The organism is Clostridium fungisolvens, from assembly GCF_014193895.1.
Classification (GTDB): domain Bacteria; phylum Bacillota; class Clostridia; order Clostridiales; family Clostridiaceae; genus Clostridium_AR; species Clostridium_AR fungisolvens.
On sequence record NZ_BLZR01000001.1, the window covers coordinates 3,344,942 to 3,460,284 of the forward strand.

Annotated in this window: 96 protein-coding genes, 1 other RNA gene and 1 other annotated feature (2 of these 98 running past the window's edge); of the genes, 23 read left to right on the forward strand and 74 right to left on the reverse strand. The window is 31.6% G+C overall.

What is annotated here, in order from left to right; translation table 11 throughout:
• On the forward strand, positions 1 to 1,002 hold the 3' portion of the coding sequence (locus bsdtw1_RS14790; protein ID WP_183279822.1) for a DEAD/DEAH box helicase. Its footprint begins 231 nt before the window's first position; only the last 1,002 of its 1,233 coding nucleotides appear in the window; its start codon lies beyond the left edge, outside the window; its stop codon occupies positions 1,000 to 1,002.
• A 281-nt stretch (positions 1,003 to 1,283) separates the two neighbouring features.
• On the opposite strand, the gene bsdtw1_RS14795 is transcribed toward bsdtw1_RS14790, so the two are convergent.
• Entirely contained in the window at positions 1,284 to 1,799 is a 516-nt protein-coding gene (locus bsdtw1_RS14795) for a peptidoglycan recognition protein family protein (protein WP_183278325.1), read from the reverse strand.
• Between the two features lie 140 nt (positions 1,800 to 1,939).
• Here bsdtw1_RS14795 and bsdtw1_RS14800 point away from each other — a divergent pair, with 140 nt between their 5' ends.
• Complete coding sequence (locus bsdtw1_RS14800; RefSeq protein WP_244638225.1) at positions 1,940 to 2,845, forward strand: DMT family transporter; 906 nt, start codon at positions 1,940 to 1,942, stop codon at positions 2,843 to 2,845.
• 156 nt (positions 2,846 to 3,001) lie between these two features.
• Here bsdtw1_RS14800 and bsdtw1_RS14805 read toward each other — a convergent pair whose 3' ends face one another.
• From bsdtw1_RS14805 to bsdtw1_RS14845, 9 genes are all read right to left on the reverse strand, one after another.
• Positions 3,002 to 3,529 (reverse strand): WCX domain-containing protein, encoded by a 528-nt coding sequence (locus bsdtw1_RS14805; RefSeq protein ID WP_183278327.1) that lies wholly within the window; start codon positions 3,527 to 3,529, stop codon positions 3,002 to 3,004.
• 100 nt (positions 3,530 to 3,629) lie between these two features.
• Positions 3,630 to 4,589, reverse strand: a complete 960-nt coding sequence (uvsE, locus tag bsdtw1_RS14810; RefSeq protein ID WP_183278328.1) for a UV DNA damage repair endonuclease UvsE — start codon at positions 4,587 to 4,589, stop codon at positions 3,630 to 3,632.
• A 161-nt stretch (positions 4,590 to 4,750) separates the two neighbouring features.
• Entirely contained in the window at positions 4,751 to 5,455 is a 705-nt protein-coding gene (locus tag bsdtw1_RS14815; RefSeq protein ID WP_183278329.1) for an ABC transporter ATP-binding protein, read from the reverse strand.
• Position 5,456: 1 nt separating this feature from the next.
• Positions 5,457 to 6,233, reverse strand: a complete 777-nt coding sequence (locus bsdtw1_RS14820) for an ABC transporter ATP-binding protein (RefSeq protein WP_183278330.1) — start codon at positions 6,231 to 6,233, stop codon at positions 5,457 to 5,459.
• Positions 6,233 to 7,189: a branched-chain amino acid ABC transporter permease gene (locus bsdtw1_RS14825; RefSeq protein WP_183278331.1), complete on the reverse strand. Its 957-nt coding sequence runs from the start codon at positions 7,187 to 7,189 to the stop codon at positions 6,233 to 6,235. The genes bsdtw1_RS14820 and bsdtw1_RS14825 overlap by 1 nt, the downstream gene beginning before the upstream one ends.
• Positions 7,190 to 7,197: 8 nt before the next feature.
• Positions 7,198 to 8,073, reverse strand: a complete 876-nt coding sequence (locus tag bsdtw1_RS14830; protein ID WP_183278332.1) for a branched-chain amino acid ABC transporter permease — start codon at positions 8,071 to 8,073, stop codon at positions 7,198 to 7,200.
• Between the two features lie 35 nt (positions 8,074 to 8,108).
• Entirely contained in the window at positions 8,109 to 9,260 is a 1,152-nt protein-coding gene (locus tag bsdtw1_RS14835) for an ABC transporter substrate-binding protein (protein WP_183278333.1), read from the reverse strand.
• A 558-nt stretch (positions 9,261 to 9,818) separates the two neighbouring features.
• On the reverse strand, positions 9,819 to 10,979 hold the full coding sequence (locus tag bsdtw1_RS14840) for an ABC transporter substrate-binding protein (RefSeq protein WP_183278334.1): 1,161 nt from the start codon (positions 10,977 to 10,979) through the stop codon (positions 9,819 to 9,821).
• Between the two features lie 307 nt (positions 10,980 to 11,286).
• Positions 11,287 to 13,377 carry a sensor histidine kinase gene (locus bsdtw1_RS14845; RefSeq protein ID WP_183278335.1) on the reverse strand — a complete coding sequence of 697 codons (2,091 nt, stop codon included), beginning with the start codon at positions 13,375 to 13,377 and terminating at the stop codon, positions 11,287 to 11,289.
• Between the two features lie 742 nt (positions 13,378 to 14,119).
• Between bsdtw1_RS14845 and bsdtw1_RS14850 the strand changes: the two genes are divergently transcribed.
• Positions 14,120 to 14,914 carry a polyadenylate binding domain-containing protein gene (locus bsdtw1_RS14850; protein WP_183278336.1) on the forward strand — a complete coding sequence of 265 codons (795 nt, stop codon included), beginning with the start codon at positions 14,120 to 14,122 and terminating at the stop codon, positions 14,912 to 14,914.
• 485 nt (positions 14,915 to 15,399) lie between these two features.
• Positions 15,400 to 16,572, forward strand: coding sequence for a 3D domain-containing protein (locus bsdtw1_RS14855; RefSeq protein ID WP_183278337.1), 1,173 nt, complete (start codon positions 15,400 to 15,402; stop codon positions 16,570 to 16,572).
• A gap of 212 nt (positions 16,573 to 16,784) precedes the next feature.
• On the opposite strand, the gene ald is transcribed toward bsdtw1_RS14855, so the two are convergent.
• Both ald and bsdtw1_RS14865 read right to left on the reverse strand, forming a co-directional pair.
• Positions 16,785 to 17,903 carry an alanine dehydrogenase gene (ald, locus tag bsdtw1_RS14860; protein WP_183278338.1) on the reverse strand — a complete coding sequence of 373 codons (1,119 nt, stop codon included), beginning with the start codon at positions 17,901 to 17,903 and terminating at the stop codon, positions 16,785 to 16,787.
• Between the two features lie 144 nt (positions 17,904 to 18,047).
• On the reverse strand, positions 18,048 to 18,224 hold the full coding sequence (locus bsdtw1_RS14865) for an aspartyl-phosphate phosphatase Spo0E family protein (RefSeq protein ID WP_183278339.1): 177 nt from the start codon (positions 18,222 to 18,224) through the stop codon (positions 18,048 to 18,050).
• A gap of 412 nt (positions 18,225 to 18,636) precedes the next feature.
• On the opposite strand from bsdtw1_RS14865, the gene bsdtw1_RS14870 reads away from it, so the two are divergent.
• Positions 18,637 to 19,026 carry a YmaF family protein gene (locus bsdtw1_RS14870; RefSeq protein ID WP_183278340.1) on the forward strand — a complete coding sequence of 130 codons (390 nt, stop codon included), beginning with the start codon at positions 18,637 to 18,639 and terminating at the stop codon, positions 19,024 to 19,026.
• Between the two features lie 1,182 nt (positions 19,027 to 20,208).
• Complete coding sequence (locus tag bsdtw1_RS14875) at positions 20,209 to 20,631, forward strand: HIT family protein (protein ID WP_183278341.1); 423 nt, start codon at positions 20,209 to 20,211, stop codon at positions 20,629 to 20,631.
• A 406-nt stretch (positions 20,632 to 21,037) separates the two neighbouring features.
• Here the strand turns inward: bsdtw1_RS14875 and bsdtw1_RS14880 are convergent, their stop codons facing one another.
• From bsdtw1_RS14880 to mvk, 7 genes are all read right to left on the reverse strand, one after another.
• Positions 21,038 to 22,018 carry a substrate-binding domain-containing protein gene (locus tag bsdtw1_RS14880; RefSeq protein ID WP_183278342.1) on the reverse strand — a complete coding sequence of 327 codons (981 nt, stop codon included), beginning with the start codon at positions 22,016 to 22,018 and terminating at the stop codon, positions 21,038 to 21,040.
• Positions 22,019 to 22,068: 50 nt separating this feature from the next.
• A complete protein-coding gene (locus tag bsdtw1_RS14885; protein WP_183278343.1) occupies positions 22,069 to 24,060 on the reverse strand; it encodes a methyl-accepting chemotaxis protein in 1,992 nt (663 codons plus the stop codon).
• Positions 24,061 to 24,742: 682 nt separating this feature from the next.
• Positions 24,743 to 25,873 (reverse strand): phosphomevalonate kinase, encoded by a 1,131-nt coding sequence (locus bsdtw1_RS14890; protein WP_183278344.1) that lies wholly within the window; start codon positions 25,871 to 25,873, stop codon positions 24,743 to 24,745.
• Between the two features lie 128 nt (positions 25,874 to 26,001).
• The gene (locus bsdtw1_RS14895) at positions 26,002 to 27,360 is read right to left on the reverse strand and encodes a tripartite tricarboxylate transporter permease (RefSeq protein WP_183278345.1); all 1,359 of its coding nucleotides are present in this window, start codon (positions 27,358 to 27,360) and stop codon (positions 26,002 to 26,004) included.
• 1 nt (position 27,361) lies between these two features.
• Complete coding sequence (locus tag bsdtw1_RS14900; protein ID WP_183278346.1) at positions 27,362 to 27,634, reverse strand: hypothetical protein; 273 nt, start codon at positions 27,632 to 27,634, stop codon at positions 27,362 to 27,364.
• 110 nt (positions 27,635 to 27,744) lie between these two features.
• Positions 27,745 to 28,722 (reverse strand): diphosphomevalonate decarboxylase, encoded by a 978-nt coding sequence (gene mvaD / locus bsdtw1_RS14905; protein WP_183278347.1) that lies wholly within the window; start codon positions 28,720 to 28,722, stop codon positions 27,745 to 27,747.
• A gap of 17 nt (positions 28,723 to 28,739) precedes the next feature.
• Positions 28,740 to 29,702 (reverse strand): mevalonate kinase, encoded by a 963-nt coding sequence (gene mvk, locus bsdtw1_RS14910; RefSeq protein ID WP_183278348.1) that lies wholly within the window; start codon positions 29,700 to 29,702, stop codon positions 28,740 to 28,742.
• Between the two features lie 417 nt (positions 29,703 to 30,119).
• On the opposite strand from mvk, the gene bsdtw1_RS14915 reads away from it, so the two are divergent.
• Complete coding sequence (locus bsdtw1_RS14915) at positions 30,120 to 30,521, forward strand: pyridoxamine 5'-phosphate oxidase family protein (protein WP_183278349.1); 402 nt, start codon at positions 30,120 to 30,122, stop codon at positions 30,519 to 30,521.
• Between the two features lie 80 nt (positions 30,522 to 30,601).
• Here bsdtw1_RS14915 and bsdtw1_RS14920 read toward each other — a convergent pair whose 3' ends face one another.
• The 7 genes from bsdtw1_RS14920 to bsdtw1_RS14950 form a co-directional block, all read right to left on the reverse strand.
• Positions 30,602 to 31,471, reverse strand: a complete 870-nt coding sequence (locus tag bsdtw1_RS14920; protein ID WP_183278350.1) for an AraC family transcriptional regulator — start codon at positions 31,469 to 31,471, stop codon at positions 30,602 to 30,604.
• A gap of 61 nt (positions 31,472 to 31,532) precedes the next feature.
• Positions 31,533 to 33,944 carry a histidine kinase N-terminal 7TM domain-containing diguanylate cyclase gene (locus tag bsdtw1_RS14925; protein WP_183278351.1) on the reverse strand — a complete coding sequence of 804 codons (2,412 nt, stop codon included), beginning with the start codon at positions 33,942 to 33,944 and terminating at the stop codon, positions 31,533 to 31,535.
• Positions 33,945 to 34,142: 198 nt separating this feature from the next.
• Positions 34,143 to 34,862, reverse strand: a complete 720-nt coding sequence (gene eutC, locus bsdtw1_RS14930; RefSeq protein ID WP_371874756.1) for an ethanolamine ammonia-lyase subunit EutC — start codon at positions 34,860 to 34,862, stop codon at positions 34,143 to 34,145.
• Positions 34,863 to 34,916: 54 nt separating this feature from the next.
• Complete coding sequence (locus bsdtw1_RS14935; RefSeq protein ID WP_183278353.1) at positions 34,917 to 36,284, reverse strand: ethanolamine ammonia-lyase subunit EutB; 1,368 nt, start codon at positions 36,282 to 36,284, stop codon at positions 34,917 to 34,919.
• Positions 36,285 to 36,298: 14 nt separating this feature from the next.
• Positions 36,299 to 37,624, reverse strand: coding sequence for an ethanolamine permease (gene eat / locus bsdtw1_RS14940; RefSeq protein ID WP_183278354.1), 1,326 nt, complete (start codon positions 37,622 to 37,624; stop codon positions 36,299 to 36,301).
• A 71-nt stretch (positions 37,625 to 37,695) separates the two neighbouring features.
• Entirely contained in the window at positions 37,696 to 39,102 is a 1,407-nt protein-coding gene (locus bsdtw1_RS14945; protein WP_244638174.1) for an ethanolamine ammonia-lyase reactivating factor EutA, read from the reverse strand.
• 285 nt (positions 39,103 to 39,387) lie between these two features.
• Positions 39,388 to 40,176 carry a gluconate 5-dehydrogenase gene (locus tag bsdtw1_RS14950; RefSeq protein ID WP_183278356.1) on the reverse strand — a complete coding sequence of 263 codons (789 nt, stop codon included), beginning with the start codon at positions 40,174 to 40,176 and terminating at the stop codon, positions 39,388 to 39,390.
• Positions 40,177 to 40,416: 240 nt separating this feature from the next.
• Between bsdtw1_RS14950 and bsdtw1_RS14955 the strand changes: the two genes are divergently transcribed.
• Entirely contained in the window at positions 40,417 to 41,682 is a 1,266-nt protein-coding gene (locus bsdtw1_RS14955; RefSeq protein WP_183278357.1) for a DUF2334 domain-containing protein, read from the forward strand.
• Between the two features lie 92 nt (positions 41,683 to 41,774).
• Here the strand turns inward: bsdtw1_RS14955 and bsdtw1_RS14960 are convergent, their stop codons facing one another.
• The 12 genes from bsdtw1_RS14960 to bsdtw1_RS15015 form a co-directional block, all read right to left on the reverse strand.
• Complete coding sequence (locus bsdtw1_RS14960; protein WP_183279823.1) at positions 41,775 to 42,116, reverse strand: zinc ribbon domain-containing protein YjdM; 342 nt, start codon at positions 42,114 to 42,116, stop codon at positions 41,775 to 41,777.
• Between the two features lie 567 nt (positions 42,117 to 42,683).
• Positions 42,684 to 43,184, reverse strand: coding sequence for a flavodoxin (locus tag bsdtw1_RS14965; protein WP_183278358.1), 501 nt, complete (start codon positions 43,182 to 43,184; stop codon positions 42,684 to 42,686).
• Between the two features lie 318 nt (positions 43,185 to 43,502).
• Positions 43,503 to 45,365 carry an ABC transporter ATP-binding protein gene (locus bsdtw1_RS14970; RefSeq protein ID WP_371874757.1) on the reverse strand — a complete coding sequence of 621 codons (1,863 nt, stop codon included), beginning with the start codon at positions 45,363 to 45,365 and terminating at the stop codon, positions 43,503 to 43,505.
• Positions 45,366 to 46,843: 1,478 nt separating this feature from the next.
• On the reverse strand, positions 46,844 to 48,571 hold the full coding sequence (locus bsdtw1_RS14975) for an ABC transporter ATP-binding protein (RefSeq protein WP_183278359.1): 1,728 nt from the start codon (positions 48,569 to 48,571) through the stop codon (positions 46,844 to 46,846).
• 4 nt (positions 48,572 to 48,575) lie between these two features.
• A complete protein-coding gene (locus bsdtw1_RS14980) occupies positions 48,576 to 49,019 on the reverse strand; it encodes a MarR family winged helix-turn-helix transcriptional regulator (RefSeq protein ID WP_183278360.1) in 444 nt (147 codons plus the stop codon).
• 267 nt (positions 49,020 to 49,286) lie between these two features.
• Positions 49,287 to 50,942, reverse strand: a complete 1,656-nt coding sequence (gene hcp, locus bsdtw1_RS14985) for a hydroxylamine reductase (RefSeq protein ID WP_183278362.1) — start codon at positions 50,940 to 50,942, stop codon at positions 49,287 to 49,289.
• 257 nt (positions 50,943 to 51,199) lie between these two features.
• Positions 51,200 to 51,784 (reverse strand): hypothetical protein, encoded by a 585-nt coding sequence (locus bsdtw1_RS14990; protein WP_183278363.1) that lies wholly within the window; start codon positions 51,782 to 51,784, stop codon positions 51,200 to 51,202.
• 19 nt (positions 51,785 to 51,803) lie between these two features.
• A complete protein-coding gene (locus bsdtw1_RS14995) occupies positions 51,804 to 52,325 on the reverse strand; it encodes a nitroreductase family protein (protein WP_183278364.1) in 522 nt (173 codons plus the stop codon).
• A 5-nt stretch (positions 52,326 to 52,330) separates the two neighbouring features.
• On the reverse strand, positions 52,331 to 52,762 hold the full coding sequence (locus bsdtw1_RS15000) for a hypothetical protein (RefSeq protein WP_183278365.1): 432 nt from the start codon (positions 52,760 to 52,762) through the stop codon (positions 52,331 to 52,333).
• Between the two features lie 137 nt (positions 52,763 to 52,899).
• The gene (locus bsdtw1_RS15005) at positions 52,900 to 53,310 is read right to left on the reverse strand and encodes a (2Fe-2S)-binding protein (protein ID WP_183278366.1); all 411 of its coding nucleotides are present in this window, start codon (positions 53,308 to 53,310) and stop codon (positions 52,900 to 52,902) included.
• A gap of 220 nt (positions 53,311 to 53,530) precedes the next feature.
• Positions 53,531 to 53,977, reverse strand: a complete 447-nt coding sequence (locus bsdtw1_RS15010; protein ID WP_183278367.1) for a MarR family winged helix-turn-helix transcriptional regulator — start codon at positions 53,975 to 53,977, stop codon at positions 53,531 to 53,533.
• Positions 53,978 to 54,285: 308 nt separating this feature from the next.
• Positions 54,286 to 57,432, reverse strand: a complete 3,147-nt coding sequence (locus bsdtw1_RS15015; RefSeq protein ID WP_183278369.1) for an alpha-mannosidase — start codon at positions 57,430 to 57,432, stop codon at positions 54,286 to 54,288.
• 399 nt (positions 57,433 to 57,831) lie between these two features.
• Between bsdtw1_RS15015 and bsdtw1_RS15020 the strand changes: the two genes are divergently transcribed.
• The gene (locus tag bsdtw1_RS15020) at positions 57,832 to 58,878 is read left to right on the forward strand and encodes a glycoside hydrolase family 43 protein (RefSeq protein WP_205245287.1); all 1,047 of its coding nucleotides are present in this window, start codon (positions 57,832 to 57,834) and stop codon (positions 58,876 to 58,878) included.
• A 153-nt stretch (positions 58,879 to 59,031) separates the two neighbouring features.
• On the opposite strand, the gene bsdtw1_RS15025 is transcribed toward bsdtw1_RS15020, so the two are convergent.
• The 9 genes from bsdtw1_RS15025 to bsdtw1_RS15065 all read right to left on the reverse strand — a co-directional run bounded on the left by bsdtw1_RS15025 (position 59,032) and on the right by bsdtw1_RS15065 (position 68,607).
• Positions 59,032 to 59,829 carry a hypothetical protein gene (locus tag bsdtw1_RS15025; RefSeq protein WP_183278370.1) on the reverse strand — a complete coding sequence of 266 codons (798 nt, stop codon included), beginning with the start codon at positions 59,827 to 59,829 and terminating at the stop codon, positions 59,032 to 59,034.
• A gap of 27 nt (positions 59,830 to 59,856) precedes the next feature.
• Entirely contained in the window at positions 59,857 to 60,231 is a 375-nt protein-coding gene (locus bsdtw1_RS15030) for a hypothetical protein (RefSeq protein ID WP_183278371.1), read from the reverse strand.
• A gap of 378 nt (positions 60,232 to 60,609) precedes the next feature.
• Entirely contained in the window at positions 60,610 to 61,011 is a 402-nt protein-coding gene (locus bsdtw1_RS15035) for a hypothetical protein (protein ID WP_183278372.1), read from the reverse strand.
• An 81-nt stretch (positions 61,012 to 61,092) separates the two neighbouring features.
• Complete coding sequence (locus bsdtw1_RS15040; protein ID WP_183278373.1) at positions 61,093 to 62,865, reverse strand: glycoside hydrolase family 2 protein; 1,773 nt, start codon at positions 62,863 to 62,865, stop codon at positions 61,093 to 61,095.
• Between the two features lie 33 nt (positions 62,866 to 62,898).
• Positions 62,899 to 63,741: a carbohydrate ABC transporter permease gene (locus bsdtw1_RS15045; RefSeq protein ID WP_183278375.1), complete on the reverse strand. Its 843-nt coding sequence runs from the start codon at positions 63,739 to 63,741 to the stop codon at positions 62,899 to 62,901.
• A gap of 18 nt (positions 63,742 to 63,759) precedes the next feature.
• Positions 63,760 to 64,629, reverse strand: a complete 870-nt coding sequence (locus bsdtw1_RS15050; RefSeq protein ID WP_183278376.1) for a carbohydrate ABC transporter permease — start codon at positions 64,627 to 64,629, stop codon at positions 63,760 to 63,762.
• Positions 64,630 to 64,979: 350 nt separating this feature from the next.
• Entirely contained in the window at positions 64,980 to 66,245 is a 1,266-nt protein-coding gene (locus bsdtw1_RS15055) for an extracellular solute-binding protein (protein ID WP_183278377.1), read from the reverse strand.
• A 110-nt stretch (positions 66,246 to 66,355) separates the two neighbouring features.
• The gene (locus bsdtw1_RS15060) at positions 66,356 to 67,369 is read right to left on the reverse strand and encodes an acyltransferase family protein (RefSeq protein WP_183278379.1); all 1,014 of its coding nucleotides are present in this window, start codon (positions 67,367 to 67,369) and stop codon (positions 66,356 to 66,358) included.
• 308 nt (positions 67,370 to 67,677) lie between these two features.
• A complete protein-coding gene (locus bsdtw1_RS15065) occupies positions 67,678 to 68,607 on the reverse strand; it encodes an ArsR/SmtB family transcription factor (RefSeq protein ID WP_183278380.1) in 930 nt (309 codons plus the stop codon).
• 400 nt (positions 68,608 to 69,007) lie between these two features.
• Between bsdtw1_RS15065 and bsdtw1_RS15070 the strand changes: the two genes are divergently transcribed.
• Together bsdtw1_RS15070 and bsdtw1_RS15075 are read left to right on the forward strand one after the other, a co-directional pair.
• On the forward strand, positions 69,008 to 69,433 hold the full coding sequence (locus tag bsdtw1_RS15070) for a flavin reductase (protein WP_183278381.1): 426 nt from the start codon (positions 69,008 to 69,010) through the stop codon (positions 69,431 to 69,433).
• A gap of 204 nt (positions 69,434 to 69,637) precedes the next feature.
• Positions 69,638 to 70,564 carry a DUF2935 domain-containing protein gene (locus bsdtw1_RS15075; protein WP_183278382.1) on the forward strand — a complete coding sequence of 309 codons (927 nt, stop codon included), beginning with the start codon at positions 69,638 to 69,640 and terminating at the stop codon, positions 70,562 to 70,564.
• Between the two features lie 165 nt (positions 70,565 to 70,729).
• Here the strand turns inward: bsdtw1_RS15075 and bsdtw1_RS15080 are convergent, their stop codons facing one another.
• Both bsdtw1_RS15080 and bsdtw1_RS15085 read right to left on the reverse strand, forming a co-directional pair.
• The gene (locus bsdtw1_RS15080) at positions 70,730 to 72,847 is read right to left on the reverse strand and encodes an ATP-dependent helicase (protein ID WP_183278383.1); all 2,118 of its coding nucleotides are present in this window, start codon (positions 72,845 to 72,847) and stop codon (positions 70,730 to 70,732) included.
• A gap of 9 nt (positions 72,848 to 72,856) precedes the next feature.
• Positions 72,857 to 75,520 carry a DEAD/DEAH box helicase gene (locus bsdtw1_RS15085; protein ID WP_183278384.1) on the reverse strand — a complete coding sequence of 888 codons (2,664 nt, stop codon included), beginning with the start codon at positions 75,518 to 75,520 and terminating at the stop codon, positions 72,857 to 72,859.
• A 548-nt stretch (positions 75,521 to 76,068) separates the two neighbouring features.
• Here bsdtw1_RS15085 and bsdtw1_RS15090 point away from each other — a divergent pair.
• Positions 76,069 to 77,436, forward strand: a complete 1,368-nt coding sequence (locus tag bsdtw1_RS15090) for a metallophosphoesterase (protein WP_183278385.1) — start codon at positions 76,069 to 76,071, stop codon at positions 77,434 to 77,436.
• 161 nt (positions 77,437 to 77,597) lie between these two features.
• On the opposite strand, the gene bsdtw1_RS23630 is transcribed toward bsdtw1_RS15090, so the two are convergent.
• On the reverse strand, positions 77,598 to 77,723 hold the full coding sequence (locus tag bsdtw1_RS23630; RefSeq protein ID WP_280514149.1) for a hypothetical protein: 126 nt from the start codon (positions 77,721 to 77,723) through the stop codon (positions 77,598 to 77,600).
• Positions 77,724 to 77,944: 221 nt separating this feature from the next.
• Here bsdtw1_RS23630 and bsdtw1_RS15095 point away from each other — a divergent pair, with 221 nt between their 5' ends.
• Positions 77,945 to 79,540, forward strand: coding sequence for a xylulokinase (locus bsdtw1_RS15095; RefSeq protein ID WP_183279825.1), 1,596 nt, complete (start codon positions 77,945 to 77,947; stop codon positions 79,538 to 79,540).
• A 102-nt stretch (positions 79,541 to 79,642) separates the two neighbouring features.
• Here bsdtw1_RS15095 and bsdtw1_RS15100 read toward each other — a convergent pair whose 3' ends face one another.
• Together bsdtw1_RS15100 and bsdtw1_RS15105 are read right to left on the reverse strand one after the other, a co-directional pair.
• On the reverse strand, positions 79,643 to 81,091 hold the full coding sequence (locus bsdtw1_RS15100) for an amino acid permease (protein ID WP_183278387.1): 1,449 nt from the start codon (positions 81,089 to 81,091) through the stop codon (positions 79,643 to 79,645).
• A gap of 187 nt (positions 81,092 to 81,278) precedes the next feature.
• Complete coding sequence (locus tag bsdtw1_RS15105) at positions 81,279 to 82,046, reverse strand: SDR family NAD(P)-dependent oxidoreductase (RefSeq protein ID WP_183278389.1); 768 nt, start codon at positions 82,044 to 82,046, stop codon at positions 81,279 to 81,281.
• Between the two features lie 235 nt (positions 82,047 to 82,281).
• On the opposite strand from bsdtw1_RS15105, the gene bsdtw1_RS15110 reads away from it, so the two are divergent.
• Complete coding sequence (locus bsdtw1_RS15110; protein WP_183278391.1) at positions 82,282 to 83,475, forward strand: sensor domain-containing diguanylate cyclase; 1,194 nt, start codon at positions 82,282 to 82,284, stop codon at positions 83,473 to 83,475.
• A gap of 166 nt (positions 83,476 to 83,641) precedes the next feature.
• Here bsdtw1_RS15110 and bsdtw1_RS15115 read toward each other — a convergent pair whose 3' ends face one another.
• From bsdtw1_RS15115 to bsdtw1_RS15135, 5 genes are all read right to left on the reverse strand, one after another.
• Positions 83,642 to 84,733, reverse strand: coding sequence for an MBL fold metallo-hydrolase (locus tag bsdtw1_RS15115; protein WP_183278392.1), 1,092 nt, complete (start codon positions 84,731 to 84,733; stop codon positions 83,642 to 83,644).
• A 237-nt stretch (positions 84,734 to 84,970) separates the two neighbouring features.
• Positions 84,971 to 85,645: a hypothetical protein gene (locus tag bsdtw1_RS15120; protein ID WP_183278393.1), complete on the reverse strand. Its 675-nt coding sequence runs from the start codon at positions 85,643 to 85,645 to the stop codon at positions 84,971 to 84,973.
• Positions 85,646 to 85,903: 258 nt separating this feature from the next.
• Positions 85,904 to 86,518 (reverse strand): sugar O-acetyltransferase, encoded by a 615-nt coding sequence (locus bsdtw1_RS15125; protein ID WP_183278394.1) that lies wholly within the window; start codon positions 86,516 to 86,518, stop codon positions 85,904 to 85,906.
• A gap of 294 nt (positions 86,519 to 86,812) precedes the next feature.
• Entirely contained in the window at positions 86,813 to 87,697 is an 885-nt protein-coding gene (locus tag bsdtw1_RS15130; RefSeq protein ID WP_183278395.1) for a PHP domain-containing protein, read from the reverse strand.
• Between the two features lie 30 nt (positions 87,698 to 87,727).
• Positions 87,728 to 88,174: a GNAT family N-acetyltransferase gene (locus bsdtw1_RS15135; protein WP_183278396.1), complete on the reverse strand. Its 447-nt coding sequence runs from the start codon at positions 88,172 to 88,174 to the stop codon at positions 87,728 to 87,730.
• A gap of 377 nt (positions 88,175 to 88,551) precedes the next feature.
• Between bsdtw1_RS15135 and bsdtw1_RS15140 the strand changes: the two genes are divergently transcribed.
• Positions 88,552 to 89,439, forward strand: a complete 888-nt coding sequence (locus bsdtw1_RS15140; RefSeq protein ID WP_183278397.1) for a helix-turn-helix domain-containing protein — start codon at positions 88,552 to 88,554, stop codon at positions 89,437 to 89,439.
• Positions 89,440 to 89,683: 244 nt separating this feature from the next.
• Here bsdtw1_RS15140 and bsdtw1_RS15145 read toward each other — a convergent pair whose 3' ends face one another.
• The 3 genes from bsdtw1_RS15145 to bsdtw1_RS15155 form a co-directional block, all read right to left on the reverse strand.
• Positions 89,684 to 91,453 carry an alanine--tRNA ligase gene (locus tag bsdtw1_RS15145; protein ID WP_183278398.1) on the reverse strand — a complete coding sequence of 590 codons (1,770 nt, stop codon included), beginning with the start codon at positions 91,451 to 91,453 and terminating at the stop codon, positions 89,684 to 89,686.
• A gap of 55 nt (positions 91,454 to 91,508) precedes the next feature.
• Positions 91,509 to 91,766, reverse strand: a binding site (T-box leader).
• 164 nt (positions 91,767 to 91,930) lie between these two features.
• Entirely contained in the window at positions 91,931 to 92,848 is a 918-nt protein-coding gene (locus bsdtw1_RS15150) for a DMT family transporter (protein ID WP_183278399.1), read from the reverse strand.
• Between the two features lie 253 nt (positions 92,849 to 93,101).
• Positions 93,102 to 93,347 (reverse strand): hypothetical protein, encoded by a 246-nt coding sequence (locus tag bsdtw1_RS15155; RefSeq protein ID WP_183278400.1) that lies wholly within the window; start codon positions 93,345 to 93,347, stop codon positions 93,102 to 93,104.
• 472 nt (positions 93,348 to 93,819) lie between these two features.
• On the opposite strand from bsdtw1_RS15155, the gene bsdtw1_RS15160 reads away from it, so the two are divergent.
• The 5 genes from bsdtw1_RS15160 to bsdtw1_RS15180 all read left to right on the forward strand — a co-directional run bounded on the left by bsdtw1_RS15160 (position 93,820) and on the right by bsdtw1_RS15180 (position 97,756).
• Positions 93,820 to 94,368: a VanZ family protein gene (locus bsdtw1_RS15160; protein WP_183278401.1), complete on the forward strand. Its 549-nt coding sequence runs from the start codon at positions 93,820 to 93,822 to the stop codon at positions 94,366 to 94,368.
• 266 nt (positions 94,369 to 94,634) lie between these two features.
• The gene (locus tag bsdtw1_RS15165; protein WP_244638175.1) at positions 94,635 to 95,291 is read left to right on the forward strand and encodes a class I SAM-dependent methyltransferase; all 657 of its coding nucleotides are present in this window, start codon (positions 94,635 to 94,637) and stop codon (positions 95,289 to 95,291) included.
• A gap of 240 nt (positions 95,292 to 95,531) precedes the next feature.
• Positions 95,532 to 96,101 carry a DUF6652 family protein gene (locus bsdtw1_RS15170; protein ID WP_183278402.1) on the forward strand — a complete coding sequence of 190 codons (570 nt, stop codon included), beginning with the start codon at positions 95,532 to 95,534 and terminating at the stop codon, positions 96,099 to 96,101.
• A gap of 124 nt (positions 96,102 to 96,225) precedes the next feature.
• A complete protein-coding gene (locus bsdtw1_RS15175) occupies positions 96,226 to 96,636 on the forward strand; it encodes a hypothetical protein (protein ID WP_183278403.1) in 411 nt (136 codons plus the stop codon).
• Between the two features lie 25 nt (positions 96,637 to 96,661).
• On the forward strand, positions 96,662 to 97,756 hold the full coding sequence (locus bsdtw1_RS15180) for an alkaline phosphatase family protein (RefSeq protein WP_183278404.1): 1,095 nt from the start codon (positions 96,662 to 96,664) through the stop codon (positions 97,754 to 97,756).
• Between the two features lie 147 nt (positions 97,757 to 97,903).
• Here bsdtw1_RS15180 and bsdtw1_RS15185 read toward each other — a convergent pair whose 3' ends face one another.
• Positions 97,904 to 98,602, reverse strand: coding sequence for a class I SAM-dependent methyltransferase (locus bsdtw1_RS15185; RefSeq protein ID WP_183278405.1), 699 nt, complete (start codon positions 98,600 to 98,602; stop codon positions 97,904 to 97,906).
• A 620-nt stretch (positions 98,603 to 99,222) separates the two neighbouring features.
• Entirely contained in the window at positions 99,223 to 99,969 is a 747-nt protein-coding gene (truA, locus tag bsdtw1_RS15190) for a tRNA pseudouridine(38-40) synthase TruA (RefSeq protein WP_183278406.1), read from the reverse strand.
• Positions 99,970 to 100,456: 487 nt separating this feature from the next.
• On the opposite strand from truA, the gene bsdtw1_RS15195 reads away from it, so the two are divergent.
• Positions 100,457 to 102,196, forward strand: coding sequence for an ABC-F family ATP-binding cassette domain-containing protein (locus bsdtw1_RS15195; protein ID WP_183278407.1), 1,740 nt, complete (start codon positions 100,457 to 100,459; stop codon positions 102,194 to 102,196).
• A gap of 95 nt (positions 102,197 to 102,291) precedes the next feature.
• On the opposite strand, the gene bsdtw1_RS15200 is transcribed toward bsdtw1_RS15195, so the two are convergent.
• Entirely contained in the window at positions 102,292 to 103,290 is a 999-nt protein-coding gene (locus bsdtw1_RS15200; protein ID WP_183278408.1) for an oxidoreductase, read from the reverse strand.
• Positions 103,291 to 103,622: 332 nt separating this feature from the next.
• Complete coding sequence (locus bsdtw1_RS15205; RefSeq protein ID WP_183278409.1) at positions 103,623 to 103,988, reverse strand: MerR family transcriptional regulator; 366 nt, start codon at positions 103,986 to 103,988, stop codon at positions 103,623 to 103,625.
• A gap of 106 nt (positions 103,989 to 104,094) precedes the next feature.
• Here bsdtw1_RS15205 and bsdtw1_RS15210 point away from each other — a divergent pair, with 106 nt between their 5' ends.
• On the forward strand, positions 104,095 to 104,946 hold the full coding sequence (locus bsdtw1_RS15210; protein WP_183278410.1) for a patatin-like phospholipase family protein: 852 nt from the start codon (positions 104,095 to 104,097) through the stop codon (positions 104,944 to 104,946).
• 423 nt (positions 104,947 to 105,369) lie between these two features.
• On the opposite strand, the gene fliB is transcribed toward bsdtw1_RS15210, so the two are convergent.
• From fliB to bsdtw1_RS15230, 4 genes are all read right to left on the reverse strand, one after another.
• Positions 105,370 to 106,527 (reverse strand): flagellin lysine-N-methylase, encoded by a 1,158-nt coding sequence (gene fliB / locus bsdtw1_RS15215; protein ID WP_183278411.1) that lies wholly within the window; start codon positions 106,525 to 106,527, stop codon positions 105,370 to 105,372.
• Between the two features lie 252 nt (positions 106,528 to 106,779).
• An RNA gene (gene rnpB, locus bsdtw1_RS15220) (RNase P RNA component class A) lies at positions 106,780 to 107,152 on the reverse strand.
• Positions 107,153 to 107,591: 439 nt separating this feature from the next.
• Positions 107,592 to 108,338, reverse strand: a complete 747-nt coding sequence (locus bsdtw1_RS15225; RefSeq protein ID WP_183278412.1) for a DUF554 domain-containing protein — start codon at positions 108,336 to 108,338, stop codon at positions 107,592 to 107,594.
• A gap of 408 nt (positions 108,339 to 108,746) precedes the next feature.
• A complete protein-coding gene (locus tag bsdtw1_RS15230; protein WP_183278413.1) occupies positions 108,747 to 109,640 on the reverse strand; it encodes a LysR family transcriptional regulator in 894 nt (297 codons plus the stop codon).
• 354 nt (positions 109,641 to 109,994) lie between these two features.
• Between bsdtw1_RS15230 and bsdtw1_RS15235 the strand changes: the two genes are divergently transcribed.
• Complete coding sequence (locus tag bsdtw1_RS15235; protein ID WP_183278414.1) at positions 109,995 to 110,303, forward strand: hypothetical protein; 309 nt, start codon at positions 109,995 to 109,997, stop codon at positions 110,301 to 110,303.
• A 127-nt stretch (positions 110,304 to 110,430) separates the two neighbouring features.
• On the opposite strand, the gene bsdtw1_RS15240 is transcribed toward bsdtw1_RS15235, so the two are convergent.
• The 6 genes from bsdtw1_RS15240 to rpoD form a co-directional block, all read right to left on the reverse strand.
• The gene (locus bsdtw1_RS15240; RefSeq protein WP_183278415.1) at positions 110,431 to 110,706 is read right to left on the reverse strand and encodes a hypothetical protein; all 276 of its coding nucleotides are present in this window, start codon (positions 110,704 to 110,706) and stop codon (positions 110,431 to 110,433) included.
• 21 nt (positions 110,707 to 110,727) lie between these two features.
• A complete protein-coding gene (locus bsdtw1_RS15245; RefSeq protein WP_183278416.1) occupies positions 110,728 to 111,525 on the reverse strand; it encodes a TIGR00266 family protein in 798 nt (265 codons plus the stop codon).
• 348 nt (positions 111,526 to 111,873) lie between these two features.
• Positions 111,874 to 112,677 (reverse strand): Nif3-like dinuclear metal center hexameric protein, encoded by an 804-nt coding sequence (locus tag bsdtw1_RS15250; protein WP_183278417.1) that lies wholly within the window; start codon positions 112,675 to 112,677, stop codon positions 111,874 to 111,876.
• Position 112,678: 1 nt separating this feature from the next.
• The gene (locus bsdtw1_RS15255) at positions 112,679 to 113,368 is read right to left on the reverse strand and encodes a tRNA (adenine(22)-N(1))-methyltransferase (protein ID WP_183278418.1); all 690 of its coding nucleotides are present in this window, start codon (positions 113,366 to 113,368) and stop codon (positions 112,679 to 112,681) included.
• A 266-nt stretch (positions 113,369 to 113,634) separates the two neighbouring features.
• Positions 113,635 to 114,522 carry a PH domain-containing protein gene (locus bsdtw1_RS15260; RefSeq protein WP_183278419.1) on the reverse strand — a complete coding sequence of 296 codons (888 nt, stop codon included), beginning with the start codon at positions 114,520 to 114,522 and terminating at the stop codon, positions 113,635 to 113,637.
• A gap of 134 nt (positions 114,523 to 114,656) precedes the next feature.
• Positions 114,657 to 115,343, reverse strand: partial view of an RNA polymerase sigma factor RpoD gene (gene rpoD, locus bsdtw1_RS15265; protein WP_183278420.1) — the 3' portion only. Its footprint extends 468 nt past the window's final position; 687 of the gene's 1,155 nt are visible here — the last part of the coding sequence; its start codon lies off the right edge, out of view — the gene reads right to left on this strand; the stop codon is at positions 114,657 to 114,659.

Below are 115,343 nucleotides of genomic sequence, written 5' to 3' on the forward strand. Positions count from 1 at the left end.
GCCCCTACTCATGAATTAGTAATGCAGATAGATAGAGAAATAAAACTTCTAGCTACAAATTCTACTTTGCCAGTAAACTCAACTTCCATAATTGGTGAAGTTAATATAAAAAGACAGATAGAAAACTTAAAGGCGAAACCACACATAGTTGTAGGTACTCCTGGAAGAGTATTGGAACTAATTAAGTTAAAAAAAATAAGTGCTCATACAGTTAAGACCATCGTTATAGATGAAGGCGACAGATTATTAAATGATAACAATATTGCTGCAGTAAAAGATATAATTAAGTCCACACTTAGAGATAGACAAATAATGATTTTCTCTGCCACCATTACTCCAGAAAGTGAAAAGGCAGCAAAAGAAATAATGAAGGACCCTATACTAATTAAGCTAGATGAGGATAATAGCGTAAGTTCAACTATAGATCATCTATTTGTTGTAACTGAGCGCAGAGACAAAATGGAAGTACTTAGAAAGTTAATCCACGCCTCCGGTACCAAAAAAGCAATTGTCTTTATAAATAAAAGTGAAGAAACAGAAGACACTACACTAAAGCTTCAGTACCACAAGGTAAAAGCTTATGGAATATACGGAACTAGTACTAAGGAAGATAGAAAGAAGGCTTTAGAAGGCTTTAGAAATGGAAAATATCAAGTATTAGTAGCCTCAGATATTGCTGCTAGAGGACTTGATGTAAAGGCAGTTACTCATATATTTAATTTAGACCTTCCTGAGGATCCTAAAGAGTATTTGCATAGAGTTGGTAGAACTGGCAGAGCTGGTCAAAGTGGAACAGCTATATCAATAGTTACTGATAGAGAAATACCAACAATACATAAATTCGAAAATACCTTCAATATCAAAATGACACAAAAGGATATCTATAAGGGAGAAATATTAGAATTAGACGAAGCAAAAGAACTTAAGCATGATAATTATCAATCTAATCCTAATAAAAAGAAGAAAACTATAACTAAGAATCTAGGCCAAAAGAAAAAGTAATTTCCATTACTTTTATGTCAAAAAATCGCTGAAGCGACTATCTTCAGTGATTTTTTTGTGCATTTGCCTTTCCGAATATATATGAGAAAACTTACATACGAATAAGATTTGCATTTTACTGTATTTCTTAAAACTTCATCTTAAACACTTGAAATTATTAGGTTTGGTTATCATAAGACTTATATATTCTTCTTTACAGTAAAAAATAAACTATATCACTGAACGCTGTTTCAACGATATAGTTTATTAAGTTTGTGTACTGCATACAAATCTACATATATCTATAAAGCTCTGCTACCTCCCCCTAAAACTTGTGATTTAATATAATCAAATGGGAAGTTAATTCCTGGACACTCAGTAGTTGGTTTTACATCTTTATGCCTTCTTAGATCTTTTATTCCGTACTTCTTTACTAAGTATTTAGATAGTATTATCCCCGAATCTATTTGCTGCTGTGTTGGTTTCTCCACCATAAAGTTTCCTTCAAAAGCTATTCCTAAAGCTATATTATTAAATCCTGGTGCATGTGATCCAACTGCATTTTCAGGTCTACCTCTATAAATTGTCCCATCTTTTCTTATATAGAAGTGATAGCCTATTCCAGCCCACCCTCTATTTACATGTAGCTGATGTATTTCCTGAGGAGTTTTCCCTATCTCAACAGTATGATGATATACTAACATTTGAGGCTTCATTGTAAATTGTAATGGTTTTGCCCATTTGTAGTTTACCTCAACTATCTTTGGTTGGGTTTGTCTATTAAATAAACGGTTTAAAGCTCTATGAAATTTATTCATTTCATTCTCCTTAATATTTCTCTATATTAGCTTATGTTTTTCACCTCTCAGTGACACAAATTTATAAATTGATGTAGTAATTTAATACTATACTGTGTTAATATAAATTGTACGTGAAAAAAATTTTATCAACTTTGGAGGTGGACAAATTGTTTCATTCAAACATAGGAGAAATAGCGGCTTTAGCCACAGCTGTATGTTGGACTGTTTCACCAATAGCTTTTGAAACAGCTGGCAAAAAGGTAGGATCTCTATCTGTAAATTACATAAGATTAATATTGGCATTTATTTTTATTGGTATTTATACTTTAGTAACAAGAGGTATGTTTCTTCCTTTCGATGCTTCTTTACAGAACTGGACATGGCTTTTTGTTTCTGGACTTATAGGATTTGTTATTGGCGATCTTTTCTTATTTCAAGCTTATGTAGAAATAGGATCTAGATTATCAACTTTAATTATGGCTACAGTTCCACCAATCTCAGCTTTAGCAGGTTTTCTAATTTTAGGCGAAACCTTGTCTTTAAAGGATTTGCTTGGTATGTTTATAACTTTAGGCGGTATAGCTTTAGTTATTTTAGTTAAAGATTCAGGAGAGAAAAAAATCAAACTTTCTCATCCTATAAAAGGATTAATATACGCACTTATAGGCGCTTTTGGACAAGCATTTGGTTTGATTTTCAGCAAATTTGGAATGGGAAGCTATGACCCTTTTGCAGCTACTCAAATACGTATAATTGCTGCTATAATAGGTTTCGGCATAGTTATAACTTTCGCTAAAGGATGGAAGAACCTTTTTAAAGCCTGTAAGGATACTACTGCTATGAGGAATATAACAATAGGCTCGTTATTCGGTCCATTCTTAGGAGTTTCACTGTCCCTTTTATCAGTACAATATACTACAACAGGAATTTCTTCTACCATAACATCAATTTCAAGAATATTGATTATACCTGCTTCAATTGTGATTTTTAAAGAAAAAACTACTGTAAAAGAAGTAATCGGTGCTTTAATTACAATAGTTGGTGTAGGTATATTATTTTTATAGAAACGGGATATCTATTCCACTTAAGAAGATAAACTACTTCAATCCTTAGGCTCAAAATAAAGATTTCGATGATTCTACAAATCTTTAACAGCTGCAAAAAATAAAAGCACTATCAGAGCAATTAAATCTTAATCTCTGATAGTACTTTATAATTTCTTAGGAATATGTTTCGCTTAATTTGCTAATTTCTTCCTTAATTGCATATTTCAATTCAGGAGGATCCATAACTTTTGCTTTGCTACCAAAACTTAATATCCATCCTATAAGAGACTTATCATATACCATATGAACTACAGCAAAAAAAGTTGTATTTGTTTCCCTCAGTAAATCAATACTTTCTTTAAATTCACTTATTAGTTCATCCTTGAGGTCATTATCAAATTCAATTGTGATATCTGTTTTAGTTTGCTTCTTATAATCAGCGAATTTATTAGCAGTTTTGTTTGAACTAACCACCAAAGGCTTCAAAAAATACCCTTTCTTATTCTCTGAATAGTCACTTATGTCATAACCTAGTTCTTTTAAATTTTTTATGTACTCATATATAGTCCTTCTGTCAATCTTATCTCCAGTTCGTTCTTCCATCATCAGTAGTATTTTTTTCATAGATAGCATATTCTTATCATTACTGTATTTACTTAAAATGTCAAAAAAGGTATAAAATTTAATATAGTTACTTGCCATAACATCACCTTTTTCCATATACTTTATTTATATTATAAAATCCGTAGTGACAAATAACAATATATTTATTTTATATTATTAGGGTTATGTAACCAAGCCATTATTTTATCTCAAATGTACTAACATCAATTCTTTTCCATTCCGGTTTTATTTTTTCTATATCATCAGCTAGCTGATATACTGCAAGATCCTTTTGTTTTGCTTCAAGCATGACGTCCATATCCTTATTTACCTCTCTACACAATTCTATAAACCTTATAAAAGCCTGAGGATCGATGAAATCTGCATGCTTTCTATCCCTCTCACTTTCTTTTGGAGAAGAAAAATGAAATTTTGCAGGAAGACTCTGGTCTTTCCACGTATCAAAAATATCACTTATGTAATCTTTAAGTTCTTCACCATCATTATTGCACAAATGATGATGAGCATCTAATACCATTGGTGCATTTATATCCTTACAAAGTGAAAGTACTTCTCTTACATTAAAGGTTTTATCATCATTTTCGATCATAAGCCTTGACGTTATTTCCTTTGGAAACTTTCTAAAATTAACTTCAAACCGTTCTAACGCCTCTTCTTTTCCACCAGCACTACTTCCAACGTGAAGCACCATTTTTCCTTCTGGATAGTTCATATCTTCAAACAGATGTACATGTGGCCACAAGTTTCTCTCTGTTGCAACCACTACATCTTCTCTAAGAGAATTAATAACATTAAATTCATCAGGGTGTGTATCTACTCTCATTTGATTTTTTCTAACTAAATCTCCGATTCTTTTAAAATCTTTAGAAAACATCTCTCTATATTTCCACATAACCTCCGGATGAGTAGCAAGTGGTATTAATGCAGAAGTTATTCTATAAAAATGTAACTGGTTTTCAACATTATATTGCAGTATTTTATATAGATTATCTAAGTTTGAAAGTGTGGTTGCTTTTAGCTTATTCATCTTACTCTCTTCATTAGTAAGTTTACTATAGGTTGCATAAGTAACTGTACTTGATGAAGTTGTTTTAGGCAATTTTAAAGCAATAGCCACATAGCCTAGTCTTAAAATCACTTTATCATCTCCCTTAGTATTAATTATTATGTTTCTCTAAAAGTATTATTTCCTAAAGAATAAAAAAAGTATCTTAATCATATAATTAAAATACTTTTTAATACTTCTCTATTCTATTATTCTATAACATGTTTAAAGATATCTGAATAGCCTTAAGCTTTTTATTCACCTAGATATGCACTTCTTACCTTTTCATCTTTAAGAACTGCATCAGCATTTCCACTTAAAACTACATTTCCTGTTTCTAAAACATATGCTCTGTTTGCAATTGATAAAGCCATATGAGCGTTTTGCTCAACTAATAATATGGTAGTTCCGCCTTTATTTATTTCCTGTATTGTATCAAAAATGTTCTTTACTACTATAGGTGCAAGTCCCATGGATGGCTCATCTAAAAGTAAAAGCTTTGGTCTATTCATAAGAGCTCTACCTATAGCAAGCATTTGCTGCTCACCACCAGAAAGGGTACCAGCTAGCTGGTTTATTCTTTCTTTAAGTCTAGGGAATTTGTCATATATCATTTCATAATCTTTTTTGATTCCATCTTTGTCGTTACGAAGATAGGCACCAAGTTCAAGATTTTCCTTAACTGAAAGATTAGCAAAAATCTTTCTGCCCTCTGGTACATGACCTATTCCATAGCCTACTAATTTATGAGGTTGAACACTCTTTATAGTCTTATTATTGAACTGAATGTCACCAGTTTTGTAAGGAGTAAGTCCAGAAATAGCTCTAAGTGTAGATGTCTTTCCTGCTCCGTTAGCTCCAATTAGTGTAACTATTTCCCCTTCATTTACTTCTATATTTATATTCTTAAGGGCGTGTATTCCATCGTAGTAAACATTCAAATTGTTAACCTTAAGCATTCTATATAGCCTCCTCACTTGTATAAGCTTCACCTAAGTAAGCTTCTATAACTCTTGGATTATTTTTAATTTGTTCCGGTGTTCCTTCTGCAATTTTTTTACCATAATCTAATACAGCAATCTTTTCACAAATACCCATAACTAATTTCATATCATGTTCAATTAGAAGTACTGATACACCGAATTTATCTTTAATCCAGCTTATCATTCTCATTAAATCCTGTGTTTCTTGTGGATTCATTCCTGCTGCAGGCTCATCTAGAAGAAGTAATTCTGGACCAGCAGCTAAAGCTCTAGCTATCTCTAGTCTTCTTTGTTCTCCATAAGAAAGGTTGCTAGCTAAATCAAAAGCTTTATCTCTTAAGCCAAAAGCTTCTAAAAGTTCAAGACATTTTTCTTCAATCTCTTTTTCAATCTTAAAGAACTTAGGAGTCCTAAAAATTGCATGAAATAGATTATATTTAACACTATAACCAAAGGATATCTTAACATTATCTAAAACAGTAAGGCTTTTAAAAAGTCTTATATTCTGGAAGGTTCTTGCTATCTTCTTTTGAGTAATGCAATATGGCTTTAATCCATGTATCTTCTCACCTTTATAAGATATTGAGCCTTCAGTAGGAGAATAAACCCCTGTAAGCATGTTAAATACCGTAGTCTTTCCCGCTCCATTCGGTCCTATAAGTCCCACAACTTCTTTTTCATTTATCTCTAATGCAAACTCAGATACTGCTTTAAGTCCACCAAATTGAATAGTTAAGTTTTCAACTTTTAACATTACACCACTCCTCCTTCCTTACTTTCCTTTTTCAAAAACTTACTGAATATGCTAAAACTTACTTCTTTAGTTCCTAGTAATCCTTGTGGTCTAAATATCATAAGAACTATTAATGCAATTGAGTATATAATCATTCTGAAATCTTTTATAGGTCTTAACAGTTCTGGTAAGAAAGTTAATATACCACTTGCTATTATTGATCCAGATAAAGAACCCATACCACCAAAAACTACGAAAGTTAAAACTTCTATAGATTTCATAAAATCAAAATAACTTGGTATTAAGAACCTAGAGTAATGAGCATAAAGACCACCACCAACACCTGCTAAAAATGCTGCTATTACAAATGCGGTAACTTTGTATCTTGCAGTATTAACTCCCATTGCTTCTGCTGCAATCTCGTTCTCTCTTACTGCAATCATACTTCTTCCTTGAGCCGAATGTATTATATTAAAAACTATTATAACTACAGCAACCATTATGAAATATGCCCAAGTAAAAGTTGTCTTTAGAGGTATCCCTGTAAACCCTCTTGGTCCTCCAGTATAATCAATGTTAGTAAGAATAACTCTTATAATTTCACCTACACCTAAGGTAGTTATAGCAAAATAGTCACCTTTAAGCTTTAGAGTAGGTAATCCTACAATTAATGCTACAACTGCAGCTAATATTCCGCCTGCAATTAATGCAACTGGAAAGCTATACTGTAACTTTGCTGTAAGTATTGCTGCAGTATACGCTCCTATTGACATAAATCCCGCATGTCCTAAACATAATTGTCCAGTAAACCCAGTTATAAGATTTAAGGAAACTGCTAATATTATATTTATACATACTAAGGTAATAAGTCCACCATAAAATCTGTTTATAATTCTTTCTTGCAATAAATAATTAAGCAAAAAGAAAATTCCTACTATTAGAACTGCGTATATTAAGTAATTCACTATCTTCTTCATGCTGTCACCTACACTTTCTCTCTAGTTATCTTGCCTAAAAGACCTGAAGGCTTAATAAGTAGAACTATAATTAATATTGAAAAAGCTATTGCATCTGAAAGTCTTGTAGATATATATGCCTTAGTTAAAGTCTCTGCTACTCCCATAAACAACCCGCCAATAAGTGCTCCTGGGATAACCCCTATTCCACCAAGTACAGCCGCTACAAAGGCTTTGATTCCAGGCATCATTCCCATATAAGGATCTATTGTAGTCCATGCAAGTGCTACTAGAACACCAGCTGCACCTGCAAGTGCAGATCCTAAAGCAAAAGTAAATGATATGGTATTATTTACGTTTATACCCATTAGGGATGCTGCCTCTATGTCAAAAGAAGCTGCTCTCATAGCCTTACCAACTTTTGTTCTGTATACAATAAACTGGAGTAGTACAACTAGAAGTAATGAGACTCCTAGAGTTATAAGCTGTATGTTGGTTACTTGAAGAGAACCTATATTTATTTTTGCAGACTCGATTAGATTTGGGAAGCTCTTCGGAGAAGGCCCAACTATAAATCTCATTCCATTTTCTAGTAATAACGATACACCTATAGCTGTAATTAGAAGCGTTATTCTAGGTGATTTTCTAAGTGGTTTATATGCTATTTTCTCTATTACAATTCCTAAAACTGCTGATACAACCATAGCTATTATCATAGTTGGTAGGAATGATAAGTTTAGCTTAGTAGCCACAAAGAAACCTGTAAAAGCACCAATCATATATATATCTCCATGTGCAAAGTTTATAAGCTGGATTATACCGTATACCATTGTATATCCTAATGCTAGCAGAGCATATATGCTTCCAAGTGATAGTCCATTAATCAATTGCTGTAGTAACTCCATAGTAGTCCCCCTATATATTCTTAATTATCATTTAATTATTTAGGTTCAACCTTTGTCACAAGCGAATTCTTTTCTCCTTCAACTTTCAATATTACAGCACCTTTTATTGCTGTTCTTTCTGAGTTGAACTTTAATTTTCCTGTAACTCCAGTGTACTCAACCTTAGCTAGAGCATTCTTTACCTTATCTCCATCAACACTCTTTGCATCTTCTATAGCTTTAAATAATACTTTTGCCGAGTCATAACCTAAAGGTGCAAAAGTGTCTGGCTCCTTGTTGTATTCCTTTTTATATGCTGCAACAAAATCTTGAACTTCTTTAGCTGTATCACCTGGGAAGTAGTGGTTTATAAATAAAGCACCTTTAACTGCATCTCCACCTATTTTATATAAGTCTGCTGAATCCCATCCATCTACACCTAGTAATTGAGAAGTTATTCCTACAGCCTTTGCTTGTTTAGCTATAAGACCAACAACATTATAGTAATCAGGTAAAAGTAGTACATCTGGGTTTGTACCCTTTATTTTTGTTAACTGTGCATTAAAATCTTTATCATCATTGTTGTAAGTTGAAAACTCAACAACTTTTCCGCCTTTTGCTTCGAATTCTGCTTTGAATGCTTCTGCTATACCTTTTGAATAGTCAGAGCCAACATTATAAAGAACTGCTGCAGTTTTCTTACCAAGACCTTCAGCTGTATATCTAGCCATAACTTCTCCTTGATATGAATCTACAAAACAACCTCTAAAAACATACTCTCCTCCAACCTTTGTTATAGTAGGCTCTGTTGCAGTTGGTGTTATAAGTGGAATTTTAGATTGTGTTGCATTCGGCGCAACTGCTAGTGTTGCTCCTGAGGTAACTGCCCCGATTATTGCTGAAACTTTTTCATCGTCAACTAATTTATTAAAAGCATTAATAGATGCATTTTGATCAGCTTGGTCATCTTCAAAAATTATTTGAACTTTCTTTCCATTAATACCGCCTTTTTCGTTTATTTCCTTCTCAGCTAATTGAATGCCTTCCTTAACTGATTGTCCATATGTTGCAACTTTTCCTGTAAGCGGTGCAATAGATCCAATCTTTATAACCTCTGAATCTTCTGATTCCTTTTTGCTGCTGCAACCTACAAATAAACTGGCAACCACAGCCACCGCAAGTGTAGCTACAATTATCTTCTTTTTCATAATTAAGCCCCCCCTGATGTTATACAGTCCTTTTTATTTATATTAACAACTAATCAATAAAAAATCAATAATTTTTTTCATCTTTTTTTATTAATTAGCCATAATTTCGCATTTTAAATTAGATAATAATTATATATATTAGCTATTTTTTATTAATTTATCATTTTAGCCTTGCAAGAAAACGTTTTTCTATATATATCAATTTGAAAACACTCAAAATATTAATAATATGTTAATATAGCTATAAAATATTATATTATTTCATTTATTTCGTAATAAATCTGAGTTGAGGTTTTGTTTATGTAAAATCATTGAAGCAACTTTATCCCGTGATTTTTTTGCGCATCTGACTTTCCGAATGACTATGAGGAAACTTGAGGCAAGTAAGTTTCATTTTTACTGTATCGCCATAAAAAGCTTCTGAAAGCATTAAAGTATCTAGGTTTAATCAGCATAAAAATTTTATAATTTCCTTTACAGTTAAAAAGAGTATTTCAAATTAATGAAATACTCTTTCTATAATTACCTTTGTAGTTTTATACTCAAGATAACTTTTTATTACTTAGGATCAACCTTTGTCACAAGTGAATTCTTTTCTCCTTCAACTTTTAGAATTGCAGCACCTTTTACCGCAGTTCTTTCTGAGTTGAACTTTAATTTACCTGTAACTCCAGTATACTCTACCTTGGCTAAAGCATCCTTTATCTTATCTCCATCTGTACTCTTTGCATCTTCTATAGCCTTGAACAATAGTTTTGCTCCATCATAACCTAAAGCAGCAAGTGCATCAGGTTCTTTATTGTAATCTTTCTTATATGCCGCAACAAAATCTTGAACTTCTTTAGCTGAATCACCTGGGAAGTAATGATTTATGAATAAAGCACCCTTAACTGCATCTCCACCTATCTTATATAAGTCTGATGAATCCCATCCGTCTACACCTAGTAATTGAGAAGTTATTCCTACAGCCTTAGCTTGCTTAGCTATAAGACCAACTACGTTATAGTAGTCAGGTAAAAGTAAAACATCTGCATTTGAGCTTTTTATCTTTGTTAACTGTGCGTTAAAATCTTTATCATCATTGTTGTAAGTTGAGAACTCAACAACTTTTCCACCCTTTGCTTCAAATTCTGCTTTGAAAGCTTCTGCTATACCTTTTGAGTAGTCTGACCCAACATTATAAAGAACTGCTGCTGTCTTCTTACTAAGACCTTCAGTTGCATATCTAGCCATAACTTGACCTTGGTATGAATCAACATAACAACTTCTGAAAACATACTCTCCACCAACTTTTGTTATAGTAGGTTCTGTTGCAGTTGGTGTTATAAGTGGGATTTTAGATTGTGTTGCATTTGGTGCAACTGCTAACGTAGCACCTGATGTAACAGCTCCTATTATTGCTGAAACTTTTTCATCATCAACTAGTTTATTGAAAGCATTAATCGCTGCATTTTGGTCAGCTTGGTCATCCTCAAAAACGACTTGGACTTTCTTACCGTTGATACCACCTTTATCATTAACTTCTTTCTCAGCTAATTGAACCCCTTCCTTAACTGATTGTCCATATGTTGCAACCTTACCTGTAAGTGGTGCTATAGAACCAATCTTTATTACATCTCCGCTCGCTCCGTCTGCCCCATCCTTTTTGCTGCTACAACCTACAAACAAGCTAGCAACCATAGCTACCGCTAGTGTAGCTACAAGTATCTTCTTTTTCATAATTGAGTCCCCCTTTTTATACATTGCTTTTTTATACGTGTCTTTTTATTTATATTAACAATTAATTAATGAAAAATCAATAACATTTTTCATATTTTTTTAATAAATATTTATAATTAACGTTTATAAATTAGATAATGCACACATTATTAGCCATCTTATTGATAATTTAATAAATAACCCTTTCTAGTAAACGTTTTTTTATATACTTCAATTTTAAAATGATAAAAATATTAATAATATGTTAATAAATAAAAAAACAATTCAATCACACACTCAATATATGATCAAATTGTTAAAAATTTAGCTATATATCTGAAAATTCGATTTTTATTTTTTGAATTAATTCTTCTTCTAAAATATCGTATTGTGTCTTTCTAGCTAACTCATCCGCTTTCATATGTTTATTGTATGGTATTTTTAGTACAAATTTACTGCCAGACATATCTACACAATTATGAGCCTCAATACTCCATCCATGTAGCTCTACTATATTTCTTACGATGAACAATCCAAGTCCAACACCTTCATGACTCTTTGCCAACTTATTTTTATTAAAGGAAAACTTATCAAATATGTGTTGAATATCCTCACCATCCAATGTTGCTCCCATGTTATAAATCACAATTTCTAAGTTTTCAGACATATCTTCACCAATAGAAATATATATTTTATTTTTATCTTCTGAAAACTTAACTGAATTCGATAATATTTTTAATAGTATATTTTGAAGCCTTTCTAAATCTAAATATATAAATTTAGAACTTAAACTAGTAAAAAAATTAATTTCAATATTCTTGTTCTTAACATTTTCATTTACATAATTACTTACAATAAAAACTGTATCCTCGATAATCTCCACAATATCATATAACCTATAACTTAGTCTAAACCCATTTGAATCTATTATGGTTGAATCGATTATATTATTAATCAGTTTTAATAATCTATAACTACTCTGCTGCATTACAGAGGAATTATAATTTATTTTTGACAAATTATTTTCTATGGTATTTGAATCCTTCATATAAAGGTTTAACACTTGCAAAGAACACATCAATATATTAAGTGGAGTTCTTAGTTCATGTGCTAGAATTGGCATAAGCTTTGATATATAATCTTCATATCTATTTTGATTTATTTCATTTTGTCTTATCACATCCATATCTATATAGGATGTATTTCTACTAGAAATATTTCTAATAATACTACAAACTACTTTCTTATCATTAATTATAATTCCCACTGAACTTACTTCAACAATAAATTCTCTACCATCCTTATCCTTATGAACTGTATTATATAAAATACCACCTCTAGCAGCTAACTGTATATGTTTATTTATTATTCCCTTTGCTTTTGAGGCTGATAGATCAAAAATTGTTTTATTTACAATCTCTCTTTTCGTATATCCATAAAGTTTTAATGCCGCTTTATTTGCATCCAAAACTTCTCCATCATTACCTATAAAGAGTATCATATCTTTCGATTTATCAAACAACATAGAAAGCATTCTATATTTTGAATCATAAAATATTTCTTCCTGTATGTTTTCAAATACAGAAACAACATCTCCATTTTTCAGCTTAAAGAAATAGTTACCATTAAAAAGTTTATATTTATTGTCTTTATATAGTTTAAATGATGCGTTCTCATTATTTCCAGTAGTATATACTCTCTTAATTACTCTTAAGAACCTACTATTAACTAAGTTTGGAAAAACTTCAGTTATATTTTTATTAAGGTAGTCAGAATATTTAATATCTATCAATTCCTCAGCTACTTCATTCATAAACACTATTGAGAAATCTTTGCCTTCATTATAGCTTCTATATACAGCAATCCCCTTTTTTAACTTATTAATTATCTCCCACTTACTTGCTTCATCATCAATTGATTTCATTATATTATTATCAACATAATTGCTCTTTTCAATTATCTCTTTATGAAGTATCTCTTTATTAGCATCATTGTTTGGCACATTAAAGCTAGGTTGAATATATGTAATATTATATTCCTCATAATCAAATGTAATATTAGAATTTTTTATCTTTACATTATGTTCGCAATCACCATCAATTAATTTAGCGTTATAATTATTACTCTCTTGGTTTTCCTCATTTGAATTACTATATGAAACAAAGTAATTGTCTACGAATTCTGTAAAGTTTCTATCTATAATTTTATCGAAAGAGCTTATAGAAAACATCTTTAATGCAAATCTGTTGGCAAAGACGATCTTATTATTTCTGTGGATAATAACCGCTTCTAATAACCCATCTAGTAAATCAACATAGAATTTATTATTTCTCATAAAATAGCTTAACGAATCGTGGAGCATTTCTAAATTATTCTTACTATCACAGTTGCTTAACAACTGCTGGTTGTTCCTTACCATATCTTAATCATCTCCTCTATAAGCAACTAAATTATTAATTATATTATTCTATAATCAGTATTATTTCCCTTCATTTTACCTACCAATTTATTACATCTTTTTACGACATCTTTCGTCATATAACCCTATTTCAGATTATTTTTTCACTGTTTGAAAGCAAATGAATTTAGTGTAAAAACTTGGACGGAGCTTTAACAACACCTAAAATAAATATTTATTTAAAAAATAATATTAGATAGATTAATTAGCTATAGAGTGACAATACTACTAGTAAGCACTTCCAATTCACACTTTTTATTTTCGCAACCCTTATAAAAATGTTATCTTTGTTCAGACTGTTTATTTTGGAAGTGATAATTAAATTGAAGAGGTGAACTATATGAAGATAAAAAGCTTTATACCACCAGAAGTAACAATAACAGTTATTATAGGTCTTATCGTTTTATTAATTAGTGACTTTCTCTTGAAATTATATTTTAGTTAATAATAATTTCAATTTAATCATTCTAAATCTTACGGAGATGTATAGCCTCATTTTAAAATTACTATTTTCAAATTCTCCTCTAAAAATCTATATCAATTTTATAAATAACTTTTATAATAAAGCGGTACATCTTTATTACTTTTATCAAAACACTATATAACTTAGATATATTTATGGCAATTTTTGTTATTAATAAGAACAAATTGGATTGTATTTCATATAACATTAAGTGTAAGATATATTCTTTTGGAGGAAACAATGTACACCGAGCAATATGAAATAAATGAAGAGTTAAGAAATGATGAATCTCAAATGAATTCTAATGTTCAAGGAACTACACCAAATTATACCTATCAAGGTACAATGCAAGGTACCTCACCAAATAATTATACCTATCAAGGTTCAATGCAAGGTACAGTACCAGGAACTGATTATACTAATTGGAGTAACAACTTATGCAACTTACCTTTTTTACCTAATCCATACTATCAAGGAAGTGTTCAACTAACTGGAATGATTGGTCAGGCTCAGCCTAACACTATGTCTCCTATGACTTCCATGGGACAGATGATGCCTGGTTCTATGTCTCCTATGACTCCTATGGGCCAAATGGCTCCTGGTTCTATGTATCCTATGACTCCTATGGGACAAATGACTCCTGGTTCTATGTCTCCTATGACTTCTATGGGACAAATGGCTCCTGGTTCTATGTCTCCTATGACTCCTATGGGACAGATGCCTCCTGGTTCTATGTCTCCTATGACTCCTATGGGACAAATGACTCCTGGTTCTATGTCTCCTATGCCTTCTATGGGCCAAACTAATATAGGAGCTCAAACTAATCAAAGCACTTCCCAAGATGAAATGACTGATACATCAGGTGCTTCACAACAAGTAATTGCTAGACCATATAATATGTACGGATACGGTCATGGTTACCATCATCCAAATTACGGATACAATTATGGATACAAATACCCATACTATAATCCATATTACTATAATCCTGGTTTTAATCCATTACCTTGGTTTTTATTAGGCTCAATACTTTAAAAGAATATAAAAAAATCGCTGAAGCCACCTGCTTCAGTGATTTTTTTCGCATCGGTACCACTCAATTTACCTAATTACTTACGTATATAAGAATGTGCAACCTTATTATGAAATCTATTAAAATTCCATTTAATAAAAAAAGTCGCTGAAGCGGTCTTCTTCAGCTAGCTTTTTTCACTCTTCTGCCTTTCCGAATATATGAGGAAAACTTGGCAGACTAATAAGTTTTATTTTTTACTGTATAGATATAAAAAACTTCTAAAGTCATTGAAACATCTAGGTTTAGTTAACTTAAAAATTTTATAATTTCCTTTACAGTAAAAACTTTATAAATAAACTTGAATGTTTTTGTATATTGAATGCATAAACTTATAAATGTAGTTTATATTATTATATCCAAAGTTTGTATTAGACAAATTTGGAATATTCAAAAATTATGTTATAATATCAATAAGCCACTGTAAGTATAAAAGGAGAATTTTGCTATGTGTAAAAAGATTTTTTATATGGTTTTAGCATTTGTTATTACATTAAGCTCAGGTATTAACGTACTAGCTTCAGATAATACAGAGCAAACCATAGCAGAGAGCAAAAAAAGTTTTCAGCAATTAGATGATAAGATTAAAGAACTCAATGCTGAAATGGCAAATGTTAACTCAGAAATGGACAAGCTTAATAAAAAACTTAATGACGATAACCAAAATATAGCCAAAACAGAAAAAGAAATAAAATTAACTGAAAATAAATTGGAGCAGTATAAGAAAGAAATAGAGGAGAATAAAAGCACTTTAGGGAATAGACTGAGAGGTATGTATAAAAGTGGCTTGGACAACAACTATCTTTCAATTCTTTTAAGTTCTACCGACTTAGGTGATTTCTTTTCAAAATTATCTGCTGTAGAAAAGATCATCTCATTAGATAAGCAATTAATAAATCAGCTTAACTTGGAGAAAGAAACCGTAAATCAATCAATCGAAGATTTAAATAAGAAAAATGATCAGCTTAAGGAATTAAAAAAAGAAACTGAAACAAGTTTAAAAACATTAAATGAAAAAAAACAGCAACAACAACAACTGGCAAAACAATTTTCATTGCAAAAAGAGGCTTTGGCTGCAGTAATTGAAGCCAATGAGACAAAATTAATATCCCACTCTATGACTACAATAGATTCTGACAGTTCATCTGAAACAGATGTAAGAAATGCTATCAGTACATTAAGCGGCTTGATACCTCAAATAAGTACTTCTTCTGTTAAGTCTAAAGCGCAAAAATATTTAGGTATTGCTAAGGATAAGTTGTCAGCGATTATAGCAAGCAAGTCTACTTCTGACACAGTTATATCAAGAGGCTCAAATGATCAATATAAAGCTACATTTAGTATGAGTTCCACTGCATATACTGGAGGTTATGTTACTGCAATAGGATTAAAGCCACTTCGTTCACCTTCAGGCATAAGCACAGTAGCTGTTGATCCTTCAGTAATACCACTTGGTTCAAAATTATTTATTCCAGGATACGGTACTGCTATTGCTGCTGATACTGGTGGGGCAATTCGAGGAAATATAGTAGATTTATATTTTAATTCTGAGGCTGAATGCAATTCTTGGGGAAGAAGAAGTATCACTGTTAATATAGTAGCTTATCCTAATGAGTGGTAAGATATCTGCTAAAGATGAACCAATTCAATCCTTAAACTAAAATAAAGATTTCGATGGTTCTACGAATTTTTATTTTGATAAGTTTCAATGTAAAGTAGTTTTGTATAGAAATTAGTAACTTAATAAATAAAATCTTTAAAATCAAAGTAGGAGTGATAATTCAAAATGTAATTATCACTCCTATTTTCATTTTTTATGATCTTTTTCTGACTTTATTTAAATAAGTCTTCTGGATTTGTATATGGAAGCTTTAAACTTTCTGCAACTGCTTCACAAGTTATTGAGCCAAGATACGTATTAAGACCAAACAAAAGTGCTTCATCCTTTATCATAGCCTCTCTTACACCATTATCCGCTAACTCTATTAAATAAGGTAGCGTTGCTGATTCTAATGCCAAGGTCGAAGTTCTTGGCACTGCACCTGGCATATTTGCCACAGAATAATGAACGATTCCATATTTCTCATAGCATGGATTATCATGTGTAGTGACTCTATCAATAGTTTCTATAGAGCCACCTTGATCAATGGCTACATCTACAATAACTGACCCTTTTTTCATTGATTTAACCATTTCTTTCGTTACAATTTTAGGCGCACTTGCTCCAGCAACTAAAACAGCTCCTATTAATAAATCTGCTTTCTCAACAGCTTTAGCCACATTATATTCATTACAGGTTAAAGTGGTAACTCGTCCAAAAAATATATCATCGAGATAAGCTAATCTTTCATTATTGATATCAAGTATCGTTACCAATGCACCTAATCCACAAGCTATCTTAGCAGCATTGGTTCCAACTATACCTCCTCCAATTATAACTACCTCACCTGGCATTACTCCAGGAACCCCTCCTAGTAATATACCTGATCCTCCGTTATACTTTTGAAGTAAGTTGGCTCCAATTTGTACTGACATTCTTCCTGCTATTTCACTCATTGGTACCAGTAGTGGGAGTTTTCCGTTCTTCAATTGTACAGTTTCATAGGCAATTCCTATCACTTTTTTCTTTAACAAGGCTTTAGTAAGCTTTAGATTTGCTGCAAGATGTAAGTAGGTATATAACGTTTGTCCTTCTTTGAATAAATCATATTCCTCTTCTAGCGGCTCCTTAACTTTTACAATTACATCAGAATTATTAAATATAGAGGCCTTTTCATGAATTAAATCCGCACCAGCCTTTGCATACTGATCATCTTCAAAACCACTGCCTATTCCTGCTGATTTTTCTACTAAAACCTTATGCCCTCGTTTTACCAGTGCAGAAACTCCACTAGGTGTAAGGCCTACTCTATTCTCATTATTTTTTATCTCCTTAACAAGCCCGATAATCATTATACCCCTCCTTTATATTCAAAAAAAAGGTGCACAGAAGTTCAAATTATCTGCAACACCATTGTATCTTATGCCATTAATTTATATTAGTATCTAAGTTTTTTGTATACTATATTATATTTTATCCATTTATGTTTGATACTATTATTCACCAATCTTTTCTTTTAAAAACATATTATACTGATTTAAAGCAAAATTCAGAGCTTTACTTGCTGCTACAACTTCAGCATCAACTAAATTCCATTGCTTTTTTTCAATTAGAAGCTGTAGCCTTTCTCTTAATTTATCAATATCCTTCAATAAATCTTCTAATTCTGCCATCATTGTACCTCCGTAATACTCTAACCTGACTATATCATTATACTAATTTCAGACTACTTACCCTTAGGTTTTATTAATAGAATATGTATCTTTAGTCACTCTACTGTTAAGTCAGCATACCTAAAAAATAGTTTTAGGTCTTTCTCTTTATATAATTATACAAATCGTCACTTTATTACAGATATCCCAGTTATATTTACAAAACTTAGTTGCTTATTCTATTAGCTCTTAATATAAACTAAATTACTTAGTTAGCTCTTAACTGGAGCTGTTCTATATATAGTATTGATGATTATTGCACCAATAATCCTTTCCAATTTCCAGACTACTATAAAATTTAATTAATTTAAATGAACACTTTAATATCTATTGCATATATTATATTGATACTAAAGATAAAGGAGAGATTCATATGGCATATGAACACTCAAAAGGACCTTATGATGACTATAATGACTTTGATGATTTTAACGATAGATATGCTGATCAATCTAGCCAACAAAGACATGATCACGAATTCTTAGGAAGCACACAACTTGCTGAAGAAAATGATGAAAGACACAATCACCGTTTCGCAGGAGTTACAGGACAAGCTATACCATGTGGAAGATCACATGTTCATAGATTGCATGTAAACACTGACTTTTTCGATCATTTCCATATGATAAGCATGACTACTGGACCAGCAATTGACGTTGGAAATGGTAAGCACATTCATTTAGTTACTGGATTCACAACAACTAATGATGGTCATCGTCACAGATTTATATTTACAACATTAATTGAAAGTCCATTGACTTAGAATTTTGCGGAGAGGGAAACCTCTCCTTTTTATCATAAATAAGATAATATATAAGCCCTAAAAGCTTTATTTTCAGAAAGTATATTCCTTCGACTTATCTTAATGATTCTCCACAAATATTAAAGTAATGAATAATATCTTTTTTTGTAGATAAACTAGTAACATGAGATTTTTTATACTTGTATATAACTACCATCCCAACCTATCTTTTCACTTTATTTATTTTTACTGAATGAACCTAAAAATATGCATTACAATTTAATCAATTTGCTTAACAGTTTCTGATTTCCTAAATTAAATATGCAATAGAACTATACATCAGTTAAAATACATCGATTAATAATAAACATCAACTTATTCAAAATTAATTCGAGAGGTGATTTTTATTTTAATAAATATTTTTTTAGGGCTTATCCTGCCATGGATAGTAACATTGATTATTGTTAAGGATAGAAAAATTATTTATATTACGGCTCCTTTCGCTAGTATGCTAGCTTTTCTTATTAACGATTTTGGTTTTTATTTATTTTGGAATCTTTCCCCCTTTGAATTGTCAGACCTTGCTGACACGCCATTTAATATAGGCTTATTATGTACATTTCCTTGTACTTGTATCTACATATGTAAAAAGCATAATTTTAATCCTTATTTAACTATGCTAGTAGGTGCATTATTACTAACTGCAGCTGAAGGTTGCGGTGTACTAATGGGGAGAGTTATTTTCTTTAATAATTGGAACTTATTTTTTTCATTCCTATCATATTATTTACCGCTTTTACTTTGTTATAAATACTACGCATTAGTAACAAAAAAATACTAATTTGACTAATACTCACTTTACTTAGCCATAATGTTTTTCTGTACATAGAATGCTAATCATTCATTATCAACAAATTAAATATATAGCTGAATATAATTATTTAATATTAGCTTATTTATAAGATCTAATATAAGAAAACTTACTAAGTGCAAGCTACTATTTTATTTACACATTTATAGTTTTTAACGAACTTTAGAATCTTGCTTTTTGCCATAATTAATATTTATAACTAACCTTCAATACTAGAAAAAATATAAACTCAATTATTATCTTTACATAAAATGTTGTAAACGTATATAAAAAGAGTTATAATATATACACAATTGCACACGTGTGCAAATTAACTTAATGAGGTGTTATTTATGGAAAAAGAGACTTGTTTTTATTGTGAAAAAGATGAAAGATTAGATAATTTGATGTTAAAGGTAACAAAACTTGATGTTTCAACTCTATATCTATTCAAAGAACAAACATATAAAGGCAGATGTGTTGTTGCTTATGATAATCATGTAAATGAATTATTTGAAATAAGCGAAAGTGAACTTGCCTTATTTATGAAAGATGTAGCTACAGCTGCCAAAGCAATAAAGACCGCATTTGGGGCTGATAAGATGAATCTTGGCGCTTATTCAGACAAGCTTCCTCATCTTCACTTCCACGTTGTACCAAAGTATAAAGACGGCTATAGCTGGGGTGGAACTTTCGAAATGAATCCTGCAAACAATCTTAAGCTAAGCGATGAAGAATACTCAGATATAATTGATACAATAAAGGCAAATCTGTAAGACTTCTCAGCTTACATAAAACGCACAATTGCAAATCAAATGAATATTTATAGATTTTTATAAATAACAGCCGTGCATATAAGGAATTTTCTTTTATCCTTTATGCACGGCTTTTGTTTTTCTAAATGTCATTATGCATTTTGCAACAGCCTCTTTAGAAAATAAATTTATATACTTATTACTAAATCTCTATCATTAAAATATATATTAATTACTTATCCCTTTGGCTTGTTTTTCTTTTCTTGTCTTTCACTACTTTCAGTTCTTTTAGTTCCAGTATTAGTATTTTGTTTGTTTTGTTCTTTAAAATTGCCTTTAGACTTAACCATCAATATTCACTCCTTTCAAAAAATAGCTTTTCCTTTTGAAAAGGTAATATTCATTTTTAAAAAATATAGTTAGCAGACTAATTCATATATTTATCAACATTAGCTTTATCTACTTTTTCAAATGGTATCCATATATATTTACCGTCACTAGTTAAATTTTCTATTCCTGTTAAATCATTTCCTGTTCCTAGTTTAACTGCAGCTTCCACCGCACTAATGCTTTGTCCTTTAGCAGACTGGTATACTGAAAGTTGAATACTTCCATCTTTTATAGCTTTACATGCTTCAATCGTAGCATCAACACCTAAAATAGGAACAGTTGAAGGATCAATATTACTCTCTCTTAAAGCATCCATAGCTCCAAGTGCCATATTATCATTATTTGCAATTATGCAATCAAACTTCTTTCCTGTAGTTAAAAATATTTTAATCATTTCTTTAGCTTTTTCTCTGCTCCAATCTGCATTGTCTTCAAATACATACTCAGCATTTATACCTTTATCAGCGAAAGTTTGCTTAACTGCATCTGTACGCCCTTTTGTAGCTCTATGTCCTTTTTCTCCCTTCAATAAGACAACTTTAAGATCACTCTTATTGTTAAAATAATTTAGGATATATTCAGCTTGATACTGACCAGCAACTTCTTCATTTGAAGATACATAAATATATTTATTCTTTTCTAACAACTTTTCATCTGGTTCACTATTCATAAAAACTATAGGTACTCCTCTTGCAATTCTTTCAAGCTCTAGCGCTGTAGTTGGATCTACTGGAGCACATATAATTACATTATAGCCACTTGAAACAGCTTCTTTTACTTGAGACACTTGAGTTTCTATCACTCCAGCTGCATCCTTGACATCTATTTCAATCCCTTTACTTTCCGCATAACTCTTAGCACCTTCTGCAAGTAGCTTACGATATGCATCTGAAGCATTGGAAACAGTGAATAAAATCTTAACTTTCTTATTCGAAACTGTATTGTTCCTTAAGCTACAACCTGAAAGTATAGCTAAACTAATTATTATCATTAACATTAAAGATATCTTTTTCCTCATACGTTTCCCCCCTGATTGTATTATGCAGTTTTTTAACCAATTCTTGCCTCTTACAACTTAAATATCTTAACTTGCTTACCAAGCTCATCAGCTGTAGCTGCTAACGTTTCAGCATCAAGTGCTACCTTTTCACTATTTTGAGTGGTACTATTTGCCTGAGTAACCATTACTTCAGAAGTAGCCAAAATTTCTTCTGAACTTGCTGCTTGTTCTTCAGCTATAGCTGCTACTGATGCAGCAACTTCATCTAAATTGCCTATTTTATCAATCATACCTTGTATTAGCTTGTTTGTTTCATTAATCATATCGAAAATGCTATCAAAGGTATCTGCAGAACCACTTATTAAGTAACTGCTCTCAGCTATATGCCCTGCACTTTCACGAGCTTGACTTACAGTATCTGAAACAAGTCCATTTATTCCACTTACAAGCTCTGAGATATCTTTAACTGAATCTGAGCTTGTTTTTGCTAACTTTCCAATTTCCATAGCAACAACTGCAAAACCTTTTCCTGCTTCCCCTGCTCTTGCAGCCTCTATGGATGCATTTAATGATAGTAGATTTGTCTGTTCTGCAATGCTTCCGATGACATTAACAATATTAGTTATTTCAGTTGAAGATTTTCCTACATTCCCTATAGCATCTTCAAGAGACCTTATTGAATCCCTTATGTTTGCCATAGCTATATTTACCTTCTCCATATCTTGTCGCCCTTTTTCCGAAATACTAATTGTTTCTTTCATCTTTTCATTTACATTAATACTGTCTTCTCTTGTTGTAGAAACCACATTTGCTAATGTAGTTGTATTTTGTGCTACCTCACTCACTGAACTTGCTAACTGCTCTACGGTAAGGTTTAGACTCTCCATCGATTGCGATTGAATCTTTGATGAGTCGTATAACTCTTTAGAAATTGCATTACTTCCCTCAGCTTGTACATTTAAATTAGCTGACATAATACTAATATTATTTATCATACTTCTCATGACAGTTATGAATTCTTTTACACTTTCTAACATAACTGAAATTTCATCATTTCCCTTTAACTCTACATCAACAGTAAAATCACCATGAGTCATTGCAACAATAGTGTTTGTAAGCTTCTTAATTGGTTTTATTACGATCTGTACTACTCTTTCTACTAGAGCTGCCAAGATTAAAATAGATATTATTGCGATTATAATCATAAAAGTACGAAGTTTTAATAGTTCTGCTAAGATAGATTTTGTTGGAACATAGGATACAAGTATCCAGTTAGTTCCTTCCACTTGCTTAAACGCAACCATATTATTATCTAATTCTACTGAATTGTACTCTCTCTTATCTAACTTTTCTGCAACTCCCTTTAAAAACTTGTTATCATTATTTGAATCAAGCCTGGTTGAGATAAGTGCACTATCACCATACGCCAATATTGTTTTATCGTTTTTATCTACTAGCAATGATTCTGAATTCTTCATATCTGTCAATGAGTTTACTATTATTGATATCTTATCCAAAGAAAGGTCAACTGAAAGCACCTTTATTTTACCTGATTTATCATTCAATATACCTGATGCGCTAATAATATTTTTACCTTCTGTATTCTTATAAGGTGTACCAAATGCCATGTTAATTCGTGTAATTCCCTGTTTGTACCAAGTTGAATCTAAAACATCCTTATTAGATTTGTTAGACTTTTCTGCCTTTAATAACCTTCCATTTTCATCAGCAATGTAAAATCCTTCTGGATAATTGCTGTTATACCCATAAGAATTATTTAATAAACTTTGCAATTGGCTGTCATTTAGTTGTGTGTTCTCAATTGAAGCTTTAACGGAACTAAATGATGCTAAATTTTCATTTAGCCAAGACTCAATTTGATTAACTTGCTTCTTACTAGATGTCTCTAAAAGATCATTTGCTGAATTTGTAATAATGTTTTTTGATTTAGTATAGGATATTACAATAAGCGATGAAACAGCCATAGCCATAAGCGGAATAATAATTGCAAGTAGTTTTATCTTGATAGAACTCTTACTTTTCTTTTGTGTTGTATTCATAAAAATCTCCCTTCAATAATAAAATCGTTTATTCATCCTTTTCCCCAATATAATTATCGTAATATCCACGAATAATCTTAGAGGCATTTGCACATTTTTTGATATTTTTCGACATTTTTATTCTTTTTTTATATATACCCTTCGATATTTTTTTATTTTTTATTATTTTTTTAATATACAAACAATAAATTTGCCATTTTATAGCATATAATACATTTGTTTAATTATGCCATATGCAAAGAACAGTACTTTGTACATTAACAAGTCATTTCAGTATAAGCTTTCATCTGTAAAGATATAGAAATATAATCTTCTATCTACTTTGAATAATAATTTTATGCACCAATATATGCACACTATAGATAAACCAGTTCCAAATAAAGATTTCGATGGTTCTGCGAATCTTTATTTGGATAAATTCTAATATGAAGTAGTTTATCTATATAAAGATGAACCACTTCGATCCGAAATCTATTTTTAAAACTCTCACGGGTTCTGGTGAGAAAATTTAAAAATATAAATTATATTACGAAGTGGTTAATCTATATGTATTAATAGATTCTTAAAAGTGCATTAAAGTACTATAAAGTTAAAGACCATACATATAACAGAAAACTTCCGTTATACGCACGGTCTTAACTATATATTTTAAATAGTGGAACTAGGCTATCTATTACACAAATCAGAAAAAACTCAATTTTGAATCATTTTCTCTTACTAAAACTCCATCTTCAGAAATATTTAAGGCTAAAGGTTTAATGCTAGCTTTCTCCCATTCATCATATAAATTTTTTTTATAAATATCATCCCTTAGAAAAGCAATTCCACAGTCTCCTCCTCCTGCACCTGATGATTTACCACCTCCAAACTTTTCTGCGATTGTACACAAGATTTTCAGCTTTTCTGTTTCAATATCAGTTCTAGCATTTTCACCTAACTTCTGAAGCACCTTACGATTCTGCTTAAGAGCATTAATTACTTCTATGCAATCATTCACCTCAAAGCCATTTATTAGTCTTTCTACTGCAATAGAGCTTTCTCTTAGAAACTGGTTATAAGCTTCTAAATTATGCTCCCGAAAATTTTGTATATTCCTAATCATAGGAGCTGTCGCCACTGCTGATTTTGTCCACCCAACAGCTAACTTAAGTGAAGTTGGAGGAGTTAATTTTCTAATAGATAAATTTGCCCAATCCCTTTCTACTATTTCTACTAGCTTTATCCCTTGCTCTAATTGACTTAATACCCGTTTCCCCATAAATGCTGAATATTCAAGCCAACCTCCATAAACAGCAGCAGCAATATCAGCTCCTGAACCACTCTTTTGGGATTTTAGATGAGCTATTGCTGAAAGTTTAAAAATTTTATCAAGTGAAGGCTGCTTTTTCCCATCACTATGTATCGCTAACATTGCTGAAATTGCAGCGACTACAACTGCTGCACTTGAACCTAATCCATACTTTTCCCCTGTTGAAGGATCATCAAGTTCACTTTTAATCTGCAACTCAAATGGGATAATTTTAATTGATTTTTCCTCTAAAAATTGATTCACTACAAAAATTGAGTTTTCTATAAAGTCTAGTCGTGGATCCTCAATACTAAATCGAACTTTCCCCTCATTTATTTCCCAGGCAATATCTTCTAATCCTAGTTTTGGAAGGGAGATTTTATTTTGCTTAGATGGTTCAATACAAGCTGTTACATACCTATCAACTGCAATTACCACAGACTTCTGATTTGGTTCAAGTATAGCATATTCACCTGCAATCATAAGCTTACCTGGTACTCTTACTTTATAACTTAGATAAGACATTTTTAACTCCTCTCTTAAAATATAGGTAAACACTCTTATATTCTGTATCTTTAAATCCTCTGCTTAAAATCTATCAGGATTTTGAACATGGTTTTAGCTTAAAGTTATACATCTTTAATATATTCTTGCTAAATACCTGTTAATTTTGTTATGATCCATGGAGCTGAATATAGTATCATAAATTGAACCCCATAATTCACTCCTAATCTATATAGAATTCCTCCTACTATCCCTATTAATAGAACTCCCGCAATATTTACAAATCCAGCATCAATATAAGCCAGCAATAATACCAGACTAAAGAACAGACCTAGCATTGCCTCATGTGGTATTTTGGTAAATACAAATCTGCAAATCTGCTCCGAATATTTTACAGTAATATAATATGTGATTACTAATGCCACTATAGCGCCAATAAGAGTCGCCCATACATAATCTGAATTAGACAATAAGTGGTGCATATTATTCTTTAATGTGTATACTGGCGGAGCATTAAAAAGTGGATTTGCTGGTCCAAGTGACATTGGCGATAGAGGTATCCCCAGCGCAATAAGCGGAATCAATGTTCCAGAAATATATGTTGCATGTGCTAAAGCCTCCATGCAAGAAATGGCAAGAGAAGCCTTTTCAACTGGATCCTTCGTTCGACTAGAAAATAGTTCTCCTAAAAAAGTTGTTAGTCCAACAGGACTCAATATAAAGGTCAATGAACCAATTAAAGAGGTTATAGCGCTATAAGCAGTCTCTTTTCTTGTTAGAATCTTAAATGGGTTAGGAACTGTTTTAATCTTTTCAGCCTTCTTGAAATAAATTTCCTTCTTCTCAAACCTTTTAAGGCTATCTCTTTTTCCTTTATTTAAAAGTTCAAATAGAGTTAAAATTACAGGTCCTATTGTTATTCCCAAGAAGAAAGAAATAGATACATTAGTCCCTTTAGGAACTACACCCATCCCCCAATAAAGATATCGAAGTCCTTGGATTAGAAGAGCAAATGGTACTATGGCAACAAGTGCTCCCCATTTATTTTTACTCATCAATGCTAAAAATATTGCTCCAACGAAGAATACTGGATCCCCATATTGCCTTATTACAGTCGCAAATGGAATCAATGCATGTGCAAGTAATAAGCTAACCGGAACTGAAACAATTGTACCAATGATAGAGCCTGAAGCCATCTTTCTAATGCTTGTATCTGTTAGCCCAAACTTCTTGAGCACCATAGCATGTTCTATCATTGGCGTAGACATAACTCCAGCTGGGATTCCAGCTATGGAAACTGGTATGGCATCAGTTAATTTACTTGCTACAATTGCCGATATAAAGAAAGATAATATTACTACAGGCTGTAGCCCTGACAAAACCAATACCAGTGTTACTGGCGCAATGGTTGCAGTTTCATCTGTGCCTGGGGCTGCACCAATAACAGTATATATAATTGCTGCGATAACAGCTGCTAAAATCATTTGCAGAATTAAAATAATAGTCATACTAATCCTCCTGAGTTGCTTCAATAAATGTTCTTTTCGGTTTTATTATAATGCTACAAATCACAAATCCAATTATTGCTCCCAGTAAGCCTAAAAAAAGTTGTTTAGGACGTTCTTTAGGCGCAAAAAAATATCCCCCAAATGCAGAAACACTGCAAATTACGAGAGATAGGATAAGCTCTTTTATAGAAACAAGATCCTCCCACACTTCAATATTAGTTTTTGAATCGTCATTGTTAGATGATTTTTTTATCTTATTATTAAAATTATCCATTTTACTCAACTCCTATATTAAATATTATATAATTAAGCCAAACCACATGATTTATATATAGTCCCTAGCCATCTTTTACCTCAAAATCAGTAAACAAGTGAAAATTTACTTTATTCAAAATACTTAATCCCCGAACCAGGGTGACATATAATAACATCTTGAACATCTTTCAAGCTTAACAGTGATTCGTACACTATCTTTTCATCTTCAGGTAAACATAGAACCTTAACATTTGGTCCAGCATCAATTGTAAAGTAAACATAAATCCCTGCTGACCTTAGCTTGTGGATATGTTGAATAACATCAATAGTCCCCCTTTGCCAATATAAAATTGGTGGCTTTGCCCCAAGCATAGTTGCATGCATCTTCATTGTGTTAGCTTCAACTATAATTCCTAATTTTTCAAAATCTCTAGAATTTATTGCTTCTTTTGCTTCCTCAAGATCTTTTTCAACTGTATTGAGCCATCCAGTATAAAAAGGCGAAGTTTCAACAGTTCTTTTCATCCCTTCAGTACTAGACACCTTTTTTTGCTCTGCAGCTAATAATACTGAAAGAACACTAATATCCCAAGCTTTTTCATTTAAAATCTGTTTTGCAAAAGAATCCTTTCCATCTGTTCTTATACCTTTTTGCCATTCAACAAATCCTCCATAAATTGATCTGCAAGCAGAACCTGATCCCTGACGAGCAATCATCGATAACTCCTTTTCACTTAATTGTAAGCCAAGAGCTCTTGTTGCTGCTGCAGCTAATGCTGCGAAGCCTGATGCCGAGGAAGCAAAACCCGCTGCTGTTGGAACCCTATTTTCAGAAGAAATCCTAGCATGTAAGTTAGTCCCCGCAAACTCCCTTACTTTATTAAGGAAGTTAAAAGCTTTATTTGATTCTTTATCGGTTGCCTGAAGCTCATTAAGAAAGAATATATCCTTGTAAAAACTCTTGCTAAATTCAACAGTTGTTACCGTAAAGAAACTATCTAAGGTTATAGATAAACTGCTGTTCATAGGTAAAAAAAGTGTTTCATCTCGTTTTCCCCAATATTTAATTAGTGCAATATTTGTATTTGCTATAGCCGTAGCCTTCATTAAAGTCACCCCTTTTACTACTTTAGACTATACAAGATATTTTCTTCAGTTGAAAAGTACCACACATTAGAAACTCCTGAATCCATCAATTGTGTTGCTATCACCTCTGCATGCTCTAAACTTTCCCCAAGAGCTAATATGCATCCGCCTAGACCTCCTCCTGTTAGCTTTGCCCCCAAAGCACCTGCATTTCGAGCTATCTCAACTAAATTATTTAATTCACCATCACTGACCCCAAGAATTTTAAGTTCTTCATGATTGCGATAAAGCAAGTTTCCAAGTAAATATACATCCCCTTTAAGGAGTGCTTCCCTTGCTAATTCTCCAATTGTTCCTATTTCATCTAATGAATTTTGAACTTTCTCAGTTTCAGATACATACATTTTCCTAACATTATCAACAGCAGTATGTGTATCACCATTTCTACCAGTATCAGCAACAACTATATATAAAGGAATTCCTATAACCAAAGGAACTATCTCTTTTCCCTTCTGAAACCATATTGGGTACTCACTTATTTCTGCAGCTGTATCAATGCCACTTGGTTTACCATGTGCATAGGTTTCAGCAATCTGAACAAGAGAAAATAAATGCTCTTCTGAAAGCCCTTGTTGAAATAAAGAGAATATGCTCCTTACTATAGCAATTGCAATTGCTGCACTAGACCCCAGTCCACGACCTAGTGGTATAGCAGAATCAATTCTGATTCGTAAATTTGCAAAAGGTTGATCTACGCATCTTAATGATTCCTCTATGCAAGCCTTTATTCCTTTCATTTTCACTGTCATGCTATCAATAGGACCAGTATAAATAGAAGATTCAAACATAATTGGGCCAACTGCTTTTTGAATCGTTACTCTTACCTTTAATGGAAATGGCATAGCTATAGCTGGCTTTCCATAAACAACTGCATGTTCACCAACTAAAATCAACTTACTATGTGACTCGCAGATGGCTGTCCTAGTAGAAACTGTACTCATATAAAACCTTCCTTTGCCAACTAATAAATATTAAATAGCCCTTCTCTTTTATATTGCTCAATCGCAAATAAATATCTATTGATAATAATAATTGATTAGCATTTAATTGTCAAATAATACTTATTTTCATTAAATAATTAATATGCACGTAAAAAGACGAGTATGTATACTATTTATTATTTATACATACTCATCTTTTAATTCATTTATATATAGCTATTCCCCTCATAATTACCACATTTAATTTACATTTTCATAAATTTTATTTTATCTTTACCTACATTCTTATAAGTAAATCTGTCATAGTATACTTTTTATCCTAACGATATACAAAAATCGTACTTGTCATTTAAGTTGTACATGATATTATTACTATGTCATCAAATTTAGCGTGAATAATGGAGAGGAGTAATAATTATGAAAAAAGCATTAGAATTCTTACAAGAAAGTCGTACTTTTTATTTAGCAACTACTGAAGGAGATCAACCTAGAGTAAGACCTTTCGGTGCTGTTTTTGAGTATGAAGGAAAGCTATACATTGTTACAAATAATAAAAAAGAGTGTTTTAAACAAATGTTAGAAAACCCTAAAGTTGAAATCTCTGCTATGAATAAAGGAAAATGGATTCGTTTAGCTGGAGAAGTGGCACATGATGATAGACGTGAAGTAAAAGAACTTGCACTTGAAACTATTCCATCCTTAAAATCAATGTACAGCATTGAAGATGGAGTTTTTGCAGTATTATACTTTACTAAAGGAACTGCTACTATTTCTTCCTTTACTGGCGAACCAGAAACTTTTTCACTATATAATAACTAATAAATTAAAGTCTAATTATCTAGCTATACAAAAACCACCATACTTCAAACATGGTGGTTTTGTTGCATTTAAATATACTACTACATTTTTTCACCATTGAAACGATATACTTTTGGTGATACTCCCTCAACCTTCTTGAATTGTCTTGTAAAATAATTACTATCATCAAAGCCACTTTCATATGCTATTTCAGAAATTGAAAGCTTACTTTTTCTTAACAGTAAACAAGCATGCTGAATACGCAGTCTAAGAACATAATTCATAGGAGTAGTTTTATAATTTTCTTTAAAAATTCTATTGAAATGTCTAACTGAAAGCTCTGCTTTATCAGCTAAATCCTTTAAATTAATCTGTTCCCGAAAATGACTTTCTATATATGATACTGCCTTAGCTATATTTATAACATTATCTTTAAATTCTAAACTGATGATATCATACTGCCTGGACAAAAACACCACCAGTTCCATAAAGCGAGAGTATATCATTGTCTGATATCCTTGATATTTATTTTGATATTCATTAAGCATATCAAAAATAACTTCCTTTACCTTTTCATAATCAGAAAGGGTTAGTTTAAGCTTGCTCTTAAAGCTATATTCTTTTGCTAAAAATGGTTCAATAACAAAAAGCGCCTCATAACCTGAAGATTTTCTTAGATCATTACCAACCTGGTGTAAATGTTCTGATTTATACATTATGTTACAAATTTTAAAATCGCAAGCCTCTTCGTATCCATGGAAGGTATTTTCATTTATGACAAATACGTCTCCTTTTTTTATAAAATACTTTTCTGAGTTTACAACATGAGTAGCTGTACCGCTTAATACAATAACTAACTCAGAAAAATCCCAATGATAATGTATAGGCATTTCCATATCATGCTCACCTGTTTGTATAAAGAAAGGAAAGTTATTATCTTTCGTAAAATAGTGTAAATGCATATAATCCATTTTATCGCCCTCGTTTTAATGGAAATAGTTTTAGATTAAAGTGCATGTGAAGTACAATTTATTAGTTATGAATTTTATTTTTCACTTTATTTTTATATTCATACATGCGTTTATCTGCAATTTTTATAAGCTGATCAAACTCAACTCCATCACTTGGGAAGTTAACAACCCCATAACTATAGCTACAAATTATTTTGTTTTCCCCAAATATTATCGGATTATTTTTAAACTGTTCACTCAATTCCTCAAATTTATTAATTAAGCTTTTGGAATTAACGTTGAAAAAGACTCCAACAAATTCGTCTCCTCCAAATCTTCCTATAATATCAGAATCTCCGCCTAAACTGCTCAATCCTCCTGCAAATGTTTTTATCAACTCATCTCCAGCTAAATGTCCATAATTATCATTAACAAATTTCAGTCCATTTAAATCAAAAATAGCTACAAAAAACTCCTTTTTATCTGTATTATCATTATATATATTATTGTGAAGTAATTGTTCAAAATAGCTTCTATTGTATACATTGCTTAATTTATCGTATCGAGATAAATATATAGTCTCCTCGTAAAGCTTATGCTTAGTAATAGCGATAGACGTTTGGTTTGTCATATATTCCATCAACTCTATATCCACTTCGTCGAAAATGTTATTAAATATACTATCAATATTTAAAAAGCCATAACACTTACCGTCTATGAGAATCGGTGAACTAATAAAGGATTTTATTTTTATTCCTTCTGCTGTATCTAACATACTTGCGATTTCAATCTTATCAATATCATTAAAGATAACGGTTCTATCTATAATTTCTCCATCTTTAAACCAAGCATCTTCCAATTTAATTGAAAATTTTTTGATTTCTTCTGAATTATACCCTTTTGCTACAGCTATTTTTAAATTTTCATTCTCATCTAAAAGCAATATTGAACCACAGTTTCTTTCGTCAACACAATTAATAACTTTATCTAGTATTAGTTGAAGTAAATCATTAATATCTGATATTTCATTAATGGAATAACCAATATCTAGCATTGCTTCTTTTAATGTTGATAACTTATTTATTTTTTTCCTATTCTTTTTTTGTTCTGTAATATCTAATATAACTCCAACTACCCCTTTGTCATTCCCTTGTTCATTTACAACAACTGATTTACTAAAAATAACATCATGTTCCGTTCCATCTTTATGCATAAGCTTTGATTCATAAACTTGAGTACCTTCTTCTCTCATTAAACTCATGTCTGCTTTATCATAGACTTCTGCCAATTTTTCTTCAAATATGGCATATGCAGTATTTCCAATAAGATCCTCTTTAGTAATCCCTAAATACTCTGTAAATGCATTATTACAATGATTATATACGCCATATTCATCTTTAGAATATATAGGATTGGGGATAGCATCCATTAGTGTCTCAACAAAATTCAAATTATTATATAACTTTTCTCTCTGCAATTCAAATTCAGTGACATCATTTAAAATTAGTATTTTACCAATACTTTCACCTGAAGCTTCATATATATTATTAATATTTAGCTTATAGTATCTTGATTGTCCCTTATCATTTATATTAATTAAGTTTCCATTATAAGACTTGTTATTTATAGCTTTTAGCAATGTCTTGTGTTCCTTCAACACCTCATCAATTTTTTTATCCCCGTCCTCTGTATACTTTAATTCTGAAATAATATTTTTTGACGCATTATTAAAATTAACTATATTATTTTCTGAATCCAATATTATAACTCCATCTAACATATTTGAAAAAACTTTCTCTAGTGCTATTGGAGTAATTTTTAATAATTTAAATTTAAATATAGCATAACTAGAAATTATCCCTGAAACAGAAAATGCAAGAGGACATAAATCCAATTGAAAGTGAAACACTCTCAGCATGTAAGTAATATCTAAAATCCATGGAATTATCCATGCTATTATTAAAAACAAGATTTGTTTTCTTATAATTGAAACTGCTTTAAAATAAGCTAAGATAAAAATTATTAGACCTATAACCATTATTACATATGTATAAATAATATTAACCCAATACCATGGACCACGTACAATATTTGTAATTGGAAAGATACCACTATTATTCATGTATAGTTCTTTATAAAAAAGGTGATGAAAATCATTTGTATAATTTAGTATCAATGTTATAAAAGGGATAATAAATAATAGTACTACTATATTTTTTTTAATTTTCCCCTTATGTCCATTAAATTTAAGCGCAAATAATAACCAAACTACAGGTAGAAATGCTATTCCTAAATACTCAACCTTAATCCAAAACTTTACGTTTTCAATACTTGTACATAATATTTCAAAAGCATATCCAAATGAATAAATTGATACTGGAAGTAAAGCTAAAGAAACATATATTTTGTCTCTCCTCCAGGAAAAATACCCCACATAAAGAAGTACAATTGCTGATACTATTAACACAAAACTAAACAAAATATTAACCTTCAAAAATATCACCCCAATTACCTATTATACTAAACATATACTAAAAATCTCTACCAGTGTTATACTATTTTTTTATATTTAATACATTTTACTGTATTTCAATTAAAAATATCCCGTCTAAACTTTTACGTTTAAACGGGATATTTCCATTTTATTTTAATATTATTTCATCAAATTACTATAAAACAACATACATCATATCTATAATTTAAGAGCTGTTCCACTTTTCTTTTCCCTTATTAATATTTCTATTAACTGCACTATTTGTGCTCCAGCCTCAACTGGTGGCATTCCATTTTTGTGTATATTCGATACTACAGTTCTTTGAGATTCTGGTTTTTCGCTACTTGCTTTATATGCCATATAGCAACTCATACTTTCTCCTGTAGCAAGGCCTGGTCTTTCTCCTATTAGTATAAGAGTGACCATTGCATTTAAAGCTTCACTTATTTTATCCATAGTGGCAACTCTAGCATATTTGACAAAAATAGGTGTTCCAATCTTATATCCTTTAGCTTTTGCGCCTTCATAAATCATCGGATATATTTCTTTTAAATTTGAAGTTATAGCAGGTGAGCTTAGCCCATCACCAGCTATAATTTGCACGTCAACATTATTAATGCAGTCTTTTTTTATATTCATTAATATTTCTTCCGAAAATTTTCTTCCTAAATCAGGTCTTGTTATATATTCTTCTTTATCTTTCACTAATGTTTGAATTTTATAAAATCCAAGCTCATCAACTACTTTTTCATCTACATAAGACCATACTGCATCCATAGCAACCGCATGGTCTGCTCTTAATTTCAAATATGTGCTGGTTTTATATCTTGTTCCAGCTCTTCCTGAACAAATTCTTGCTGGTGTAGATTGTTTTAAAATCATACAACCTTTGTAATCTAGTGGAGCATCAATTGAAATCTTAGTGTTTAAATCCTCGGCTGATATATCTTTTAAAATATCTTGTTCCACAGGCTACACCTCCTGATTTAAGAAAATGGATGGATCTCCCGCTCTACTTGTTAAGGCTCCATTTTCCATTATTCCAAGCTCATTAAGTCTGATTTCAAACTCGTTTATTGGTCTTTTATTAGTTATTTGTCTTAAAGTTGCAACATCATGATAACTTGATGATTGATACATCAACATTACATCATCTCCACCTGGAACCCCCATAAAATAATTGCAGTTTGCTTGTGCAAGTAATACAGCTAAATTCTCCAAATCATTTTGATCTGCCTTCATATGATTTGTATAACAAACATCAACCCCCATTGAAAGACCAGTTAGTTTTCCCATAAAATGATCCTCAAGCCCTGCTCTTATAACTTGCGCTCCATCATAAAGGTATTCCGGTCCGATAAAACCCACAACAGTATTTACCAAGAAAGGTTTGTATCTTTTTGCAAGTCCATAGCATCTAGCCTCCATGGTGAGCTGATCTGCTCCATTATGACCTTCAGAAGATAATTCAGATCCTTGCCCAGTTTCAAAATACATAAAATTATCACCTTTAGAAGCTTTAAGCTCCTTCATTAAAAAATAAGCTTCATCCAATAACTTAACATCTATTCCAAAAGCTCTATTTGAAATTTCAGAACCTGCAATACTTTGAAACATCAAATCCATAGGAGCACCTTTTCTTATTGCCTCCATTTGAGTGGTTACATGTGCTAAAACACAATTTTGAGTTGGCACTTTGAACTTGTTCATAAAATCTTTAAAAGCTTTTAGTATATTTGATACACTTTCAATTGAATCAACTGCAGGATTAAGTCCAATTACAGCATCGCCTACTCCATAACTTATTCCTTCCATAACAGATGCCATTATACCATCGATACTATCTGTGGGATGATTAGGTTGAAGTCTTGCTGCAAGTGTTCCAACATTTCCAATGGTTGTATTGCAGGTTGCTTTATTAATTATTTTTCTTGAAGCGCATATAAGATCCATATTACTCATAAGCTTAGTTACACCAGCTATAACTTCTGAAGTCAAACCGTCTCTTATAGCTTTTATTTCTTCTCCAGTTGATTCCAAAAGAAATTCTCTAAATTCACCTATAGTCATAGACTTTATTTTATTAAATATTTCTTCATTGACTCCATCTTGAATAACTCTTGTAACTTCATCAATTTCATAATCTACTACTGGGTTATTTCTTAAATCACCTATAGTCAATTCTGAAAGAACGATTTTTGCTGCCACTCTTTCTTCAGTAGATTTAGCTATTATTCTCGCAAGTCTGTCACCTGATTTTTCTTCATTTGCTTTTGCAAGAACTTCCTTTACATCTGAAAATTTATATACTTTTCCAAAAAGTGTTGTTCTTAAAACCATATATGTCCCCCCTTCTAGACAGCTTCGCTATCCACCTCTTCAATTGAAGGCTCTGCAGTTGAATTTTGCATTTTTGCATATAAATAATAATAGATGATAGATATTGCATAAGCTCCAACTACCCAAGCTACAGTTGAAAGATTTGACACTGTTAGTGCTACCAAAAATAATAAGGCTATCGCAAGAGATATTGCTGGAACTACTGGATAAACTACTTTAAATGGTCTATTAAGATTAGGTTCCTTATTTCTTAAAATGAATAAAGAAATCATGCTAATTATATACAAGGCTACAGCTCCAAAACATGATATAACAATAATTACACTAGTTTGTCCTGTTAAAACAAATATCATTCCAATAAGACTCATTACAACTATAGAATAAACAGGTGCACCTTTAGAATTTATTCTTGATAAGAACTTAGGCAAGTAACCTGATCTTGACATTGCAAATGCTTGTCTTGAATACCCAATTATTATTCCATGTAGACTAGCTACAAGTCCAAACAATCCAATAAAACTCATAACTTTAGATAATAAACCAACTCCGTATACTCCTTCTAATGCTGTAGGCAAAGGTGAATCTGATGAACTTAAAACACTAGCATCTGAGACTCCTGCTGATATAAAAAATGTTCCAACTGCCAATATAACGAGAGTTGCTATCCCTAATATAAAACCTTTAGGAATATCTTTCTTAGGATTTTCACATTCCTCTGCAGACATTGCTCCACCTTCTACCGCTAAATAAAACCAGATGGCAAAAGGTATTGCACTGAATATTCCACTAAAACCACCTTTTAAAATTTCCCCTGCAAAAATGTTCTTCATCTCAACATGAGGAGCTCCGGCCCCTATAAATAGAAGCAATCCACCAATTGCAACGATTGTAACTATAAGTTCAACCTTAGCTGCTGCTTCTATGCCTAAACAATTTATAATAACAAATATTCCATAAGCAATTAATGCGGCTATAACAGCAGGTACTGATGGAATTAAAAAGTGAATATATGCTCCTATTGATAATGCTATAGCTGGAGTTGCGAATAAGAACTCCACTAAACATGAAAATCCAGCAATAAAACCTCCAAATTTTCCAAGTGACCTTGAAGCATATTCAGATGGTCCTCCAGCATGTGGAATAGCAGTTGAAAGTTCAGCATAACCAAACATAAATGTAGTATAAAAAACTGTAACTATCAGTATCGCTATAATAAATCCTACTGGACTTGTGGATGCCAATGCATAGTTCCACCCGCAATACATTCCCGATATAACCATCCCAACAATTATTCCCCAAAGTTGTACTGGTTTTAAGGTTTTCTTTAATTCATTATTCATTTTTACACGCCCCTTTTATTATTTTTAATAGATTTACCTTTATAATTTCTTATTTAATCCAGCGACCATCACTATGAGTTATATATTAAAGTCTTTATAACCACCGGTATCGCATTTCCTATAGGTAAACCTATATCAATGTAATCTCCGTTATTTGTAGATATTTTATCTAAACATATAACTTCTCTTTTATTTCTTAGATTTAAAGAAATTACTTGCCCCAATGCTTTTGCGAAATCATTTTCTAACAATATAATTATTGGTCCGCTAATATTTTCAAACAACTTTATCATTTCATTTGAAATAATTTTTAGTTCTTCATAACTTGGACTCTTAGGTCCTTTAAGCGAAACCGCTACTTCAGTATTTTCATATATACTAAGTTTTTTCTTTCCTTGTACATATATCTTTCTTATATCCTCATTCTCATTAAATAGTTTAAGTATAGGTATATTTTTAAGAGGTAATATATCTTTATCAAAAGTAATTGTGCTCCCACTTATTGTTAGCGAGTGATTTGCTGCTCCAATTACAGTAGCTCTTATTTTTTCTTTTGGTGCTATCAACATTTTTTTATAATTTTCAAATTCTTTGCTTATACTTGCACCTAAAATAGGGCCTATATCATTGTGACATAATGCATCTTCAAGCTGAATATACTCCTCAGTTTGACTTATATACTCTCCAACTCCTCCTGAAAAACTTATATGATCAACCTTAAACGGCTCAAATTCTTCACTTATAAATAGCTTTTTTGTATCCTCACTTAATTCATTAAGGCAACAAACCTCTAATAAACACTTAGCTAGCTTTTTGCACAAGATTTTCAGTTCTATAAGCTCAGTGATTTTCCCAAGCTTTATGTCAATATACATATCCTTTAAAAGAAATTCGATTCTTTTTGAAATATAAACAACCCTTCCCTGTTCATCAAATCTAATAAGTCTGCCTCCAATATCTAAAGCAAAAGTCTGCTCACACTGACCACAGTTGAAAATGGCTATATTTGTTGTTCCACCTCCAATATCAAGATTTATCACTATTCTGTTAAGTTTCTTCGACAAATCTGAAGCTCCTGATCCATAACCTGCAAGAAGCGCCTCAAGCTTTGGTCCTGCTGTTGCTACAACAAAACTTCCTAGATACTCAGAAAGTTTTTTAGATACCTCACTAGCATTTTCTTTTCTTGCAGTTTCTCCTGTTATAATTACCGCTCCTGTAGAAATACTACTTTTATCCACTTCACTTTGTTTTAATGCTTCCGAAACAATATCTCTTACCTTATCAAAATCTATAGTTACTTCATCTAAAAGAGGAGTGAATACAATGGGACTTTTATATATAATTTTCTTATCTTCAATCACGGTTTCTCTAATCAATGAAGTTCCTAAAACATTCTTAATCTTTAATTTACTTAATATAACTTCAGTTGTAGATGTTCCAATATCAACACCTATACTATATATTTGATTCTCCAAAGCATTCCTCACCTCATTTCTTAAACATATAAATATTATTTCATCATAGTTTTATTAAATAAAAAAAGGACAACGAGTCAAATTAATATTTGACATCATTGTCCTTTAATATCTCTATTTACTTAAAAACTTATTTACTCATATATAAATACTACAATTTGTTTAGAAAAAATATAATAATAGTATATATATATTAATCTCGTTATTTACATTTGTATTACGATAATGGAATTATATTCCTTAATTAATTCTTTGTCAACCCTTTATTTTTTATATGTTTTTCTTTTATTCTGGTTGTTTTCCGATATAAGCTAAGATTCCTCCGTCTACATATAAAACATGACCATTTACAAAATCCGAAGCATCGGATGCTAAAAATATAGCTGGTCCAGTTAAATCTTCTGGTGTTCCCCAACGTGCAGCAGGAGTTTTAGCTATAATAAAGCTATTGAACGGATGTCCTTCTGTTCTAAGCGGTTCAGTTTGAGGTGTTGCTATATATCCAGGTCCAAGTCCATTACATTGAATATTATATTCGCCGTATTCAGAAGCAATATTCTTTGTTAACATCTTAAGTCCACCTTTTGCAGCTGCATAAGCTGAAACTGTTTCTCTTCCTAACTCACTCATCATTGAACATATGTTTATTATCTTTCCATGTCCTTTTTTAATCATTCCTGGTATTACAGCCTTTGATACTATAAAAGGTGCATTTAAGTCAACATCAATAACCTTTCTGAAATCTTCAGCTTTCATTTCAATCATCGGAATTCTCTTTATTATTCCAGCATTATTTACAAGGATATCAACTACTCCCACTTCTTTTTCTATCTTCGCTACAGTCTCATTTACTATTTGTTCATCTGTAACATCACATACATATCCAAAAGCTTTTATACCTTCTGCTTCATAAGCTTTTATTCCTTTATCCACTAATTCTTGATTAATATCGTTAAATACTATGGTTGCCCCAGCTTCTGCATAAGCCTTTGCAATACCCAAACCTATGCCATATGATGCACCTGTAACAAATGCAATTTTACCTTCTAGCGAAAAGCTTTTTAATATACTCATTACTCAATTCCTCCTAAATTTAATTTTCTTTTCTTTTGATATAATAATTATACATTTAAGTTTTAACTATTTCTTGTTATATTCTTCTAAAAATATTGCAAATTTTGAACTACAAATTATAACTTATACTATCTTTTGAGTCCAGGCGTTAAAGTAGTATATCTGTATATGGTAACAATTGTATATTACCAAACATACTTTAGTGCTATAGAGTGATATTAAGTGAGATGAAGGTAAAAAATGGTTTACGAAAAACAATTATCTTTAATAGAAGCCAATTTAAAAATAAATTTTGAAGGAAAATCATTAAAGTTTATAGATCCTATATATCGAGATATAAATCGTTATTTTCTCCCCTTTTTGGAGTTTATTAAACAGATAAAAGGCAAGTTTAATATCACCAGAGATAAAATAAATATACGATTTAAACACAAATCTCCAATATACATAAATTATAAGACTGATAATTATAAATTTACTGTAATTAATTATATATTGTATTTATCGCTTTTTGATATATGCACAATATTGAATGCTAAATCTAGTTGGGATTATAATAGCGAATCTATTTCACTTTATTGGAATAAAGATAAAAGTGAGATATATACAATACCTTCTGGAAAAGTTGCTTTAATAAGATTTGAAGATGTAACTGCAGGTGATGAGTATTTAAGTTCTGACAATTTGGAGAAATTCAGAGTAATTGCAGATTTTATGTTTTCAGCAGGGGTGCCCTTTCATATAGCATGGATACCGAGATTTGTTGATCCTCCAAATAGCATTGACAATGATATATCCAAGCATTATAGCCTGACAAACGCCAACTTTCTTTTCACAATTGAGTATTTACTAAATAGAGGTGGCCAAATTGGCCTACACGGCTATACTCATCAGTATGGCTATGAAGTAAGTGCAGAAGGTACTGAATTTAATGAAGAACGTAATAATGATGAGAAATGTATAAGAAAAAGAGTTGAAGCCGCTATTAATACCGCAAAAAAATTAGAACTCCCATTTAAGTTTTTTGAGAGTCCTCATTATGCAGCCACTGAATTTCAGCAAAGTATTTTTGAGCAATACTTTGGCATAATTTATGAAGACTGTGTAGGCATTTGGGGCGATAAAATTGTTAAAAGTCCCAGAAATCACAGAACCTTATATATCCCTACACCTTTAAGCTATGTAGAAGGAAAAGATGGTACGGAGAAAATGCTTGATAGAATAAATAATTTAGATGAAGAAACATTGGCTAGTTTATTTTATCACCCATATAAGGATTTTGAATACATAACTCTTAAAAATAGTACTAACGGATACCCATTGAGCGAGTATTCAGAGAGTTCTCCGCTTCACCAAATTGTAAAAGCCTTATTCGATAAAAAGTATAGCTTTTCAAAAATCACAAGCTTAAGTATAAATAACGAGAAAAATCCACCTATTAAGTCTTTCTTCAATCTTTCTAAATTATATAGTTTTCTCAAATTCAAAATTAAAAGCATAAAATAGTTTTAATGAATTAGAGCTGTACTTATATTCAATATACAAAGATGAACCACTTCATTTTAGAATTTATATTTCCAAATTGAAGTGGTCTATATTTATATCTTTTTAACGAATTCAGATTTTAAACTCATAGCTCCAAATCCATCAATTTTGCAATCAATGTTGTGATCACCATCAACTAAACGTATATTTTTTACTTTTGTCCCCTTCTTTAAAGCTGAAGTGGCCCCTTTCACTTTAAGATCTTTAATTATTGTTACAGAATCACCATCACTTAAAATATTCCCATTAGAGTCTTTAACAACTTTGATATCTTCATTTTCTTCATTCTTTGAACCTATAGACCATTCATGAGCACATTCTGGACAAATTAGAACCTCTCCATCTTCATAAGTATATTCTGAATTACATTTTGGACAATTCGGCAAATTATTCATCAATTCATTTCCTCCGTTTGTTATTAATAATTCTTACATAGATGAATTCCTTTAGAATAGAATTTATTTTGATAAAGTCACTACCTATAATATAGTCAGAGTTTTAAAAAAAGCTTTAAATTTAAAGTTATTCATCTTATCAATGAATTATTTTTGATTTTTATAAATCCATAAAAATAGTAATTATAAATCTAGGATACATAATAAGTACTTTACGAACTTACATAATACCATATTCTTTTTCAATTAACAAACAGTTAGAGAACCTAATTAATTATCAAAAGTAAATCAAACTTTAATTTTAACCAACTATATTCTTCATCAGTTACTGGAAGTATTAAACTTACAAGCGGTGAATCGGATAGAATAGTGTTAAAAGCATAACGCATTACAGTCTTCAATCGTTTACATAAGTTAGTACTAAAATTTCAAATATCATTTCCACTTTTGCTATCTTTTTATGGTTTATCTATATTTTAGCTATACCGTTATTAATCGCTATTGCTAATAATTATATATCCTAATTAATGTACCCTATAATCATATTTTAGCTAAAATTAATTTGAATTATTTATAACTTAATCTATTTGAAATAGATATCCTATCTAGCCAAATATCAATTTGTTGACCAATTTCTTCATCATCTATAATTTCCAGTCCCTCTATAATTGTTGAATTTGGGCAAAGCTCCGCTATATCGTCTACACTTCCACCTAATCCAGTCCCCCTATGCGTACAAAAAGGTATTACCATCTTTCCAGAAAGATCATATTCCTCCAAAAAGGTAAACACAGCCATAGGCATTGTTATCCACCAGTTAGGATAACCAACAAAAACTACATCGTATGCGCCCATGTCATCAACCTGTGCTGCAAGTTTAGGTCTATAGTTATATTCCTGCTCCCTTTTAGCCTGATCAACAACTGCATTATAATCAGTTGGGTACGGATTTATAGTTTCAATCCTAAAAATATCTCCCCCCGTCTTTTCTTGGATTAATTCAGCAACCTTCTTACTATTTCCTGAATATGAGAAGTAAGCTATAAGTATATTTCCTGTTTTTGACATAGGTTTCACCCCTTCTATTTTTACTCTTGATATTTTTTAATATTATTAAATCAATAAATAATATTGCTTCGTTATTATGAGCTTTAATTTGTTTCCTTTACTACAGTATATGTACACTCATATGCCATTAATGTTTAATAATGTTCTTAGATAAAAAAATTACAGGCAGTGAAAAACTTCTAATGCCATTGAAATATTTAGATTTATCTAACTTTTAAATTTTATATTTCCTATAATGTAAAAAAAAAGTGGCCTTATGTGAGTAAACATTTTTACCCACAGAAAAGCCACCTTAATTTTTATCAAGTTACTATTATACTATACAGTCTCTACTTCTAAGTCTGCACCTGAGAATTGACTGTTGTAAAGATCAGCATAGAAGCCGTTCTTTTCTAATAATTGCTTGTGATTACCCATTTCTATGATTGTTCCTTTATTCATAACTAAGATTAACTCAGCATCACGAATAGTAGAAAGTCTATGAGCAATTACGAAGCTTGTTCTTCCATTCATTAAATTGTTCATAGCTTTTTGTATTAATACTTCTGTTCTAGTATCAACACTACTTGTTGCTTCATCAAGAATCAAGATTGCAGGATCAGCAAGTATTGCACGGGCAATAGTAAGAAGTTGCTTTTGACCTTGTGAAATATTTGTTCCTTCTTCATTAAGAATTGTATCATAACCTTCTGGCAGTGTTCTTATGAAGTGGTCAGCATGAGCTGCTTTTGCTGCACGAACAATCTCTTCCATTGTAGCGTCTTCTTTTCCATATGCTATATTATCCTTTATAGATCCGTTATATAGCCATGTATCTTGAAGAACCATACCAAACATCTTACGTAATTCACTACGTTTGATATCATTTATATCGACACCGTCAATTTTTATCTTACCTGCATTTATCTCATAGAAACGCATTAAAAGATTAACAAGTGTTGTCTTACCAGCACCAGTAGGCCCAACAATAGCAACTGTATGTCCTTGCTTAACATCAAGGTTCATATCTTCTATTAGAGGTACATCTTCTACATATCTAAAATCAACATGCTCGAAAGTAACTTCTCCCTTAGCATTTTCTAATACTATTGCATCAGCACTATCTGGAATTTCTTCTTCCTCATCAAGTACTTGGAATACACGTTCAGCACAAGCTATAGTTGACTGAATAACATTAGCTATATTTGCAGTTTGAACTATTGGCATAGTAAATGATCTTGAGTATTGAATGAAGGCAAGTATATCACCTAGTCCTAATAAACTCTTTGTGATCCAAATACCACCAACCATACTGATTCCAACATAACCTAAGTTACTTATAAAGTTCATAAGTGGGAACATTATACCGGAAACAAATTGAGCCTTCCATCCAGCATTTTTAAGTCTTCCATTTATAGCTTCAAATTCTTCTATAGAATCTTTTTCATGTCCAAAGGCTTTAACTATCTTATGTCCAGTGTACATTTCTTCAACATGTCCACTTAATAAACCAATCTCTTTTTGTTGTGCTGCAAAGAATTTTTGTGATTTCTTTGCAATTGTTGCAGTTGCTATAACATATAACGGTAATGTTGCTATTACAATAAGTGTTAAAACAGGACTGATTGTAAGCATCATTATGATATATCCAACTATAGTAATAACAGATGTAATTATCTGAGTTAAACTTTGCTGTAAAGTAGTTGCGATTGTATCAACGTCATTGGTAACACGGCTTAGTATATCTCCATGAGCATGCATATCAAAGTATTTAAGAGGCAATTTCGAAAGCTTCTCATCAACTTCCATTCTTAGGTCTCTAACTGTCTTCTGAGCAACTCCTGACATTACAAGACCCATTATTAAACTAAAAATTGCACTGATTATATACATTCCAATAAGAACTAGAGCTATGTTTCCGATGTACTTGAAGTCATACTCTCCATTTGTTTCCTTTATTGCAGTAATTACTGAATTAATTTGGTCATCAGTAAACTTCACATTATCTTTAGGACTTGTAGGAGCATTGTCCATTGTTTTAGATAACTCACTACCTAAATCTATAATTTGTCTAGATACTTCTGCCCTTTGATTTGCATCTGTTAGTGTATCTAATTTAGGAAGTGCTATAAACTTCTGAATTGATTTTATACTCTTAGTATCTATCTTATTTTTTGAATCCGTATTAGTTGTTGTTCCCATGTCAGGCATACTATTGAATATATCTAACATCTGACTTATAACTTTAGTTCTTTCGTTAGTATCAGTTATTGAGTTCAACATTGGCAAAGCTAATAACTGCTTTACACTATTAAGTTGATCTGGATTCATTGTATCTGTAGTTGTAGTACTATCAGTTTTTGGCATCTTACTGAATATATCAACTAGCTTTATTGCAGCAGCTGCCTTTTCTTTTGAATCTTTAATAGTGCTTATATCAGCTGCAGCTAATAACTCTTTAATCGTATCTAAGTCTGATTTATTTATTTGAGTTCCAGAAGTTGAGCTACTGTCACTTGACATATCTGGCATGTCTTTAAATATATCAATAAGCTGAGTTAAAGTATTCTTCTTTTCTGTAGCATCCTTAATATCATTTATTAGTGGAAGCTTCAGCAGCTTTTGAACTGCATCTGTAGCTTTTTGATCCATCTTTGTAGTTGAACTTGAAGCTTTTGCAGTAAAATCTGTCATTTTAGCTATTCTGTTATATACTTCATCCATTTGTGCTGTATCAAGACTCATTGAACTTGATGATGAACTGCCTCCAGGCAGTTTCTTAGCAACACTCATGAACTTCTTCATTACAGTAACTTTATCATTTCCAACCTTAGCTTTATCAAGCATTGGAATATTTAATAATTCTTCTAACGTAGCTAAGGAATTCTTATCTATTTGTCCATTAGCTGGCATAGCCTTAAGTATATTGATAAAATCAAGAGTAGTTTTAACTCTTGTTGTTCTATCTGAAGTTGCATCAATCATTGGAAGCTTCATTAAACTTTGAATTGCTGCTAAAGTTTGAGCATCCGGCTGAGCTGCACTTTGTGTAGCTTGAGTTGTGCTTTGAGTAGTTGTTCCACCTTGAGCTGCTTGTTGTTGCATCTTTTGCATTTGCAGCATTTGTTGTTGAACTTGAGCTACCATTGTCTTTTGAGCTGTAGCCATTTGAGCAGTAATTTTATCAACTGCAGTCTTTTGTCCTGTAGCTATACCTTGATACATTTGTATTGCTACATTCTTATAGATTTCGTCAACAGCCTTAGCTTGAGCGTCACCCATGCTTGTAGTTATCTTATCTACAGCAGTTTTTTGTCCATCAGCCATTTTGTCAATAATTTTACCTGAAACCTCTGTTTGGACATCTCCCATTTTGCTGTTCATTTGATCCATAGCTTCGTTTTGACCCTTTGACATCTCAGAAAGCATCTTACGAGCCATATATGCATTTTGCAATTTATTCATTGCTTTACTTGTTATTTTTGGTGCTGCTATTGTAAAGGTTGTACTTAAAATAGCAAACATAAGGACAACTATTAAATTTATTCTATGTGGTTTTAGATATTTTAAAAGTCTCTTCAATGAGCCTTTAAAGTCTTTTGCTTTTTCTACTGGTCTTCCCATGCCGCCCATTGGGCCGCCTCTTCTGCCTCCAGCAGGTGTATTTCTTCTGTTTTCACTCATGCTATCTCCTCCTCTGAAAGTTGTGAGGATACAATTTCACGATAAACATTACATGTTTGTAATAATTCTTTATGAGTTCCCATTCCTACAACAGAACCTTCATCTAGAACTATTATTCTATCTGCATCCATAACTGTACCAACTCTTTGTGCAACTAATATTACGGTTGATTCCTGTGTTTCTTTCTTAAGAGCAGCTCTAAGTTTTGCATCTGTCTTAAAGTCAAGTGCTGAGAAACTGTCATCAAATATATATATCTCAGGTCTTCTTACTAAAGCTCTTGCTATAGAAAGTCTTTGCTTTTGACCACCAGATACGTTTGTACCACCTTGAGCAATTTCGTGATCATAGCCTCCATCCATAGTAGCTATAAAGTCAGCCGCCTGTGCAACTTCAGCAGCATGTCTAATCTCTTCATCAGTTGCATCATCGTTTCCAAACTTAATATTTTCAGCTATTGTTCCTGAGAATAATACTGCCTTTTGTGGAACAAAACCTATCTTACTTCTAAGAGCTTCTTGTGAAATTTCCCTAACATCTACACCATCAACTAGTACGTTTCCGCTCTGCACATCATAGAATCTTGTGATTAAGTTTATTAATGTGGACTTACCAGATCCTGTACTTCCTATTATAGCTGTAATTTCACCTGGTTTTGCTGCAAAGGAAATATTTCTAAGTGCTAGTTCTTCAGCTCCATGATAACTAAAGCATACATCCTTAAATTCAACATATCCTTTACCTTCAAAATCTTCTCTTACCTTTTCTGCATCAGTTATTTCTGGTACAGTATCAAGCACTTCGTTAATTCTAACTGCAGCTGCTTGAGCACGTGGAACCATAATAAACATCATTGCAAGCATAATCATAGAGAACATGATTTGCATAGCGTATTGGGTAAAAGCAGAAAGTGCTCCTAAATCCATACTTCCTTCACTGATACGTAATCCACCAAACCAAAGTATTGCTAAAGAAGTAAAGTTCATTATAAGCATAATAGAAGGCATCATAAAGGCCATAATTCTATTAACCTTAATGTAGTTTTCTGTTAGGTCAGTATTTGCTTCCTTAAAACGCTTTGTTTCTTTAGCTACAGTGTTAAAGGCACGGATAACTCTTATTCCTGTAAGTTTTTCACGTAATACAAGATTAATCTTATCAATCTTAACTTGTACTAGTTTGAAAAGCGGCATCATTCTAGTGGCTAGTATCGCTATAACAATTATAAGTGTTGGTATAGAAACTCCTAATACCCATGTAAGTGAACCATCTTTTCTATATGCCATTATGATACCACCAACACACATAATCGGTGCATTAATCATCATACGCATTATCATAACTGTAACAGTTTGAATTTGAGTAATATCATTTGTTGTTCTAGTAATAAGTGTAGCTGTACCTAGTTTGTCAAATTCATGAAGTGAAAAGCTCTCAACTTTTCTGAATACCTTACTTCTTATTATTTCTCCAAGACCTGCTGCAGATTTAGATGATAATAAACTTGCTAAAACTGAACAAATAACACCTCCTAAAGCAACTAGAAGCATTACTCCTCCAATGTGAAATATCTTACTTGTATCTCCCTGCATAACGCCATCATTTATTATATCTGACATTAAAGTAGGAAGATAAAGATCTCCGATAGCTTGGCAAGCTACAAAAATCACTACCCCTATTACCATAGCAGTAAATGGTTTTAAAAATTTATAAAGTCTTAACATAAAGCTACCTCTCCTTTCTATCCATTAATACTCTCTTCAGAGTATTGAGTCCATCAATTATTTTCTCCTTATCTTCAGGAGTTGCAGAACTAAGTAGGTCTTCAAAGCTTTCTTCTGCTTTTTTATGAATTCCCTTATGTCGCTCTTCAAACTTCTTAGTCACTTTTACAAAAACAGTTCTTCTATCTTCTAAGTTTCTTGTTCTTTCAACTAGTCCGTGATTTTCTAATCTATCAACTATACCAGAAACAGTACTCTTCGATAAATGAACTTTATCGCTTAAATCACTAATCTTCATCTCCCCATGCTCATATAGCATATGTAAAACCATTCCCTGAGGCATAGTTACTTCGCCTTTTTCAAAGTTTTTACGCATGGTTTGTTGAATAGTTTTACTAACCTCAAAGAAAAGCCTTGTTATATCTCTGTTTATATCGCTTAAAGACATTATCCTCCCCCCAATTTCTAAGACGAATTAATTCGCATGATAATTATTCGGAACCGATTAATTCGTACACGAAACAATTATATCACCATGTACATTGTAGTCAAGACAGATTTATGGAAGGAATACGATTACAATAAATATTTATTTTTTTACTTCCACTTACAGTAAAAAAACTTAGCTAGATTATCTAGCTAAGTAAATAAATTTGATACACTTATACAGTTCAATGGCATTATTTTATATATTATTGTTATTATATTGATGCTTCTAACACATGGCCTGCTTTAATGAACTACGTAAATCATCTTCTGGTGTACTTATCGGTTTTATATTAAAGGTATCTACTAAATACTGCAATACATTTGGAGATATAAATGCAGGTAAACTAGGTCCTAAGTACATACCTTTAATTCCAAGTGATAATAAAGCTAATAAATCAGCAACTGCTTTTTGCTCATACCAAGAAAGTACAATTGTTAAAGGCAATGCATTTACACTAGTATCAAACGCATCGGCTAAAGCTGTAGCAATCCTAACTGCTGAATATGCATCATTACATTGTCCTACATCTAATAATCTAGGTAATCCTGCTACTGTTCCAAAATCTAATTTGTTAAATCTATATTTACCACAAGCTAATGTAAGTATAACACAATCTTCTGGAACCATTTTTGCAAAATCAGTATAATAATTTCTTCCTGGTCTTGCTCCATCACATCCCCCTATTAAGAAGAAATGTCTTATCTTTCCTTCTTTAACCGCATTAACAATAGTTTCAGCATGTGATAAAGTTGCATGATGTCCAAAGCCTACAAGTATTTCTTTCTCCTCTTCACTTTCTTTAAAACCGCCAAGCTCTAATGCTTTGTTTATTATTTCACTAAAGTCCTTAGTTCCATCTTCTTTCATATCTATATGCTTTATTCCATCCCAACCTACAACACTTGTGCTGAATATCCTATCTTTATATGTTTCTCTTGGTCTCATCAAGCAATTAGTAGTCATTAGAATACATCCAGGAATTCCATCAAACTCCTTCTGTTGATTTTGCCATGCAGAGCCATAATTACCAACCAGATGTTTGTATTTCTTTAATTCCTTATATCCATGTGAAGGAAGCATTTCACCATGAGTATATATATTAATTCCCTTGCCTTCAGTTTGCTCTAAAAGCATCTCTAAGTCTCTTAAGTCATGACCAGAAACTATAATAAATGGACCTTTTACAATATTAACATTTACTTTATGAGGTGATGGATTACTATATCTAGTGGTATTGGCATCATCTAAAGTTTTCATTACCTCTACACTCATATCCCCTACCCTCATGGTCATACGAATAAGCTCTTCAACTGTCAAATCATCATTTGTAGTAGCCTCTAACCCTAAAAAATAAATATTATCTACCTGCTGGCTATTGTATCCAATAAATCTTGCTTGATGTCCGTATGCACTTACACCTTTCAATCCATATAAAATTGTTGACCTTAAAGAACGTACGTCTTCATTAAGGTCTTCGTCGTACATTATTCCAGCTTTTACCGAATCTCTTAACATTTCTTCTTTTGTATCACTAAGGTCATATGTAGCTTGATCTGGATATTTTCCCTCTGGTGCCTCATCCCTTAAAGCCTCTTTTATCTTTTGTGACTCCTTTAATAATCTAACATGTACCTCTGCATCAAAATTTACATTTGTTAGTGTTGTAAAAAGTCCATTTTCTACAAACTTAACTATTTCCTTATCAATAATTTTTCCTTGTTCAATCAATGGCTTTGCATAACAAGATATTCCTTTTAATTGGTAAATAAGCAAATCCTGCAGATTAGCTATCTCTGGTGTTTTTCCGCAAACACCACTTTTAGTGCATCCTTTACCACCAAAAGTCTGCTCACATTGGTAACAAAACATTGAATTTTCCATATTTATTGCTCCTTTTAATATTTTTAATTTTTGAAGTAATAAGTTGTTCTTTAATGCTTTCTTCTATGTTTCATCACTTTATTATTTACCATTCAAAATTCTTTATACCCTTCAATATCCAATAAAATAACTATATTTAACGGTCATAAACATTTTATATTTTCTTTGCAATAAAAAAAGATGTTCTTACGAACACCTCATTCTTTTGCTAACACTACTACATTTATGTAACTTTTAAATTTCTTTAGTTATTTACATTATCTGTAGTCCTTATTCATGTCAAACCAATTCTCCCAAGGGCCAAAAAGTTTTTCGTGAGGCTCTATACATCCTCTCCTATAAGGAAAACTATCCTTTTTATAGATTCCTCTCTCTTTTAGTCCTAATAATATTCTATCAATTCTCATATCTCTCTCTTCAATCGACTGGTTATATATCAATATTACTCTATCACTAGTTATTTCACCACTTAAATAACGATCAGGTTTAGCACTGTCTGGTATTGAATGACTAATTCCTGATCCTAACCTTTTTCCCTTTTCTTCATAAGTTAAAGCCTTATTTTTCATCACCTTTCCACTAAGATTATGATCCTTCTCTGCTTCTTCCAGAAGAAATAATATAGCATCATCTAAACTGGTCAGGTTATCTTCCCATATCTCAAACTTCCAGCAGTTTATACATTCAATATTAGGAGAATTATATGATTTTGTTTTAATATAACATCTAGAGCACTTGTTTCCCCAACTCTCCCCATATCCAAAGTAGGTCCAATATTCATCATCAAAGTATGGAACCATTTTGATAAGTTTATTAAATTTGTCTTTCATTTCTTTATCCATTGTCTTCCCCTCTTAGAAATTATATCTCTCTAAATAGTTCATTACTCTCTTTTCTTCTCGTAAGAGGAATTTTTGGAGCTAATGTATATCCTATAGGGAGCAGTGCAATCGGCGTCTCTTCTTCTTTACAATTAAGAAGTTTTATTACTTTCTCTTCATCGAATGCACCGACCCAAGTTGAAGATATTCCTATAGCTTCGCAAGCTAGCATTGCATAAGTACACGCTATCGTAGCATCTTGAATACTATAAAGCACTTTTCCTCTTTCCCCATATCTTATAAAAGATTCAGCTTTCTTTGCAACAAATACAAGTACTATTGGAGCCTTTGTTATAAAATCTTGATTAAGAGCTGCCTCACACAGCTTTTCTTTTAAATCACTAGATTTTATTACTATCACCTCATAAGCCTGCAAATTTCCAGCTGAAGGTGCAGTTTTAATGATATTTAATACTTGATAAAGTTTTTCTTTTTCTATCTCTTTGCCAATAAATTTTCTAATTGAACTTCTATCCTTGCATATTTGCTCAAAATTTTTCATTAAGATTACCCAATTCTCATATATTCTTCTTTTATTAATTCAGCAAACTCTGGCTTTTGTTTTGATACTCCAGCTAAATACATTATTACATTACCTGGATATACAACCTTATTTTCTAGTTTTGTATACTCCAAGGAGCGTCTTATCAGGGATATAACACAACTTTCATTGTGATTTTCATTGCAATTCTTGCATAATCTACATGTATTAGCTATGCTACTAGCAATGACTTTTTCATCATAATACTTGAAATCATTTTTAGGTATTAAGTTTTCTCCATCAGGTATTGCATATGTAGAATTATCTTTACTTTTCTTTGCTACATACTCAACAAAGCCAATATTACACATTCTATAGTTACACTTGTCAGTTCCCTTATGACAGCAATCATTACATATTTCTTTAACACTTCTTTCAACATTATTTAAATAATCCATATTATATTCCCCTTCTTTGCGTTACCTTATTTAAATAAAAATTTCTTCAACCAATATTTACTTAAACTTCACAATTTATTAGAGACTATAACCGCTAGACGCAATCATAGTCTCTAATATTATATAAATTTAGAATATTACTTTTTTAGTAAATAACTTACTAATGCTTTATTACCTTCAATACATCCTCCACAGCCAGTACCTATCTTAGTAACAGCTTGTACTTCTTCAAAAGATTTTGCACCATTCTTTACAGCAGCAACTATATCTTGTGCAGTAACCTTAAAGCATCCACATACAATTTGGTTCTCATCTATTTTCTTTTTAATTATTAATTCATTCACCAATTCTTTATTACCATTAATACACTTACCACAACCGGTACCTACCTTTGTAACTTGTTGTACTTCTTCAAAGGATTTAGCTCCATTTTTAACTGCATTATTTAGATCTTGTAAAGTAACGTTATAACATCCACATACTACTTTGTTTTCCATTCTATCTTCTCCTTTAGATTTAAAAAATTTTGAAATTAATGATTTTATCATTGTTTTTATCTCCCTGTTTAAAATAATTTAATGTACTATTTAGCTATATATAAATTTAAATTTATATCTTATATTATTGTTCCTTTTTAAGCTTCTATAATTTTTATAGTTTCAGTTTGTTATAAAAATGATTATGCTTATGTATATATTAAGCTTTTAGTATTACTAGATAGTATATTACTAATTAGTAGCATATCCTCAGAATAAAAGGTGTATCTTGTTATACACCTTGCAATTTCTTTAATATACTAATTAAAGTTTCTTTTTCACTTTGAGATAATTCACTTAATATCTCATTTATATTTTCTACATGCTTAGGAAATATATCGCTCATAAGCTTCTTTCCTTTTTCTGTAATACTAATCAAATTAACTCGTCTGTCATTTGGGTCACTACATCTCGTAACAAGTCCATCCTTAGCTAAATTATCTATGACAACAGTCATATTACCTCCAGTAGCTAGAATTTTTTCAAGAATTTCAGAGATTCTTAAATCACCTTTATGATACAAGAGCTCAAGAACACCAAATTGAGAAAATGTCAATCCTCCCTCTTTGATTATTTTTAGTTCTTTTTTATGTACATGTTGAGTTCCTCTGTTTAATGCTATTACAACCTTTAAATTTAAATCATTGAGTTTACCATATGACATCTTATTTTTATCCATGTGATTGATTATATTACTAATTAGTAATATAGTCAATCATCTTTTACAGATTTTTAATTTTTACCCCATACTCCTCTTACTCGCTTTAATTCAATATTTTCCTATTTTAGCTAATGTTAGGCTCAATACAAACTGCATATTTTAATAAATTGCTCACTTTTCAATGTTATAAGTAAACTTTAATGACCTTTAGTAAAATAAAACATGCCAGCATCTGTTCTACTCAATGCTGGCATAACATTTTTAACAACACCTTATTTATACATCCAATAAAATCCATACATACAAATACTTAATATAAAGCATAATTAGAATTTGATTTTCAACTTAAGCCTGAATGTCTTTATCTCATAAGGTTTTATTTCAAAACTAAAGTTCCCATCCTCTATACTAATTTCTTTAAGATCATTTTCCATCAAGTCACATTCAAATATACTCTTAAATACATTCAAAGTACTACACTTTACTTTTGTCCTCTTATTATGATACTCATACATTCTTACTATAACATCTTCGCTTCTCTCAGCTTGCTTTACTACCTCTACAATTACATTTTCTTTATCAACACTGAAAAATGACATTTGTAGCGGTAACTTTCCACTATGAGCTTCCTCCACCTTTGTAGTAAGAGGACTATTAAGATTATATGCCATTTGAGCTGTACCAGCTTCCTTAAAGTCTCCACTATGTGGATAAAGAGAGTAGGTAAACTTGTGTATTTCTCTATCTGCATCAATATTAGGATATGAAGGAGATTTCAAAAGTGACAATCTCATCACAGAATCTTTTATATCATGACCATACTTACAATCATTCAAAAGACTTACACCGTATCCTCCCTCAGATAAATCAGCCCATTTATGTGCGCATACTTCAAAACGAGCATAATCCCAGCTGGTATTCCAATGAGTAGGTCTTTCTACATTTCCATACTGTATCTCATAGGTAGCCTTATCGCCATGAACATCCACTGGAAAAGCTACCTTCAAAAGAATATGTCTTTCCTTCCAATCTATCGTATTCTCAAAGTCAATCCTTGGAACATCTTTATATATATAAATCCTTTGAACCAATGTGGAATTTAAAAACCTTCTAGTGATTTCTAAACAAGACCTCACATTGCCATTTTCTATAACCTTAATACTTGAAACATCATCTACCTCCCACATTTTCTCTTGATAGTAGATATTAATATCCCAAGCATCCCAGTTATGTGGTTTATCTTCAAAAGCCTGTATCACATTTCCTCTTTGCCCTTCTTGTAATACTTCTCTTTCATTTAATTTATCATATATTGAAATAAAATGGGCCTTCTCATCTAATTGTATTTTGAAAAACTCTGTTTCTATGTTTTTAGTTCCAATTTTAATGTAAGAGTCCTCAAGCTCTACTTCCTGTGTTTTCCTAATGCTAAAGGTTTTGTACCCCTTTGCTGGTATATTTTGTGCATAAAACACAATCTTATTATCATCTATTTTCTGGGATTCAATAAGACTCTCTCCATCAAATACCTTAGCATTTCTCCATCCCCTAGGAATTTCAAACTCAGCTATATCACTTCTTGAGAAGCCTAAATGATTAAATACCACAACAGAGTTTTCTGCTAGTTCCAGTTTTGAAGCAATATTAGCAGCTGATGTACTTATAATTCTCTTTGCGGTTTCATTGATTTTTTCATATTGTGTTTTAGAATCCTCATATACTTCCTTAATTGATGATCCTGGGATTATATCGTGGAACTGATTTAAAAGCGTAGTTTCCCAGCATCCTTTCAGTTCATCAGTAGGATATTTAGTTCCAACTTCAATACTACTCAAGGTTGATAGCATCTCTGCTTCTAAATTTAAGAATTCAGTTTTTCTATTATACCTCTTATTTCTAGCCATTGAAGTATAGGTTCCTCTATGATATTCAAGATAAAGCTCTCCTACCCATTTAGGAAGCTTATTATTTTCTTTAACATTTTCATTTAGATTATTAAAGAAATCTAAAGCTTTTCCCATCTTAACCTTAGGAGCACCTGGTATCCCTTTTTCGAAACGCTTTGCCATCTCTAGCATTTCCTTTGTGGCACCTCCACCACCATCTCCATATCCAAAACAATTTAAAACCTCACTATTTATCTCTTTCTGTTGATATCTCTGATAGCAGCCCATAATCTGAGAAGCATTGGTATTACCATTATAGGTAGTGCCAGTCCCAGGTCTTCCATCCTTTTTGTAATCAGTTGTTGATATAAAATGAGTTAAAACTTCAGAACCATCTATTCCTCTCCAAGTAAAAGTATCATATGGCATCTTATTGTATTCGTTCCAACTTATCTTTGTTGTCATAAAGTAATTAACTCCACTCTTTTGCAGAATTTGAGGAAGAGCTGCACTATATCCAAAAACATCCGGCAACCATAAAAGCTTACTATCTACTCCAAACTCATCTTTAAAAAAGTTCTTACCATGTATTATCTGCCTAATCAAAGATTCTCCAGAGGTTAAGTTACAATCCGCTTCAAGCCACATGGCTCCTTCAACCTCCCAGCGACCTTCCTTAACTCTGTCTTTTATGTGCGCATATATCTCTGGGTGATCTTCTTTAATAAACTTATATAGCTGAGGTTGGCTGGACATGAAAATATATTCTGGATACTCATCCATTAAACTCAAAACTGTAGAAAAACTTCTCGCTGCTTTTTCCCTTGTTTGGGCTAATGTCCACAACCAAGCTACATCAATATGAGTATGGCCAACGCATACTTCAGCAACATCATTATTTCCACAATATTTGTTATAGAATTCTTCTTCTAAATATTTATTTGTATCTTTTATAGATTTATAATAACTTTCATTTAAAGCTATTCTGAGATCCAACATATTTACAGCCTCTGTCATAAAGCTTAATATATTGATTCTTCTTTTATCATCCTCATCTAACAGTTCTGCTACTTCTATCGGTACTTTTACGTTATAGTATAATTTCTCTGTCTCCTTCTCAAGGATGGCAATGAACGTATTTAACTCCACTAAACTTTCTAACATTCCTGAATAAGCATATAATGCAATTTCGTAGCTTTCACCTGCCTTTGCATTGTCAGTCAGCAAAATCTGCCTGTGATTAACATCCAAGCCTTGAACTAAGCTTCCATTTACATATACTAAAAATTGAGGATTTGTAGCATCCCACTCCCCCTCTTTACCTGTAGTTACTTCATAAACAACTGTTTTCCCCTCATATTCTTTAGGTATAATAATCTCTTTTTTAAACCAGAAGTGTTTATCCTTACCACCCCATAATTGTCCTCTTTCAAAATCCTCCCATTGATCTGTCTCTTCATTTAGAAGTGAAAATTCATTATATCCACAAGATCTCATTTTGTAGTTATCAATGTCTAATCTATTAATGCAGATGTAATCCTTAAGTTCTGATAAAATCCTCTTTATTCTCTCAATAGCAAAATACATAACTCTCTTCCTTTCATTATTTAAAAATTACTGTCTGATTATATGAATAATAAACTATTGAAATTAAGCGTTTTCACAAAAGATGTTATATGAGTGATTGGTTAGCATTAAAAAATGTTTATTTACATATTTATTGTTCAAAATGGACATTAAACTAAGTTTTTAATCTTATGCTCTTATACAATTCTATGCTCAAATAGTGGACAAAAGAACAATCTAATTCAGCATATAAATTGAACCATTAAGCCATTTAACGTATATTTTTTATAACAATACCTGCGCAAATATTTTTTTAATTTAATAATATAAATATATCCAAAATTATGGTTTTAATATAACTTTTTTGTTATATTTTACCATAAAATATATTATAATATAACTGTATCAAGGAGGTGTTTTATGAAAAAGTCTAGAATGCTTATATTTATATTGATCTTCGCTGTTTTATTAACCGCAGCAATTACATTAATCTATCATTTTGCAGGAGGTAAAAAAGAGATGAAAGAAACTTTTACAAATCCAATAAGATCTGCTCCAAGTGCTGACCCTTGGGTTATTCAAAAAGATGGATATTACTATTACTGCTATTCAAATGGAAACAATAAAATCTTTGTAACTAAAACTAAGAGACTTCAAGATATTGATGTTGATACACCTGTAAACGTTTGGACATCACCTTTAGGCAAAGAGTATTCCAAAGAAACTTGGGCCCCAGAATTACATTTTATAAATAATAAATGGTATATCTATTTTGCAGCAGATGGTGGAAAAAATGAAAATCATAGAATGTATGTATTAGAGAGCAAAACTGAAGATCCACAAGGCGAATATATTTTTAAGGGTAAAGTGGGCGACGATACAAACAAATGGGCCATCGACGGAACCGTTCTAGAGAACAAAGGTAAATTGTACTTTATTTGGTCTGGCTGGGACGGTGATACAAACGTAAGCCAAAATTTATATATCGCAGAAATGAGCAATCCATATACAATATCCGGGAAAAGAATACTTCTATCTAAACCTGAAGAACCTTGGGAGACAATCGGACAACCTTATATCAACGAGGGTCCAGAGATATTAAAGAAAGGCAATACCATCCATATAGTTTATTCTGCTAGCGGAAGTTGGACTGAAGATTACTGCCTTGGTCTTTTAACTAATACAGATGGAGATGTACTCAACCCTTCTTCTTGGAAAAAATCAGGACCTGTTTTCTCTAAAACTGAGACTGCATATGCTCCTGGTCATGCATCCTTTGTAAAGTCACCTGATGGCAGTGAAGATTGGATTATATACCATGCTTGCGAAGCAGCTAATGGTGGATGGGATGGCAGAAGTGTAAGAACTCAAAAATTCACCTGGGAAAATAATTATCCTAAATTTGGTAAGCCCACTAATCTTGAAAAACCTATTGAGGTTCCTTCAGGTACACCTAAACAGGATTAACCCATATAATGAAAAAATCACTGAAGCGACTTTCTTTTACAGTAAAAAAGCAGTTAAGGATAACTACTAATTATCCCTAACTGCTTATTTTTCTACCTATAATATTTAGATAGTATACAAAAACATTCCACGTGTTTTCACTACATTATATTACTAATTTGATGTAGTAGATGTAGTTGTGCCATCTGTAGGTTGTGTAGTTGTGCCATCTGTAGGTTGTGTAGTTGGTTGTGTTGAATCCGTTGGTGCTGGAGAAGTTGTACTAGTTTCTGGTGCTGGAGTTGTAGCTTGATTAGCTATTACAAGCATTGCATCAAGGTCTGAATTAAGTTGCTTAAGTGCAGTAAGTCTTGCCTGAAACTTTGCAATTACATTATTCAATGAAGTAACAGCATTACCAAACTTGCCACCTTTTAAGTTATTTTCAGACTCAGTAGCATCGCTTGTAACTCCAGAAGTAGCCTTTAAATCTGTTCCGTCACCAATAAGCTTTTGAGATTCAGTTATTAAAGTGTTTAACATATCTGCAGGTAAAGTTTTTTCTCCAGACTCCAATTGTTGTAATATTGTTTGTAGTTGCTCTTTCTTTTGACCTACTTCCTTTTGTAAAGGGATTATTTGCTGTCTCAAAGCTGCCATCTGTGTATGTAATGATTTTATTTGTGACTTAAATGCTGCTATGTCCTGTTGCTTGTTATCTCTTTTAGCTTTTTCTTCTTCTTTTTTATTAGATCCCAAGTTATTTTCGTTTGAATCTTGTTCTTGAGAATCTCCTTTTCCATGTACTACTGCAGCAGAATTACTTTGTGTATTTTGTACTTGAGTAATTTGTTGCTTTGCTTGAGAACCTTTTCCGTGTTCTTGATGGTCATTACCTTTTGCATACACCATTGTGCTTGGCATAAGCATTAATCCTGCAATAATTAAAGATACTACCTTGTTTGTTTTCATAAATTCATTCCTCCTATTATTGTTTTTCTATTTATTTGCTTCACTTATATCTACATCAGGTACATTTTGTATTGATTGTAATGCATCATTTATATTATTTATCGCTGTTCCAACTTTTTGATTTACCTCTGATTTTTGATTTTGAGTTAAAGCTTTTACATTTTTAGTTTTAGCAGAGTTAGATTCTGTGGTAACACTAGCTCCAGTTTGTCCATTTGTACCGTTTTGGGCTGTAGCTCCTGATTGTGTTGAACTCGACTGAGTTTTACTAGTTTCTGTAGTGCTCGATTGTGCGCTGCTAGCCTTGTTTCCCTGTACAATGCTATTTGAAGTTCCTTTACTCCCACATCCAACCAATAAGAATGCGGTGCTAATTAATAATGCGATAACTTTTCCTTTCATATCATCCTCTCCCAAACTCTTTTGATAATATATACGAAACCATTCTCCCTTTTAAGGGTGTAGGTTCATATAGTTATTAAAAAATCTATTTTAACACTATTCTAATCATTAAATATTCTTCAAAACTCTTTTGCTGATATATACGAAAACATTTTTCCTTTTTAGGGGGTAGACTCATATAGTTTGTTTCAACACTAATTTTAATGTAGTAAAACAACTGATTATTCTTATTTTTTCTTACTTGCTTCAAAATAGCTATACCCCAAAACAATATTAAGGTTATTTTACACATTTAGCCTTAACATTGTTTCGGGGCATTTTTATTAAATAGATTATCCACACTATTCAATTATTGATTGTTGTGATTTTTTCTATGTTTTAATTGTTTATTATGCTGATAGACTTATTCCTAGCCATAGCAACTAAGCCTGATGCAACAAAAACTACACAGCTTATGAAATCCATCACAAATAAAGATATTATCCCACAACATATAAACCAAGTAGGAATCCTCTTTTCCACTTCTCCGCTTTTTAATCTTTTCGATAAATATAAATTAAGCAGGCCTATTCCAACAAACAATATTCCTATGGTCGTACTAAAGGAATATATGCTATCAATAACAGACTGTGTTGCATTTATTGATAATTGTGAACCGCCTGTTACGTTAAATCCTTGTCTTTTTATCATAGTTGAATACGGAATTATAGTGATTAATCCTGATATTATCTGCCACGAACCTCCTATATAAGCTAATATCTTTTCAAATTTTCTATCCACAGATATACTCCCTCCATTTTCAATATGTAACATAAGCAGCAATCTACATTTATCTTTATAGATTACTGCTTAAAAGGAATATTAATTAGGATTCCATTTACCATCGTTTATAGATTTTATTATATCTACATCTACCTTAGGTTCTCTTTTATAGGTAAGTAATCCATTGATTTCTTGTTCAACATCAGTTATTTGGGTATATACAAATCCTTGTACCAATGGCGATTCAAGTAGTGGAGAAATCACATCATAGTATCTCTTAATAAAGTCTTCATCGGAAGATGCCGAGGAGTATCCCCATCCCTTCCAATCGCTCTTTTGATAAGATATTCCACCCATTTCAGATACTATAATTGGCTGTCCTTCGTATTCCCATCCTTGTGCAACTATTGTTCTTCCTGCTGGTGTAGAATTAAGTATGTTGTCTAAAGATGAGTATCTATTTTTTAGAACTTCATTTTTCCATTCATAGTCATGTATTGTAAGAAGATCTGTTTTAGTATGATCCCATCCATCATTAGATATAACCGGCCTTGTTTGATCTAATGATTTTGTTAACCAATACATGGATGCTGAATGAGCCTGTTCGTTCTTATTATTCATTATACCTTCAACTCCCCAAGATTCATTTAAAGGAGTCCACGCCACTATACAAGGATGATTGTAATCACGTTCTATCATGTCCATCCATTCTTTAGTTATGCGATTAACATAAGTTCTTGAATAATTATATGCACTGGCAATTTCACCCCAAACTAGGAAGCCAAGTTTGTCTGCCCAATAAAGATATCTAGGATCTTCAATTTTTTGATGTTTTCTAACACCGTTAAAACCCATCGCCTTGCTTAACTTTATATCCTTTACAAAGTCCTCATCACTAGGTGCTGTTAATAGCGATTTTTCCCAATAACCTTGATCTAATAATAACTTTTGGAAATAAGGTCTATTGTTTAACATGAACTTTCCTGAAACTATAGAAACTTTTCTTAGTCCAAAGTATGAATTAACCTCATCAATACACGTATCATCAACTATAACCTTAAAATTTATATCAAAAAGCACCGGATTTTCAGGGGTCCAAGCCCAGGCTTCTTGATGATTCCAATCTATAGTAATATTCTGATCTAACCAGAAATCTCTTTTTCCTCTTCCATTTATTATACCTATTCTATCTTGAACAATCACTTTATCTCTTAATGTTATTGTAACCTCTAAATATGTGTTACTAGAAACCCTCTCTAACTCATACTCTACATGGACCTTTTTATTATCAAGGTCTGGAGTAATCCACAGGTTTTGCAGGTAATTCTCAGAAACAGCCTCAAGCCATACAGTTTGCCATATTCCTGTTGTTCTAGTATAAAATATTCCTTCTGATTTTTCCTTCCAGTACTGCTTACCTCTAGGAAGTTCTAAATCATAAGTGTAATCTTCTACCCTAATCACTACTTTATTTCCACTATCTTTAAGTACATCAGTAATTTCTACTGAAAAAGGAACATGTCCTCCTTCGTGAGTTATAACATGATTCCCATTTACCCACACATCCGCTTTATAATCAACAGCTCCAAAATGAAGATTTATTCTCTTATCTTTTAGCTTTTCTGGAATATCAAACTCTCTTGAGTACCATACAATGTCATGGACCTCTTGTTCATTTATACCAGAAAGTTCACTTTGAAATACATAAGGTACCACTATTTTTTTACTAAAGGAGTTATTTTGGTACCATTTACTTTTTAAACCTAAATCATTATCATCATATTCAAAATCCCAGTCCCCATTTAGATTTAACCACGTTTTCCTTTCAAAGTTTGGACGTGGATGTTCATTTCTAACAATATTTATTGCCATATCAGTTCCTCCTAATGTTGTTTTGTTTTTATTCTATCCCTTAATACCAGATGATAAATTAAGTCCTTCTAAGAAATACTTTTGAGTAAATAAATATAATATAAATGTTGGTATTATGGCTATAACTGCAGAAGTAGTCAAACGACCATAATCAGTTACATACATTCCCTGGAAAAGTTGCAAAGCAGGGGTTAATGGTAAGTTCTCAATATTATTGTATACAATTGATGGCCATAAAAAGTCATTCCAAGCTCCAGTGAAAGTAAATAATGCCACCACTGTTAATACAGGTCTTATAAGTGGTAAAATCACTTTAGTATATATCTGAAAATCGCTAGCACCATCTATTCTTGCTGATTCATCGTATTCTTTAGGTATGCTTACCATGAACTGTTTTATTAAAAATATGTTAAATACACCTGAGACACCTGGAACTATAATAGCAAGAGGTGTGTCTATCCAGTTAAACATACTTACTATCTTGTATAATGGAATAAGATTTACTATACTTGGAAACATCATAGTACTTAAAAGAACCCAGAATATAAAATCCCTTCCTTTGAACTTAAGTCTTGAGTATGCATAAGCTGCAGAGGATGCTATTATTAGCACTAAGACAGTTTGAGATACTGCTATAATTAAGGAATTTAAAAACCATCTAACTATAGGTGCACTATCAAAATTAGTTAATACTTTTACATAGTTTTCCACTATCCACTGCTGAGGTAGTAATTTGTAGCCCATTGAATTAATCTCAACGTTTGATTTAAACGAAGATAATACTGCATATAAGACTGGAAGTATCCAAATAAGCGCCATTGCAAAAAGAAATATAAACGCGGCAACTTTTGGCCCCTTCTTTTTAATCCATACCATTCTTCATCACCTCTTTAATTAATCTTTATCTCTAAGAAAATAGAATTGCAGTGATGCGACAAAAACTATACACAATCCAAGCATAACTGCCATGGCAGATGCTATACCAGCGATTGACTCACCAGTACCAAATGCTGTTTGTCTTATATACATCAAAAGCACAGAGGTTGACCCTGCAGGTCCTCCCTTACTGAACATTAGAGGCTGTCCATAAATATTAAGTTGAGCAATGGTTGTCATAACAAGAGTATAAGCAAGTTGATTTTTTATTGAAGGTAGTGTAATTTTTATGAACTTCATTACAGCACCAGCTCCATCTAATGCAGCTGCTTCATATAAATCTGAGGGTACCCCTGCTATAGCGGCTTGATATATAACCATATTTCCACCTATATACCACCAAACAGTTATAGTTACGATAGCAATCCATACATATGGCTGGATGCCACCCCAATTTATTGACTGACCTAAAATCCTGTTTATTGGTCCAAAATTTTTGTTAAACAAAAATCCCCAAGCCAATATAACTGACGAAATCGAAAAAAGAGTTGGAAGGTAAAATATAGATTGAAAGATTTTGTGTCCCTTAGGTTTTGCATTAAGAGCTGCAGCCAACAATAACGGAACTATTACACAGAAAGGCACACTTAACAAAGTAAAAGTAAGAGTGTTCTTTAATCCATTATGAAACTGAGTATAAAATGTTGACTTAGTATTAGCTAGGATTTCAGCATAATTCTTAAGTCCTACCCACTGAGGGGTATCCATAAGATTCCATTGTGTAAAAGAAATTAATATCCCGAATATGGCTGGAATACCGAAGAAAATTATAAACAGAATCAAATGTGGTGCTATAAACACATATGGCGTGTACTTCCTTTTCTCCATTACATTATTTCACCTCACCTAATATAGAGTTGTATTTATATAGATGTCCCACTTCGTAATAAAATTTATATTTTTAAATTCTCTCATCAGAACCCAAAGGAGTTTTGAAAATAGATTTTTCATTGAAATGTTACATCTTTAGATAAGTCACTTTAATTAAACAACTTATATTTTAAATTCTCCCCTAAAAATCTAGAGGAGCTTTAAATATAGTTTTTAGCTTGAAGTGGTATATCTTTCTATAGAGATGTACCACTTCATTATAAAACTCCTATTTTTTTAATTCTCTCGCAGAAAACTGTGAAATTTTTAAAAATAGATTAAGGTCTAAAGATTTAACAGCATTAGAGTTACTTACCGCTAGCTATTCTATCTTCTGTTTCCTTTTGTGCTTGTTCTAGTCCTTTTTTAATATCCATCTTACCGAAAACTGTATCTAATACAATCTTATCTAGGGACTCAGCTACATATCCGTAGTATTGATAATTAAATACATGTAGAGCTTCTGGTTCTTTAGCTAAGAAAGCTTGTGGTTCCTTTGCAAATTCAGCACTTGTTTGAACTGCCATTGAAGCTGGGTTTTGACCTGCATCAGTAGCCCATTTTAATGAATTAGCTTGTAGCCATTTTAAGAAGTCTATAATTCCCTGTGTCTTATCTGCATCTCTTGCTGGATTCTTAAACATTACAAAATTATGAGAAGATGACCAGTTAACAAGCTTGTTTTTATCAAAAGTTATAAAATTAGTCATTTTCCAAGGTGCTTTTGCATCTTTTAAGCCATTACGCATCCAAATTCCTTCTGGCCAAAATACTAACTTACCATTCATGAATAATTGTTGAGGATCATCTCCGTCTTGTGTTGCAATCTTGTCTGTAACAAAACTCTTCATTGTTGTTAAGGCCTTTTCAGCCTGAGGAGTATTAACAGTTGGTTTTGTTCCATCAGAAGTTATATCTCCACCTAATTGTTTAATCCAAGCCAATGTCATAACTCTCATCCAGTCAACGCCTATTGCTGCAATTTTATCTTTTTTAGCAGCCTCTCCTACTTCCTTAACTTCGTCCATTGTTATAACTCCGTCATCAAGTACGTGAGGTCCATATTTCGCTAATAGGTCTGGATTGTAGTAAGTGATATATGAGTGTACATCTAGAGGCACTCCATATCTCTTGTTATCTACAGCTCCAACTCTCCAACCTTCTTTTAGATAATTCTCTTCTTTAATGTTATTTCCATCCTTTGATATAGCATCATCATAAGAAACTAACATATCATTTTTTACAAATAGAGGAATTCTTTCAGCATGTACAATTGTTAAATCAGGAACGTTTTTACCTGAGCTTACAACACTAGGTATCTTTGTATACATATCATTTGCTTCTATAGGTACGTGTTTAACTTTATATTTTGGATTTGTCTTATTATACTCAGCTATCATTGAAGTCATTGTATCACCATCAGGACCTGTAAGTGGTGTCCAAAGTGTGATTTCATTCTTGGATGCAGATGCTGAAGTGGTAGAACTGCCCCCTTTACCGCATCCAGCAAGTAACGAGGTAATAGTTAAGGTCGAAAGCACAACGCTAAGGATTGTTTTAATTTTACGATTCATAATATCTCCTCCAAAAATAATGTATTGTATATTTAAACGTAAATCTATGATAAGGTTTACGTATACAAGCAAAAAAAATTATATTTGCTGATTATCGACAACATTGTCCACTAAGATATTTTTATAACATTATCAGATGATTTCTTTACCCTTGTTACTACTGATATTAAGTAATATACTATAGCTAGAAAAATCACTTCCATATATATGCATTCTAAAGGCTTTAGCATTAACTTCTTGAATTTTGAATCTAGAGTAAAAATGAATATATTGCTTACTACTAAACAAAAGAGTACATTTTGCCCCAAAGCTATAATAGGTTTTAAATATAAAAGGAATTTTTCAAGCATCATAGATGCCAAATAATACAAATATAATATAAACATTGGTGCTACTATCCATGATAATGAAGGGGGGAATCTGCAAGGAGGTGCTTTTAAAACAATTATCTCGTATATAGGGTACGCACTTAATAATAGCGCACCTCCCGCAAAGGCTAAATTGAACTTTATGTCATACTTTTTAAAGTACATTCCTAGCATATAAAAAGGCATATACTGCAGCACAGGGAAAGCTGCAAATTTGTTAGTTCCTATAAGCACACCTAATTGATTAATTGTTATCTTTTCGTATGGTATAAAACAAGTTAAAAATAAGCTAAAGAAAATTATCCAAAATAAAATTTTATTATTTAGAACTTTCTTAAAAGGTATAAAAAGTATTAAGGTCACAAGACTAAAATAAGCAAAAGATGCTAAAAATTCTGACCACCCTGGCATATTATTTAATAAAATTATTTCCTTAAAAGTGTTCCATTCAATTCGACTACCAGCCACAAATAACTGAAATGCACTGCCAGAAACATAAAAAGCTATTAATGTTTTTATACTGTTTTTTATTATTTTTTTATATACACTCTTCAGATCTTTTTCCAAATAAGAAATTTCAGCAACATAACCAAAACAAAATACAAATCCAGAAAAAGTGATTACATTTCCTATATTAATTACATATTCTACTGAGGGTGATATAGATGGATCTGAAAAAAACTGCATTATATGCACCAAAACCATCCCAATAACTAGAAGTCCTTTAAATATATCTATTGAAAAATTTCTTTCCATTCATACACCTCTTGTTTTTGTAACTTGGTAAATTTAATACAATCAGCTTTATCCTCATCAGTTTTTGACATCGTTTTCATTAAAGTTTATTTTACAGCCTTGTAGACTATATACTTTTCATAGAAAAAGTAATATAAACCACATTTATTGTAATATAATAATTTTTATGTAGGATTAAGTAAAAAAAACTTCATTATATTGCACTTACTTCGCTATGCATGTACCACTTTGAATTAAATACACTTTTTCTAACACTCTCACCAAAAGTGGTGAGAGTTTAAAACATGCTTCCAAAAATCGCACATAGCTTACATACTATAATCTATCCTCATAACTATATTCTGCTCGTAATCACCAAACTTTTCACCAAATATATTCACTCCACCTACATGTTCAGCATCTTCTTTTACTCCAATTCGAACAGTTATAAATTTATCTTCTTTAAGCTTTAAATCCTCGATTTTAACACCAGATATCCTAGTTTCATCTATGAATGATCCTTCCTTGTTTACTCTCCAGGTTTTCAACATCCCATATTGCGTGCAACCATCAGACCACCATATAGGATTCAATCTTCCTCTTCGACCACCAAAATCTCCAGGACTAGTCCAAGTTCCAACTTCTATCCCATTTACCCACATTGTTATATCTGAAGGCCAATTGTTTCTGTAATTTGGAGCTTCAGAACATAATTCCATAGATACTTCAATTAATTTTTCTTTTCCTATCTGAAGAACATTATTTGGAAAACGGTATTCTATATAACCTTTGTGGAACCAAATAAGTTGGGCTGTCGTTCTCATAGGATTATAGAATCTTCTTGGATCATCTTCCGAATCTATAAATCCATTTTCGTTTACCATACCACATGTGGGATGAACTTCACAATCAACAAAATTTCCAAGTGGCATATTAATATAGAAAGAATTATCTTGGGAATGCAGATTCACTGTATCAAGTTGTATATTGATTTTATCCATCTTTCTACTACATACTTTCATGGACCCTCTTACACCAGGCTGCAGTTCTGTATTAATAATACCAGCATCTTCAAGAATTTTTACATTTAATGCAGCAGTTGAAGTAGGTATATTAAGCTTTTCTGCAATTTCATTTACATTATGACTGTTATAATTCAAAAGCTTTATTATTTCTAGTCTAACTTCAGAAGCCAAAGCTTTTGCTATGTTGTACAATTCATCGCTTCTTTCTAAATCCAAATCTACAATCTTACTCATTGATTTATCTTCCCTTCTGTGTATGCAACATCAAACAAAATACTTTATTACAATATTTATGTTTTATTACACCTTTATTATATAATTAATTTATTGGAAAATCAAGGTATTTATTTCATATTTTTAACTTTATTCCATATTTTTTGGTATGTTTAAATATAAGTATAACAAGTCTTTTTTAAGACTTCTACTAATTAATAAAAAGTTCAAATTTATACTAATCTATACTATACTTTTTCTGATATTCATAATTCACTTTACACCGACATCACCTAGAAACGTGTTAAAATCAAAGAAAACTTTTAGGACATAAATAAAGCTTACTGTGTATTCTTTCATATAAATTGGTATAATTAAGGTAGATAAATACTAAACTAATAAATTTTAAGGAGCTAAAAAAATGAATCTTAGTGCTTTTAATTACGGAGCTAACGCTATTAGCTTTATAAAAAACGAGAAGAAATACGGTATGATATGTGCATGGTCAATGCAGGCTGATTATGACAAAGTTCTAATGATGCTAGGTACTCAAAGTATAACTGGAAAGAATATCAGCAAAGGTGATATCATTGGAGTTAGTGCATTAAATGAAGACCAACAAAATGTAGTTGATGCACTTGGCAACAGCCATTCTGATGATACAGATAAATTTGCAAATATCAAATATACTGTTAAAGATTCAGCCATAGTAATAGATGATGCTAGCAATTGTATGGTTGTAGAAGTTCTAGATGTATTGCATCTTGAAGGAATTGAGCAAGATAATTTAATCTATGGTCTTGTAAAATCATTTGAAAGCAATGATATTAAAAAATATACTTTATAACAATAATGCTATCTGCGAACATAATATTTTAACCGCACGCTAAAATTATAAAAGTGTGCGGTTACTTTTTACCATTTAATTATCTTAATATACATATGTAATAGATAAATTTGTCATATCTTTAAAAAGCCTTAGTTGGGAGTATCATATTAGTCCTTCTTTAATAATATAGTATTGAAGCAAATTATTAGAGGAGATTTTAATATGCTATCAAGAGGTGATTTCATAAGGCAATCACTAGAGTTACATCTTTTTTTCACACGTATCATGAAAGAACATTCATTCTTTTTACAAATCAATTTCACTCAAAAAGATTCTAATTATTCGATACACGCTGATAACTTTCGTATGGAATTTGATAGGCTTTTAGCAGAAGCAATTTCATTGTCTAATGGCGTTGTTAGCTCTGAAGTATTACAATCTGGAGAAGTAATCACGCCATTTACGTTAAAAGCTGAAAGGGCCTCAGCATATTACACCGGAGTAAATATCGCTGTCAACTTAACTGAAGCAGAAGGCAACTTAGTCGGAGACGCTATCAAAATTGATAGTTCTGTTCTTGAACAAAGAGTGTTCTCCCTTAATCACAGAATTATGAACTTAGTAAATTCTTTAATACAATTTAAAACCATGATATTATCAGACATTTTATCCTGCAAAATTATTACAGGTAATTATCCTTTACTTATAGACCATATTTTAAGAGAAGCCAAGTTTTATTCTAACATTATTCATAAACTACAGAATCATGAAGAAATTGATCTAGAAAAAGAAACATATATACAGGAGACTTTCTGGAACAGAATTATGGCTGAACACTCTAAATTTATTCATGGACTTCTTGACCCGACTGAAAAGGAACTTATTAAGACTGCCGAAAATTTTGGAGAAGAGTTTGACCAATTGACCTCAGAAGCAAAAGAGGCTATGCAACAAACAATTCCATTAGCAAAGGTAACAGAGGATAGTCTTAATGCAACCTTAGAAATTAGTAAATTCAAAGCTCAAGGAACCCAAGGATTATTAGAATGTAAAATTAAATCTATAATAATACCATTATTAGCAGATCATACATTGCGTGAAGCAAACCATTATTTACGACTATTGAAAATATTCAGCAAATCTGTGTAAGTACATTTTATTTTGTATTTCCAGTAATCATTCAGCTGAATAAAAAAAAGGCCGCTAAAGCGACCTTTTTTTTGTGCATCTGTATTTCCAAATACATATAAGAAAAATAGGCAGGAAATAAGTTTATACTTTCCTGAACAGTAAAAAGAGGAGGTTTGAACATATTTATAAAAATTCAAGTTCACTAAAAGCTTTTATAAATTCTTTCGTTCCGTAATTCTCAAACTCCACTTCAATCATCATATCATCTTCTTTAAGCACTTTTCCTGTTCCATATTTTTTATGACGAACTAGTTTCATTGCTACTTCGGTTACTGTCTCAACATCTATTGCAACTGCCGCCTCAATTTCTACTTCAGTTGTTTCAGTTATTTCTCCAACTAATACTTCACTCGATACTTCCACTTTCTTGCATTCATTTTTTGCTTCTTGAATCTGCTTTTTAAGCTCTTGTAAATTAACATTAGCACTTTTGACCTCATCACTCTCTATAAGCTTAGATGGTATCATGTGAATATATCTACTTTCTCCTGAAGCTACCCTTTGATAATCTGGATTTGTATAATAGGAAAGTTCTAGATAATCCTTTGCTCTAGTAATACCAACAAAAAACAGCCTCATCTCCTCTTCTTCTTCCATATCCCTTGTACTCAATGGAATCAATCCGTAATTTACACCTGTAATAAATACATACGAGAACTCTAACCCCTTGGAGGCATGTAAAGTCATAAGCTTAATTGAATCTGCATCGCTACTTATATCCTTCTGCAGTATATTAACACCATATAAGGCAGAGGAGTTTACAAAATCCTTAAGTCCATTGAGAAACTTCATTTGCTTTTCTTTCATATATTCTATAATAATATTAAGCAAAGCACATATAGATTCTTTATCCTCTTTGTAAGTAGCAGAAGTTGGCCTTATATATTTATTAAATTCAAAGTAGTCATATATCTCTTCAGATTTAGTTATTTCGGAACATTCATTGAGAAATTTATGCATTTTCGTATATAGCTCTGATTTCTCTATACTCTGCTCTCTCACTATATTTCTCGCTGTAACTTCTTTCATTCGTTCACCGTAATCCTTATTGCTAAGAACATATACTCCAGATGAGGTATCATTAGGATTTACCGAAAAACGAAATAGTTTAATCATCCAATTAAGAACTGGAATATCACGTATATTTTTCTTCATAGATACTTCATAAGGAATATGATTTTTCGAAAACACATCTTCAAAAACCTGGGACTGATCCTGCAACCGATAAAAGATCGCAATGTCACTATACTTTACACCTAAATTATGTATTTCCTTAATTCTATCAACAAGATAGCAAGCTTCATTAAATGAATTATACTGATTTTTCACTATGATCTTACTTCCAGATTCACGTACTCCTTTTAAGTCACTTCCATCTAGAAGAAAACATCTAGCTGCTTCTAAGATAGAACTACTAGAGCGGTAATTAATTGGAAGTGATAGTTCTTTTGCTTTATATTTATGTTTTAAGGTATAAAATACATTAAGTGTACTTCCTCTCCAGCTATAAATAACCTGATTAGGGTCACCTACAGCAAACATTTTAGTATCAGAACCTTTTAATCTATCAATAAACTCAAGCTGTTGTTTATCACTGTCTTGAACCTCATCAATAATAATCCATTTTGGAGCTATTATATTATGCTCCAATAAATGATTTACGTTTTCCAATATATCAGAAAAGGACATTTTGTTTTGTTTTACTTTTTCTTCTTTTAATAGTTGAACAAGCCTAAATATATCATCATTATACTTTGAGATTTTTTCCTCTTCTCTCTCTATTGCATTTGCCTGTTCCAATCGTTTTTTCATTCTATTTTTATACTTAATTGCTAGCTTTTCTTCCTGGATTATTTCCATAGCAATATCCAACTCTTCTTCTGGCTCTATTACTAAAAAATCTTTTGTATATCCCATCTTTTCAATAGATAATCTGTCTTTAAGTAAATGAAGCGCAACACTATGAAAAGTTCCAAATCCCTTTAGTTCTTCTGATTGGATACTGTCATCTAAAGCAAGTAGTCTTTCTTTGATTTCATTTGCAGCTTTATTAGTAAAGGTCAATACAATCATATCTTTATAGCTAATGTTTTTGTCATAGTGAAGATATATAATCTTCGAAATCAGCACTGTTGTTTTTCCACTTCCTACGTTTGCCTTTACAATACATGCATCACTTTCATCTAAAACAGCTTCTTTTTGATATTCATTTAATTTTTCTATTTCTTTTTGGTAATGCATGTAGTCCTCCTATTCCACAAGATCTTCATATCTTCTTTGTAACTTATTTTTTATATTACTTCTATCATCAGCAGTTTCTTCAAGTCTTACTTTTAATCGAAGACCAGAAGGAGCATCTGTATGAAAGGAGATAATATTTATTATACTTTTTCTATTGGTTTCTTCCATTGCCCATTCTTTATAAAAAGCGTTCTGTAAAACTAAGGTTAACGTACAATTATCTATCTCTACCTCAGTAATTGTGCTTAAAAACTTTGCAAATGAATCTCCATTTCCCTGCATATATTCACAGAAGTCTCGCCATTTTTCCTTAAGCTCATTAAATCGAAATTGTTTATTAATAAATGTTGATGGAGCATATTCAATAAGCTTAACACCCTTCGGAGCTTCAATTTCTTCTAATAAATTCTTCAGCCCCCACAGGACCATTGCTTTATCCAATTTATAATCACCAATGCAAGCAGCACAACCACCTTCACATGTGCATCCACCTACCATCTTAATTGCAGCCTCAACAATCTGTGCAGTTAAATCAAATACTTTTTCTGCATATCCTAGTCCACCTATATATTTATCATAAACAAACATATACACTTCATCATTAAAATTTTCACTTATTTCTATGGCATTGTTAGACATTACAACTCCCATGTCCTCCTGCTCTGTCATAGTAGACATCATTGCTGCATTTTTAATAGCATAACACAAACCCTCAAAATGATTATTTCTTATGATCATGCCATTTTGACTCTCCTGCAACAATCTTCTATATACCGTAACAACATTATCCGGAATCCTTATCCAAGCACTTTCCGTATCAAAATCCTTGGATAATGGTTTTTCTAAATGTTCAAACCCTAAGTTTTGGTGATTGTGAAACTGCAATTTTTTATACATATACACTACTTCATTAACATTTACATCACCAAATGCAACCTTCACACGGTTATACTCCATATCCTTATTGCCTTGAATAATCCTTATATTTGTATTGGCTCCTGGCATCGTATAATAGTTTCCATTAAAAGGTATGCAAAATGCAGTTTTACTTTCTAAATCAAGTTTGATAACCTGATACTGAATTCCATCATGCATGTAAATAGCTCCATTATGAATCTCACGGAAAGCCTGCATTTCATCCATCTCAGTAATTTCTTTATTATTCTCTTTATTAATGAGTTTGTATCGAAACTTATCAATATTTCTTAAACTAAAATCTCCTGCTGGAAAGGAATTACCGCTCCATGCAAACTTTCCACTCTGATTTGTCAATTCCTTTGCTCTTATTAAAACAGGAATTGTTTCTCCGAGATCAGGAAAAACCGAGATATCATCCAAGGTCAATGGTATTTCAGCAGCTGCAGCACGTATGTGTGCCAATTCTATCAGAAGATTATTCTTATCAATTACTGCATTTTCACTTCCACTTTCAAAAAGCCAATCAGGATTAACCCCTATGTACTGATCAAAAGGCAAACTATCAAGAATCAAATAATTGGAGCTTTCACTTCCACTTCTACCAGCTCTCCCTGTCTGCTGCCAAAAAGACGCCCTAGTTCCTGGATATCCAACAAGCACTGTGGTATCAATCTTACCAATATCTATACCTAGTTCTAGGGCGTTGGTAGAGATTAATCCCCGTAAAACTCCGGTAATCATCTTGTTTTCAATTTCCTTACGCTCTAATGGGGTATATCCTCCCCTGTATCCAGATATTTTATCTGCTAAGGATGCTCCAAAAAAGTTTTCCGTTTGTAATTTATCTCTTGATTCTTTTAATACAACTTCCACATTTCTCCTTGACTTTGCAAAAGCAATAAAACTATTGTCATTTTCTACTAAGTCAGGTATTAAATCAGCAGCAACAGTTGTTGTCTGAACTTGCCCATAATATTTTTTATCCTTGCCCATAATCTTCGGAGGCTGTACAAGCATGTACTTCCTTTTTGCAGCTGGTGAACCATCCTTATGTACTCTAGTAAATTTTTGTCCACAGATTTCTTCTGCAAGTTCAACAGGGTTAGCTATAGTTGCTGAACTACATAAATATTGTGGTGATGAATTATAGTATCTGCATACTCTTCCTAGTCTCCTAAAAACATTTCCTAGGTGTGAACCAAATGCACCTCTATATGTATGAAGTTCATCAATTACTACATACTTCAGATTGGAAAATATAAAATCAAACCCAAACTTACTATGATTAGGTAGAAATGCAGCATTTATCATTTCTGGATTTGTTAAGATAATGTTAGCATTTTTTCTGATTCTGCTTCTTTCATTTACAGTGGTATCTCCATCATATACTCCTGCTGAAATCCTATTTTCTCCGAAATATTCTAAGTAAGGCAGGATAGCACGGTATTGATCACTTGCTAGAGCTTTTGTAGGATATATAAAAATTGCTCTTGCAAGTGGATTTGATAAAATCTCATTAATGACTGGCAATAAAAAACTAAGAGTTTTTCCACTGGCTGTTGATGTTGTTATTACAATATTATTACGTTCCATTGCCTTTTCAAACATTTCTGCCTGATGACAATATAGTTTATCAATTCCTTTTTCAGAAAGATATGAGCATATTTCCTGTGACAAGCTGCTTGGAAAATCTGCATACCTTGCTTCTCTTTTAGGTATTGTCTTATTGTATATAATTAAATCATCTATATTCATTAAAGCTACTCCTGTTCTAATAAATTACAAGTATATGTACATCAAATTATTCATATTAATTATAGCCCAAAGCATACATAATTACATCTCAGTTCATTAAGAAATGCTGTATATAACTTTACAACATCCCAAATGCTATTTTTATGCTTTTTAGTATTTCGATTCCTATGGCTCAAATTCTAATTATCTCGTTTTTTAACTTGTTATAATCTAATAAATTTTCACCTTATTAAATTTTAAAGGCCAATTAATATCATGTTTAAATAATATAATTTAAAGCTTAAATGAAACTTAAATATATTTGAAATCCAATTGATTTTTACTTGCAGCAACTATATAATAAATCCACGATATATTAATAGACAAGTATCTTAAATCTCTATACTTGACGCTCTCATAAAGATGTACTACTTCGATCCGAAAAGTATTTTCAAAACTCCTCTGGGTTCTGAGAGGAAAATTTGAAAATATAAATTTTATCACGACGTGGTACATCCATAGTAACGTAGAAAGTAATAAAAAATAACATATTAGAGGATGGCGACTATATGAATATTTCAAAAGTGTATAAATTAATTATTTTAACCACTGTTGTTTTCGTTTTAGCCGGCTGCAGTAGTTCATCTATAAATCTAAAAAAAGATTATAGAATAAAATCTAGCAAGGATATAAATTTTTATATAACTACTGATTTGCATTATTTATCTAAGAGCCTCACAGACAATGGAGTAGCCTTCCAAAAATTTGTTGCTTCAGGAGATGGTAAAGAGCTTGAAGAAATAGATCCAATAACTGAGGCATTTACTTCAAATATCAAAGTTAAAAAACCAGATATACTTATAATTAGCGGCGATCTTACCTCCAACGGAGAAAAGCAAAGCCACCTAGATTTAGCAAAAAAACTTAAGACTATCGAGGAAAGCGGCACTTCAGTATATGTTATCCCCGGAAACCATGATATTTTAAATCCTTATGCTAGAGGTTTCAAAGGAGATAACCAGTATGTTACAGACTATATAACCGCTAAAGATTTCAGCCAAATATATTCTGATTTCGGTTATGATGAAGCAATATCAAAAGATGAAGATTCCCTAAGTTACCTCGCCACTCCAAGTGAAGATGTCTGGCTCTTAATGCTTGATACCAATAAATATAAGAGTAATGTTTCTCTAGGAGCTCCACAGTTAGGCGGTGAACTATCCTCTAAAACATTAAACTGGATAAAAAAATGCAGTGACTTAGCTAAAGAAAAGGGAGCCAATATAATAACTGTAATGCACCACAACATTCTAGATCATAGTGAGATTGTACGTAAAGGATTTACTATAGATAACAACGAGACAGTTCTTAAGAATTTTAAGGATAATAATTTAAATCTAGTTCTGAGTGGACATATTCATATCCAAGACATAGCTTCCGACAATAAGGATAAGCCTGAACTGTACGATATTGCTACAAATTCGTTGGCCACTTATCCCCATCAATACGGAATACTTAAGTATTCTGCTCAAGATAACAGTTACACTTATAATACTACTAAAGTAGATGTAGAAGGCTGGGCAAAAAATAACGGGATAGTAGATGAAAAGCTTAACAACTTTACCAAGTATTCAGAAGATTATTTTGGAAACTTTGCTTATAATATGATTTCTAAACACTTTACTGTAACAGATAACTACTCAGATGCTGAGATAAAATTAATGTCTGAAACTATGAAGACCTTAAACCTAAGATATTTTGCAGGAACTGAAAATTTGAACTCTAAGGATGTCATAAACTCTGAAGGATTTAAACTTTTGACTAATTCCTCGGAAGGTTTCTTTAAAAATTATGTTCAAAGCATATCAAGCGATAAAGATACCGATGATAATAATTTATACATAAAAATTCATAATAATTTCTCAAAGTCTAATTGAAAAATTCAATATGGTTTGAGGCAATTTTTTAAAGTTTTACCTAAAACCATATTGATTAAATGTTTTTTTAATAGTACAATAACACTATGAATTGTACGTACAAAAGACTTATTTTGTATGAATGTTATTTTGTTACAACAATATAAAAGGTGTTTCCTACTTTAAGTAACTATTAGAGTATTAGATAATGTTTCATCTGCTTTATCGCTATCAAACATTATATTAATTATTTGCGAAGTCTTATTAATAATAAACACCTGCAATCCTAAAGATATAAGTTTAATCATAGAGTTGTTCATCTAAAGAGCATTGGATGAAGAACCACTTAATTTAAACATGATGCTTTAACAGCATCTAATTTAATAATTTCGCCTATAATTGTACGTACATTATGTATACGATTTAACGCATCAAATATTAAATTCAGCTTTCAAAAAGTTTCTAATAAAGATTATTTAAATATTAATATTACAATATTTTAATGGAGGAATAAAAATTGAGTAATACAATGAATGATATTAAAAATTCCATTATCAACGGCAAAACAGTACTTGGCATTGAACTTGGTTCTACTAGAATTAAAGCAGTCCTACTTGGAGAAAATAACACACCTATAGCCTCTGGTAGCCATGACTGGGAAAATAGTTATATAAACAACATCTGGACCTACAGCTTAGATGAAGTTTGGACAGGTCTACAGGACAGTTATCAAAAGATGGCCAACAACGTAAAAGAGCAATATGGTGTACCCCTTCAAACTATTGGCGCAATTGGTTTTAGCGCCATGATGCATGGTTACATGGTTTTCAACAAAGAAGGTGAGCTTTTAGTACCCTTCCGTACATGGCGTAACACTATTACTGAAAAGGCGTCTGAAGATTTGACTAAAGTTTTCAACTACCATATCCCTCAAAGATGGAGTATCGCTCATCTTTATCAATCTATCTTAAACGGTGAAGAACATGTGGCTGATATAGATTTCCAAACAACCTTAGAAGGATATGTACATTGGAAACTTACAGGTGAAAAGGTTATAGGTATCGGAGAAGCTTCAGGAATGTTCCCTATTGATATAGAAACTAAAAACTACAACGAAAAAATGGTTGAACAATTTGATGAATTAATTGCTCATAAAAACTTCTCATGGAAGTTTAAAGATATCTTCCCAAAAGTTTTATTAGCAGGTGAAAATGCTGGTGTTCTTACTGAAGAAGGAGCAAAACTATTAGACGTTACTGGCAACTTAAAACCAGGTATTCCACTTTGCCCTCCAGAAGGCGATGCAGGGACAGGTATGGTTGCTACTAACAGCATCGCACAGCGTACAGGTAATGTTTCAGCAGGAACTTCTGTTTTTGCAATGATTGTACTGGAGAAAGATTTATCAAAAGCATATGAGGAGATAGATTTAGTTACAACTCCTACTGGTAATCTAGTAGCTATGGTTCACTGCAACAACTGCACATCAGATCTTAATGCCTGGGTTGGATTATTTAAAGAATATTCTGAGGCAATGGGTATGGAAGTCAACATGGATAAACTGTTTGCAACCTTATATAATAAAGCCCTTGAAGGAGATGCAGATTGTGGTGGTCTACTGGCATATAACTATTTTTCAGGTGAACATATAACTAGTTTTGAGGAAGGGCGTCCATTATTTGTACGTACTCCAGAAAGTAAATTTAACTTAGCTAACTTCATCCGTGTACATCTATTTACTTCTTTAGGAGCACTAAAGACCGGCCTAGATATTCTTCTTAAAGAAGAAGGAGTTAAGGTTGATGAGATGCTTGGCCATGGTGGATTATTTAAGACTAAGGGAGTTGGACAAAAGATTATGGCTGCTGCTATAAATGCTCCTGTATCTGTTATGGAGACTGCCGGAGAAGGTGGAGCATGGGGAATTGCAGTACTTGCAGCCTATATGCTTAATAAAGCCGAAAACGAGACCCTAGATGATTATTTATCACAGAAAGTGTTTGCAGGAGAAGTGGTTACAAAGATGTATCCAGATGCTAAGGATGTAAAAGGCTTTGACGAATTCATGAAGCGTTATACCAATGGACTTCCTATCGAAAGAGCTGCTGTTGATAACCTTAAATAATTAATAAAGCTAGTACACAAAACCAGTATTTTTTATATAGAGCTAAGGAGTTCTCATTTATTTTAGTAGACTCCTTGCTCTATTTTTATAGATTTAAAATTACTAATCAGTGCTATTTTCATCCTTACAATTATTCTCTTCTGTCAACTCTTCAGATAATTCTACTCCAAGCTTTCTACGATATGCTTTAACATTCATGTTATTATCTGCTGTCTTTCCTACTCTAGAACTTCTAATAAACTTCATTACAAAATATGCAGCGGAATATACTACAAGCATTACAATTCCGGCAACAAGACCTGATCCCTGGCCTGAAATAAAAGGCATACTTAGTATGATAATTATCATACTAACTAAGGTAATCCAAGAGGTATAAGGATATCCAGGCATCTGACACTTTCCTTCTGGCGGACAACCGTGGATTCCACGTAATTTTATTTGGATACCTAGAATTACTACATAAGTAACTAGAAGTGCAAAGCTGCTTGAACTTATCAAAAACAAGTACATTCTTGGAAACAAAAGCCCCAGCCACAATGCTAATAACATTGAAAAACCTGAGAATAATATTGCACGGTATGGTACATCTGTTTTATCCTTTAGCCACTTTGGTGCTTGCCCTTCATCTACGAGAGATCTCATCATTCTACCAATTCCAAACATAGCTGCTAGGGATGCTGACAATATAGCTGTAATAAGCACTAAATTCATAACAGAACCAGCCCAGCCCATTCCAAATCTATTAAGAGAAGCCACCATAGGACTGATTTTTTCACTTAGCTCAGATGTTGGAATCAGCGGGAGCAGTGCAAGTGTATATAACACATATAGTCCAACTAGCCCAAACACTGTATTTCTAATTGCCTTAGGAATTGTTTTTCCAGGATCAGCGGTTTCTGAGGCAGCTAATCCGATTATTTCAAAACCAGCATAAGCAAACATAACTATTAACATACTGCCTGCGATACCCTTTATTCCACCTGGAGCAAAAGCCTCTCTTCTTAATTCTCCCACTCCCACCGCTGATATCTTCGTAATTCCACCTAATATTAGTAATACAGACATCATAATAAATGCAACTATAGCTAACAATTTTATCGCTGAAAGACTGCTTGCCACCTTGCTCAATCTATGTGCACCTAATAGGTTAATAAGAGTAACTGCTATTATTATAAAACTCCCCAAGAACAAAACAGATATATTAGGAAACCACTCACTTAATAAAATTGAAACAGCAGTAGCCTCACTAGACATCGACAAAATCATTCCAGTCCAATACATCCATCCAACAACGAATCCAACTCCAGGACTTAAAACTTGCCCTGCGAAGGTATGAAAAGAGCCAGAATGCGGACTTGCTACAGTTATTTCAGATAAAGCATAGAGTATAAAATAAACTAATATTCCTGCTAATATGTAAGATATTATAATAGAAGGTCCTGCTGCATTTATAGCTACTGCTGAACCAAGAAAAAATGAGCCTCCTATAACAGTTCCTAGTGCCATCATCGTAAGATGCCCTACAGACAATCCTTGTTTTTTCTTTTCCATAATATAGTCCTCCAATATGAAAGTTGTATCGCAACAATAATATTATCTCTAAAGGAGGAGAATGTATTCTCATACTACATAATATTGATTTGTCTTTGCACGAAATATGTTTACATCCATATTTTTTTGTTATAAAAATAGAGCTAATCAGTTTTTATTTGCTAAAAAACTAATCAGCTCTATTTTCTTACTTTTCTTTATGAACCACTCCAGCAGTAGCTTGATGAGTTGGTGTTACTGTCACTTCACATATTTGTACATGTGCAGGCACAGAAGCAGTATAAAGTATTACATCTGCTATGTCTTCAGCTGTTAATGGCTCAATTCCTTTGTAAACAGCATCTGCTTTTTCTTGATCTCCATGAAATCTAATTACACTAAAGTTTGTCTCTACCATACCAGGTTGTATGTTTGTTACTTTTATAGGTGTGTCAACTACATCCATTCTCAAGCCGTCACTGATAAACTTTACTGCAGCCTTTGTAGCACAATAAACAGTACCTCCTGGATATGCAACTATTCCAGCAGTAGATCCTATATTAATTACATGACCTCTTCCATTCTTAATCATGATTGGAACTATCTTTCTTGTAAGATATAGAAGACCTTTGATATTAGTGTCTATCATAACATCAAAATCATCAACACTTTCTTCATGAACCTTTTCAAGCCCTTGAGCAAGACCTGCGTTATTAACTAATATATCTATATTTCTTAAATTTTCAGGCATACTTTCAAAAACATTATCAATAGCTTTCTTATCACGAACATCTAACTTATATGTGTGAACCTCAACTTGATATTCTTTCACTAAGCTATTTTTCAAATTATCAAGCTTCTCTATATTCCTTGCACAAAGAACAAGAACCGCCCCTTCTTTTGCAAATCTTACTGCTGCAGCTTCACCTATACCACTGCTAGCTCCACTTATAAAAACTATTTTGTCTTTTAACATTTCTTACACCTCTTCTTAAACTGATTTGTTTCCCGTTCTGATAATACATGCTTAACAAAAGTAACTGTTAAGTATTATTCTAATAACACAGGAAAGAAATTGCAACACTCTTGCTAAATACTCGCCTTAATAACTAGGAATTAATAAAATAGCTGATGTATGTACTTTCTTTTATAAAAAAAATATGAGATTATTAAATGGATAAACTTTTATAACTTTACAAAGGAGAAATTAAATGAATTCTTCACATTACAATATTGCAGCAAATTTTCTAAGAGAAGTTTATATTGAAACTGACAATAACTATATAACAACCTTTGTTAGTCCGAACTGCTTTAATCTATTAGGTTATACAGAGCAAGAACTACTTGGTAAAAACATCAGTGATATACTTTCAAAAACACCTCAAAGCCATAAGCCATTTACTAATATAAAGATATCTGCCAAAACAAAAACCGGCACCTTGATTCCAATAGATTTAGCGGGATCTCCATTACTTAATGAAAATAATGAAATAATCGGCTTTAGATTTTCATTGATTGATATATCACAATACCTAAAGTTTGATGAAAGTGAAAAGACTCTCAACAAGATGTTTGAGCGTTCCAAAGATATCATTTATAGAGCAGACTTAATTCCAAATTTTAAATTTACATACATTAGCCCTTCAATAAAAGAAATACTAGGATATACTGCTGAAGAACATTTAATAAATTCCAATATTCCTTTTGAGATTGTTCATCCTGATGATTATCATATCCTTACAAAAAAATTAACCAATAATATGGATTTTACTAAACCGTTAGCTACTAGATATAAACATAGAGATGGGCATTACGTCTGGCTAGATGACTATTGTATCCCTATATATGATGATAATGGCACACTTATAGCGATAGAAGGCTTTAGTAGAAATGTTACCCATCAAAAGCAATTAGAAGAAAAACTAGAAAGATTAAGTTATTATGACGGGTTAACTGGCGCTTACAATAAGCATTATCTTGAGAAAGAGATACATCTCTTGAATACAGAGACTGATACTTCTATCGGAATTATATTCTGTGACCTCGATAATTTAAAAATAACCAATGATAGTTACGGTCATGCTTTTGGAGATAAATTAATAGAAAGCACTTTCAATATTTTAAAGAATATTTTTACAGAAAACTCTGTTATCGCTAGAGCAGGCGGAGATGAATTTATAATAATTATAAAAAACACCTCTATTAATAAAGTTAAAGAGTTATATATCCAGTTATATGAATCAATAGAACAACAAAATAAGTACAGTACAGATATTCAAGTAAAAGTTTCAATAGGCTATTCTTTTTCAGATACTTCCATAGGGGTTATAAGAGATTTTATTACTATTGCTGATAAAAATATGTACAAGGATAAGCAAAGAAAAAAGAGAAGTTTAGATAACTAATGAATATGACTTTTTATCATCCTGCCAAATATAGTAACCGTTAAGTTTTATTTTCATTATACGGGAAAAAAATTGCAATCCTAAAAAAGCTCGTTGAAGCAATCTTCTTCAGCGAGCTTTTTTAACGTATCTGCCTTTGCCAATGCATATGAGGAAAACCTACTTATTAATCCCACCATGAAGAAAATTGATTATTTAAATCTGATTCTATTATTACAGTTTCACCAATTTTAGGTACTATTAAATTTACACCAGATTTCTTTGCCTCTTCTACTGCTCGCTCTACTGGTTCTTTCCAACCATGAAATGCTAAAGTAAAAGCTCCCCAATGCATTAACATCATATTCTTCCCTTTTACATTTACATGAGCTTGAACAGCTTCTTCTGGTATCATATGCACGGATGACCAACGCCTATCATATTGAGCTCCTTCTATTAATGTAATATCAAAAGGACCATATTTTTCTCCTATTTTCTTAAAATGCTCACCATATCCACCATCTCCGCTAGTATAAAAACTTATATGTTTTCCGAAGATAGCCCAGCCTCCCCACAAGGTTGTGTCTCTATTAAAAATCCCTCTACCAGAAAAGTGTTTAGAAGGAAGAAATGTCACTTGTATATCTTGGAGTGTTGCTTCCTGCCACCAATTAAGTTCTGTAATTTTTTCTTTCTGAACACCCCATCTTACCAAATGAGCGCTTACCCCTAAAGGTACAAAAAAGTGTCCCACCTTATTTTTTAATTTAATTATAGACTGATAATCTAAATGATCGTAATGATCATGAGTAATAAAAACAGCATCAATAAAGGGCATTTCATCAAGGATACTAGACATTTTTTCACTATATCTATATCTCTTGCTCCCCGCAAAAGAAACTGGAGAAGCAATTTGCCCTAGCATAGGATCTAAAAGCAACTTTTTATTATCTATGCTAAGTAAAAAAGCCGAATGTCCAAACCAAGTTAGGCTATCTTTTTCACTATTGATCTTTTCCCAATCAATAACAGACACGGGAATTTCAGAAGCTGGATTTCTCTCATTGTTATTTTTTATAGAATCTCTAAGCATAGAAAAGATGTCAGTCACTCCCATACTCATTTCTGTTTCACTCTCATTAATGAATTTTCCATTGACGTAATTATTAAAATGCTTGTAAAGTTCTTTATTCGGTCTTCCGCCGAAAACCGGATTTAAGTTTACAAACAATGCTATAGCTATACATAATAAAATTAAAAAAACAAATAAATATATCATGCTTTTCAAGCTCCTTTCCATCCATAAATATACATCTTTTTATGTCAGTATATCAATGTATATGAAAAAAGTATAGAAGAACTGTCATTACAATATAACGTAGTCTTAAGACATCTAACCTAAGATAGCTAGTGATAAAGCCGCTAAAGAATATCACTTTAGCGGCTTTTTGATTACCTGTCTTCACAGATCCATATAAGGATAATATATTTAAATTTCCCCTTTTAAAGAACTATTCTAATTTTTAATATAATTTAATAATTCTTTTGCATCCTTCAGAGGTCCTATTGGACCAGCTGAAGTAGGAGTAAAAATAGCCATCTTGCTATATTGACCGTCTAACGGAAATACTATAGCGTTGTATACTAATTTACAATCAGACTTGTTGTCTTTTCCATACTTCCAGTTCATAGTTATCTTACTGGTATATATGAATTCTACAACATTATTGCTTTTTTCCTGCTTTTCTATATCTCTACTGCTTATAGAAGTTTTATAAATATCATTTGCACTTGTAACTCTTGCTTTTATTAGCTTTACAATCTTATCAAACTTCTTGTTCTTTTTATCTATAACTGTTTGTTTTCCTTTATTATAATACACTATCTTATCTGGAACTTTAATTAAATCTTCTACATCACTAGTTCCAGTTGTAGTATTTGCTTTAGGTGCTGTTGGCGCATTTACTTTAGCGTCTGTTGTACTATTCACTTTAGTATCTGTTGTATTATCAGCTTTAGTATCTGTTGCATTATCCACTTTCGTTTCTGATGCCTTATTATCCTGGCTTGTACTACTATTAGAAGAAGTGCTATTTTTTGAAGTTTTTGCACTGCAGCCATAAACAGTAAAAATCATCATGCAAATTAGAATAGAACTAATAACTCTGGTTTTTATAATACTTTTATTCATTTTAATTTTTCCCCTCACTTAATATACTCATATGACACAGAATTCAAATTATCCATATTCAAATGGTTATTGTTAAAATTTTACAAAATATTTCTCTTCAACTACAATAACAATATTTTACTATTATGTCAACTTCACTATTATCCATTTATATATACGAAATTATTTATAAGCCTTATCTAAATAAAAATAAGATGCTCATTGAGAACACCTTATCTTTTAACTCTTAATTTTTAAACTTTTTATAATTAGTTGAACTTACTCGTTATAATCCTCAACATCAAACTCATAATTTTTATAATAATATTTACGATCTTCTTCTGTAATCTCACGAATTACCTTACATGGATTTCCTACGGCAATAACATTATCAGGTATATCCTTCGTTACCACACTTCCAGAGCCAATTACAACATTATTTCCGATATGAACTCCAGGGTTTACAACAACATTTCCCCCAAGCCAAACATTATCTCCTATTGTTATGCCAATACCATATTCATAACCTGAATTTCGTGAATCAGGATGTAATGGATGACCAGCTGTATATAGTGAAACATTTGGTGCAAATTGTGCGTTCTTACCAATAACCACTTTACCAACATCTAATATTGTTAAATTATAATTGGCGAAAAAATTATTGCCAACTTCAATATTTTTACCATAATCACAGTGAAATGGCTGCTCTACAACAATGTTGTCCCCAGTTTTTCCTAGTATATTCTTAATTAATCGCTCTATTTTATCTTTCTCATCTGGACTCAATAAATTGTACTCATGTACCTTTAACTTATTTTCCATTCTTTCTTCTGAAAGTCCATCTAACCAAGCTTTATATGGCAACCCTGCTAACATTCTTTCTTTTTGATTCATTTCTAAATTCTCCTTTTCTACCAGTGTACCCTTATTTTTATTAACATGTAATTTACTATTGTGGTCTACATCATATTCATACAGTATCTCTTCCCTTAATTCTACTGTTATTATACAATTTCCCTTTGTATTTATAGAAGAACCACTTCTTAATTAAATTTATATTTTTAAATTCTCCTCTCAGAACCCAGATGAGTTTGGAAAATAGATTTCAGATTGAAGCGTTTCATCTTTATTTCTTAATTTTTCATTTCTGATTTATGCGTATTAGATACAAAGTTCCTGTGATCAAACTTAATTTATACCAACCTTTAATTCTGCTATTATTCTCTCTTCATTGTGCTCACATTCCGTTCCACCTAAAGATATACTAGGTTTAGTTTTCCCATGAAAATCACTTCCACAGGTTAAAAGCAATTTATGTTTCAATGCAAATTCTTTATAAAATGCTACTTGTTCTTTATTATGATAGCTGCTATAAACTTCTATGCCCTTAATCCCACAGGCAATGATGTCTTCTAATAGATCTACTTTTTCCTTAACATTATTCCCTGGGTGAGCTAAAACTGGTATGCCTCCACTTTCCTTAATGATTTTAACTGCTTCCTGCAAACTTATGAACTTTACTTCAACGTAAGCAGGTTTACCTTGAGCACAATAATCCCAGTAAAAATTCACATAAGGATTATCACTCCTAGATCCGTTTTCATAATAAGGCTTAAGTAGTGGATTTTCATGAGCCTCATCAAACATCATAGCAGCTTCAGCAATCATTTCACCATTAACTACGCCATTTCTAGATAATGAAGTAATCACTTCATCTGAAAAATCTATGCCCAGTTCTCTTACTAATCGCATTCGCTCTTTTGATGCAGTTTGTTCTTGTGTAATAATATTTTCTTCAATCTCATGGAATATTTTTTCATTATAATCTATACCATACCCCAAAACATGTAAATTCACCTTATCAATAGAACAATCCAGTTCTATTGCAGGAATAATTTCAATATCTTTGCCAATGCAATACTCTTTTGCTTCCACTATTGCTCTTACAGAGTTATGGTCTGCAATTGAAAAATATTTTATGTTTTTATCTAAGCAAAAATCTACTAACCTCTGGGGCTTAAACTCCCCATCATCACTGTAACAAGAGTGCATATGCAAATCTATATAACTCATCTTTGCTATCTCCTTTTTCCTATTCTTATTTTACAAATAATACGCCAATGCTACTGCGTCATTTTGATAATCATGAATTTCCTTAAATCCATATTTTAAATAAAAATGATACCCTACAGAATTTCTAGAACTTGCATAAAGCATCATTGTTTCAAATTCTTCACTTATAAGTTGTTTTCCTAATGCGTCTAATAGCTTGTGCCCAATCCCCTGCCTCTGATGGCCAGGCAGTATATCAATATGAAAATGTACTGGATGATTATATACTACTTTATCTAAGGCTAATAAAAAGCTTTCAAAAAACTCAATATCTTCTGGTGATAACTGCTTTAGTCTTGGATAATATATTTGATTCATCAATTGTTTATATCGAATATAATCTGTATTACAGATTACATATCCTATAGGCTTATCCTCTTTGTCAGTTGCCACCCATATATGTTCTGGCTCCTGTTCTGTGAAATAATCATTGAACATAACACATACACCCTCAAGTTTGTTGTCATTTATCTTGTAATCATCCCATGCAGTTTCCTTACATATTGTCCTTAGATAGGGTTTATCATCATAACGATATTTTCTTATATTTACATTATCATTTTTAATAATAATCTACCTCCCAAGCAAAATTCTCCAATCTCTTTCTTATTTAACTTATAATATAATAATATTCTGTAACCCTTCATAATTATATAAAAATAGTTTTATTTTTTATAACAATCGTATATAGATTTATACTAAGATAATGAGTTAAAATCGATATATAACTACTAAGTATATATAGCTTAGGTTTGAATGGACATGCTAAATTTTCAAAAATGTCCTGAAAATTTATAACTTTTGGAGGAAAACCTATGTTGGAAATACAATTATTAAGTGATAATTCAGAAATTGTTTCATATAATTTCACTGACTTTCCTATTCGTGCAAAGCAAGCCTTACTTTCAGACTACCCAAATATGACTGCTGCAAATCATTGGCATAAGGATTGGGAATTCACTCTAGTTTTAAAGGGAAAAATGTCTTATTACGTAAACGGAAAAGTCTATAAAATTCAAGAGGATCAATGTATTTTCGTAAATTCCGAGCAGATGCATTATGGCTTTTCTGCAGATGGTTCTGACTGTGATTTTATCTGCATACTGATACACCCATACCTGATTTCTACTATTGAAAGAATTAGGGACGCTTATGTACTTCCAATATGTACAGATGCTTCACATCCATTTTTCATATTGACTCAAGAAATATCTTGGCAAAGAAACTTGATAGACATGCTAGAACAAATATATAAATTATGTGATGAGGAACAAGATGGTTTTGAGTTGCAGCTAATGAGCCTCCTACATTCATTATGTTATAGACTTCACCAAGATATGAAAAACAATATGTCCACTAATGAAAATACTGATAATAAAAAACTGGAAGCTATGCATAACATGATAGGTTTTATACAGAAGAATTATCAGAGAAAAATATCTCTAAATGAGATCGCCACTGCTGGAAATGTATGCCGTAGTAGTTGCTGTGATATCTTTCAATTAATTTTACATAAGACTCCAATCTCTTATCTAACAGAATATAGACTAGAAAAAAGCATCGAGCTTTTAAATATTCCTTCACTTTCAGTTACTGAAATAGCACTCCAATGTGGCTTTAACGGCTCCAGTTATTTTACGGAAATATTCCATAAAAATTTTGGGTTTACACCAATGCAATATAGAAAAAAGAAACTTAGTTGAACTTAATCTACAAAAATACTATTGTTATATTTTTATAGAACAATCTTATAGATTAAACATTTATCTTTGACTATAATTACAGCAACAAATGGTCTTAAAGAAGTTATGAACTTACATGGGATAATAGAATAGTTCGAGCAAAGTAAAAACAACCTCTATGAAAAATTATAAAATTTAGATAGAGGTTGTTTTATTTTTTATAGCCACAAACTTATTTCACTTTTTTAAACTACGCAGTCTTTCATTATCCTATAGTAGCCTTAATTCTTCTTACTCCAGATGATGAGCTTTCTTCCTTAAATATTTTGAAACTCTTTAGCTCAGATGTATTTGAAGCATGAGGCCCCCCACATATTTCTTTGGAGTATCCAGGAATGGTATATACCTTTACAATCTCCCCATACTTGCTTTCAAAAACTCCAATAGCACCGTCTGCTCTTGCTTCTTCTAAGGTTTGTTCAGTACATACAACATCTATTCCTTTTGATATAGCCTCATTTACTATTTTTTCTACCTGTTCTAACTCTTCCTTCGTCAGCTTTCTTTCAAAGGAAAAATCAAATCTCAGCCTCTCTGAATTGATATTACTTCCCCTTTGATATACACTGTCCCCTAGCACTTTTCGAAGTGCAGCATTTAATAAATGAGTAGCTGTATGAAGCTTAGTTGTTCTCTCGCTATTGTCTGCAAGTCCTCCTTTGAACTTTTCAGCAGCACCTTTTCTAGACTTTTCTTGATGCTCCCTAAACTTTTCTTGAAAAGCAGATATATCTACATTTATCTTTCGTTCAGAGGCAATTTCAACAGTAAATTCAATTGGAAATCCAAAGGTATCATATAATTTGAAAGCTAAATCTCCACTTAAGCTATTGCCCTCCTCTAATTTAGAAAAATATCTCTCAGCCATCTTTAAACCGCTATCTAGAGTTTTTGAGAATAATAGATATTCCTTTTCAAGTTGCTCTAAAATAAACTTTTTATTTTTAACTAATTCAGAATATATATGGCCATAATTTTCAATAATTACTTCAGCAATACTGCAAATAATATTGCTATCAATTCCAAGTTTTTTAATTAACCTGATGGTACGCCTTATAAGTCTTCTTAATATATATCCTTGTTCAGAATTTGATGGTGTCACTCCCTTTGGGTCTCCCAAGATAAAGGTTGCTGCTCTCATATGATCACTGATTATACGAAAGGTCTCTTTGTTATCTTCTGTATATTTTATACCTGTAAGACTTTCTATCTTTTCTATAATAGGTTGAAATAGTTCTGTTTCATATACATTGTTATAGCCATTTAAAATCGTTAGTACACGCTCTAACCCCATTCCAGTATCTACATTTTTCTGTAGAAGCTCAGAATAAGTTCCGTCTTCATTCTTATTGTATTCCATGAAAACATTATTCCAAATCTCCACATATTTTCCACAGCTGCATGCAGGTCCACAATCTTCTCCACACTTTTCTTCACCCATATCATAGAAGATTTCTGTATCAGGACCACATGGCCCAGTTTTTCCTGCAGGTCCCCACCAGTTCTCATCTCTACCATAAAAATAAATCTGTTCTTTCTTAAGCCCATTTCTAATCCATATCTCTGCTGCCTCTGTATCTCTCGGTACTAGAGAATCACCTTCAAATACAGTGACTGCAAGTCTTTCTACAGGTATATTTAAATACTCTGTAAGAAATACATAGCTCATTGTAATAGACTCTTCCTTAAAATAATCTCCTAGAGACCAATTACCAAGCATCTCAAAAAAGGTTAAATGGGTATCATCCCCTACCTCATCAATATCACCCGTTCGAACACATTTTTGAACATCAACTAACCTCTTTCCCTGTGGGTGTTTTTCTCCTAAAAGATAAGGAACAAGGGGATGCATCCCTGCTGTAGTAAATAGTACGCTTGGATCATTATCAGGAAGCAGAGATGCTGAACCTATTGCTTTATGACCTCTCTTCTCAAAAAACTCTACATACATTTTTCTTAATTCATTTGCCTTCATTTTAACTCTCCTTTACTTATGAAAATAAAAAAGCCCTAAGCTGAATAAACTTTCAGCCTAGGGCGAACTATACAATCCGTGTTACCACCTAAATTCAGAGATTAACTCTGCACTCTGCAAGTACGAGGTGCTCAAAATGCAACCTGATACTAGTTTCCTTTTAACGGCAGAAAATCCGAAGAAGCCTACTAAGATCTCTCTTTTCGATTCACAGCTCAGAGACTGCTTCAATATAGCTTTCGTGAAGATTTCCACCTACCTCTTCTCTCTGTGACTACAGCTTATATCTACTATTTCTCATCATAGCCTTTAGGTTTTTAGTTGTATTAAAATTACCACAAAAGGAAACCAATGTCAATATATAAGAACTGAGTTAAGGTAGAAAATATTACTGCTTATATATTATCTTTATTAAACACTTATTATATTTAATCTCCATTTCAACAATAGACCTTACTATAAGGATATGATATACATCTATTCAATGGCACTGTGTTTTTCTATATTGTACACACCAAGTAAAATTATCAAAGTACCTATTAATTGAATCACTCTTATTTCCTCATTGAATATAAGAAACCCAGATACGATAGCCGTAGGCACTTCTAAGTTACCAATGACAGAGGTATTAAAAGATCCAATACGTTTTATAGAATAATAAAATAGCATTAGAGGTAAAAAAGCACATAACAAAGATAATATCATTATATAAATATAAGCCTTTATCGGCAGATTTAATTCTAAGCCCTTAGTAGGCAATCTATATATACAAAGAAAGATCAAAGAAAATAGCATAGAATAAAATGTTAGACTTATTGAATTAATATCCTTAAGCTTTTTAGATGAATACACATTCATAAATCCAAAACATGCAGCTGCTAAAATACCGTAAACTATACCTGTGGTTGAATATGAAAAAGGTAAAATTCCAATAACCATTGTACAGCCAATAAATATGGCAATAAGTAAAATAAAGCTCTTAATCGTAAACTTATTCTTTTCAAAAAACACTGAATATAAATAAATAAAAATTGGTGATGTATACAAAAGCACCGTAGCTATCCCTACTGGAAGATAGTAAAACGACTTATAATAAAACACCGTCATAAAGCAGTCACCTAATACACCAAGTACCATTAGCCTTAAAAAATCTGTCTTCCCTACTTTTAATGTTTTAATATTAAATATTGATAATGGGATAAATAGTAAAATCACAACAAATGTATATTGTAATATTATAAGATCGATAGATTCTATATTAAAAGAGAATATAAGCTTAATAAGAACCCCTGCAAGTCCGAATAAAATGGCTGAAAGTATAGAAGTAACGTAGCCAAGTTTCATTAGTATAAACCTACTTTCTATAAAATAATTTAATTCTAATAGCTCACTCATATAGATTCTCCTGTATAACCAATTAACTCTAATAATATTCGTAAACATAATCTAAATTAAAAATTGAGTTATACCGCCTTTAATAAATTATCATAATGTAGATTAAGTATCAAGATAGTCCTTTAATAACTTAAAAATCATCTCAACAATATTCTTAAATACAACTAAGCAAAAAAACTGGTTTCCATTCAAAACAGAAACCAGCTTAGCTACCTAGTATTTTTCAAATTATCCTGACATTAGATTCATCTTATTAGACCTTTTTATCTAATAACAAACCATGACCAACATCACCATACATTAAGGCTGTCTTAACTTCTTCTACATAACTCTTATGAGCCATATAATCTTCCTCGTTTTTATTCTCAGCAGCTTTACCATCCTTGTTACGCCACTGTTTTTTCTTTTTAAGAAGAATATTCCTAAACTTATAATCTTTCTGTATGACACGGACTTTAGATACTGAAATAATACCTTCTACTTTCTTTTCATCAGCCATACATAAAACTCCTTCCTTGGATATTTAATTAGGTCTTTCTATTATAATTATCGTAGAAAAAATATATAGATGAAGCACTTCATATTAAGAATATTATTCTTTAAGATACATTCAAGTTATAAAAATAAGCCTCACAAACCTTTTGATATCATTAGTGATAATCTTTTCATCATAACCACCCTTTTTCATATTATTAATGTATTTTTAGTAATTAAGAAATTTGTATCCCTACTTTATGACTATAATTTCTCAAAACTACGTTGGTAGCATTCTTCTTATAACTCTTTAAAAGAAAAGGTTTAACCCATCTATATTTATAAAAGTGTAAGTGATCGATATCAAAGATATGGTATAATAATCACGCTATTTGAAAAAATCACATAAAACTGTAAATCCAAAATAAATCTAATTAGATTATTTATAAACTGAATTTCGGTGAATAAGCCGGGATGGAATGAAAAATGGAGGTATTATGAATAAACGTGAAAAATTTAAAACAGTCTTTTTATATGGTGTTTTCATTTGTTATGTACTTTTTTTAGTTAAATTATTGATTCTATCAAGAGTTTCGCTTTCAGATCCGTTTAATAGCCAAAGCACTTCATCGAGGTCAATCAATCTCATTCCTTTTCATAGTATAAAGGAATATATATCTGGTAGCACTGAGAATTTAAAAAGATTTGCTTTTAGCAATGTAGTTGGAAATATCGTTATTTTTATTCCCCTCGGTGTATATTTGCCATTACTCAAGAAAGATAAAAGAGTAATAAACAATATATTATTTATTTTCATCATGAGCTTACTTGTTGAAATCATTCAAGGGATTTTAGGCATCGGAGCATCAGACATTGATGATATAATTCTAAATTGTTTGGGTGGATATATTGGTATTTTAGGTTATAAGTTTTTATTACTTATATTACGAGACGAGAAAAAAGTACATACAGTAGTCACAATACTCTCTGCCATAGGATTACCTGCCCTATTATTTTTATTATTCATGGTGAAATTGAGGCTCTAAATATATTTATTGCATTTAAGTTTAATATAGCTTCATTTTTAAAGCCTTTCTGCTAATGATGCAGAAAGGCTTTTCTAATATTTGTATAAGTTTTCTAGCCTAAAGTATTTAGTTCCTTCTGTAAAGCCATACTTAAAGACTTTTATATTTGGAAATAAATTTATCTACTCTATCTTGTAAAATATTTGTATTTATTCAATTATCTAATATATAATTAAATAAATAGAAAACTATTCTATTTAGAAATTTAAAATATGAGGGGGTAAATGATAGTGCTTAAAGTGGAAAATATGGATGCACATTTTAATAAATGTGCTTCAGATTATGACAGAAACTTTTATGAAGATCTTGGTATGGGTGAGTTCTATGATGAAATTGAGAACCAGTTCAACATATGCGGACAACCTAAAAACATTTTAGTCCTCGGCTGTGGTACAGGATTAGAAATAGAAAGAATTAAATATTCCGCAACAGTTACTGCCATAGATATTTCTCTCGGCATGCTAGAACAGCTGCTGAAAAAGGACTTGCATCCAAAGGTGACCTTAAATACAATTTGTGGTTCATATTTTGATGTTCCTTTTGCTGAAAACAGCTTTGATCTTGTGCTTTCAACTTATTCCCTGCATCATTTTAACATAGAGCAAAAAACTAAACTCTATAAAAAAATATATGATTGTTTGAAAATAGGTGCGTATTTCATAAATGGTGATACTGTTTGTAAAGACAAAGATACAGAAATTAAGCTACTAAAAAATGCAGAAGATTTATATAGAAATCAACAAGCTCCTTTTGGAACTATTCATATTGATGTTCCTCTTGCCTTAGATACTGAGCTCACTCTCCTTTGTGATATAGGTTTTAATAATATTTCAGTGGAGAAGAGATGGACTAATGCTTCGCTAATCAAGGTGGTAAAGTAGAAATTACTAATATGACTACATTTACTGCACTTTGTACGTTATTGTGTAACACCTCTTATTTATAGATAAACCGGTTCCAATATGAAATAGTTTATTTGAAGATGAGCCACTTCTATCTGAAATCTATTTTCAAAACTCCTCTAGGTTCTGAGAGGAGAATCTGAAAATACAAATTTAATTATGAATTTGTTCATCTATATAATAATTAGGAAGTAAAAATTAATATGTAGGAGTAGATACATGAAAAATGTTAAGAACACACTTATAGGGCTATACTTCAACCTTTTTATGGTAGTTTTATCATTAATTCTTCTATTAAGAGGATTAATACATGGTAATACTGGCAACTGGCTGAAGTGGATATTAGTATTTGCACTTATTTCTTCAGAAATTTTAAACATAGTTTTTGCAGGAATAAACACTGTAAATTCTTTTATTCTTTTTAAAAACAGTGACTATAACTCAATGCGAAAGAATATGAAAGCACTTAAATTTGGAGTAATTCCTTACTTTGTTATTAATTTTATTATATATGGTTTATTGTTTTTACTATTTTTTGCTGCATCTAGAGGATTGATTTTATTCACACCTATACCATTTTTATTTTTGATTCCTGTTTTTTTTGCATACCTTACGGTGATATTTACATCAAGTTATGGATTAGGTTTTTCACTAATTTTATATAAAGAAAAAATGATTAGCACAGGAAAACTGGTACTGCACATTATACTACAACTATGTTTTGTCCTAGATGTATTAGACACGATAATTTTACTAGCCAAAAATAAAACTGTGAAAATTAGTGGATAGAAATATGGTATAATAATCCTACTATTTAAAAAATGCTATGAATTCACAAGAAAAAAATAAATCTAATTAGATTATTTTATGATATATTGACTGAATACGGTTGTGTATAAGGAGAAAAGTCAGAATGACAACAAAGGAAAATAACGAAAATATTGATGAAACTAATAAAGAGGGAAAAATAAACAAAATAGAAGATCTTGTTTCAAGTTATAGAAAAGATGTTTTACAACGCTATTTTGGTGAAAAAGGTGGAAAAAACCTCTTATATTCAATAATTGGTATATGTTTATTGAGAGGTTTAATCGGCAAATTTGCCTTTCATCAGCCGTTCTTATATTCTTTTTTGTATCCATTAATTCTAGTTGGATTGGTTTCTGTCTTATATATAACATTAAAACTCATAAGCTTTAAAAGTCCTAAAATTTCAAAAATTTTAAGTGGAATTCTTCTTATAGCTTGCTGCACTATTTTAATACTGGTTTTTTTACTTTTAATTGTTTTGCTTCTGAATAAACTTTTACACTTCTGGTTCTAAATTTTATAAAAGTAGGAGGAGAAATATGTTTGTTGATTATAATAATAGTATCGTAAATCTTGCTTGCTCTATCTTAAAATATTTTGGTGCTGAAAGTGAACATAATACACTAAAAGAAGTGGATGAGCTTTTGAAAGATCAATACAAAAATGTAGTTGTCTTGCTATTAGATGGATTAGGAGTTGATGCATTACAATATCATTTATCGGAAAATGATTTTTTCCGAAAGAATATGATTAAGGAATATTCATCTGTGTTTCCTCCAACTACTACATCAGCAACTACCTCTATTGAAAGTGGTTTAACCCCTTTTGAACATGGGTGGTTAGGATGGAGTTTGTATTTTAGTGAAATAAATAAAATTGTAAACGCATTTATCAATACGGATAAGGATACAGAAATTCAGGCGGCGGATTATCATGTTGCCAGTAAATTTATACCTTATAAAAGTATTTATGAAAAAATAAGAGTTGCTGGGATGGCCAACGCATATAGTGTATCTAAATTCGGAAGCAATAAAATAAAAACCTTTGATGAATTGACTGATGAAGTAGAAAGGTTATGTGCTACCTCCGAGAAAAAATACATATATGGATATTGGGAAAATCCTGATAGCTTAATGCATGAGTTTGGTTGCTATAACAGTCTGGTTACTGAGAATATAAAAGAACTGGAAGAGAAAGTATCAGATATGTGCAAAAGATTATCCGATACATTAGTTATAGTTACTGCAGATCACGGCCATTGTAATTTGAAGCACTATGTTTTGACTGATTATCCTAAGTTAATTACTATGTTAAAACGTCCAATTTCTATAGAAACAAGATCAATAGCTTTCTATATAAAAGAGGAATACTTGAATGATTTTCCTATTGAGTTCAAAAATAATTTTGGTGACGAATTTTTGTTGTACTCAAAAGAAGAGGTTATCCAAAAGAATATATTTGGTTTCGGGAAAATGCATCCTAAGTTTGAAGAATTCATAGGAGATTATTTAGCAATAGCAGTTAGTGACAAAGGTATTGTATATTCTCAGGAATCAAAGCAATTTATCTCAAATCATGCTGGGATGACTGAACAGGAAATAAAGATACCACTTATAGCAATATGTAAAAAATGAGTATCTTCAAAAGTTAGTTTACAATGTTCTTGAAATATGACATAAAAACACTGCAAAATTCAATTATGAATAATGCAGTGTTTTAATTAATTATTCATCTTTTATTTATGTGACGTTAAACAAGAATATTGTTCACCATATCAAAAGTTATTTCTTTTTAAATAAGGCTGTCCACATAAAACCTAAACCTTGTAAAGTACCTTCTATTCCCTCTTCATATTTTTTTATCTCTACAACTTCAAAGTCTTTACAAAATATTTGCTCAAGTTTTTCCTTGGTAAAGGCAACTCCTACACGGTGTTTTTCATAATACTCCCAGTCTGTAACTTCATCTGCACACTCTTCTCCCCAAGCAAAACATGTTAGTCCAAAGTAAGAACCTTGCTTTAATGAGTTTCTTAATAGTTCTACATATGAAATTCGTCTGTGTGGCGGCAAGTGATGAAAGCAACCACTATCATATATAAAGTCATATTCTTTGCTATCTAATTCAAAAATAGATTTACAGATAAAATTAATACTACAATTATTGTTTTCAGCAAATATCCTAGCGTTAGCAATTGCTGATTCAGATAAATCTACTGCTGTTATTTCACTACCTAACTTAGCCATATATACAGCATTCCTTCCTTCTCCACAACCAAGTTCAAGTACGGTTTTTGGAGCAATTACTCCACTTGAAAAATATCGTTTTAGATTTTCATCAGGTAAATCAGGATGTACTATAAATGGAGCCTTAGCCCATCTCTGTGAGTAAAAACTGTTCCATTGTGTTGCTTGGTCAGCAAGCTTGGAATCTAACATATTAAATACATCCTCAACATTCAAAATATCTTGATTAGTCACAATATTTTCCCCCTAATTAAAACTTATCAATCAGCTCCTAAAAACACATGAATTAGTCGGTAAAACTTTACCATTTCGTTTTAATTATACCATATCACACCAATTAACTATAGGACATCCGTAGTCCGAAGAGTGTTTTAATTATTTAATCATATTAATATATAGTATTCATGCGGGTTCCAGAGGCTTATGGTTGAGGGCAAGTATATTTATCCAAACCCACTATAGATTTTTTATTAGTTCAATCTAATTTCACAACAAGTCATGGATTATTATAAAATAAAGTGAACTAATTTTAAAATTAAAACTTTTAATATTTATTATTGTACACATAGCACATAGAGCATATCAATAAACTATAACAGTAAATAATATGTATCAAGTAGAAAAAGGCAAAAACCCTCAACATTTCTGTAGAGGGTTTAATATGTATGGTGTAGATGAAACATTTCCTTTGAAATCCATTAATTATTAATTGTAAATATATTGATAATTTATGTTTTAATTGGAACTAGTCTATTTATAACTTAATACTGATAGCTCCCATTACAAAAAATCTATATCATTTGTGGTATGTTTTACCGCACATACATAACAGAGACTTTTAAAAGATATATGTACTAATATTGAACACTTAATAAACAAAGCGCATCTGCACTAGCTTTATGACCTACATCATTCATATCCTTAGACTGAAAAGCTTTCTCTATTGTATTCATAGGTAATTGACCAAGCCCTACTTGAATTAGTGTACCTACTATTACTCTTTCCATATTTAATAAAAATCCATTTGCTGTCATGGTAATAATAATTTCATGTTTAGTTTCTTTTACATCAAGAGAAAGTATCTTTTTAATTGATTTCTTTGTTTTCTTATTAGTAGTAAAAGCTAAGAAATCATGTTCACCTATAAGTTTCTTTGCAGCCTCTTTACTTTTAGCTACATCTATTGTTTGATTCATTAAGTTAACGTAATGTCTTTCAAACAAAGGACGATTAGGCGCATCTTTTTTCCATAAGCGATATTCGTAAGTTGCACTTTTCATTAAATATCTACTATGAAATCTTTCATCAACAGTTTCTACCGACAATATAATAATATCATCAGTTAAATATTTTTCGAAATACTCGAAAATTTCTTTTTCGCTTAAACTATTATCTGGTGCTATAAAATTAACAATTTGACCTTTAGCATGTACCCCAGCATCAGTATTAACCGCACCAATAACCTCTATCTCTCTTCCATAGAGCTTTGATAATATCAATTCTAACTTACCTTCGATACTCTTTTCCGCGTTATCCTTGGATTTATTATACCCTATATATTTTCTACCGTCATAGGCTATCATCATCTTATAATTTTGCATTTGAATCCTCCTTTTTGCTAAATAGCAATCATTACATTTTATCATATACTAAGGTAGGTTTATATATGTAAACTTCGTTATTGAAAAATTTTTATAAGCCTTACTCTCTTTATAAGAGAATATCTTGTAACAAAAGATAAAGTAAATAGCCTTACGTATACCGTAATAGCTAAGGATGTATTTGAAGTTAAAGTATTTTTCCAATTTATTGTTCCTTCTATTATAGGTTTCCTCTAAGGAAATTTAATCCATACTTGCTCAAAAATCATGACATCTGAGTATTTTTGTACATGTATATATTAACAATTGAAGTTGTAACCCTAGAAATGATTGAACTTAATCGAAAAAGGTGTTATGCTGTCAATATTAAGCTTAGTAAAATGTATTTATTACATAAAAATCAAATGTAAAATTTCGATTACTAAAGACTATATAAAAGCGCCTATTTTTATAGGCTCTTTTTTAATTATAAAGAAAGAGGTATACTATGCTAAAAATTGATAACTTATCCTACTCGTTTCCTGAGAAGGATCTATATAAAAATATTTCATTTACATTAGAATATGGTCAACATTGTGCTTTTATAGGAACAAATGGCAGTGGAAAAAGTACTCTGATAGATATAATTATGGATCCAGAAAAATATATGTTCAATGGTACGTTAGAGATGTCCCCAAATTCTAGAATTGGGTATGTAAGTCAATTCTCTCAACTGGACAAGATAAAAGACACTACAGTTTTTGAATATATAGGAGAAGATTTTATTAAACTACAAAATGAAATAACAGCTATTTGTACTGAAATGGAAACATCTTCGGATATTGATACTCTACTAGAAAAATATCAACAAGCTCTAGATGCATTTAATGCAATTGATGGGGATTTTTTCGAAGACACTATTAATAAAAATTTAAATCTTGCAAATTTAATGAGTTATAAAGATTCAATGATATCTGAACTTAGTGGTGGAGAATTCAAGCTTATCCAAGTAATAAAAGCAATGCTAAATAGTCCAGACTTAATTATTATGGATGAACCTGATGTGTTTTTAGACTTTGGAAACCTTAATTCTCTTAAAGATTTAATTAATTCACACAAAGGAACAATGTTAATTATTACTCACAATAGATACTTACTGAATCATTGTTTCAACAAAATTATTCACCTTGAAAACATGGAGCTACAAGAATTTGATGGAAGCTATATTGATTATAACTTCTCATTACTTCAAACTAAAATTGAATTACAAGAACTAGCTGCTGCTGATACTGAAGAAATTGAGAGAAACGAGAAATTAATAAATAAACTAAGAATTATTGCTACTGAGAATGCTGAAGCTTTTAGAGGGAGAACTCTAAATGCTAGAGTTAAAATTCAAGAAAGATTAGAAAAACGTAGAATTAAAGCACCTTTTGTAGATATTAAAGAAGTGGATATCGGTTTAGTTACAGGTAAAAAAATCAAAGAAGACATTGCTTTAAAAGTTAATAATTATAGTGTTTCCTTTGATGATGTACTTCTAGAAAATGTTAACTTTGAGGTTAAAGGTACTGAAAAGGTAGCAATTATCGGTTCAAATGGTACAGGAAAAACCACTTTACTTCAAGAAATATTTGAAAATAATCATGATTCTATTGAGCTAAATGAAGAAGCTAAAGTAGCTTATTTATCTCAGATCCAAAATAAGACACTAAATACTTCTAATACTATCCTTCAAGAGTTCTATGATGCTGGTTTTAAAACTTATGAAGATATTAAATCACATATTTTAGACTATGCTTTTGAAGAAGAAATGATTAATAGAAAGATAGGAACTTTATCTGGTGGCGAAAAAAATATGCTTCAATTGGCTAAACTTTCTGTTAGTGACGCAAACCTGTTGCTCCTTGATGAACCAACAAGTCATTTAGACACCTATTCACAAATAGCCTTAGAAAAAGCCATAAAAAACTATAATGGTTCGATTATAATGATTTCTCATGATTTCTATACTATAGTAAACTGTATGGATTCTCTTTTAATCATTGAAGATAAGACTATTAGGAAAATGAATATGCGCAAATTTAAAAAAATGATTTATGCTAATCATTTTGGCAAAGACTATTTAGAAATTGAACAAAATAAAAAATCACTTGAAACAAGAATAGAATTAGCTTTAAAAGCTACTGATTTTGAGCTTGCAAAAGTTTTATCTGAAGAGTTAGAAGAGCTAATTAAGTTACTCTAAATTTAACTCATGGTAATGTCAGCAATCTAAGAAAACATTAAAAATGAAATTAAGGATTTATCTTATCAATGCTAAGATAAATCCTTATTTGTCAATTAGGCTTCACTCTTTATTTTTCCCAATAAGACTTCTACAAAGTTTGGCTGTTTTAATATAGGTCTTCCAAGAGCTATAAAATCAACCTCACCCTTTTCAACCATATCCGCTGCTATTTCAACATCTTCCAAATCTCCAGCACCTATAACAGGAACCGTAACTTTTGACTTTACAGTTTTAATCATATCTCTTAGCATTGCTGGACCTTTTAATACAAGCGGTGGAAGCATACCTGATGAGGTATCAAGAATATCTATTCCCGCTTCAACAAGCTTTTCTGCTACCTGACATCCTTCTTCAAGCGTTAGCCCACCTGGAAGAAGGTCATCTAATCCAAGACGAACTAGCAATAGTAAGTCATCTCCTAAGGCCTTTCTCACCTCTGTTGTTATTTCTAAAAGAAGACGACTTCTATTTTCCAGACTTCCGCCGTATTCATCAGTTCTTAAATTAGTTATGGGAGATAAAAATTGAGTTAATAGGAACCCATGGCAATTATGTATTTCTACGCCATCAAAGCCTGCCTTTTTAACACGTAGCGCAGCCTTTACAAAGTCTTCTTTTATTTCCTGGATTTCCTCAATAGTCAAAGCCTTTGGCAATGCACGTTTGAATGCAGGGTTTATTACAGCAGATGGAGCCACAGCTTCCATTCCTGTTAGTTCAACGTTAGCAGCACTTCCTGCATGATTTATCTGAACAACTCCAACTTGGTTATTCTTATGTATAATATCTGCAAGTTTTGATAATCCTTCGATACATTCATCTCTATCAACATATATAAGCTTCTCTCTATACTGGCCAGCACGTGCTACAGCTGCCTGTTCAACAACTATAAGAGATGGACCCTTGCGTTGTTCGTATATTGATAATAACTCCTCTGTAATCAATCCATCCTCCGTTGCCATTGCTATGTCAAAAGGGGCACAAGCATATCTGTTTTCAAAAGTAAATCCTTTAACCGTAAGATTTCTAAGTAAAATTGATCCGTTGCTCATTTTTCCACATCCTTCATTAATACTTTTTATTTTCATATCATAAATAACAAAATAACATAGCTATACATATACCAGTTCCAAATAAACTTTATTTATCAAGTAAAATACTATTAATAATTAAAATGATTTTTAGCATATTTTAAAATCATGGAAATGTGATATCTTTTCTATTTATTGAAATCTATATCATAAACACCCTATAAAACCTCCATTTAATAAGGTCTTACAGTATAGATTATGTTCTATAGTACATGCACTAATTATATCTATTTGTGAATTATCTATCAATATTTTCTAAACTATTTATTTTTAACGTGAGTTCCATGAAAACCTTATTCAATATGAATCTTAGAATTCAATTTATTTTCAAGCATTTTCTTTAATATAGCCTCAGTTTTATCTAGATTTTCTCTTTGGATTTTCACTTCTTCTATCTTTTTTTGTAAAAGTTCAATCTTTGTATCTGTTGAAACTAGATTCGAATTGCTTTTTTGAATCTCTCTAATCTCTCCTAAAGAGAAACCTACTGAATGAACTGTTTTTATCATTATAAGATAATCTATAATATCTTCAGAATAATTACGATAATTGTTTGAGTCTCTACTAAAATACTTTTCAGGAATCAAATCTTGTTTTTCGTAAAATCTAATAGTAGATATAGATAACCCTGTTCTTTTTGATACTTCATTTATTTTCATAAAAAACCTCACTAATTTCTCTTGACTCTAAACCTTACTTCATAGTTTATAATACATTTTGAGCAATTCATTAGTCAACATATCAAAGGAAATGGAGAGGATTATAATGCAAAATACTAATAAAAAAACACGTGCAGTTGTATTAGGTGGTGGAGGTGTAACAGGCATAGCTTGGGAGATTGGAATAATTACAGCTTTGCTACAGGAAGGTCTTAATCTAGCAGATGCTGATGTAATTATCGGAACATCTGCAGGCTCATTTGTTGGCACTGCACTGGCAAGTGGCTATGATATGAAAAAACTTTATGATTCTCAATTCATCCAAAATAAATCAGAAGTCAATGTATCAGTAAGCTCTGAAGTTATTAAATTATGGACTGAATCCTTTATATATGGGAAAGATGATAAAAAGAAGATTGGAAAGATGTTTGGAGACATCGCAAAGAAATATCCTGTCAAAGTCTCAAAAGAAGAGCGCCAGGCAGTTGTAGAATCAAGACTTACTACAACTATTTGGCCATCAAAATTGAAAGTCACTGCTGTAGATGCTGAAACTGGAGAGCTTCATGTATTTGATAAAGATTCTGGTACTACACTTACAAATGCAGTTAGTGCAAGTGGTGCTGTTCCAGGATTATGGCCTTCGGTAACATTTAATGATAGAGTTTGGATTGATGGCGGTATGGTTTCAAGTACCAATGCATTTTTGGCAGATTCTTATGACAAAGTGGTAATTTTGTCTCCTATGCCACAAAAATATGGATTAGTTTCTAGTGTTAAAGAAGATGCCGAAGAAATGCAAAAAAGAGCAGCTGTTTCTCTTATTATTCCTGATAATGATAGTATTTTAGCAATAGGCAAAAATCCTTATGATCCAACTCATGCTGCCGCATCTGCAAAAGCTGGATTTGAACAAGGAATAAAAGAAGCTTCTATAATTTACAAAACATGGGCTTAATTATTAAACACACATTATCCTTCAACTTCATTATCACCGCTGTGGACAATGTTACCCTAAGCATATGAGGTGTTAAACATGATGTAAAGGGTTCCTGTGTCGAAACTTAATTTATACTTGTTTGAAAATCCCGCCTTCTGGAGATTTTCGGGCATGTATAAATTAATAGTTGAGCTAGGAACCCTATAAAGTGTTCCTATATGGAAACTTAACTTATAAATGTATCAAGGACTTACTTTATTACAGTAAGTCCTTTTTTCCAATAGCTCATAACTGATGAGCCTACAACCTATACTTCATGCTCTAAAACTAAAATGGAAGGCTCTTATTATTACTCTTTTCTTGTTTTCATAATCAAATACGTAGACACGTCTAGAACAAATATATCTGGTATCGGGCCAACCTGTTGATAGCATACAGCTATTAATTCATCAATATAGTTAAAAATCCATCTAAGTTAAATACTTTGTTAGTTTCAAATATCTCTGCTAACTTTTCTATATTCTCCTCTAAATGTTCAACGTCTTTAGAATACATGTGCATTATATCTACTGAGTCTTCATCAATAAATTTTCCGCTTTCTATCCACCTAAACACAAATAATTCCTTAATCATTAAGTAACTAACCACCGCTGTTTTCACTTTTGCAGATAAATCATAATCAAAAACAGCTTTCATAAAATATCTAAATACAAAGTAAACTAACAGATTTTCAAACTTGTACATCTTTTCTTTATAATACTGATTAAATTGTTTATGTTTATCTAAATAAAGTTCTGCATCACTATTGCCCTGCCAAAAATAACTTAATACCTTATGTAAGCCTAATGGATCATTAGGAGTTATATGTTTTAGGTCTTTAAATACCTTAAAAAACTCATATATGTTATTATATCTGATAGTCCCCTTACCCTTATACTTATCGAAAGTACTAATAATTTCACTTCTAATCCCATTGTTTAAGTATTTTTCATTAACAGCTTTTATACCCATTATATTATTTTCATCTATTACTGCTTGAATTTCGCTAGTAAATTTAAGAATTAAAGAAACTCTATCCTCTAGAACAATATTACGGTTTTGAAGGATATCAAGAATTATTTTTCTACTTTGCAAAAGATTTATAAAAAGCATGGCGTTAATATCATTATATGAAGTTATTTCTTCTTCAATTTCACTTACTTCGAACTCTACCTTTTTATGATCTCTTAATATTATTCTTGCTGCTTCTGGACAGGACAGCGATATCCCTATCTCACGTAAGCCACCAAATTCTTCAGTGTATCTTGGAAACTGCCTGCAAGTATAGCAAAGACTATCAGCCCCAAGCTCAGTATATATATCACACATTTTGTTTTCATTTAGAAATGCACAGTCATCACCTTTTAATACAAATATATTCTCTCCATCACGATATACTATCTTATCTCGTAGTCTTTTTCCAAACTCTCCATCTACCCTTTTATATTTATTATATGTTTCATCATCAATTACAATTTCCCAGCCAGCACAGCATGTATCTTCACACTCTGAGGCTATACATTTGAATTCTTTAAAATACTCTGGTACTCGAATCTTCATTTCTTACCTCATTCTATTTATATTTTTAAGTTATTCCTTAATTTTAATACCTATTGATGATATCATCAAGTAGCCAAGTACCATTACTAATCACAAAAAAAAACAAACTTATTACCTCTAATCCAATAAAAAAATTGAAATAGATGAATTTAGTCTCGAGTAACTAGAACGGTATATAAAAGTAAATAATATCCTCAGTGGCAAATCGGTGGCAAAATAAAAAAACACTTAGGTCAAACCTAGTGTTTTCAATGTGCGAGATAAGTCTATAAGCCGAGTTCTGTATTTGACAATCATCTATCTAGGCCCATCGTTGCCGATGGGCTCCAGCGATACACCCAGAGGCGGGACGGGCAATCCCATAATGCCTCTCTATTCGATCTTGCTCCAGGTGGGGTTTACAGAGCCGTGAAGTCGCCATCACGCTGGTGAGCTCTTACCTCGCCTTTCCACCCTTACCAGATGATATAAATATCATACTCATTCTTAAAAAGAATTCTGGCGGTATATCTCTGTTGCACTTTCCTTCGGGTCGCCTCGACTGGACGTTATCCAGCACCCTGCCCTGCGGAGCTCGGACTTTCCTCTCCTGACTGTCGTCAGCAGCGATTGTCTGGCTTACTCGCAAGATTTATCTTATCATATTAATCGACATAAAGCAAATAATTTTTCATAGGATATTTAATATAATATAACTAATTTTTTCTATAATCAGCTTATAATCTTATCTAGTTTATATTATAGATAGACCAGTTCTTAATAATATCGGTAATTAAATCTCAATTAATACATACTAGAATCATTAACTAATCTTTATATAGTAACACTGGGGTATCCATTTCTATGAACAGACATACTACTTCAATCTTTGGACTCAAAGTAATGCTTTCGGTAAACCTACGAAGCATTATTTTGATAGCTTTAACATGAAGTAGTTTATCTATATATATGGACAACTCTATAATTATAATTTTATTTTTTAAAAAAACTTCCTCAGTACTTAAAAATCCAAAAAAATGTAGTTTTAGCTTTAGAGTTAACTATCCTTAGTAAGCACTCATAAATTAATGAATAAATACAGCCCATAAATGCGATATAGGCATTGCTAAGATAAGTGCTGGTATCATGTTGGCTACTGGAAAGTTCTTAATCTCACTTATACGGAAACCTGTTGCTAACATTATTATTCCACCACATGCAGTAAAATCAGATATCATATTTGGTGTAATCATTGGTAATATAAAGGTTGCTCCAAAGAATAATGTAAGTAATATAATTATTTGCGGAATACAAATAAATCCTACTAATATTCCAAGACTAGCTGCAAATATTCCTGCTGTAAAAAGATCTAGAATTGACTTTGTAATTAATATTGAGTGGTCTCCTGTCATACCTTCATTTAATGCACCAAATATACCAGTTCCACTGGCACAAAATAAAATCAATATTCCAACAAACTTCTCCATAAAAGCATCTTGACTTTCTAAGGTAACTGCAACTTCTTCATAAACATCGGTTTTATCACTAGTAAATAATTTTTCAATAGGTTCTTTAGCTTTCTTAGCCCATGTTCCTATTATCTCTTCTAACTTAATCAATTCACCAATAGCACTTCCAAGTATTAAGGCCAAAATTACTGCAGGAAGAGTGTGTACTTTCACTATATAATTCACACCCATTCCCATTGATGCTACTCCAAAAGTTAATGGCAAAGCTCGTCTTAATCTTACTGGTATTTTATCACCTAAAATTGCTCCTATTATCCCTCCAAAAAGTACTGTACATGCATTAACTATTACTCCAATTGGCATTTTAAATTATCCTCCATATATACTTTATCTTTTATAAAGGGACAACCCTCCAATTATACTTATATAAAAAAAACTCTTCTCATAACTGAGCTTAGTTCTTAAAATAGTTTTAGATTTAGAGTTGTCCGTCTAAACTACAGAAACTTAAAGAAAGCTTACTTATAATCATTTTGTCTTCACTGATTATACAATGTATAATCCTTTAGCTAAAAAGTTCATATAACTTCCCATCTTAGGTCTTGTTTCATTATAATTTACATAGTTACTATGAAGCAATTCAAAATTAGAAAAGATATATTCCAATTTGGAATATATCTTTTCTTAATAAGCCTCAAACAATTCATATAATATTCTTATAAATATGATTCTACTTTGATTATTAACTATTCAAGTTCTTTTATTTATCCACTACACTTTGTTCTCTTTAAGCCACTCATCTGTATAGGAGTAGAACTTATTCATAGCTTCAGTTGGCTTTTTCTGTGTTTGAGCAACCAAAGCTAAAGTGCTAGTAATCTTCTTGTCTAACTCTATCATTACTACATCCTTATTATTGAAAAACTCTACAACTTTTCTCATTAATAATGATATCCCTATCCCCTCAGCTACAATTCCAATGATGGTTTCTATTCTGCTATAGTTATATATAACTTTGGGTTCAAATCCTGATTCTCTGCAGGCTTTTAAGCTAATATCATATATTCCTGCCCCAGAATCTAAAAATATAAAATTCTCTTTAGAAGCCTTACCTAAATCCACAGAAGATTTTTTTGCGAACTGGTGATTCTTTGAAACAATCATTACTAAATCATCATCTATCAACGGGTTTATTTTATAACTATCTCCTGATAATGAAACCGTACGAATCAAGGCCAAATCTATTTCTGAATTATTAAGAGATGATAAAACCTCTGGACCAGTTCCCTCGATAATAGCGATATCTATATCTGTATTTTTCTTAGTAAAGCTTGCAACTAGTGATGGGATTCCATATTGCGTCATAACAGGAATCGTACCTATTGTCAAAGTTTTTCTATTACTTCCTTTATATTCATTCATTGCTATATGCATTTCATTATATGTATTTATCATTATATTAGCATAATCTAAAAGTTCTATACCTGCTTCAGTAAGCTTTACTCTTCTCTTGCTCCTATCAAAAAGCTTTACCCCTAATTGATTTTCCAAGGTCTTAATGTGTTTTGATAAGGAGGATTGAGATATACAAAGTTCTTCTGCTGCTAGAGTAAAGTTTTTATTCTCTGCTACTTTTATAAAAAACTTCAATTGACGAATTTCCATAGCTACTCCTACTCATCTTTATCTAGAATTTTTATATCAATACTCTTCACCTATCGCATAACTAATTAAAATAAAATTTCTCAATATAACTCATTCTTAATAACTTGTATGTATTAAAAGACTTAACTACCTTATACTGTGTAACTTTAAGCATAATAGAACTTCATATAAAAATCAAATAATCTTTTTATATTAATCTCAGTTAAAGCGTCAAATGACTAAACAATTAATTTCAACATGATGCTCTAAAATCATCAAAAATTTAAAACGCTCTAATCTCAAATAATGTAATTCATGTTATAATTAAACATATAATAACTTGATTCTATTCTAATTCAGAAAGGAAGTATTGAAATGAATTTCATTGGTTTAATACCTGTATTTATGGGAGTAATCTACTTAATATATTCTGTTTTATGCAAGAATAAGCTTAATTATTATAGTCGAAGATCAAAAATCAAGGTTGTAAGATCAAATGAATTTTTAGCTTTACAATTTAACTTTGCTATTATAAATACTATATATCTTATTGCCTATGGATTTTTAATAATTTTACTTAATCTTGATAGTATATTTGTTATATTAGGACTTGCAGGGTTTTATACCATAAATTTTTTATTATTACTACAAAGCAAAAAGAAAGGTTACATAGACTATAAATAAAAATTAATTTTAAAAGAAAAGATGATTCCTGCTTAATGAAGGAGTCATCTTTTTAAATTACATATAAACTTTTATTGTTTAAATCTTTATTATAAGATTATATATTTTTATCATTTAACCTTAATTCCTAATGCTTATTACTCATATATAAAGCAGCGATGAGCATTAGTATTGCTATCGGTATCCCTATTCTTGTGAACACAAGTAATACTATTATAGCTGATATTATGAGATACTTTAATAGATTTGTGCTTTTCTTAAATTTCATAGGTACTTTATAATCAACCTTTTTATATATGTTTTTGATATCAGTACCTAGTTTTTTAAAATCTTCACCAAGGTCATCATAACTTTTGCCAGTGCTATTAAAGTCATAGTGCTTATAACTCTTCTTTTTTGACACACCTCTCAACCCCAAAAATTGTTAGAAACCATCACCATCTAAAAAGTTACCTAATGTACCTAATATACTTCCTTCATCTTTTCTTCCGCCACCATGCATACCTGAAGCCGCAAATACTCTAGAAGCTAATCTTGAGAAAGGTAAGCTTTGAACCCATACAGAACCTGGTCCTGTTAAAGTAGCTAGGAACAATCCTTCTCCACCAAATAAAGTGTTCTTTATTCCTCCTACAAATTCGATATCATAGTGAACATCTCTCGTCATTGCTACAAGACATCCAGTATCTATCTTTAAGGTTTGACCTGGCATAAGATCTTTCCTTGTTATCGTTCCACCAGCATGAACGAAAGCCAATCCATCTCCTTCAAGCTTTTCAAGTATGAATCCTTCTCCACCAAAGAAGCCTACACTTAATTTTCTTCTAAAGTCAATTCCAATAGATACTCCTTTGGCTGCGCATAAGAAAGCATCTTTTTGGCAGATAAGCTTTCCACCTAGTTTTGATAAATCCATAGGTATTATCTTACCAGGATAAGGAGCTGCAAAGGAAACTTGCGCCTTTCCATAACCTGTGTTAGTGAATGCAGTCATAAATAAACTTTCACCAGTAACAACTCTTTTTCCTGCTGAAAACAACTTGCCCATAAATCCACTTCCAGCATTTGTTCCGTCACCAAAGATTGTTTCCATCTTCATAGTTTGGTCCATCATCATCATTGCACCTGCTTCTGCAAATACAGTTTCATTTGGATCTAATTCTATTTCTACGAACTGCATATCATCTCCATAGATCTTGTAGTCTATTTCATGTGAATACAATAAAATCACTCCTTATATGTTTATAATAATATTCTATTTGAAAATTTGTGCAAATAAAATATATTTTTAGTAACTTAAGAAAATTTTAAGTTATTTATAAGTTAATGTTAAAAATATAGTAGTATCCTATACATGTTTATTGTTCCATATGCCAAATTATTTATTATGAAGATAATTTTTATAACACTTAGAGAGTAAGTTTTGCCTTTCGGTAAATGGAAAAACAGCCTAATTTTTATTAAGCTGTTTTATGTCCTATATGTAAACTCAAGCTGCACATACTATTCTACAATCTCAGTTCCTGCTTATTTTCTCCTATGTATCGCTATGAGCCTTTTTAATCTAAAGTTAAATAAATTTATACGGATCTCTATTGGTTTTTGAAACAATAACTTTTACACCTTTATCAGCCAATAGGAACTTTTCTGTTAATCTATTACATATATCTATAAACAATGGCCATTCTGAGCCAAAATGTCCTATATCTAAAATTGAAATACCTTCTTCTGTATAATCACTTACATAATGATAAGTGGTATCTCCAGTTATGATGCAATCTGCTCCATATCTTTTAGAAATTGCAAAGAAATCTTGCCCGCTTCCATTTATTATAGCGATTTTCTTTACTTTCTTATTTAAATCACCACTAAATCTTAGATTTTGAATTGATAGTTTCTTTTTTATTGTATCTACTAACTCTGATAGTTCCATAGGAGTATCTAAAGACACTAATCTACCGATACCAGCATCTCCATTCTTTGAGTTATTAGAAACTTCAAGGATTTTGTCACTATTAAAACCTAACATTTTCACTATAGTATCGTTCATACCCTCTTTAGCAGAATCTAAGTTAGTATGAGCGCTATAAACATTTATATCATTTTTTATTAGTTCTATAAGCTTTTTACCTAATAAAGTATCCTTTGTAATTGTCTTTGGCTTTAGAAAAAGTATTGGATGATGGGTTAGTATCATTTGTGCACCAATTTCCTTTGCCTCTTCTATTACACTTAGGGTACAATCTAAAGCAACTAATATAGTAGAAACCTCTGCATTATTATCTCCAACCATAAGACCTACATTATCAAAATCTTCTTTTAAGGCCTTAGGCGCAATTTCTTCTACTATTTTTGATATCTCAAATACTTTCATACTACAATATCTCCTTAAGTTTAGAAATTTTAACTTCTAGCTCAGCTCTCTTTTGTTTTGCATGAATAGTATCTTCTTTTATAAAACTCAATATACTTTCATATTTAGATATCTTTGAATTTATAAAACTTATAAAGGTTTCATTATTCTTCTTCAAAATTATAGGACTTACCTCAAAGTATATAGAATCATCAATTTCTAACGGTTTATTACTTTCATTAAATCTAACTTTAAACAATTCATAGTATTTTCCTTCATCAAAGCAGATATCTTCATCAAGAACTTCAAATTTACTGCTATATAAGAATTCTCTCAACACTTCAGGGTTTTGAGCAGGCTGTAGTATAATAAATGAGCACTTCTTAATCTTATCTATGTCCTCTAATAATATATCTCTAGTTAAATTACCACCCATACCAGCTATAACAACTGCTTCTACTTCATTTTCTTTTAAAGTAGAAAGTCCTGGTCCAAGTCTACACTCTATACTCTTCTCCAGTCCATCCATTGCAACATTGAATTTTGCTTTCTCAATAGGGCCTTTATTTATATCAGATGCTATTGCTTTACTGCAAATTTCATTTTTTACGCAATAAATTGGTACATATCCATGATCTGTACCAATATCAGCTATGCTGTCACATTTATCAATATTATTAACTATGGTTTGCAATCTTTTACTAAGTTCCATTAAGTTCACCTTTCTATAAATCCATCATTTGCTTATCAATATTTCTACCAAATTTCACATAACACTATTTTATATATTATTTGTATATAAACTTGTTTAGGTAAATTTAAAAATAGTTAAGAGTATCCCCTTGCTTCTATGAAACTTACCTACTTCAAGTTTTATATAGATATCCCAGTTCTAATCTATAAAATCTAATTGCTGATTCAATTAACTCTTAACGAAAACTAAATTGCATAGACATATGCTATTTTGAACTGTTCTATCTATAGATATAAGTGTAGTATTCTAATTTGTATAGCTAAAAATACTGAAGAAATAAGTAAAGCTATATATATATATTTATAAGCAGATCTCTTGTCATATTTAGCGCAAAAATATGCTGCATAATGCATACAAAATAGTATTATCATATTAAGAGCACCATATGTCATTTGTCTAAACGCAAACTGTTTCCCTGTTCCCTCTACTACCGGTCTAAAGGTTGCATCAAAAAATAGAGGCATATTATCCGGAAGTTTATTCATCAGATAAAGAACAAAAGGATTAAGTGTCATATATACAATTATAAGCGCTACAAGCATAAATGGAAAAAGAAAGCTTTTTTCCTTAAACAAGTCTCTATTTTTATTGTATTTAATTTCAAAGTTTTTTTGATCGATACCTTTTTCCTTGAACATAGCTAAAAATGAATCTATATCATTTGGTGAAATACCATAACTTATCTCATCAGTATGAATATATAATACCTGTTTGCTAGAAGTAACAAACATATGGCTTGTTCCAACATCCTCTATCACTGATCTTCCGTAGTTGTACATAGTTCTACCAACTCCAGAAAGATTCATACCCTTTATAGCGCCTGTTTGAACGTTATATCCATCTATTTTTTCATATGGTATAAAAATCTTCTTTATCCCCCAAAGAGCATTTATCTCAACACCACTTGAGTGTATTTTGTATCTTAGAGTAACTGTCTGTAGTACATAAAATAAACAATATATAGAGAAGGCAACAGAAAAAATCTTAACAAGACTTACTTCTGTATATGTATTAAAAAACTGCACTCCAAAATATATTATTATATTTACAGCTATTATAAAAAACATCAGCTCATATATGGCAATCCCTCTACGGGGTTTATAAATTTCCAAACCTACCACCTCAAAGTCATTATATCATAAATCTATGGCTTTCCTAACAATGTTAACACCAAATTTTGGAATTGTTTATAAATTGTTAAAAAATTTACCTTATTTAAGATTAAAAGCACCATGTGTAGGTGCTTTTAGTCTAGATAATCCTTTAGCTTTTTGCTTCTGCTTGGATGTCTAAGCTTTCTTAATGCCTTAGCTTCTATTTGTCTTATTCTTTCTCTAGTTACATTAAACTCTTTACCTACTTCTTCAAGAGTTCTTGCTCTTCCGTCATCTAAACCAAATCTAAGTCTTAATACTTTTTCTTCTCTTGGAGTTAATGTATCAAGCACATTGATAAGTTGTTCTTTTAACATAGTAAATGCTGCTGCTTCTGCTGGTGCTGGAGCTTCATCATCTGGTATAAAATCACCTAAATGACTATCTTCTTCTTCACCTATAGGTGTTTCTAATGAAACTGGCTCTTGAGCAATTTTTAATATTTCTCTTACCTTATCAACAGGCATATCCATGTGTTTTGATAATTCTTCTGGCAATGGATCTCTTCCAAGCTCTTGAAGTAATTGTCTTTGAACTCTGATGAGCTTATTTATAGTTTCTACCATATGAACTGGTATTCTTATAGTTCTAGCTTGATCCGCTATGGCTCTAGTAATCGCCTGTCTTATCCACCAAGTAGCATAAGTTGAGAATTTAAAGCCTTTTCTATAATCAAACTTTTCAACAGCTTTTATTAATCCCAAATTTCCTTCTTGGATAAGATCTAGGAAAAGCATTCCTCTTCCAACATATCTCTTTGCTATACTTACAACCAATCT

Excerpts from the sequence above, each read along its gene's own strand:
- bsdtw1_RS14795 (WP_183278325.1), bottom strand. The coding sequence starts at position 1,799 with ATGAATAAATTTCATAGAGCTTTAAACCGTTTATTTAATAGACAAACC.
- bsdtw1_RS14805 (WP_183278327.1), bottom strand. The coding sequence starts at position 3,529 with ATGGCAAGTAACTATATTAAATTTTATACCTTTTTTGACATTTTAAGT.
- bsdtw1_RS14815 (WP_183278329.1), bottom strand. The coding sequence starts at position 5,455 with ATGCTTAAGGTTAACAATTTGAATGTTTACTACGATGGAATACACGCC.
- bsdtw1_RS14820 (WP_183278330.1), bottom strand. The coding sequence starts at position 6,233 with ATGTTAAAAGTTGAAAACTTAACTATTCAATTTGGTGGACTTAAAGCA.
- bsdtw1_RS14825 (WP_183278331.1), bottom strand. The coding sequence starts at position 7,189 with ATGAAGAAGATAGTGAATTACTTAATATACGCAGTTCTAATAGTAGGA.
- bsdtw1_RS14830 (WP_183278332.1), bottom strand. The coding sequence starts at position 8,073 with ATGGAGTTACTACAGCAATTGATTAATGGACTATCACTTGGAAGCATA.
- bsdtw1_RS14835 (WP_183278333.1), bottom strand. The coding sequence starts at position 9,260 with ATGAAAAAGAAGATAATTGTAGCTACACTTGCGGTGGCTGTGGTTGCC.
- bsdtw1_RS14840 (WP_183278334.1), bottom strand. The coding sequence starts at position 10,979 with ATGAAAAAGAAGATACTTGTAGCTACACTAGCGGTAGCTATGGTTGCT.
- bsdtw1_RS14845 (WP_183278335.1), bottom strand. The coding sequence starts at position 13,377 with ATGGTAAGGAACAACCAGCAGTTGTTAAGCAACTGTGATAGTAAGAAT.
- bsdtw1_RS14850 (WP_183278336.1), top strand. The coding sequence starts at position 14,120 with ATGTACACCGAGCAATATGAAATAAATGAAGAGTTAAGAAATGATGAA.
- bsdtw1_RS14855 (WP_183278337.1), top strand. The coding sequence starts at position 15,400 with ATGTGTAAAAAGATTTTTTATATGGTTTTAGCATTTGTTATTACATTA.
- ald (WP_183278338.1), bottom strand. The coding sequence starts at position 17,903 with ATGATTATCGGGCTTGTTAAGGAGATAAAAAATAATGAGAATAGAGTA.
- bsdtw1_RS14865 (WP_183278339.1), bottom strand. The coding sequence starts at position 18,224 with ATGGCAGAATTAGAAGATTTATTGAAGGATATTGATAAATTAAGAGAA.
- bsdtw1_RS14870 (WP_183278340.1), top strand. The coding sequence starts at position 18,637 with ATGGCATATGAACACTCAAAAGGACCTTATGATGACTATAATGACTTT.
- bsdtw1_RS14875 (WP_183278341.1), top strand. The coding sequence starts at position 20,209 with ATGGAAAAAGAGACTTGTTTTTATTGTGAAAAAGATGAAAGATTAGAT.
- bsdtw1_RS14880 (WP_183278342.1), bottom strand. The coding sequence starts at position 22,018 with ATGAGGAAAAAGATATCTTTAATGTTAATGATAATAATTAGTTTAGCT.
- bsdtw1_RS14885 (WP_183278343.1), bottom strand. The coding sequence starts at position 24,060 with ATGAATACAACACAAAAGAAAAGTAAGAGTTCTATCAAGATAAAACTA.
- bsdtw1_RS14890 (WP_183278344.1), bottom strand. The coding sequence starts at position 25,873 with ATGTCTTATCTAAGTTATAAAGTAAGAGTACCAGGTAAGCTTATGATT.
- bsdtw1_RS14895 (WP_183278345.1), bottom strand. The coding sequence starts at position 27,360 with ATGACTATTATTTTAATTCTGCAAATGATTTTAGCAGCTGTTATCGCA.
- bsdtw1_RS14900 (WP_183278346.1), bottom strand. The coding sequence starts at position 27,634 with ATGGATAATTTTAATAATAAGATAAAAAAATCATCTAACAATGACGAT.
- mvaD (WP_183278347.1), bottom strand. The coding sequence starts at position 28,722 with ATGAAGGCTACGGCTATAGCAAATACAAATATTGCACTAATTAAATAT.
- mvk (WP_183278348.1), bottom strand. The coding sequence starts at position 29,702 with ATGAGTACAGTTTCTACTAGGACAGCCATCTGCGAGTCACATAGTAAG.
- bsdtw1_RS14915 (WP_183278349.1), top strand. The coding sequence starts at position 30,120 with ATGAAAAAAGCATTAGAATTCTTACAAGAAAGTCGTACTTTTTATTTA.
- bsdtw1_RS14920 (WP_183278350.1), bottom strand. The coding sequence starts at position 31,471 with ATGGATTATATGCATTTACACTATTTTACGAAAGATAATAACTTTCCT.
- bsdtw1_RS14935 (WP_183278353.1), bottom strand. The coding sequence starts at position 36,284 with ATGGTTTTAAGAACAACACTTTTTGGAAAAGTATATAAATTTTCAGAT.
- eat (WP_183278354.1), bottom strand. The coding sequence starts at position 37,624 with ATGAATAATGAATTAAAGAAAACCTTAAAACCAGTACAACTTTGGGGA.
- bsdtw1_RS14950 (WP_183278356.1), bottom strand. The coding sequence starts at position 40,176 with ATGAGTATATTAAAAAGCTTTTCGCTAGAAGGTAAAATTGCATTTGTT.
- bsdtw1_RS14955 (WP_183278357.1), top strand. The coding sequence starts at position 40,417 with ATGGTTTACGAAAAACAATTATCTTTAATAGAAGCCAATTTAAAAATA.
- bsdtw1_RS14960 (WP_183279823.1), bottom strand. The coding sequence starts at position 42,116 with ATGAATAATTTGCCGAATTGTCCAAAATGTAATTCAGAATATACTTAT.
- bsdtw1_RS14965 (WP_183278358.1), bottom strand. The coding sequence starts at position 43,184 with ATGTCAAAAACAGGAAATATACTTATAGCTTACTTCTCATATTCAGGA.
- bsdtw1_RS14970 (WP_371874757.1), bottom strand. The coding sequence starts at position 45,365 with ATGGGAACAACAACTAATACGGATTCAAAAAATAAGATAGATACTAAG.
- bsdtw1_RS14975 (WP_183278359.1), bottom strand. The coding sequence starts at position 48,571 with ATGTTAAGACTTTATAAATTTTTAAAACCATTTACTGCTATGGTAATA.
- bsdtw1_RS14980 (WP_183278360.1), bottom strand. The coding sequence starts at position 49,019 with ATGTCTTTAAGCGATATAAACAGAGATATAACAAGGCTTTTCTTTGAG.
- hcp (WP_183278362.1), bottom strand. The coding sequence starts at position 50,942 with ATGGAAAATTCAATGTTTTGTTACCAATGTGAGCAGACTTTTGGTGGT.
- bsdtw1_RS14990 (WP_183278363.1), bottom strand. The coding sequence starts at position 51,784 with ATGGATAAAGAAATGAAAGACAAATTTAATAAACTTATCAAAATGGTT.
- bsdtw1_RS14995 (WP_183278364.1), bottom strand. The coding sequence starts at position 52,325 with ATGAAAAATTTTGAGCAAATATGCAAGGATAGAAGTTCAATTAGAAAA.
- bsdtw1_RS15000 (WP_183278365.1), bottom strand. The coding sequence starts at position 52,762 with ATGGATTATTTAAATAATGTTGAAAGAAGTGTTAAAGAAATATGTAAT.
- bsdtw1_RS15005 (WP_183278366.1), bottom strand. The coding sequence starts at position 53,310 with ATGATAAAATCATTAATTTCAAAATTTTTTAAATCTAAAGGAGAAGAT.
- bsdtw1_RS15010 (WP_183278367.1), bottom strand. The coding sequence starts at position 53,977 with ATGGATAAAAATAAGATGTCATATGGTAAACTCAATGATTTAAATTTA.
- bsdtw1_RS15015 (WP_183278369.1), bottom strand. The coding sequence starts at position 57,432 with ATGTATTTTGCTATTGAGAGAATAAAGAGGATTTTATCAGAACTTAAG.
- bsdtw1_RS15020 (WP_205245287.1), top strand. The coding sequence starts at position 57,832 with ATGAAAAAGTCTAGAATGCTTATATTTATATTGATCTTCGCTGTTTTA.
- bsdtw1_RS15025 (WP_183278370.1), bottom strand. The coding sequence starts at position 59,829 with ATGAAAACAAACAAGGTAGTATCTTTAATTATTGCAGGATTAATGCTT.
- bsdtw1_RS15030 (WP_183278371.1), bottom strand. The coding sequence starts at position 60,231 with ATGAAAGGAAAAGTTATCGCATTATTAATTAGCACCGCATTCTTATTG.
- bsdtw1_RS15040 (WP_183278373.1), bottom strand. The coding sequence starts at position 62,865 with ATGGCAATAAATATTGTTAGAAATGAACATCCACGTCCAAACTTTGAA.
- bsdtw1_RS15045 (WP_183278375.1), bottom strand. The coding sequence starts at position 63,741 with ATGGTATGGATTAAAAAGAAGGGGCCAAAAGTTGCCGCGTTTATATTT.
- bsdtw1_RS15050 (WP_183278376.1), bottom strand. The coding sequence starts at position 64,629 with ATGGAGAAAAGGAAGTACACGCCATATGTGTTTATAGCACCACATTTG.
- bsdtw1_RS15055 (WP_183278377.1), bottom strand. The coding sequence starts at position 66,245 with ATGAATCGTAAAATTAAAACAATCCTTAGCGTTGTGCTTTCGACCTTA.
- bsdtw1_RS15060 (WP_183278379.1), bottom strand. The coding sequence starts at position 67,369 with ATGGAAAGAAATTTTTCAATAGATATATTTAAAGGACTTCTAGTTATT.
- bsdtw1_RS15065 (WP_183278380.1), bottom strand. The coding sequence starts at position 68,607 with ATGAGTAAGATTGTAGATTTGGATTTAGAAAGAAGCGATGAATTGTAC.
- bsdtw1_RS15070 (WP_183278381.1), top strand. The coding sequence starts at position 69,008 with ATGAATCTTAGTGCTTTTAATTACGGAGCTAACGCTATTAGCTTTATA.
- bsdtw1_RS15075 (WP_183278382.1), top strand. The coding sequence starts at position 69,638 with ATGCTATCAAGAGGTGATTTCATAAGGCAATCACTAGAGTTACATCTT.
- bsdtw1_RS15080 (WP_183278383.1), bottom strand. The coding sequence starts at position 72,847 with ATGCATTACCAAAAAGAAATAGAAAAATTAAATGAATATCAAAAAGAA.
- bsdtw1_RS15085 (WP_183278384.1), bottom strand. The coding sequence starts at position 75,520 with ATGAATATAGATGATTTAATTATATACAATAAGACAATACCTAAAAGA.
- bsdtw1_RS15090 (WP_183278385.1), top strand. The coding sequence starts at position 76,069 with ATGAATATTTCAAAAGTGTATAAATTAATTATTTTAACCACTGTTGTT.
- bsdtw1_RS23630 (WP_280514149.1), bottom strand. The coding sequence starts at position 77,723 with ATGATTAAACTTATATCTTTAGGATTGCAGGTGTTTATTATTAATAAG.
- bsdtw1_RS15095 (WP_183279825.1), top strand. The coding sequence starts at position 77,945 with ATGAATGATATTAAAAATTCCATTATCAACGGCAAAACAGTACTTGGC.
- bsdtw1_RS15100 (WP_183278387.1), bottom strand. The coding sequence starts at position 81,091 with ATGGAAAAGAAAAAACAAGGATTGTCTGTAGGGCATCTTACGATGATG.
- bsdtw1_RS15105 (WP_183278389.1), bottom strand. The coding sequence starts at position 82,046 with ATGTTAAAAGACAAAATAGTTTTTATAAGTGGAGCTAGCAGTGGTATA.
- bsdtw1_RS15110 (WP_183278391.1), top strand. The coding sequence starts at position 82,282 with ATGAATTCTTCACATTACAATATTGCAGCAAATTTTCTAAGAGAAGTT.
- bsdtw1_RS15115 (WP_183278392.1), bottom strand. The coding sequence starts at position 84,733 with ATGATATATTTATTTGTTTTTTTAATTTTATTATGTATAGCTATAGCA.
- bsdtw1_RS15120 (WP_183278393.1), bottom strand. The coding sequence starts at position 85,645 with ATGAATAAAAGTATTATAAAAACCAGAGTTATTAGTTCTATTCTAATT.
- bsdtw1_RS15125 (WP_183278394.1), bottom strand. The coding sequence starts at position 86,518 with ATGAATCAAAAAGAAAGAATGTTAGCAGGGTTGCCATATAAAGCTTGG.
- bsdtw1_RS15130 (WP_183278395.1), bottom strand. The coding sequence starts at position 87,697 with ATGAGTTATATAGATTTGCATATGCACTCTTGTTACAGTGATGATGGG.
- bsdtw1_RS15135 (WP_183278396.1), bottom strand. The coding sequence starts at position 88,174 with ATGTTCAATGATTATTTCACAGAACAGGAGCCAGAACATATATGGGTG.
- bsdtw1_RS15140 (WP_183278397.1), top strand. The coding sequence starts at position 88,552 with ATGTTGGAAATACAATTATTAAGTGATAATTCAGAAATTGTTTCATAT.
- bsdtw1_RS15145 (WP_183278398.1), bottom strand. The coding sequence starts at position 91,453 with ATGAAGGCAAATGAATTAAGAAAAATGTATGTAGAGTTTTTTGAGAAG.
- bsdtw1_RS15150 (WP_183278399.1), bottom strand. The coding sequence starts at position 92,848 with ATGAGTGAGCTATTAGAATTAAATTATTTTATAGAAAGTAGGTTTATA.
- bsdtw1_RS15155 (WP_183278400.1), bottom strand. The coding sequence starts at position 93,347 with ATGGCTGATGAAAAGAAAGTAGAAGGTATTATTTCAGTATCTAAAGTC.
- bsdtw1_RS15160 (WP_183278401.1), top strand. The coding sequence starts at position 93,820 with ATGAATAAACGTGAAAAATTTAAAACAGTCTTTTTATATGGTGTTTTC.
- bsdtw1_RS15165 (WP_244638175.1), top strand. The coding sequence starts at position 94,635 with ATGATAGTGCTTAAAGTGGAAAATATGGATGCACATTTTAATAAATGT.
- bsdtw1_RS15170 (WP_183278402.1), top strand. The coding sequence starts at position 95,532 with ATGAAAAATGTTAAGAACACACTTATAGGGCTATACTTCAACCTTTTT.
- bsdtw1_RS15175 (WP_183278403.1), top strand. The coding sequence starts at position 96,226 with ATGACAACAAAGGAAAATAACGAAAATATTGATGAAACTAATAAAGAG.
- bsdtw1_RS15180 (WP_183278404.1), top strand. The coding sequence starts at position 96,662 with ATGTTTGTTGATTATAATAATAGTATCGTAAATCTTGCTTGCTCTATC.
- truA (WP_183278406.1), bottom strand. The coding sequence starts at position 99,969 with ATGCAAAATTATAAGATGATGATAGCCTATGACGGTAGAAAATATATA.
- bsdtw1_RS15195 (WP_183278407.1), top strand. The coding sequence starts at position 100,457 with ATGCTAAAAATTGATAACTTATCCTACTCGTTTCCTGAGAAGGATCTA.
- bsdtw1_RS15200 (WP_183278408.1), bottom strand. The coding sequence starts at position 103,290 with ATGAGCAACGGATCAATTTTACTTAGAAATCTTACGGTTAAAGGATTT.
- bsdtw1_RS15205 (WP_183278409.1), bottom strand. The coding sequence starts at position 103,988 with ATGAAAATAAATGAAGTATCAAAAAGAACAGGGTTATCTATATCTACT.
- bsdtw1_RS15210 (WP_183278410.1), top strand. The coding sequence starts at position 104,095 with ATGCAAAATACTAATAAAAAAACACGTGCAGTTGTATTAGGTGGTGGA.
- fliB (WP_183278411.1), bottom strand. The coding sequence starts at position 106,527 with ATGAAGATTCGAGTACCAGAGTATTTTAAAGAATTCAAATGTATAGCC.
- bsdtw1_RS15225 (WP_183278412.1), bottom strand. The coding sequence starts at position 108,338 with ATGCCAATTGGAGTAATAGTTAATGCATGTACAGTACTTTTTGGAGGG.
- bsdtw1_RS15230 (WP_183278413.1), bottom strand. The coding sequence starts at position 109,640 with ATGGAAATTCGTCAATTGAAGTTTTTTATAAAAGTAGCAGAGAATAAA.
- bsdtw1_RS15235 (WP_183278414.1), top strand. The coding sequence starts at position 109,995 with ATGAATTTCATTGGTTTAATACCTGTATTTATGGGAGTAATCTACTTA.
- bsdtw1_RS15250 (WP_183278417.1), bottom strand. The coding sequence starts at position 112,677 with ATGAAAGTATTTGAGATATCAAAAATAGTAGAAGAAATTGCGCCTAAG.
- bsdtw1_RS15255 (WP_183278418.1), bottom strand. The coding sequence starts at position 113,368 with ATGGAACTTAGTAAAAGATTGCAAACCATAGTTAATAATATTGATAAA.